Annotated in this window: 100 protein-coding genes, 2 tRNA genes and 2 pseudogenes (1 of these 104 running past the window's edge); 47 read left to right on the top strand and 57 right to left on the bottom strand. The window is 73.4% G+C overall.

Annotated elements, in window-relative coordinates:
• From LQ51_RS21895 to LQ51_RS21860, 8 genes are all read right to left on the bottom strand, one after another.
• A protein-coding gene (locus LQ51_RS21895) for an MFS transporter (RefSeq protein WP_046568564.1) crosses the window boundary here: on the bottom strand, positions 1–474 show its 5' portion. Its footprint begins 846 nt before the window's first position; the window shows 474 of its 1320 coding nt (coding positions 1–474); its start codon is at positions 472–474; its stop codon lies beyond the left edge, outside the window.
• A complete protein-coding gene (locus LQ51_RS21890; RefSeq protein WP_046568563.1) occupies positions 471–1070 on the bottom strand; it encodes an ArsR/SmtB family transcription factor in 600 nt (199 codons plus the stop codon). Before LQ51_RS21890 ends, LQ51_RS21895 begins: the two co-directional genes overlap by 4 nt.
• Positions 1071–1198: 128 nt before the next feature.
• A tRNA-Met gene (locus LQ51_RS21885) sits at positions 1199–1272 on the bottom strand.
• A gap of 122 nt (positions 1273–1394) precedes the next feature.
• A tRNA-Met gene (locus LQ51_RS21880) sits at positions 1395–1468 on the bottom strand.
• Positions 1469–1516: 48 nt separating this feature from the next.
• Positions 1517–2443 carry a hypothetical protein gene (locus LQ51_RS21875; protein WP_046568561.1) on the bottom strand — a complete coding sequence of 309 codons (927 nt, stop codon included), beginning with the start codon at positions 2441–2443 and terminating at the stop codon, positions 1517–1519.
• Complete coding sequence (locus tag LQ51_RS21870) at positions 2433–2942, bottom strand: SigE family RNA polymerase sigma factor (RefSeq protein ID WP_046568560.1); 510 nt, start codon at positions 2940–2942, stop codon at positions 2433–2435. Before LQ51_RS21870 ends, LQ51_RS21875 begins: the two co-directional genes overlap by 11 nt.
• 207 nt (positions 2943–3149) lie before the next feature.
• The gene (locus LQ51_RS21865) at positions 3150–6128 is read right to left on the bottom strand and encodes a UPF0182 family membrane protein (protein WP_197087869.1); all 2979 of its coding nucleotides are present in this window, start codon (positions 6126–6128) and stop codon (positions 3150–3152) included.
• 124 nt (positions 6129–6252) lie between these two features.
• The gene (locus tag LQ51_RS21860) at positions 6253–7266 is read right to left on the bottom strand and encodes a YlbL family protein (RefSeq protein WP_197087868.1); all 1014 of its coding nucleotides are present in this window, start codon (positions 7264–7266) and stop codon (positions 6253–6255) included.
• Positions 7267–7450: 184 nt separating this feature from the next.
• On the opposite strand from LQ51_RS21860, the gene LQ51_RS21855 reads away from it, so the two are divergent.
• Positions 7451–8653, top strand: a complete 1203-nt coding sequence (locus LQ51_RS21855) for a zinc-dependent metalloprotease (protein WP_052745026.1) — start codon at positions 7451–7453, stop codon at positions 8651–8653.
• Positions 8654–8700: 47 nt separating this feature from the next.
• On the opposite strand, the gene LQ51_RS21850 is transcribed toward LQ51_RS21855, so the two are convergent.
• The 3 genes and pseudogenes from LQ51_RS21850 to LQ51_RS21845 form a co-directional block, all read right to left on the bottom strand.
• On the bottom strand, positions 8701–9321 hold the full coding sequence (locus LQ51_RS21850; protein WP_369799883.1) for a hypothetical protein: 621 nt from the start codon (positions 9319–9321) through the stop codon (positions 8701–8703).
• Positions 9319–9564: pseudogene (locus LQ51_RS34590) on the bottom strand (hypothetical protein); the annotation flags it as partial. The pseudogene LQ51_RS34590 and the gene LQ51_RS21850, both read right to left, overlap by 3 nt.
• 1052 nt (positions 9565–10616) lie before the next feature.
• Positions 10617–11147 carry a M48 metallopeptidase family protein gene (locus tag LQ51_RS21845; RefSeq protein ID WP_046568557.1) on the bottom strand — a complete coding sequence of 177 codons (531 nt, stop codon included), beginning with the start codon at positions 11145–11147 and terminating at the stop codon, positions 10617–10619.
• Between the two features lie 490 nt (positions 11148–11637).
• Here LQ51_RS21845 and LQ51_RS33495 point away from each other — a divergent pair, with 490 nt between their 5' ends.
• From LQ51_RS33495 to LQ51_RS21835, 3 genes are all read left to right on the top strand, one after another.
• On the top strand, positions 11638–11805 hold the full coding sequence (locus LQ51_RS33495; protein WP_007464795.1) for a DUF5679 domain-containing protein: 168 nt from the start codon (positions 11638–11640) through the stop codon (positions 11803–11805).
• Positions 11806–12007: 202 nt separating this feature from the next.
• Entirely contained in the window at positions 12008–13135 is a 1128-nt protein-coding gene (locus LQ51_RS21840) for a TOMM precursor leader peptide-binding protein (RefSeq protein WP_046568556.1), read from the top strand.
• Positions 13132–14478, top strand: coding sequence for an ABC1 kinase family protein (locus LQ51_RS21835; RefSeq protein WP_046568553.1), 1347 nt, complete (start codon positions 13132–13134; stop codon positions 14476–14478). Before LQ51_RS21840 ends, LQ51_RS21835 begins: the two co-directional genes overlap by 4 nt.
• 304 nt (positions 14479–14782) lie before the next feature.
• On the opposite strand, the gene LQ51_RS21830 is transcribed toward LQ51_RS21835, so the two are convergent.
• From LQ51_RS21830 to LQ51_RS21820, 3 genes are all read right to left on the bottom strand, one after another.
• Positions 14783–15148 (bottom strand): WhiB family transcriptional regulator, encoded by a 366-nt coding sequence (locus LQ51_RS21830; RefSeq protein WP_046568551.1) that lies wholly within the window; start codon positions 15146–15148, stop codon positions 14783–14785.
• Between the two features lie 140 nt (positions 15149–15288).
• The gene (locus LQ51_RS21825; RefSeq protein ID WP_046568549.1) at positions 15289–15543 is read right to left on the bottom strand and encodes a hypothetical protein; all 255 of its coding nucleotides are present in this window, start codon (positions 15541–15543) and stop codon (positions 15289–15291) included.
• A gap of 137 nt (positions 15544–15680) precedes the next feature.
• On the bottom strand, positions 15681–17828 hold the full coding sequence (locus LQ51_RS21820; protein WP_046568548.1) for an ATP-dependent DNA helicase UvrD2: 2148 nt from the start codon (positions 17826–17828) through the stop codon (positions 15681–15683).
• Between the two features lie 91 nt (positions 17829–17919).
• On the opposite strand from LQ51_RS21820, the gene LQ51_RS21815 reads away from it, so the two are divergent.
• A complete protein-coding gene (locus tag LQ51_RS21815; RefSeq protein WP_046568593.1) occupies positions 17920–18162 on the top strand; it encodes a mycoredoxin in 243 nt (80 codons plus the stop codon).
• A gap of 68 nt (positions 18163–18230) precedes the next feature.
• On the opposite strand, the gene LQ51_RS21810 is transcribed toward LQ51_RS21815, so the two are convergent.
• Entirely contained in the window at positions 18231–19517 is a 1287-nt protein-coding gene (locus LQ51_RS21810) for an MFS transporter (protein WP_046568546.1), read from the bottom strand.
• A 226-nt stretch (positions 19518–19743) separates the two neighbouring features.
• Here LQ51_RS21810 and LQ51_RS21805 point away from each other — a divergent pair, with 226 nt between their 5' ends.
• The 3 genes from LQ51_RS21805 (at position 19744) to LQ51_RS21795 (ending at position 21519) form a co-directional block, all read left to right on the top strand.
• Positions 19744–20721, top strand: coding sequence for a helix-turn-helix domain-containing protein (locus tag LQ51_RS21805; RefSeq protein ID WP_046568544.1), 978 nt, complete (start codon positions 19744–19746; stop codon positions 20719–20721).
• Between the two features lie 72 nt (positions 20722–20793).
• Positions 20794–21033, top strand: coding sequence for a DUF397 domain-containing protein (locus LQ51_RS21800; RefSeq protein ID WP_046568543.1), 240 nt, complete (start codon positions 20794–20796; stop codon positions 21031–21033).
• A 210-nt stretch (positions 21034–21243) separates the two neighbouring features.
• On the top strand, positions 21244–21519 hold the full coding sequence (locus LQ51_RS21795; protein WP_046568541.1) for a hypothetical protein: 276 nt from the start codon (positions 21244–21246) through the stop codon (positions 21517–21519).
• A 214-nt stretch (positions 21520–21733) separates the two neighbouring features.
• Here LQ51_RS21795 and nudC read toward each other — a convergent pair whose 3' ends face one another.
• From nudC to LQ51_RS21780, 3 genes are read right to left on the bottom strand one after another with little or no spacing between them, the layout of a single operon-like run.
• Positions 21734–22678 (bottom strand): NAD(+) diphosphatase, encoded by a 945-nt coding sequence (gene nudC, locus LQ51_RS21790; protein WP_046568538.1) that lies wholly within the window; start codon positions 22676–22678, stop codon positions 21734–21736.
• A gap of 31 nt (positions 22679–22709) precedes the next feature.
• Positions 22710–24047: a M16 family metallopeptidase gene (locus LQ51_RS21785; protein WP_046568536.1), complete on the bottom strand. Its 1338-nt coding sequence runs from the start codon at positions 24045–24047 to the stop codon at positions 22710–22712.
• Between the two features lie 14 nt (positions 24048–24061).
• Positions 24062–25372, bottom strand: a complete 1311-nt coding sequence (locus LQ51_RS21780) for a M16 family metallopeptidase (RefSeq protein WP_046568533.1) — start codon at positions 25370–25372, stop codon at positions 24062–24064.
• Between the two features lie 229 nt (positions 25373–25601).
• Between LQ51_RS21780 and LQ51_RS21775 the strand changes: the two genes are divergently transcribed.
• The 4 genes from LQ51_RS21775 (at position 25602) to LQ51_RS21760 (ending at position 28844) form a co-directional block, all read left to right on the top strand.
• Positions 25602–26666 (top strand): ABC transporter substrate-binding protein, encoded by a 1065-nt coding sequence (locus tag LQ51_RS21775; RefSeq protein WP_046568591.1) that lies wholly within the window; start codon positions 25602–25604, stop codon positions 26664–26666.
• Positions 26663–27442 (top strand): ABC transporter ATP-binding protein, encoded by a 780-nt coding sequence (locus tag LQ51_RS21770; RefSeq protein WP_046568531.1) that lies wholly within the window; start codon positions 26663–26665, stop codon positions 27440–27442. Before LQ51_RS21775 ends, LQ51_RS21770 begins: the two co-directional genes overlap by 4 nt.
• On the top strand, positions 27432–28316 hold the full coding sequence (locus tag LQ51_RS21765; RefSeq protein WP_046568529.1) for an ABC transporter permease: 885 nt from the start codon (positions 27432–27434) through the stop codon (positions 28314–28316). The genes LQ51_RS21770 and LQ51_RS21765 overlap by 11 nt, the downstream gene beginning before the upstream one ends.
• Before the next feature lie 186 nt (positions 28317–28502).
• Entirely contained in the window at positions 28503–28844 is a 342-nt protein-coding gene (locus LQ51_RS21760; protein ID WP_231605825.1) for an RrF2 family transcriptional regulator, read from the top strand.
• A 178-nt stretch (positions 28845–29022) separates the two neighbouring features.
• Here LQ51_RS21760 and LQ51_RS21755 read toward each other — a convergent pair whose 3' ends face one another.
• The 7 genes from LQ51_RS21755 to LQ51_RS21725 all read right to left on the bottom strand — a co-directional run bounded on the left by LQ51_RS21755 (position 29023) and on the right by LQ51_RS21725 (position 40242).
• Positions 29023–29214, bottom strand: a complete 192-nt coding sequence (locus LQ51_RS21755; protein ID WP_046568588.1) for a hypothetical protein — start codon at positions 29212–29214, stop codon at positions 29023–29025.
• A gap of 265 nt (positions 29215–29479) precedes the next feature.
• Positions 29480–30868 carry a DEAD/DEAH box helicase gene (locus LQ51_RS21750; RefSeq protein WP_046568524.1) on the bottom strand — a complete coding sequence of 463 codons (1389 nt, stop codon included), beginning with the start codon at positions 30866–30868 and terminating at the stop codon, positions 29480–29482.
• Between the two features lie 218 nt (positions 30869–31086).
• On the bottom strand, positions 31087–31290 hold the full coding sequence (locus LQ51_RS21745; RefSeq protein WP_007464836.1) for a transcription antiterminator/RNA stability regulator CspE: 204 nt from the start codon (positions 31288–31290) through the stop codon (positions 31087–31089).
• Positions 31291–31493: 203 nt separating this feature from the next.
• On the bottom strand, positions 31494–34952 hold the full coding sequence (locus tag LQ51_RS21740; RefSeq protein ID WP_046568521.1) for an ATP-dependent helicase: 3459 nt from the start codon (positions 34950–34952) through the stop codon (positions 31494–31496).
• Between the two features lie 46 nt (positions 34953–34998).
• A complete protein-coding gene (locus LQ51_RS21735) occupies positions 34999–38613 on the bottom strand; it encodes an ATP-dependent helicase (protein ID WP_046568586.1) in 3615 nt (1204 codons plus the stop codon).
• Between the two features lie 135 nt (positions 38614–38748).
• Complete coding sequence (locus tag LQ51_RS21730; RefSeq protein ID WP_046568519.1) at positions 38749–39294, bottom strand: LOG family protein; 546 nt, start codon at positions 39292–39294, stop codon at positions 38749–38751.
• 3 nt (positions 39295–39297) lie between these two features.
• Positions 39298–40242 (bottom strand): LOG family protein, encoded by a 945-nt coding sequence (locus LQ51_RS21725; RefSeq protein ID WP_046568517.1) that lies wholly within the window; start codon positions 40240–40242, stop codon positions 39298–39300.
• A 156-nt stretch (positions 40243–40398) separates the two neighbouring features.
• Between LQ51_RS21725 and LQ51_RS33490 the strand changes: the two genes are divergently transcribed.
• The gene (locus tag LQ51_RS33490) at positions 40399–40560 is read left to right on the top strand and encodes a hypothetical protein (protein WP_197087867.1); all 162 of its coding nucleotides are present in this window, start codon (positions 40399–40401) and stop codon (positions 40558–40560) included.
• A 76-nt stretch (positions 40561–40636) separates the two neighbouring features.
• Here LQ51_RS33490 and dapE read toward each other — a convergent pair whose 3' ends face one another.
• Positions 40637–41710, bottom strand: coding sequence for a succinyl-diaminopimelate desuccinylase (dapE, locus tag LQ51_RS21720; RefSeq protein WP_046568515.1), 1074 nt, complete (start codon positions 41708–41710; stop codon positions 40637–40639).
• Positions 41711–41840: 130 nt separating this feature from the next.
• On the opposite strand from dapE, the gene dapD reads away from it, so the two are divergent.
• The gene (gene dapD / locus LQ51_RS21715; RefSeq protein ID WP_046568513.1) at positions 41841–42800 is read left to right on the top strand and encodes a 2,3,4,5-tetrahydropyridine-2,6-dicarboxylate N-succinyltransferase; all 960 of its coding nucleotides are present in this window, start codon (positions 41841–41843) and stop codon (positions 42798–42800) included.
• Between the two features lie 210 nt (positions 42801–43010).
• Here dapD and LQ51_RS21710 read toward each other — a convergent pair whose 3' ends face one another.
• The gene (locus tag LQ51_RS21710; RefSeq protein ID WP_046568511.1) at positions 43011–46355 is read right to left on the bottom strand and encodes a S8 family serine peptidase; all 3345 of its coding nucleotides are present in this window, start codon (positions 46353–46355) and stop codon (positions 43011–43013) included.
• Positions 46356–46486: 131 nt separating this feature from the next.
• Here LQ51_RS21710 and LQ51_RS21705 point away from each other — a divergent pair, with 131 nt between their 5' ends.
• Entirely contained in the window at positions 46487–47044 is a 558-nt protein-coding gene (locus LQ51_RS21705; protein ID WP_046568510.1) for a sugar O-acetyltransferase, read from the top strand.
• Between the two features lie 95 nt (positions 47045–47139).
• Positions 47140–49731: a hypothetical protein gene (locus LQ51_RS21700; RefSeq protein WP_046568509.1), complete on the top strand. Its 2592-nt coding sequence runs from the start codon at positions 47140–47142 to the stop codon at positions 49729–49731.
• On the opposite strand, the gene LQ51_RS21695 is transcribed toward LQ51_RS21700, so the two are convergent.
• From LQ51_RS21695 to fdxA, 5 genes are all read right to left on the bottom strand, one after another.
• Positions 49708–50355: a nucleoside/nucleotide kinase family protein gene (locus LQ51_RS21695; protein WP_046568506.1), complete on the bottom strand. Its 648-nt coding sequence runs from the start codon at positions 50353–50355 to the stop codon at positions 49708–49710. The two genes, LQ51_RS21700 and LQ51_RS21695, sit on opposite strands and share 24 nt — an antisense overlap.
• Positions 50355–50999 carry an SIMPL domain-containing protein gene (locus LQ51_RS21690; RefSeq protein WP_046568504.1) on the bottom strand — a complete coding sequence of 215 codons (645 nt, stop codon included), beginning with the start codon at positions 50997–50999 and terminating at the stop codon, positions 50355–50357. Before LQ51_RS21690 ends, LQ51_RS21695 begins: the two co-directional genes overlap by 1 nt.
• A 46-nt stretch (positions 51000–51045) precedes the next feature.
• Entirely contained in the window at positions 51046–52107 is a 1062-nt protein-coding gene (locus tag LQ51_RS21685) for a prephenate dehydrogenase (protein ID WP_231605824.1), read from the bottom strand.
• Positions 52108–52192: 85 nt separating this feature from the next.
• A complete protein-coding gene (gene dapC / locus LQ51_RS21680) occupies positions 52193–53299 on the bottom strand; it encodes a succinyldiaminopimelate transaminase (protein WP_046568582.1) in 1107 nt (368 codons plus the stop codon).
• The gene (gene fdxA / locus LQ51_RS21675; protein WP_007464872.1) at positions 53296–53622 is read right to left on the bottom strand and encodes a ferredoxin; all 327 of its coding nucleotides are present in this window, start codon (positions 53620–53622) and stop codon (positions 53296–53298) included. The genes dapC and fdxA overlap by 4 nt, the downstream gene beginning before the upstream one ends.
• 79 nt (positions 53623–53701) lie before the next feature.
• Between fdxA and LQ51_RS21670 the strand changes: the two genes are divergently transcribed.
• The gene (locus tag LQ51_RS21670; protein WP_046568501.1) at positions 53702–54703 is read left to right on the top strand and encodes a GNAT family N-acetyltransferase; all 1002 of its coding nucleotides are present in this window, start codon (positions 53702–53704) and stop codon (positions 54701–54703) included.
• 12 nt (positions 54704–54715) lie between these two features.
• On the opposite strand, the gene LQ51_RS21665 is transcribed toward LQ51_RS21670, so the two are convergent.
• The 3 genes from LQ51_RS21665 to mshB form a co-directional block, all read right to left on the bottom strand.
• On the bottom strand, positions 54716–55180 hold the full coding sequence (locus LQ51_RS21665) for a hypothetical protein (RefSeq protein WP_046568499.1): 465 nt from the start codon (positions 55178–55180) through the stop codon (positions 54716–54718).
• An 85-nt stretch (positions 55181–55265) separates the two neighbouring features.
• Entirely contained in the window at positions 55266–55739 is a 474-nt protein-coding gene (locus LQ51_RS21660) for a hypothetical protein (protein WP_046568580.1), read from the bottom strand.
• Positions 55740–55756: 17 nt separating this feature from the next.
• Complete coding sequence (gene mshB / locus LQ51_RS21655) at positions 55757–56713, bottom strand: N-acetyl-1-D-myo-inositol-2-amino-2-deoxy-alpha-D-glucopyranoside deacetylase (protein WP_197087866.1); 957 nt, start codon at positions 56711–56713, stop codon at positions 55757–55759.
• Positions 56714–56799: 86 nt separating this feature from the next.
• Here mshB and LQ51_RS21650 point away from each other — a divergent pair, with 86 nt between their 5' ends.
• On the top strand, positions 56800–58944 hold the full coding sequence (locus LQ51_RS21650; protein WP_046568494.1) for a S9 family peptidase: 2145 nt from the start codon (positions 56800–56802) through the stop codon (positions 58942–58944).
• Between the two features lie 52 nt (positions 58945–58996).
• On the opposite strand, the gene LQ51_RS21645 is transcribed toward LQ51_RS21650, so the two are convergent.
• The 5 genes from LQ51_RS21645 to LQ51_RS21625 form a co-directional block, all read right to left on the bottom strand.
• Positions 58997–60742: an ABC transporter substrate-binding protein gene (locus LQ51_RS21645; protein WP_046568492.1), complete on the bottom strand. Its 1746-nt coding sequence runs from the start codon at positions 60740–60742 to the stop codon at positions 58997–58999.
• A 94-nt stretch (positions 60743–60836) separates the two neighbouring features.
• Complete coding sequence (locus LQ51_RS21640) at positions 60837–61823, bottom strand: ABC transporter permease (protein ID WP_046568490.1); 987 nt, start codon at positions 61821–61823, stop codon at positions 60837–60839.
• Positions 61824–61836: 13 nt separating this feature from the next.
• The gene (locus tag LQ51_RS21635) at positions 61837–62838 is read right to left on the bottom strand and encodes an ABC transporter permease (RefSeq protein WP_046568487.1); all 1002 of its coding nucleotides are present in this window, start codon (positions 62836–62838) and stop codon (positions 61837–61839) included.
• On the bottom strand, positions 62835–63869 hold the full coding sequence (locus LQ51_RS21630) for an ABC transporter ATP-binding protein (protein ID WP_046568485.1): 1035 nt from the start codon (positions 63867–63869) through the stop codon (positions 62835–62837). The genes LQ51_RS21635 and LQ51_RS21630 overlap by 4 nt, the downstream gene beginning before the upstream one ends.
• Positions 63866–64972 carry an ABC transporter ATP-binding protein gene (locus tag LQ51_RS21625; RefSeq protein WP_046568483.1) on the bottom strand — a complete coding sequence of 369 codons (1107 nt, stop codon included), beginning with the start codon at positions 64970–64972 and terminating at the stop codon, positions 63866–63868. The genes LQ51_RS21630 and LQ51_RS21625 overlap by 4 nt, the downstream gene beginning before the upstream one ends.
• Before the next feature lie 236 nt (positions 64973–65208).
• Here LQ51_RS21625 and LQ51_RS21620 point away from each other — a divergent pair, with 236 nt between their 5' ends.
• From LQ51_RS21620 to LQ51_RS21595, 6 genes are all read left to right on the top strand, one after another.
• Positions 65209–65757, top strand: a complete 549-nt coding sequence (locus LQ51_RS21620) for a Uma2 family endonuclease (RefSeq protein WP_046568578.1) — start codon at positions 65209–65211, stop codon at positions 65755–65757.
• Between the two features lie 113 nt (positions 65758–65870).
• Positions 65871–67307 carry a TldD/PmbA family protein gene (locus LQ51_RS21615; protein ID WP_046568480.1) on the top strand — a complete coding sequence of 479 codons (1437 nt, stop codon included), beginning with the start codon at positions 65871–65873 and terminating at the stop codon, positions 67305–67307.
• Positions 67304–68695 carry a TldD/PmbA family protein gene (locus tag LQ51_RS21610; RefSeq protein WP_046568477.1) on the top strand — a complete coding sequence of 464 codons (1392 nt, stop codon included), beginning with the start codon at positions 67304–67306 and terminating at the stop codon, positions 68693–68695. Before LQ51_RS21615 ends, LQ51_RS21610 begins: the two co-directional genes overlap by 4 nt.
• A 308-nt stretch (positions 68696–69003) precedes the next feature.
• Positions 69004–69825 carry a hypothetical protein gene (locus tag LQ51_RS21605; RefSeq protein ID WP_046568475.1) on the top strand — a complete coding sequence of 274 codons (822 nt, stop codon included), beginning with the start codon at positions 69004–69006 and terminating at the stop codon, positions 69823–69825.
• A 10-nt stretch (positions 69826–69835) separates the two neighbouring features.
• Positions 69836–71746 carry a fumarate reductase/succinate dehydrogenase flavoprotein subunit gene (locus LQ51_RS21600; RefSeq protein ID WP_046568473.1) on the top strand — a complete coding sequence of 637 codons (1911 nt, stop codon included), beginning with the start codon at positions 69836–69838 and terminating at the stop codon, positions 71744–71746.
• A gap of 3 nt (positions 71747–71749) precedes the next feature.
• Positions 71750–72853: a succinate dehydrogenase/fumarate reductase iron-sulfur subunit gene (locus LQ51_RS21595; RefSeq protein ID WP_046568472.1), complete on the top strand. Its 1104-nt coding sequence runs from the start codon at positions 71750–71752 to the stop codon at positions 72851–72853.
• 81 nt (positions 72854–72934) lie between these two features.
• Here LQ51_RS21595 and LQ51_RS21590 read toward each other — a convergent pair whose 3' ends face one another.
• Positions 72935–73375 (bottom strand): NUDIX domain-containing protein, encoded by a 441-nt coding sequence (locus LQ51_RS21590; protein WP_046568470.1) that lies wholly within the window; start codon positions 73373–73375, stop codon positions 72935–72937.
• A 184-nt stretch (positions 73376–73559) separates the two neighbouring features.
• On the opposite strand from LQ51_RS21590, the gene LQ51_RS21585 reads away from it, so the two are divergent.
• The 3 genes from LQ51_RS21585 to LQ51_RS21575 all read left to right on the top strand — a co-directional run bounded on the left by LQ51_RS21585 (position 73560) and on the right by LQ51_RS21575 (position 75150).
• Positions 73560–73868, top strand: coding sequence for a 4a-hydroxytetrahydrobiopterin dehydratase (locus LQ51_RS21585; protein WP_046568467.1), 309 nt, complete (start codon positions 73560–73562; stop codon positions 73866–73868).
• Between the two features lie 121 nt (positions 73869–73989).
• Positions 73990–74697, top strand: coding sequence for a SanA/YdcF family protein (locus LQ51_RS21580; RefSeq protein WP_046568465.1), 708 nt, complete (start codon positions 73990–73992; stop codon positions 74695–74697).
• Positions 74698–74781: 84 nt separating this feature from the next.
• Complete coding sequence (locus tag LQ51_RS21575) at positions 74782–75150, top strand: hypothetical protein (RefSeq protein ID WP_046568464.1); 369 nt, start codon at positions 74782–74784, stop codon at positions 75148–75150.
• 195 nt (positions 75151–75345) lie between these two features.
• Here the strand turns inward: LQ51_RS21575 and LQ51_RS21570 are convergent, their stop codons facing one another.
• Positions 75346–75564, bottom strand: coding sequence for a hypothetical protein (locus LQ51_RS21570; protein WP_046568463.1), 219 nt, complete (start codon positions 75562–75564; stop codon positions 75346–75348).
• A gap of 284 nt (positions 75565–75848) precedes the next feature.
• Between LQ51_RS21570 and LQ51_RS21565 the strand changes: the two genes are divergently transcribed.
• The 3 genes from LQ51_RS21565 to LQ51_RS21555 are packed head-to-tail and all read left to right on the top strand — an operon-like array spanning position 75849 to position 77775.
• Entirely contained in the window at positions 75849–76208 is a 360-nt protein-coding gene (locus LQ51_RS21565) for a GntR family transcriptional regulator (protein ID WP_046568461.1), read from the top strand.
• Positions 76205–77083, top strand: a complete 879-nt coding sequence (locus LQ51_RS21560) for an ATP-binding cassette domain-containing protein (RefSeq protein ID WP_046568459.1) — start codon at positions 76205–76207, stop codon at positions 77081–77083. Before LQ51_RS21565 ends, LQ51_RS21560 begins: the two co-directional genes overlap by 4 nt.
• Positions 77080–77775, top strand: coding sequence for a hypothetical protein (locus LQ51_RS21555; protein ID WP_046568457.1), 696 nt, complete (start codon positions 77080–77082; stop codon positions 77773–77775). The genes LQ51_RS21560 and LQ51_RS21555 overlap by 4 nt, the downstream gene beginning before the upstream one ends.
• A 96-nt stretch (positions 77776–77871) precedes the next feature.
• Here the strand turns inward: LQ51_RS21555 and pyrE are convergent, their stop codons facing one another.
• Together pyrE and LQ51_RS21545 are read right to left on the bottom strand one after the other, a co-directional pair.
• Positions 77872–78411, bottom strand: a complete 540-nt coding sequence (gene pyrE / locus LQ51_RS21550) for an orotate phosphoribosyltransferase (RefSeq protein ID WP_046568456.1) — start codon at positions 78409–78411, stop codon at positions 77872–77874.
• 1 nt (position 78412) lies between these two features.
• Entirely contained in the window at positions 78413–78742 is a 330-nt protein-coding gene (locus LQ51_RS21545; RefSeq protein WP_052745024.1) for a hypothetical protein, read from the bottom strand.
• 162 nt (positions 78743–78904) lie between these two features.
• Between LQ51_RS21545 and LQ51_RS21540 the strand changes: the two genes are divergently transcribed.
• Together LQ51_RS21540 and LQ51_RS21535 are read left to right on the top strand one after the other, a co-directional pair.
• Positions 78905–79594: a sulfotransferase domain-containing protein gene (locus LQ51_RS21540; RefSeq protein WP_046568455.1), complete on the top strand. Its 690-nt coding sequence runs from the start codon at positions 78905–78907 to the stop codon at positions 79592–79594.
• Positions 79595–79664: 70 nt separating this feature from the next.
• Positions 79665–80267, top strand: a complete 603-nt coding sequence (locus LQ51_RS21535) for a hypothetical protein (RefSeq protein WP_046568454.1) — start codon at positions 79665–79667, stop codon at positions 80265–80267.
• Between the two features lie 256 nt (positions 80268–80523).
• Here LQ51_RS21535 and ychF read toward each other — a convergent pair whose 3' ends face one another.
• From ychF to LQ51_RS21520, 3 genes are all read right to left on the bottom strand, one after another.
• Positions 80524–81609: a redox-regulated ATPase YchF gene (ychF, locus tag LQ51_RS21530; protein ID WP_046568451.1), complete on the bottom strand. Its 1086-nt coding sequence runs from the start codon at positions 81607–81609 to the stop codon at positions 80524–80526.
• Positions 81610–81739: 130 nt separating this feature from the next.
• Positions 81740–82483, bottom strand: coding sequence for a Type 1 glutamine amidotransferase-like domain-containing protein (locus tag LQ51_RS21525; protein ID WP_046568449.1), 744 nt, complete (start codon positions 82481–82483; stop codon positions 81740–81742).
• A 31-nt stretch (positions 82484–82514) separates the two neighbouring features.
• On the bottom strand, positions 82515–83027 hold the full coding sequence (locus tag LQ51_RS21520; RefSeq protein ID WP_046568573.1) for a MarR family winged helix-turn-helix transcriptional regulator: 513 nt from the start codon (positions 83025–83027) through the stop codon (positions 82515–82517).
• Between LQ51_RS21520 and LQ51_RS21515 the strand changes: the two are divergent.
• Positions 83002–83889, top strand: a pseudogene (locus LQ51_RS21515) (EamA family transporter); the annotation flags it as partial. The gene LQ51_RS21520 and the pseudogene LQ51_RS21515 overlap by 26 nt on opposite strands.
• Positions 83890–83984: 95 nt before the next feature.
• Here LQ51_RS21515 and LQ51_RS34045 read toward each other — a convergent pair.
• Complete coding sequence (locus LQ51_RS34045; RefSeq protein ID WP_231605823.1) at positions 83985–84440, bottom strand: hypothetical protein; 456 nt, start codon at positions 84438–84440, stop codon at positions 83985–83987.
• 535 nt (positions 84441–84975) lie between these two features.
• Between LQ51_RS34045 and LQ51_RS21510 the strand changes: the two genes are divergently transcribed.
• From LQ51_RS21510 to valS, 6 genes are all read left to right on the top strand, one after another.
• Positions 84976–86451 (top strand): DNA-3-methyladenine glycosylase 2 family protein, encoded by a 1476-nt coding sequence (locus LQ51_RS21510; RefSeq protein WP_046568446.1) that lies wholly within the window; start codon positions 84976–84978, stop codon positions 86449–86451.
• The gene (locus LQ51_RS21505) at positions 86448–86960 is read left to right on the top strand and encodes a methylated-DNA--[protein]-cysteine S-methyltransferase (protein ID WP_046568445.1); all 513 of its coding nucleotides are present in this window, start codon (positions 86448–86450) and stop codon (positions 86958–86960) included. Before LQ51_RS21510 ends, LQ51_RS21505 begins: the two co-directional genes overlap by 4 nt.
• Positions 86961–86997: 37 nt before the next feature.
• Positions 86998–88809, top strand: a complete 1812-nt coding sequence (locus tag LQ51_RS21500; protein ID WP_046568444.1) for an ABC transporter ATP-binding protein — start codon at positions 86998–87000, stop codon at positions 88807–88809.
• 146 nt (positions 88810–88955) lie between these two features.
• Positions 88956–90788 (top strand): ABC transporter ATP-binding protein, encoded by a 1833-nt coding sequence (locus LQ51_RS21495; RefSeq protein WP_231605826.1) that lies wholly within the window; start codon positions 88956–88958, stop codon positions 90786–90788.
• 117 nt (positions 90789–90905) lie between these two features.
• Complete coding sequence (locus LQ51_RS21490; protein ID WP_052745023.1) at positions 90906–92471, top strand: trypsin-like serine protease; 1566 nt, start codon at positions 90906–90908, stop codon at positions 92469–92471.
• 87 nt (positions 92472–92558) lie between these two features.
• Positions 92559–95174, top strand: coding sequence for a valine--tRNA ligase (valS, locus tag LQ51_RS21485; RefSeq protein WP_046568442.1), 2616 nt, complete (start codon positions 92559–92561; stop codon positions 95172–95174).
• A gap of 96 nt (positions 95175–95270) precedes the next feature.
• Here valS and LQ51_RS21480 read toward each other — a convergent pair whose 3' ends face one another.
• From LQ51_RS21480 to LQ51_RS21465, 4 genes are read right to left on the bottom strand one after another with little or no spacing between them, the layout of a single operon-like run.
• Positions 95271–95981: an ABC transporter permease gene (locus LQ51_RS21480; protein ID WP_046568441.1), complete on the bottom strand. Its 711-nt coding sequence runs from the start codon at positions 95979–95981 to the stop codon at positions 95271–95273.
• 2 nt (positions 95982–95983) lie between these two features.
• The gene (locus LQ51_RS21475) at positions 95984–96937 is read right to left on the bottom strand and encodes an ABC transporter ATP-binding protein (RefSeq protein ID WP_046568439.1); all 954 of its coding nucleotides are present in this window, start codon (positions 96935–96937) and stop codon (positions 95984–95986) included.
• Positions 96934–97815 (bottom strand): ABC transporter permease, encoded by an 882-nt coding sequence (locus tag LQ51_RS21470; RefSeq protein WP_046568437.1) that lies wholly within the window; start codon positions 97813–97815, stop codon positions 96934–96936. Before LQ51_RS21470 ends, LQ51_RS21475 begins: the two co-directional genes overlap by 4 nt.
• The gene (locus LQ51_RS21465; protein WP_046568435.1) at positions 97808–98722 is read right to left on the bottom strand and encodes an ABC transporter ATP-binding protein; all 915 of its coding nucleotides are present in this window, start codon (positions 98720–98722) and stop codon (positions 97808–97810) included. Before LQ51_RS21465 ends, LQ51_RS21470 begins: the two co-directional genes overlap by 8 nt.
• A 165-nt stretch (positions 98723–98887) precedes the next feature.
• On the opposite strand from LQ51_RS21465, the gene cysC reads away from it, so the two are divergent.
• From cysC to galT, 3 genes are all read left to right on the top strand, one after another.
• Positions 98888–100417, top strand: coding sequence for an adenylyl-sulfate kinase (gene cysC / locus LQ51_RS21460; RefSeq protein ID WP_046568433.1), 1530 nt, complete (start codon positions 98888–98890; stop codon positions 100415–100417).
• 291 nt (positions 100418–100708) lie between these two features.
• Entirely contained in the window at positions 100709–101497 is a 789-nt protein-coding gene (locus tag LQ51_RS21455; protein WP_046568569.1) for a DeoR/GlpR family DNA-binding transcription regulator, read from the top strand.
• Positions 101494–102570 (top strand): galactose-1-phosphate uridylyltransferase, encoded by a 1077-nt coding sequence (gene galT, locus LQ51_RS21450; RefSeq protein ID WP_046568432.1) that lies wholly within the window; start codon positions 101494–101496, stop codon positions 102568–102570. Before LQ51_RS21455 ends, galT begins: the two co-directional genes overlap by 4 nt.
• 398 nt (positions 102571–102968) lie before the next feature.
• Here galT and LQ51_RS21445 read toward each other — a convergent pair whose 3' ends face one another.
• From LQ51_RS21445 to LQ51_RS21435, 3 genes are all read right to left on the bottom strand, one after another.
• Entirely contained in the window at positions 102969–104186 is a 1218-nt protein-coding gene (locus LQ51_RS21445) for an NADP-dependent isocitrate dehydrogenase (protein ID WP_046568429.1), read from the bottom strand.
• Positions 104187–104479: 293 nt separating this feature from the next.
• The gene (gene mdh, locus LQ51_RS21440) at positions 104480–105430 is read right to left on the bottom strand and encodes a malate dehydrogenase (RefSeq protein ID WP_046568427.1); all 951 of its coding nucleotides are present in this window, start codon (positions 105428–105430) and stop codon (positions 104480–104482) included.
• 100 nt (positions 105431–105530) lie between these two features.
• The gene (locus LQ51_RS21435; protein ID WP_046568425.1) at positions 105531–106394 is read right to left on the bottom strand and encodes a bifunctional methylenetetrahydrofolate dehydrogenase/methenyltetrahydrofolate cyclohydrolase; all 864 of its coding nucleotides are present in this window, start codon (positions 106392–106394) and stop codon (positions 105531–105533) included.
• Between the two features lie 410 nt (positions 106395–106804).
• On the opposite strand from LQ51_RS21435, the gene LQ51_RS21430 reads away from it, so the two are divergent.
• The 5 genes from LQ51_RS21430 to LQ51_RS21410 all read left to right on the top strand — a co-directional run bounded on the left by LQ51_RS21430 (position 106805) and on the right by LQ51_RS21410 (position 112731).
• Positions 106805–108409 carry a peptide ABC transporter substrate-binding protein gene (locus LQ51_RS21430; RefSeq protein ID WP_046568423.1) on the top strand — a complete coding sequence of 535 codons (1605 nt, stop codon included), beginning with the start codon at positions 106805–106807 and terminating at the stop codon, positions 108407–108409.
• A gap of 180 nt (positions 108410–108589) precedes the next feature.
• Positions 108590–109528: an ABC transporter permease gene (locus tag LQ51_RS21425; protein WP_046568421.1), complete on the top strand. Its 939-nt coding sequence runs from the start codon at positions 108590–108592 to the stop codon at positions 109526–109528.
• Between the two features lie 72 nt (positions 109529–109600).
• A complete protein-coding gene (locus tag LQ51_RS21420; protein ID WP_046568419.1) occupies positions 109601–110557 on the top strand; it encodes an ABC transporter permease in 957 nt (318 codons plus the stop codon).
• A gap of 124 nt (positions 110558–110681) precedes the next feature.
• A complete protein-coding gene (locus LQ51_RS21415; RefSeq protein ID WP_046568417.1) occupies positions 110682–111719 on the top strand; it encodes an ABC transporter ATP-binding protein in 1038 nt (345 codons plus the stop codon).
• Positions 111703–112731 (top strand): ABC transporter ATP-binding protein, encoded by a 1029-nt coding sequence (locus LQ51_RS21410; protein ID WP_046568416.1) that lies wholly within the window; start codon positions 111703–111705, stop codon positions 112729–112731. Before LQ51_RS21415 ends, LQ51_RS21410 begins: the two co-directional genes overlap by 17 nt.
• Positions 112732–112818: 87 nt before the next feature.
• On the opposite strand, the gene purH is transcribed toward LQ51_RS21410, so the two are convergent.
• Positions 112819–114387, bottom strand: a complete 1569-nt coding sequence (gene purH / locus LQ51_RS21405) for a bifunctional phosphoribosylaminoimidazolecarboxamide formyltransferase/IMP cyclohydrolase (RefSeq protein WP_046568414.1) — start codon at positions 114385–114387, stop codon at positions 112819–112821.
• Positions 114384–115004: a phosphoribosylglycinamide formyltransferase gene (purN, locus tag LQ51_RS21400; protein ID WP_046568411.1), complete on the bottom strand. Its 621-nt coding sequence runs from the start codon at positions 115002–115004 to the stop codon at positions 114384–114386. Before purN ends, purH begins: the two co-directional genes overlap by 4 nt.
• Positions 115005–115343: the final 339 nt, after the last annotated feature.

Raw genomic sequence — 115343 nt, 5'->3', positions numbered from 1 at the left:
GGTGGAGGCCGATCTGCTGGCGCTCAGCGCGCCGCTGGCCGCCAGGTAACGCGGCCGTTCCACGAGCAGCACGAAGAAGGCTGGGTAGGTCGTGTTGAACAGCACCGAGGCGGCGCCGGTCAGCAGCGCGACGGCGTAGAGCTGGGCCATCGTGCCGGCGTCGAACGCGAAGGCGACCGGCACCGTCACCAGCAGCGCGGCCCGGATCAGGTCGGCCGCCACCAGCAGGCGTTTCTTGTCTGTCCGCCGGTCGATCCAGGCGCCGAGGAAGAGCCCGGTGAGGTTCGGCAGCCACACCAGCGCGGTCAGCACCGACACCTGGCCCGGGCTGGCGTCGAGCACCAGTACCGCCAACAACGGGAAGGCCAGCTCGGAGATCCGGTCCCCGAACTGCGAGATCGTGTGCGCGGCGAAGAAGGACCGGAACGGCGGCTGGCGGAACAAGCCCGCCTGTTCCGCGGCCGTCGCCGTCACCGGCTCTCCGCCTCGGGCAGGACGTACCGCAGGAAGCGCACGTGACGGGCACCCGCCGGCTGGTCCGCCGCCTTCCGGGTGACGTACGGGGCGAGGACCTGCTCGATCGCGGCGTTGACGGCGGCCAGCTCGCCCTCGGTCAGCTGGACGGTGGTGTTGGACAGGCCGGCCTCGCGTCGCCACTCCGCCTCGAGGCGGGGCTCGTCCTCCACCAACCAGCGCCGGGGCAGGTCGTCGGACTGCTCGAAGATGCTCCGGTGCAGGACGCGACTCGCGGCCTGGCCCTCCTCGTCGTCGGGAAACCGGAAGCGGAAGCCGCCCGCGCTCGCCTCCCAGTACCGCTTCCGCGCGTCACCGCCGCCAGCGCTGTCCCGGACCAGGCCGAACCGGGCCAGGTGGCGCAGGTGCCAGCTGGTGACCGACGGGGACGCCCCCACATGCTCGGACAGTTCGGTTGCGGTCGCGGCGCCGTACCGCTGGAGCCGGGACAGGATGGCCAGCCGGACCGGGTGGGAGAGGGCCCGCATCGCGGTGGGATCGGTGAGTTCGAGATCGCCGTACGGGTTCCCGCCGTCGTCCGGAATTCCGAGAGACATATCTCGAAAGTACTCTCTCAGATTTTTGCCGACAAGACCCCCAGCGGCGGGCAGTCCGTGGGGACCCCGGGACGTACCCGGGAACGACGAAAGGCCCCGGAGAAATCTCCGGGGCCTTTCCTGACGAGTAGCGGGGACAGGATTTGAACCTGCGACCTCTGGGTTATGAGCCCAGCGAGCTACCGAGCTGCTCCACCCCGCGTCGGCTCACACAGCCTATCGCATCCCCGCCGGGGAGATCAGCCGGGTATCCGGATCCGGTCCGCGACCGGTCCCACAGGGCGAAGGGCCCCGGAGCGAACTCCGGGGCCCTTCGTGAACGAGTAGCGGGGACAGGATTTGAACCTGCGACCTCTGGGTTATGAGCCCAGCGAGCTACCGAGCTGCTCCACCCCGCGTCGGTTCGTCCACCGTAGCGCACCGACCCCAGGGGGCGCAAAACGGCCTCAGTCCAGCCAGTTCCGGATCGCGTCGACCGCCCGGCGACTGTCCTGATCGACCTGGGACCGTGGGCTCGACGTGCCCTCCCAGCCCAGCTCCCACAGCACCGTGACCACGTTCCCGACCCGTACCGCCCGGACCAACCGGACCACCTCCCGCACCTCGGGGGCACCCTCGTAGTCGGTGGCGGGCCGGCGCACCTCGAACAGCACCGACTCGTCGCCGTAGCCGCCGTCGGGCAACAGCCGCTGGGTCGACGTCAGCCCCGCGGTGTCCCCCGTCCCCGGCCGGGTCGGGCAGTCCCGCACCGCCCGGCGCAGCTCGGCCAGCGCGTCGTCGGCCCGCCCCGGCCGGTAGACGGTGATGCTGTGCTTGTAGCTGCCGTCCGGGACGTACCCCTGCGGGGTGGTGGCCAGCTTGAACGCCAGGGTGCGGACCCGGCGGGTGACGATGCCCGCCTCCCCCGGCGTGGCGCCGCAGAGCGCCGGGAGCACCGGCCCCGGGCCGAAGGTGCTGCCGGTGCCGGCGTCGTTGGCGGCGGCCAGGGCGAAGAAGGCCCGGTCCGGGATACTCGTCGGGCTGCTGCCCGCCGGTCCGGTGCTCGTCCTCGGCGGTGTGTCCGGGGTACGCGCGGGCGGCGGCGGGCTGCTGCGGCCCGGCGTCGGCGGGACCGACGGCGGGGTGGGCGACGGGCTGCCCTCGTCGGGGCTGGCCACCGGCGGGCCAGGCGGGGCGTCCGGACCGGCGGTGAGCACCAGCCGGGTGCCGGCGGCGGTGCCGCCGACCAGCACGGCAACGGTCAACGCGCCGAGCGCGGCGCGCCGGTGCGCCCGCCGGTCGGCCCGGCCGCGCAGCCGATCCGGTGCCGGCAGCGCCCGGTCGTCCGCGTCGGCGGCCAGCGCCCGGTAGAGACCGCTCAGTTCACGCGACATCGTTCACCTCCAGCTCCTCGCTGACCACGCCGGGCAGCAACTCGGCCAGCCGGGTCCGCCCCCGGGACAACCAGGACTTCACGGTGCCGGTGGGCACGCCCGCCTCCCGGGCGATCTCCGCCACCGGCATGTCGAACAGGTAGTGCAGGGCGAGCGCCTGCCGCTGCCGGGCCGGCAACTGCCGCAGCGCCCCCACCAGCAGCACGGTCTCCTCGCCGGGTGGGCCGACGTCGGCCGGCGGCCCGCTGCGCGAGGCGGCCAGCCGCCACCCCCGCAGCCGCCGCCAGCGGTCGGTGGCCAACCGGCTGATCACCAGCCGCAACCACGCCTCCGGGGCCGGGTGCGCGGCGAGCTTCCCCCACTGCCGCCACGCCCGCGCGTACGCCTCCTGGACGAGGTCCTGCGCCTCGCCCAGGTCGTCGGCCACCGCGTAGCCGTACCGGAGTGTCCGCGCCGACGTGCTGCGGTAGAAGTCGTCGAAGCTGTTCGCGTCCCTCATCGCCAGGTTCTCCGCCCGCTCGGTCCATCTGCCCTGTTGACGGCCGAGCGGGTCACCCGGTTGCGGCCGACCGGTCCGTTAGCCGACACGAGCCCGTGGTCCGGGAACCGCTCCGGGTTCCGGACCACGGGCTCGCGTGGTCAGCTTCGGCGTCAGCCGTTCGGCGCCGCCGGGTCGGGTCAGCCGTTCGGCGACGCCAGGGGCGGGTCAGCCGTTCGGCGTCGCCGATGGGCTGGGCGAGGTCGGCGGGGCGGCCGACGGGCTGCCGCTGGGCGACGGGCCCGACGACGGGTTCGCCGCCGCCTGGGCCTGCTGGAAGGCGCTCATCGCCTCGTCCAGCGTCTTCAACGCCCGCCCGTACCGCTCGAAGTCGCCGGACGCCTGGGCGGCCTTGACCTCGGCGATCGCGCTCTGCACCCGGTCGGCGGCCTGGGCCAGCTCGCCGGTGAGCACCGGCGGGGTGGTGGCCCCACCCGTGGGCGGTTTCGGCTCGCCGGAGCTCGGCGGCGGAGTGCCGCTGGGCGCGCGCTTGCCCTGCTCGACGAGCTGCTTGATGCCGTCGCTGAGGTTGTTCGCGAGCACCACGTACGAGCCGCCGTCACCGTAGGAGAGCAGCACCTTCTGCAACAGCGGGTACGCGTCCTGGTTGCTGCTCTTCACGTAGACCGGCTCGACGTAGAGCATGCCGTCGGCGAAGGGCAGCGAGAGCAGGTTGCCGTACTGCACCTGCGCCTGGTTGGAGGAGAGCAGGTTCAGCTGCTGCCGGATGTCGCCGTTGTTGGTCATCTGCTGGTGCACCTGCGTCGGCCCGGAGATCCGGGTCTGGTCCGGCAGCTCCAGCACCTCCAGCCGGGGCTGGCCGTCGACGTACGACCCGGAGATCAGGGCGGCGAGGTTCTGCCGCCGGTTCGGGGTGACCGCCGCGGTGAGCTGGAAGCGCGGTTCCGCCTGCCCCGGGAACTGGGTGAACAGGTAGTACGGCGGCTGCTTCTGCCCGCTGTCCGGCGCGTCCGGCACGTTCGGCACCTGCCAGAAGTCCTGACCCGAGTAGAAGTCGCCGGGGTTGGTCACGTGGAACTTGGTGAGCAGGTTGCGCTGCACCTTGAACAGGTCGACCGGGTAGCGGAAGTGCTCGGCCAGCTCCGGCGGGATGTCGCCCTTGGGCAGCACCAGGTCACCGCCGAAGGCCTTGTTCCACGCCTTGAGCACCGGGTCGACGTCGTCGAACGCGTACAGCTTCACCGTGCCGTCGTACGCGTCGACGGTCGCCTTCACCGAGTTGCGGATGTAGTTGACGTTCTCCCGGGCGAGCTGGAACGTGCCCCGCCCGGTCAGCTCGTCGGCCGTCTCGGCCTGCAGGTTGACCCGCTCGGCGTACGGGTAGGTCGCCGCCGTGGTGTAGCCGTCGATGATCCACAGCACCCGGCCGTTCACCACCGCCGGGTACGGGTCGCCGTCCAGCGTGAGGAACGGCGCCACCTTCTCCACCCGGTCGCGCGGGTTGCGCACGTAGAGCAGCTTCGAGTTGTCGTTCACCGCCTCGGAGAGGAGGAAGTTCGACTCCTGCTCCTTGATCGCGTAGAGCAGCCGGCGGGGGAACGAGCCGATCTTCACGCCGCCCGCACCGGTGTACGTGTAGTACTGCTCGCCGCCGGTGGAGGTGGGCCGGTCGAACTCGACGCTGCGGTCGCCGGTCTGCCCGACGATCGCGTAGTCGTCGTCCTCCATCCGCTCGCCGTAGTAGATCCGCGGCTGCTGGGCCGGGATCTGCTCGGTCTGCGAGGAGCACGACTCCTGCGCCTTGTCGCCGAGGAAGCCGGAGACGAAATAGGGCTGGCCGCCGCAGACCACCTGGTTGGCCGGCGCGCCCACCAGGCCGTAGCCGTGGGTGTAGACGGTGTGCCGGTTGATCCAGTTGTTGTTCGGCAGCTCGCCGTAGTTGATCTCCCGGACCCCGACCACGTAGTCAGAGGTCTTCTCGGCCACCGTGTACCGGTCGATGTCCAGCTTCGAGCCGAAGTCGTAGAAGCCGCGGACCTGCTGGAGCTGGGTGTACGTCTCGGAGACCAGCTGCGGGTCGAGCAGCCGGACGTTCTGCACCACCGAGGTGTCGGTGGCCAGGCTGGCCGGTGGCACGAGGTTGTTCGCCGCGTACCCGGTGGTCTTCGTGTCGCCGATCCCGAACGCGGCCCGGGTCGCCTTGATGCTGCGCTCGATGTACGGCGCCTCCTTGTCCCGGGCGCTCGGCTTGACCTCGAAGGTCTGCACCGCCCACGGGTAGATGCCGCCGATCGCGACCGCGGAGACGCCGAGCAGGGCGAGCGCGATGCCGGGCCAGACCAGGTTCCGCATCACCGCGTTGGAGAACACGATGATCGCGATGGCCACCACCACCGAGATGTACGCCAGGATCTCCTTCGCCGGGAGCAGCGCGTTCACGTCGGCGTAGCCGGCGCCGTAGAGCTTGGCGCCCTCGTTGTACTCCAGCAGCATGGCCCGCCGGTCCAGCACGTACGCGACGGCCTTGAGCAGGACGAAGACGGCGACCAGGGTGCTCAGGTGGGCCCGGGCCGCGTTGGTCATCCGGTCCCCGACGCCCTGCAGCCGCACCCCGCCGAAGATGTAGTGCACGGCCAGCGCGCCGAGCAGGGCGAGCACCACCGCGGTGAACCCGACCCCGAGCAGGTAGCGCCAGAAGGGCAGGTCGAAGACGTAGAAGCCGACGTCGACGCCGAACTCCGGATCCTTCACGCCGAAGCTGCCGCCGTTGCGGAACAGCAGCCACTGGCTCCACCGGCTCTGCCCGGAGAGGCCGGCGAAGAGCCCGATGAGCACCGACACCACGGCGATCCAGGTGCCGAGCCGCGGGGTGAGCAGCATCCGGTACCGCTCCAGGGTGGCCTGCTCCGGGGAGTGCGGGCGCAGCCGCGGCCGCAGCCGGTACGCCAACCACAGGTTCGCGGCGATGACCAGGGCCATCCCGGTGCCGATCACCAGGAACAGCAGCAGCCGGGTGGCGAGCACCCCGGTGAAGACCTGGGTGTAGCGGACCTCGTCGAACCAGAGCCAGTCGGTCCACGCGTTGACCCCCCACCCGAGCAGGGTGAAGAACACGAACACCCCGATCAGGACCCCGATGGTGACGCGTCCGCGCCGGCTCATCCTCGGCAGGGGGCTGCTCCGCATAACCACTGTTGGCTCCGCACGCTCGATGTGATCGGCTCCGACCAGGCACCCAGAGTACGGGGTGTTCCTGAACACCTCGGGTCAAGGTCACGTCACGATCGTCCGGCGACCGCTGCGGCCCGGCTCAGCAGCGGGTCGGCTGCCCCCCGGCGCGCAGCGTCTCCAGCGCCTTGAGCGCGTCGTCGAGCGAGGCCACCCGGAGCAGCGGCAGGCCGGGCTGCGGGTTGCGGACCGCCTCGGCGCAGTTGTCGGCCGGCACCAGGAACACCTTCGCCCCCGCCTCCTTGGCACCGACCAGCTTCTGCGCGATGCCGCCGATCGGGCCCACCCGGCCCTCGTCGTCGATGGTTCCGGTACCCGCGATGATCTTGCCGCCGGTGAGGTCGGCCGGCTCCAGCTTGTCGATGATGCCCAGGGCGAACATCAGCCCGGCGCTCGGCCCGCCGATGTCCCCCAGGTCGATCTTCAAGGTGAACGGGTGCGGCTGCTGCTGGTCGATCTCGATGCCGATGCGCGGCCGGCCGTCCTGCTCCCGGGTGGTCACCGTGGCGGTGGCCGGCGCGTCGGCGCGGGTGTAGCCGATGGTCAGCGCGGTGCCGGCCGGCTTGGCCCGGACCAGCTCGGTGAGCCGGGCCGCGCTGGTCACCTGCTGACCGTCGACCGAGGTGATCACGTCGTTGGGTTTGAGCACGTCGGCCGAGGGCCCGCCCGGGGTGACCGCCTTCACCAGCACCCGGATCGGGAAGCCCAGTTCCCGCAGGGCGGCCGTCTCCGCGCTGGTCTGCGAGTTCTGGAAGTCCTCGGCGTTGCGCTTCTCGACCTCCTCCTGCGACTCGCCCGGCGGGTAGACCAGCTCGCGCGGCACCACCGCCTCGTCGGCCGAGAACCAGCCGGCCAGCGCCGAGCGGAGCCGGACCGTGGGCTGCACGCCGACCGTGGTGAGCCGCAGCTGGCCCGCGGAGGTGGACGTCGAGCGACCGCTGACCTGGATGATCTCCTTGCCGTCGGCACTGCCGAGGGTGTTGACCGTCGGGCCGGGACCGAGCACCACGTACGGGATCGGCACGCTGAGCACCCCGACGCTGAGCAGGGCGGTGAGCAGAGCACCGAGCAGGACGGTCAGGCCGCGACGTCTCATGCGGCAGAGCGTACCGATAGCGGGTGTGATGTCCGGCGCGGTGACCGCGGCGCTTCGCCCTCAGCGCAACGGCGGTGGGCACGACCTGCGGTCCCGCGCGCGTACCGTAGACGTCGTGCCTGATATTCCGTTCGGCTTCGCGCTCCCGGGTGGTCAACCACCAGACCCCAACGACCCCGCGGCGATGCAGCAGTTCATGTCGCAGTTGCAGCACCTGCTCTCCGCGCCGGGCAGCGGACCGGTCAACTGGGACCTCGCCCGCCAGGTGGCCGCCAGCCAGCTCGCCGCCGCCGGCGACCCGGCGGTCTCGCCGTTCGAACGCAACGCGGTGGAGGAGGCGCTGCGCATCGCCGACCTCTGGCTGGAGCCGGCCACCTCGTGGCCCTCCGGCATCCGGACGTCGGTCGCCTGGAACCGCAACGAGTGGATCTACAAGACCCTCGACGTGTGGCGCAAGCTCTGCGACCCGGTGGCCAGCCGGATGGTCGGCGCGATGGGCGACCTGGTGCCACCGGAGGCGCGCGCCCAGCTCGGCCCGATGCAGTCGATGGTCGCCACGCTGGGCGGCGCGCTCTTCGGCGGCCAGCTCGGCCAGGCGCTCGGCTCGCTCGCCGCCGAGGTGCTCTCCGCCGGCGACATCGGCCTGCCGCTCGGCCCGGCCGGCACCGCCGCGCTCGTCCCCGCCAACATCAAGGCGTACGGCGAGGGCCTGGAGCTGCCGGAGGACGAGGTACGCCTCTACGTGGCCCTGCGCGAGGCCGCCCACCAGCGGCTGTTCCAGCACGTGCCGTGGCTGCGCGGGCACGTGCTGACGGCGGTGGAGAACTACGCCGCCGGCATCCGGGTCAACCGGGAGGCGATCGAGGAGGCGATGGGCCGGGTCGACCCGACCGACCCGGAGTCGATGCAGGCGATCGCCCTGGAGGGCATCTTCACGCCCGAGGACACTCCCGCGCAGAAGGCCTCGCTGGCCCGCCTGGAGACCGTGCTCGCGCTGGTCGAGGGCTGGGTCTGCCACGTCGTCGACAGCGCCGCCGGTGACCGCCTGCCCAACGTGGTACGCCTCGGCGAGGCGTTCCGCCGCCGCCGGGCCGCCGGCGGACCGGCCGAGCAGACCTTCGCCGCCCTGGTCGGGCTGGAGCTGCGGCCCCGCCGGCTGCGCGAGGCCACGGTGCTCTGGGCGGCGCTGACCGAGCAGCGCGGGATCGCCGGCCGGGACGCCGTCTGGGGCCACCCCGACCTGCTCCCCTCCGACGACGACTTCGCCAACCCGGAGGCGTTCGCGGCGACCAGCGCCGATCTCGACGACGAGCTGGCCTCCTTCGACTTCTCCGCCCCCGGCGCCCCGGAGGAGCAGACCCCCGGCGAGGACGACGACAAGTCCTGACCCGACCCACCGCGAGGCCCGCACGAGTACTCGTGCGGGCCCGCGCGTCAGCCGGGTCGGCCGGAGAGGAGCGCCCGGGTGGCGTCCCAGCCCTCGACGGCCGGGTCGAGGCTGCCCAGGTCACCCGGACCGCGCAGCCGGCGCCAGCCCGCGGTGACCGCCACGTCCCCCGGCCCGGGGGCGGCCGCCCGCACCTGGGCCGGCGTCGCCGTGTCCAGGTGCAGCGCCGGCAGCCAGTCCGGCACGGGCAGCCGGGCGGCCACCCCGAGCAGTCCCGGCCCGTCCCCCTCGACCGGAGCGACCGCGACCGGGCGGCTGCTGAGCGGCCGGAGCAGCTTGCCCAGAACGAGCCCGGGTACGTGGGGCGCGTCCGCGACCACCACGGCCGCCTGGTCGTACCCGCCCAGCCCGGGACCTCCGGCCGACGCGGCACCCCCGGTCGGCCCAGCGCGCCCGGTTGGGGCGTCCCCGGTCGACGCGGCACCCCCGGTCGGCGCAGCAGGCCCGGTTGGGGCGCCCCCGATCGACGCGGCGCCCCCGGTCGGCCCAGCGGGCCCGGTTGGGGCGCCCCCGATCGACGCGGCACTCCCGGTCGGCTCAATGGGCCCGGTTGGCGGGGCACCCTCAGCCGGCGCGGCGTTCGCGGGTGCGGGTGGCGCGGCGGGCAGGGCAGCGAGGACGGCGTCGGCGGTCGGCTCGGGCACCTCGTACACGGCGGTGCCCGGCCAGACCACGGCGTCGGCCAGCCACCGGTCCGCCGGCGTCACCGCGACCGCGGTCTCCACCTCGTTGAGCGTGGCGAGCAGGTCCACGACGTCCTCGGCGAGCGCGGTGCGCCACCGGGCCGGGTCGATGCCGGGCGGCGTCCAGGCCACCGGAGCGAGCAATGCCACCACCACGCGTCGGGCCACCCGTCGACCCTAGCCCGTCACCTGCTCCACCCCGGCGCACCCGCCCCCGGCCGACGTAACCGGCCCCGGACACCACCGGGCGCCGGCCGACGGATGGCGGCTTCCGACGCCCCGGCCGCACGTGTTAGTCGCCCCGAGCCACCCCTAAGCCAGCCGAGTGGAACGCTATGGCGGTCAAAACGCGCCGTTGACCTCCATGGCGTTCCACCGAGGCGCGTTCGGACCGCGCTGCCCGCCTGACCGCCTGACCGCCGGCCAGCCCGCCCGACCGCGCTGCCCGCCTGACCGCCTGACCGCCAGCCAGCCCGCCCGACCGCGCTGCCCGCCTGACCGCCACCCGCCCGACCGCGCTGCCCGCCTGACCGCGCTGCCCGCCTGACCGCCAGCCAACCCGCACGCACCCCAACCCGCCTGACCGCCACCCGCCCGACCGCGCTGCCCGCCTGGCCACCAGCCAACCCGCACGCACCCCAACCCGCCTGGCCGCCGCTACAGACTTGATGGCGGAAACGGATCACCGCGCGAGTCATTAACGACATCAGGTCAGTAGCGGTCCGCGAAGTCACGTCGGACCTCGCCGGGGCCAGCGCCCGCCGACCCGCCGCACCCCTGATCGCGCACCGGCCGACCGCGGGCCGATCGCGCGCCGGTCGTCGCACCCCTGGTCGCGCGCCGCACGGCCGCCACGACGACGCCGGACGCGAGGCCGGTGCCCGCCGGCCCACCGCACCACCCGACCGCACACCGCCCGACCGCACACCGCCCGACCGCACACCGCCCGACCGCACACCGCACGACGCCCGACCCCACGACGCCCGACCCCACGCCGCCCGACCCCACGCCGCCCGACCCCACGCCGCCCGACCGCACGACGCCCGACCCCACGCCGCCCGACCCCACGCCGCCCGGCCGCGCCACGACAACGCCGGGTTGCGGGGACCGTAAGCGCTCGCCCGATGGCGCGCCGGGTGATTCGCCGCCGTAGGCCACCGGTGCGGCAGCACCATGTCGAACGCCGGGCCTTGCGGCCGCCCGGAGGAACGGCAGGCGGGTCAGTCAGTCAGGGGCACGCCGGACGCCGCGGCGACGCCCTCCAGGTAGCCGCGGGCCCGCTCGCTCTTGGGGTAGCGGCCGACCAGGGCCCAGAACGAGGCGTTGTGGCTGGGCACGATGAGGTGCGCCAGCTCGTGCAGGAGCACGTAGTCGATCACCCAGTCGGGCATGTCCTGGATCCGGTGGGAGATCCGGATGGTGCGGTCGGCCGGGGTGCAGGAGCCCCACCGGCCGTTCTGGTTGGTGACCCAGCGGACGCTGGCCGGGGCGGCGGCCGCACCGTACTCGGACAGGTAGAGGTTGATCAGCCGGTTGGCCCGGGTCAGCAGCTCGGCGTCGGAGCGGGCCAGCCGGCCTTCGCGGGCGGCGAGCCGGGCGAGCATCCGGTCGACCCACTCGCTCTCCTCGGCCCGGGAGAACTGGTCGGGGATGAGCACGACGACCCGTTCCCCGTCCCGGTACGCGGACACCGTGCGTCGCCGGCGCTGGCTGCGCCGTACCTCGACGACGGGCTTCCGCGTCCCGGCCATCACCGGTCCGCGCAGCCTCGAATGACTGTCACGAGGGAAAGCTACTGCGTGGTGACCAGGGGTCCGCAAGAGTCAACACGACGACACGCGCCCGGAAAATGGGGGTTGGTCGTCAGGAGTCCTGAAAAATTTCTTTGCGGGCGACCCGTCGGGCCCTTCCGGCCGTCACCTGCGGGCCCCGCACACGTTAGGTGATCTACGGACGGGCCGCTACGCGGGGGCGGCCCGAAGGGGGATCTGAGCGTATTCACCCGGCGTGTCCCCGCCAAACTCACTTATCCGACCTAAGTCGGCGTGCAGACTTTCCAGACGTCGACTAACTCACAGAGTCGGCGCACAGCTGACATGGATTCGCCCAGACCTGGGTAGGGTCCGCCAACCAGCGGTCACGAGCGTGACCGCGAACCCCCCGGCGCCGGTGCCTCGCGTGGCCCGCCGCAGGGAAACCGCCGGGACGGCGTGCCCGGCGGACGAGACGAGGAGGGCTACCGTGGCCGACCAGGCCCAGACCTACAACGGTTACTGCGTCAAGTGCAAGGAGAAGCGGGACTTCGAGGGGCACGTGGAGGTCTCGAAGACCGGCATGAACATGGCCAAGGGCAAGTGCCCGGTCTGCGGCACAACAGTGAACCGCATTCTCGGCAAGGCCAAGGTCTGACCCGTACGGGTCGCGCGGGGAGGGTGGCCGTCGGGTCACCCTCCCCGCGGCGTGTCCCGGGGTGCTGACTGTCGGCTGACCGACAGAGTTACCGCCCGGTTGTGGAAAACCCGGGTCAGTCCTGTGGACAACCCTGGATACAGCCCGGCGCACCTGTGGACAACGATCGACGGAGAGCGTGGACACGGTAACGATCCGTGGTATGCCACACCCCGTTCCCCTGCCCCGCCCGGTCCTGCTCCCCGGCCTCACCCTCCTCTGGCGGGACCGGCACACCCTCCAACTGGGGATCGAGCCCGGCCGGGCGGTACTGCTGGAGGTGGCCAACCCCCGGGCCGCCCGGCTGCTCGACCTGCTCGACGGCACCCGCAGCGAACGGGCCGTCCTCGCCGCCGCGGCCGCCGTCCAGGTGGCGCCGGACGAGGCCCGCGTCCTGCTCGACACGCTCCGGGCCGCCGGCCTCGTCGTACCCGCGCACAGCCTGCTCCCCCGCGACCTGGCCGGGCCGGTCCGCGCCCGGCTCGCCGGGGAGGCGGCCGCACTGGCCCTCGCGGTGGCCCCGCCGCCCGGCACACCGGCCCAGGTCATCCGCCGGCGGCGGGCCGCCCGGGTGCTGGTCACCGGCACCGGCCGGGGCGGCGGGGCGATCGCCGTGGCGCTGGCCCAGGCCGGCGTGGGGCACGTGGCGGCGGCGCTGGCGGGCCCGGTCCGTCCGGCCGACCTGATCGGGACCGGCCTCACCGCGGCCGAGGTCGGCCGACCGCTGGCCGCGGCGATCCGGGACGCGCTGGTCCGCTGCGCGCCGGGCACCGGGACCGGGGCGGTCCGTCGCGGCCGGGTCGACCTGGTGGTGCAGCTCGGCATGGACCGGCCGGCCGGTCTGCTCGCCACCGGGTACGCCCAGCGCCGCCAGCCGCACCTCCTGGTGGACCTGCGCGGCGGCGTGCCGGTGGTCGGTCCGCTGGTCCGGCCGCCGGTCGGCCCCTGCCTGAACTGCCTGGACCTGCACCGGGTCGACCGCGACCCGGACTGGCCGGCGCTCGCCGCCCAGCTGGCATCCGACGACACCGACCCGGACTGCGCCGTCAGCATCCGGCTGGCGGCCGTGGCGTGCGCGGCCGGGGAGGCGCTGGCCCACCTCGACGGCGGTGTCCCGGAGACCCTCGGCAGCGCGGTGGAGATCATCGGTGCCGGCCGGTTCCGGCACCGCCGCTGGCCGCCGCACCCCTCCTGCCGGTGCTCCGGGCGTCGCCCGATCCCGGGCCGCCCCCACCCGCTCCGGCTTCGGACCACCGGCGGGCCCTCCGAGTCGGTAACAATGGCCAAGTGACCGACATCCCGCGCCGCGCCGTGTCCCGGACCGCCAAGCTCGCCGCTCTGCCGCTCGGCTTCGCCGGTCGGACCGTCCTCGGCATGGGCAAGCGGGTCACCGGCCTCGCGTCCGACGTCATCTCCGCCGAGATCCAGCAACGCACCGCCGAGCAGCTGTTCAGCGTGCTCGGCCAGCTCAAGGGCGGTGCGATGAAGTTCGGCCAGGCGCTGTCGGTGTTCGAGGCGGCGCTACCGGAGGAGATCGCGGCCCCCTACCGGCAGGCCCTCACCAAGCTCCAGGAGGCCGCCCCGCCGCTGCCCGTCGCCACCGTGCACAAGGTGCTGGTCGAGCAGCTCGGGCCGGACTGGCGGGACCGGTTCGTGGAGTTCGACGACACCCCGGCCGCCGCGGCCAGCATCGGCCAGGTGCACCGCGCGGTCTGGCGGGATCCGGGGTACGGGCCGAACGGCGGCCCACGCCACCGGGACGTGGCCGTGAAGATCCAGTACCCGGGCGCCGGCGACGCGCTCCTCGCCGACCTGAAGCAGCTCTCCCGGCTGGGTGGGATGTTCCGGGCGATCCAGCCCGGGCTGGACGTCAAGCCGCTCCTGGTCGAGCTGCGTGAGCGGATCACCGAGGAGCTGGACTACGAGCTGGAGGCCGAGTCGCAGCGGGCCTTCGCGGCCGCGTACGCCGACGACCCGGACATCTACATCCCCGAGGTGCTGGACGCCTCGCCCCGGGTGCTGATCACCGAATGGGTGACCGGCACCCCGCTGTCGGAGATCATCCGGGAGGGCACCGAGGAGCAGCGCGACCGGGCCGGCCTGCTCATGGCCGAGCTGCACCTCTCCGCGCCGATGCGGGCCGGGCTGCTGCACGCCGACCCGCACCCAGGTAACTTCCGGTTGCTGCCGGACGGGCGGCTCGGCGTGATCGACTTCGGCGCGGTGGCCCGGATGCCGGAGGGCACGCCCGAGCCGATCGGCCGGATCGCCGCGCTGGCGATCCGGGGCGACGCGGACGGGGTGGTGGCCGGGCTGCGCGAGGAGGGCTTCGTCAGCCAGACCGAGCCGATCGACGCGCCGGCACTGCTGCAGTACCTGCAACCGATGTTGGCGCCGGTCGCCGAGCCCGAGTTCCGGTTCACCCGGGCCTGGCTGCGCGCCGAGGCGACCCGGCTGGCCAGCCCTCGCTCGCCCGCCTTCCAGCTGAGCCGCCAGCTCAACCTGCCCCCGTCGTACCTGATGATCCACCGGGTGACGCTGGGCTCGATCGGGGTGCTCTGCCAGTTGGAGGCGAAGGCGCCCTACCGGGCGATCCTGGAGCGCTGGCTGCCCGGCTTCGCGGCGGTGGGCTGACCCGGGACGCCGTACGCCGAAGGGGCGGTGACCATCCGGTCACCGCCCCTTCCCTCAGGTAGCGATCTAGAGAGCGCCCAGGTCGCGGGCCGACTCACGGCGGCCACGCATGGCGACGGTACGGGCGGAACGGGTTGCCTCAGTGCTCGTGGTGGTGCGACCGGCCTGAGGCCGGGGCATTCGAGCCCGGGACAACGCTTCGTGGAGTAGTTGCATCTCGGTTCCATTCGGCAGGTGCAGCATCGGTTTCGACTTTCTTCGCGGGCCGGTGGGGATCACCGGCGGATGTGCGGAACGGGGTGTGTCAGGCCGCCAGCCGGACGGTGTTGCGCGACTCGGACAGCCCACTGGCCGCCAGTCGCGCCTCCGCCTCGACCCGGAGCTGGGCGTCACGGGCGACGTCCTCCTTGCGCGGACGGCCACGGGGCCGCTTGCGCGGGACGACCGCGCCACGCTCGAAGATCTCGCCACCCCAGACGCCCCAGGGCTCGGCCCGCTCCACCGCCCCGGCGAGGCACTCGACGCGCAGCGGGCAGTCCCCGCAGAGCGACTTGGCCAGCTCGAGCTCGGCGGGCGAGTCGGAGAACCACAGGTCGGGGTCGAACTTCCGGCAGGGCAGGTTCGCCTCCACCTCGACGCTCACGTCGAGTGGGGCCAACGCCAGACTCATCCTCCGGTCACCTCTCTCTCACTTCGATCTCGTGGATCGGATTCCGACGTACTTCGGCACTACGGCGGTGCAAAAAAACTGAGGCCGCGGATCCCGGTGTGCGGGTTCCGCGGCCTCGAGGTGAGCCGGTGGTCTGGTGGTCAGACCGGTCTACCTCGAGGTGGAACGCCGCGGACATCCATGCGCTTCTTGACGACACCGATGCCCATGCCCGTGAAGCCACTGGTCCCCTCGAACTCCGCGAGCGGCGCAACGGTCCGGTTCAGCTCGGCCTGAACCTGGGCCTGGTGCACCTGCGGAGCCGACGGTCGGGCGGCACGGGCCACCCGGACGGACGACTGCGGAGCGCGGGCAGCTGGCATCGCCGCCAGACGCTCATAGGTGAAGATCTTCACGGGTGCCACCTCCCTCACGTTCCTCGAATCGACCATTGGACTCATCCCCCTTGAGCAGCCAGAATGGCGCCGCTCGCGAGGTGTGTCATGAGGCTATGCCTCGCCCTCGGGCGAGGGCAAACGATTTACCGCGAGATTTAGAAACTTTTCTGCGGGCAGACGTCGTCGACCCCGGCGCCGGCCACCAGCGCCAGCACGGTATCCCCGTAAAGTCCCAGTTTGCGGGGGCCGATCCCGGCGATCGCAATCAGCTCCTCGACCCGCCCCGGCTTCCGCTCGGCCAGCGCGGTGAGGGTGGCGTCGGTGAACACCACGTACGCCGGCACCTTCTGCGCCTCCGCGACCCGCTGCCGCCACTCGCGCAGCCGCTCGTACAGCTCCTCGTCCAGATCGGAGGGGCAGGTCGGGCAGCGCCCCAGCTTCCGGTCCGCCCCGGCGAGCAGGGTCGCGCCGCAGATCCGGCAGGAGACCACCTGGCTGCGCCGCCGTTCGGCGCGCCGGGCCGGGCCCGCGCCGGCCCGTTCGCCGCCACCGGACCGGTCCAGCTGGGGCAGGAAGCGGGAGGGCCGCCGGGCCCGGCCCCCCGGCGAGCGGGCCGCCGCGTACGACAGCCAGAGCCACTGCCGGGCCCGGGTGACGCCGACGTAGAGCAGCCGCCGCTCCTCCTCCACCTGCTCCGGGGTCTTCGCGTACGTGGTGGGCAGGGTGCCCTCGGCGAGGCCGACCAGGAAGACGGCGTCCCACTCCAACCCCTTGGCCGAGTGCAGCGACGCCAGGGTCACCCCCTCGACCGTCGGCACGTGCTGCTGGGCGGCCCGCCGGGCCAGCTCCTCGTTGAAGTCGGCCAGGGTCACCGGCCGCTCGACCGAAGCGGCCTCGCCGATCGGCACCACCGCGGGCGTCGCCGCGTACTCCTCGGCGAGCTGGACCAGCGCGGAGAGCGCCTCCCACCGCTCCCGCGCGGCGCCGCCGGCCGGTGGGGTGTCCCGGGCCCAGCCGACCGCGCCGAGCCCTTCCATCACGGCGGTCGGCAGCGGGGTCTCCCCCGGGATGGACCGGGTGGCGGCGCGCAGCGCGATCATCGCCTGGCGCACCTCGGGCCGCTCGAAGAAGCGCTCCGCGCCCTGCACGACGTAGGGCACCTCGGCCTCGGTGAGCGCCTTCTCGTACGCCTCGGACTGCGCGTTGGTGCGGAACAGCACCGCGATCTCCCGGGCCGGGGTGCCGGCCTCGACCAGCGTCCGGCAGCGGGCCGCCACCGCGCTGGCCTCGGCCGGCTCGTCGGTGAAGATCCGCAGCTCCGGGTCCGGGCCGGGCGGGCGCTGGCCGTGCAGCTCCAGCCGCAGCCGGGCCTCGGTGCCCCGGGCCTGGGAGATCACCGCGTTGGCCAGCCCGACCACCTGGGGGGTGGAGCGGTAGTCGCGGACCAGCCGGACCACCGTGGCCTGCCGGTACCGGCGCGGAAAGTCGACCAGGTACGTCGAGGTGGCGCCGGTGAAGGTGTAGATGGTCTGGCTGGCGTCGCCGACCACGGTGAGGTCGTCCCGGCCGCCCAGCCAGGCCTCGAGCAGCCGCTGCTGGAGCGGGTTGACGTCCTGGTACTCGTCGACCACGAAGTGCCGGTACTGGCCGCGCACCTGCTCGGCGACGTCCGGGTGCTCCTCGATCCCCCAGACCGCGGCGCGCAGCATGTCCTCGAAGTCGATCACCCCGTTGCCGCGCTTGAGTCGCTCGTACGCGGCGAAGACCTCGGCCACCTTCGCCGGCTCGTACGGGGTCTCGCGCAGCGCCTTCGCCGCGGCCACCACGTACTCACCGGGCTCGACCAGCGACGACTTGGCCCACTCGATCTCGCCGGACAGGTCGCGGGCGGCGGCCCGGTCGGCGCGCAGGCCCACCTTGGCGGCGGCCAGGGTGACCACCCGGACCTTGCTGTCCAGCAGTTCCGGCATGGCCCGCCCGGCCAGCAGCCGGGGCGCGAAGTAGCGGACCTGGCGCAGCGCCGCCGCATGGAAGGTGCGCGCCTGGACGCCGCCGACGCCGAGCGCGGCGAGCCGGCTCCGCATCTCGGCGGCGGCGCGGGCGGTGAAGGTGACCGCCAGCACGTGCCGGGGGGAGATGTCGCCGGTGAGCGCGCGGTGGGCGATCCGGGAGGTCACCGCGCGGGTCTTCCCGGTGCCGGCGCCGGCCAGGATGCAGACCGGGCCGGCCGGGGCGGTCACCGCGGACCGCTGCTCGGGGTCGAGCCCGGCCAGCACCCCGTCCGCCGCTGAGTGAACCACCACAGCCAGGAATCATCCCAGGCCCCGCCGACGTTGCAGCCGTTAGCCTGGCCTGACCGGACCGGGCGCGAGCCACCCCTTGGAGGACCTGACCATGTTGACGATGTATTCCACCTCGTGGTGCGGCTACTGCCACCGGCTGAAGTCGCAGCTCGACCGGGAGGGCATCGGGTACGAGGTGGTCGACATCGAGCAGGACCCCGCGGCCGCGGAGTTCGTGATGAGCGTCAACGGCGGCAACCAGACCGTCCCGACGCTGAAGTTCGACGACGGCAGCGCCCTGACCAACCCCTCGATCAAGCAGGTCAAGGAGCACCTGGCCAGCCTCACCCGCTGACCGCCTCGCACGCTCGCGCCGAGCGGCCGCCCTTACGGGCCGGCCGCTCGGTGCCGTTCGGGCCCGGTTCAGCGCACGCGCTGCCGGCGGGTCGGCACCACCACCTCATGATCGACGGCCGGCAGCGGCCGGCGCGGGCGGGGAACGACGGGCGGCGGGGTGCCGGTTCGAGCGGGCGGCGGGGTCAGCCGGCGGCCGTGCCAGAGGTAGAGGCCGGCGGCGGTGGTGGTCAGCCCGACCAGGGCGAAGAGCAGGCGGTAGTCCAGGACGCCGACGAGCAGCGCGCCGGTGCCGATGGAGAGCGCCTGCGGGCCGCTGACCAGCGCCTCGGCGGCGGCGGCGACCCGGCCGAGCAGGCCCGGCGGGGTGCGCCGCTGGACCAGCGTGTTCAGCCCGACCATGGTCAACGGCAGCGACAGCCCGGCCAGCAGCAACGCCAGCACACCGAGCCAGAGCCGGGGGTACGCCAGGGCCAGCGCGGCCGGCCCGAAGAACGTCACCCCGGCGGCGAGCGCGCCCACCTCGCCGGCCCGGCGCACCACGGTCGCCGAGAGCAGCGCGCCGGCCAGCCCGCCGAACCCCTGCACGGTGACCAGCACGCCGACGAACGCGGCGTCGCGCCCCAGCCCCTGGTCCACGTACGCGAAGATCAACGACTCGGTGAAGCCCATCACCAGCGAGCCCAGCCCGTATCCGAGCAGGGCCCGGCGCAGCGCCGGCTCGCCGGAGAGGTGCCGCAGCCCCGCCCCCAGCTCGGCGGTCCAGCGCAGGTCGGCACCGGACGGCGCGCTCTCCCTGACCCGGAGCAGGCCGACCACGGCCGCGGCGACGAGGAACCCGAGCATCGCGAGGGCGGCCAGCAGCCAGCCGCCGACCGCGGCGTACAGCCCGGCGCCGGCCAGCGGCCCGACCAGCCGTAGGCCCTGCCGGACGGTCTGCAGCAGGCCGTTCGCGTCGGCCAGCAGGTCGCTCGGGATCAGCTGCCGGATCAGTCCGCTGAGCACCGCGCTCAACGCGATGTACGACAGCCCGTACAGCGCCGCCACCACGTAGATGACCCAGACGTCGGCCCGGTCCCGGACCGCGAAGAGCGGGCAGAGCAGCACCGCCGCGCTGAGATTCGCGACCACGAAGAACGGCCGGCGGCGGTACCGGTCGACCAGCCAGCCGACCAGCGGCGCCAGCGTCATCGGCGCGATGATGGCGAAGATGGTCGCGCCGGCCATGCCGTCGGAGCCGGTCAGGTCCTTCACCCAGACGGCGAGGGCGAGCAGCAGTACGGACTCGGCCGCCATGCTGGCCAGCACGGCGACGAAGAGCAGGCGGAAGTCGGGGCGGCGCAGGACGGTGCGCATCGGTTCCCTCCGGCGGGGATGCGCCGCGGCGGGCGCGTCGGGGGCGGGTGGCCGGCCCGGACCTCCCCGTCCGGCGCTCGAACACCCCTCCACAGTCCTCTTTTTGTCGCGAGACACGCCCGCACCGGAACCTCCGGGGCCGGTCGCGACGTCCATACTGACCGTGGGGGGCGAATTCCATACAGTTACCGTCGTGACCCGCGGCGGTCGACGGAAAGAGGACACCGTGCCTCCTGCCGCACCAGGGCCGATCCTGCGTCGTCGCAGGCTCGGCACCGAACTGCGCCGGCTGCGCGAGCGGGCCGGCCTCACCGGTGACCAGGTCATCGAGCGGATCGGCTGGGCGTCCGCGTCCAAGCTGTCCCGACTGGAGAACGGCCGCAGCCGCCCCGACCCGGACGACGTCGGCGTCCTGCTCAACCTCTACGGCGCCGGTGACGAGCAGCGCGAGGAGCTGCTGGCGATCACGCTGGAGGCCGGCGACATGCGCGGCTGGCTGCGCAACTTCCCGGTGATGACCGAGCAGCAGCGCGCCTTCGCCGAGTTGGAGGCGGGTTGCGCCGAGATCCTGGAGTACAACCCGGTGCTGGTCCCCGGGTTGCTCCAGACCGCCGGCTACGCCCGGCACCGGATCATCTCGGCCGCCCGGGTGGCGGAGCGGGCCGGCGACCCGGAGGCCGCCGAGGACCCGGAGACCGAGGTACGCGCACGCCAGGCCCGCCAGTCGCTGCTGACCCGTCCCGACGCGCCCCGCTACACGGCGGTGCTGGAGGAGGCGGCGCTGGGCCGGCGGGCCGGCCCGCCGGAGATGCTGCACGACCAGTTCGCCCACCTCTGCGAGGTGGCCATGCTGCCGAACGTCACGCTGCGCCTGCTGCTGCGCGACACCCGGATCGGCGACTGGTACCTGCCACCGACCGCGTTCTCGGTGTACCGGTTTGCGGATCCGCTCGACCCGGAGACGTTGGCCATCGAAGGTGGCTTCACCGACGTCATGTCAAGCGAGGCAAACACCCTAAATCGCTATAAAGTGGTGTTCGAGTGGCTATGCTCGGCGGCGCTCTCCGCATCGGACACCCTCTCCTGGCTCTTCGAGGCGACGGGACGGCCCGAGACGGCAGCCGAGTCCACAGTGGCGTACGGCCCGGCAACGGCGCCGGCCCAACGCCGCCGTGCCTCGGGGCGCCTGACGACGGACCGGTGATCGCGCACAGCCGGCCGTCCGGCCTGCGGCGTCACTCGTCCCGATCGGAGCACTCCAGAGCAGGAGCAGAACATGAACCAGATCCGTACCAGCGCGTCCGGCCTCGCCCCGCAGCTTGCCGGTGCCGCCTGGCGCAAGAGCACCCGCAGCCAGACCTCGAACTGCGTGGAGGTCGCCCCCCTGCGTACCGGGCCCGCGGCGGTGGCGCTGCGGGACAGCAAGGACCGCGGTGGACCGGTGCTGCTGTTCAACCGGGCCGGCTGGCTGGGCTTCATCGCCGGCGCGAAGAACGGCCAGTTCGACCTGAACTGATCCGGTGAGTGGTCGGGGCCGTCGGTGTTGCCGGCGGCCCCGACGCGTGTCCACCCGGGACAACCCCGCTGACCTGGGCTCCACCGATCGGTCAGAGCGTCAAGCAATCGTCGGGTTTCACTTGCTGGGACGCTCACCGGGCGTAACATGTCGATGAGAGTGACGTGGAAGTTCCAGCGCGTACCCGTCCATCCCGACCGGGGGACACTCATGCGGTTCCTGATCGTCCGCACCGAGATCCGATCCGTCGCCGACACCGACCTCGAGGCCGCCTGGGCCGACGGCGGCCGGCTGCGGGACGAGCCCACCGCGCCGGAGCCGCGCCGCCAGGTCCTCCACGCCGACGACCGGGACGCCGCGCTGGTGCTGGCCCGGGCGCTGGCCTGCGTGGGGGCCGTCCGCGCCGGCCGGCACCGGGTCAAGGTGCTGCCGGTGGACGATCCGGCTCCCGTGCCGGCCCTGTCCTACCGCTGGGACGGCAGTTGACCCGCTCCTGACGTCCGCCGTGGTCGGACCGGCTCCCCCGCCGCGTTCCTTGCCTCACCCGACCACGGCGGCCCGTGTCCCCGGCCCGGGACCGCCGCGGCAACGACGGTCCCGGGCCGGGGCCGTGTCCAGGCCCGGGACGCGCGAACACCCGCCTCGACGGGTCAGACCCGGTGGTCGCGCCAGCGCCGACCAGGAAGAGGCGGCCGGCCGGTCAGGCCCGGTCGTCGAGCCAGTGCCGGACCAGGAAGAGCGCGATCGACGACGGGGGCGGCAGCAGCAGGCGGTCCCCGCCGCCCACGGGCACCCGCTCGCCGGCCAGCGCCGCGCCGATCTCCTGACGGCTGAACCAGCGGGCGTGGGCGATCTCCGCCGGGTCGACCCGGATCGGGGCGTCCGCGTCGGCGCGGGCCAGGAAGCCGAGCATCAGCGAGCCGGGGAACGGCCAGGCCTGGCTGGCCGCGTACCGGATCTCCTCGACGGCGACGCCGACCTCCTCGCGGACCTCGCGCAGCACGGCGGCCTCCGCCGACTCCCCCGGCTCGACATAGCCGGCCAGGCAGGAGAAACGGCGCTCCCCGGGCACCCGCGGCCAGGTGGCGTTGTTGCCGAGCAGGCAGCGCCCGTCGGGACCGGCCACCCCGTCGTGCACCAGGACGATCATCGCCGGATCGGTACGCGGCCACGTCCGGTCGCCGGTCGGGTCCACCCGCGACCAGCCCGCCTCGTCGACCTGGGTGGGCTGCCCGGTGGCCGCCGAGTAGCCGTGCCGCCGGTGCCAGTTCAGCAGGGCGAGCGCGGTGGTGAAGATGCCCGCGTCCCGGTCGACCAGGAGGTGGCCCACCTCCCGCAGGTGAGCCCGCCGGGTGTCCGGGAGCTCCGGCAGGGTGGAGTCCACCGCGAAGACCGGTACGCCGTCCGGCTCGACGCCGAGGAACATCGGCACCGAACGCGGCACCTCGGGCAGCTCACCGGCGCCGACCAGCACCAGTTCGGGCGGGGCGGCCGGGCCGCGGACCAGTGCCCGCCCCCCGTCGGTCGAGTCCAGCACCAGCACCCGGGCCCGCTCCCACGCCTCGGCCAGCCAGTCCGGGTCGGTCCGCCGGTGCGCCGACCGGTCCAGGGTGGCGCGGGCCAGCGGCGGGGCGTCCTCGCTCACACGCCCGCCCCGGGCCGGCTGGTCCGCTCGCTCACGCCGACTCCGTACGGACCGCGGTCAGCGCGGCCAGCGGCTCCGCGACCCGCTCGGCGTCACCGAGCACCACGGTGACCGCCCGGGCCGGAGCGAGGTAGCGCGCCGCCACCTCCGCCACGTCGTCCACGGTCGCCTTGGCCAGCCGGGCGGCGTGCTCGGCGAGGAAGTCCAGGCGCAGCCCGTTTCCGGCGTACGCGCTGGTCAGCGACGCCAGCCCGGCCTGGGTGGACATCCCGAGCTGGAGCGTGCCGAGCGCGTACTGGCGGGCCTGCTCCAACTCCTCCGGCTTGGGCGGCAGGGCGGCCAGCCGGCCCAGCTCGTACATGGTCTCCAGCAGCGCCGGTGCGGTCACCTCGGTGGCCACCTCGGCCCCGGCGACCAGCACCGACCCGGCGACCGAATGCTCGACCAGCGAGTGCGGCCCGTACGTGTAGCCCTTGTCCTCCCGGATGTTCTCCACCCAGCGGGAGGAGAAGTAGCCGCCGAAGACCAGGTTGGCCAGTTGCAGCGCGGCGTGGTCCGGGTGGGTGCGGGGCACCGCGGGCAGGGCGAGGCGCAGCGAGGACTGCACCGAGCCGGGCCGGTCGACCAGCAGCAGCGGCCCGGGCTCCAGCGGCGGCGCGGGCGGCAGGTCGGCGCTGTGCCCGTCCCCGCCCCAGCCGGCCAGCGCCCGCTCGGCGGCGTCCAGCGCCCGCTCCGGCTGCACGTCGCCGACCAGCACCAGCACCGCCCCGGCCGGGTGCACCCGCTCGCTGTGCAGCTTGCGCAGGACCGGTGGGCGGACCGCGCGGACCTGGTCGGGCTCGGGCGTCTGCACGGCGTACGGGTGCCGCCCGTAGATCCGCTTGAGCAGCGCGGTCCGGGCCAGGTGCGCCGGCTGGCTCTGGGCGACCTGGATCCGGTCGACCAGCCGGTCCCGCTCGGTCTCCACCCAGTCACCGGGGTAGGTGGCCCCGGTCAGCACGTCGGCGAGGATCTCCAACATCCGGTCCAGGCCGGTGACCAGGCCGGCTCCGGAGAGCATCAGCCGGTCCGGGTCGACCCCGGCGGAGAGGCCGCCGCCCACCTTCTGCAGCTCGGCGGCGATCTGGTTGGCGGTCAGCTCGGCGGTGCCGGCCAGCATGGTCTGCGCGAGCATCGCGCCGCGGGCGAGGTGCGCACGGCCGAACGGCATCCAGAGCCGCAGCTCGACCAGGGGCACCGCGGGCCGGCGTACGGCGATCACGGTGAGCCCGTTGTCGAGCGTGCGTTCGGCCTGCTTCGGCAGCTTGAGCCGGCGGTTGGGGCCGAGCGGCGGCAGCGGGCGGGTAGCGGTCTCCGCGGTGGCCGTCACTGGTTCTCCTCCGCTCACCGGGCACCTCCGGCGATGACCTCGATGGACGCGCGGCGCTGCGGGCGCAGGGTCGCGGCGGCGGCGCGGACCTGCTCCTCGGTCACCTCGCCGACCAGCCGGGGCAGCTCGTTGAGCAGGCCCGGCTCCCCGCGTTGCTGTTCCAGCACGGCCATCCGGAGCGCCCGGCCGAGCACCGCGTCGGTGTCCCGCAGCAGGTGGGTGGCCATCCGGGCCTGGGTACGGGCCAGCTCCCCCTCGGTGAGCCCGTCGGTGGCCAGCCGGTCCAGCTCCTCGTCGACGGTGCGCAGCACCTTGTCCACGTCCCCGCCGGGTGGCAGGTGGGCCTGGAGCAGCAGCGCGGTGGGGTCGCGGACGTCGAACGGGTCACCCATGAAGCCCAGGTAGCCGCCGAGGCTGGTGACCGTGCGGTCCCGCTGGACCAGCCGTTCGACCAGCCGGGACGCGTCCCCGTCGGTGAGCACCTCGGCCAGCACCACGTAGGGCAGGTAGCCGGCGAAGTCGGTCACCGGGTCGGGCACCCGCCAGGCGCCGGCCACCGCGGGCAGCGGCGCCAGCCGGTCGGTGTACGAGTGCCGCCGCTCGGCGGTGAGGTCCGGCTCGGCGAAGTCGGGCCGCTGCGGCGCGGGGCGGGCCGGCACATCCCCGAAGTGCCGTTCGATCAGTGCGGTCGCCTCGGTCACGTCGATGTCGCCGCTGACCGCGAGCACCGCGTTGCCGCTGGCGTAGTAGCGGCGGAAGAAGTCGGCGGCGTCGGCGACGGTGGCCGACTCCAGGTCGTCGAACGAGCCGTAGCCGTCGTGGGCGTTGGGGAAGGTGTCGAACATCACCGGCGGCAGGGTCAGCCAGGGGAAGCCGCCGTACGGGCGGTTGAGCACGTTGACCCGGATCTCCTCCTTGACCACGTCGACCTGGTTGCGCAGGTTCTCCTCGGTCAGCCGGGGGCCGCGCATCCGGTCGGCCTCGAGGAAGAGCGCCCGTTCCAGGGCGTTGCTCGGCAGCGTCTCGAAGTAGTCGGTGTAGTCCAGGTGGGTGGAGCCGTTGAAGGTGCCGCCGGCGCCCTGGACGTGGCGGAAGTGGGCGAGCTTCTCGAGGTTCTCCGAGCCCTGGAACATCAGGTGCTCGAAGAGGTGGGCGAAGCCGGTGCGCCCTTCCGGTTCGGAGCGGATGCCGACGTCGTAGACGACCGCCACCCCGATGACCGGGGCGCTGCGGTCGGGGGTGAGCACCACCCGCAGGCCGTTGTCGAGGGTGAACCGCTCGACCGGGTATTTCGTCGCTGGAATGCTGGCTCTCCGCGTCGGCACGTCCTCGACCCTAACGTGCCGGCACCGGCCGCACCGGCGGTGTGCCCGGGTGCCCCGTCCGGCCCGCCCGACGCTGGGCCGACCGGTGCCGCGTACTCCATCGATCAGGTGGGAATTACCGAGATTCTCCAGGTCCGCCGTCCCGGATCGTGGATGGGTCTTGACGCCGCTCACCAACTGCCCCACTCTTCCTACCAACTAAGTAGGAATACTGTGGATTGGAATCATGATGAGACGGCTCCCGTTCCGCCGGCTGGTCTCCCTCGCCACCCTCGCCGTGGTCGGCGCGGCCACCCTGGGCACCAGCGCGGCCTGCGGCGACGACGCCTCCGACGCCGGTGGTGACGCCGGCCCGGTGACGCTGCGCCTCGGCTACTTCCCGAACATCACCCACGCCCCCGCGCTGGTCGGCGTCGAGAAGGGCATCTTCGCCCAGAAGCTCGGCAGCGACGTCACGCTGGAGACCAAGACGTTCAACGCCGGCCCGGCCGCCATCGAGGCGGTCTTCTCCGGCGCGCTCGACGCCACGTACATCGGTCCGAACCCGACCGTGAACGCCTTCTCCAAGTCCAAGGGCGAGGCCGTCCGGGTCATCTCCGGTGCCGCGTCCGGCGGCGTCGCGCTGGTGGTGAAGCCCGAGATCACCTCGGCGGAGCAGCTGCGCGGCAAGAAGATCGCCACGCCGCAGCTCGGCAACACCCAGGACGTGGCGCTGCGCTTCTGGCTCAAGGAGAAGGGCCTGCAGACCACCAAGGAGGGCGGTGGCGACGTCAAGGTCATCCCGCAGGAGAACGCGCAGACCGTCGAGACCTTCGGCAGCGGTGCCATCGACGGCGCCTGGGTGCCGGAGCCGTTCGTCTCCCGGCTGCTCAACGCCGGCGGCAAGGTGCTGGTCGACGAGCGCGACCTCTGGCCGGACCGGAAGTTCGTCATCACCAACCTGCTGGTCAGCACCAAGTTCCTCAAGGCGCACCCGGACGTGGTGAAGAAGCTGGTCGAGGGGCAGGTCGCGGCGAACGAGTTCGTCAACAGCAAGCCGGACGAGGCCCAGCAGGCCATCTCCGAGCACATCGGCAAGATCACCGGCAAGCCGCTGGACCTCAAGCTGATCAAGCAGGCCTGGCCCACCCTGGAGTTCACCAACGACCCGATCCCGGCCTCGCTGAAGACCGGCCTGGACCACGCGGTCGCCGTCGGACTGACCCAGCCGGTCGACCTCAACGGCCTCTACGACCTGACGTACCTCAACGAGGTGCTCAAGGCCCAGGGCAAGTCCGAGGTCGTCCAGCCATGACGTCGACCACGACGGCCCCGCGCAGCGCGACCGGCTCGGTCGCGCTGCGCGGCGTGACCAAGGTGTACGGCCACGGCGACCAGGCCGTCCTGGCGCTGGACGAGGTGTCGCTCGACGTCGAGCCCGGCGAGTTCGTCTGCCTCGTGGGCGCCTCCGGCTGCGGCAAGAGCACCCTGCTCAACCTGGTCGCCGGGCTGGACGGGGTCAGCGGCGGCCGGATCGAGCTGGGCCACGGCGTCAACCCGGGCCTGATGTTCCAGGAGTCCGCCCTCTTCCCCTGGCTCACCGTCGAGGCCAACGTCGAGGTGCCGCTGCGGCTGCGCCGGCTGCCCCGGGCCGAGCGCCGGGCCAAGGTCGCCGAGCTGCTGCGTACGGTCCACCTGGCCGACTTCGGGCGCAAGCGCCCGCACCAGCTCTCCGGCGGCATGCGGCAGCGCGTCGCGCTGGCCCGCACCCTCGCCCTGGACACCCCGGTCCTGTTGATGGACGAGCCGTTCGGCGCGCTCGACGCGATGACCCGGGACATCCTCCACGACGAGCTGGAACGGATCTGGTCGGAACGGAAGCTCACCGTGCTCTTCGTGACCCACAACGTGCGCGAGGCGGCCCGGCTCGCCGACCGGATCATCCTGCTCTCCAGCCGGCCCGGCCGGATCATCTGGTCCACCCGGGTCGACGTACCCCGGCCCCGACGGATCGACTCGCCGGAGGTCGCGACCATCGCCGCCGAGGTCACCGACCGGTTGCGTACGGAGGTGGGCCGCCATGGCCAGTGACACGCTCAGCGGCGCCCCGCGCACCGACGCGGAACTCTCCGGCCTGGACGCCCTGGAGATCGCCGGCCGGCAGAAGACGACCACCCGGGCCGCCCGGCTCTGGTCGGCCACCTGGCCGAAGCTGGCCGCGCTGGCCATCGCGCTCGGCGCGTGGCAGCTCGTGGTCTGGAGCGGCTGGAAGCCGGAATACTCCCTTCCCGGCCCGGTCACCGTCGGGCAGGAACTGCTCCGCCAGGCCGGCACCGACCAGCTCTGGCAGGGCCTCGCCACCACGCTGCGCCGCGCCGCCGTCGGGTACCTCTTCTCGGTCGGCGTCGGCCTGCTGGTCGGCCTCGCGGTGGCCCGGTCCCGGGTGCTGCGCGCGGCGATCGGCTCGATGATCACGGCGTTGCAGACGATGCCCTCCATCGCCTGGTTCCCGCTGGCCATCCTGCTCTTCGAGCTGAGCGAGAAGGCCATCTTCTTCGTGGTGGTGCTGGGCGCCGCCCCGTCCATCGCCAACGGGGTGATCAGCGGCGTCGACTACGTCCCGCCGTTGCTGGTGCGGGCCGGCCGCAACCTCGGCGCCCGCGGCCTGAACCTCTACCGGTACGTCATCGCGCCGGCCGCGCTGCCGGCCATCGTGGCCGGACTCAAGCAGGGCTGGGCGTTCTCCTGGCGCAGCCTGATGGCCGGTGAGCTGATCGTGGTGGGCATCTCGACCACCTCGCTCGGCGCCCAGCTGACCTACGCCCGCGAGCTGTCCGACGCACCGTGGCTGCTCGGCACCATGATCGTCATCCTGGTGGTGGGCCTGCTGGTGGACGCCGCCTTCGGCGCGGCCGACCAGGCGATCCGCCGCCGGTGGGGCGTGCTGGACCAGGCCGGTTCCTGACCCGTGTACGTCTCCGCGCGGGCCGACTACGCGCTGCGGGCCATGCTCGCCGTCGCCGCCGGATCTCCCGCGCAGGGGGTATCCGGCGGCGCGGGGTCTTGCGGCGCAGAGTCTGGTGGCGCGGGGACCGAGGGCGCGAGGTCCAGCGGCGCGGGGTCCGGCGTCGGGAGGCCCGGTGGTGAGCTGGTGAAGGCCGGCAGCCTTGCCGAGAGCCAGCACATCCCGCTCAGCTTCCTTCAGGGCATCCTGCTCGACCTGCGCCGGGCCGGGCTGCTGCACAGCCACCGCGGCACCGAGGGCGGCTACGCCCTCACCCGCCCGGCCGGGGAGATCAGCGTCGGGGACGTGCTACGCGCCGTCGGCGGGGCGTTGACCAGCGTCCGGGGCCTGCCCCTGGACCGCGCCGGCTACCACGGCGTAGCGACCGGACTGCACGACGTGTGGCTCGCGGTCGACGGCGCCATCGCCCAGGTGGTCGACCGGACCACTCTGGCCGACCTGCTGGCCGACCATGCCACCACCTCCTGACCGCCGCCCCGGTGTGGGAAGTGGGACCCGGCCGGGCGATGGGTCGGACCGGCGCGGCACGCTCACGTGCCGCCCCCGACAAGACGTGAAGCCGTTATGCCTCTCAGGCATCTTTATGCCGCAGCGGCATATCGGTCTCAAGGCCACGTTGACTCCGCGCGGCCGACCGAGCACGCGGTCAGCTTCCGGGCGGCCCGTCGGGCGGAGACACCGGGCTGTGCAGCTCGACGACCTCCGCCCGGGCGTCGCCCGACGCGGCCGGATGCCAGGGCGCGAACGCCGCCATCATCGCGAACAGCAGTCCCGCCGCGGCTACCGCGACGACCAGCAGCAGCTCGCGCAGCGCTGCCGAGCCGGCTTCCCCCGTCATGGCCACCCCTCCCGGGTCCGGCCGTCCGGCCTGACCGCGTTCCCCCGGGTCCAGCATCGGCGGGGTCGAGCCCTGGAACAGTCGCCCATCGGACCCGACCACCGCTGATCCCCGACTCAGTTTCGAGCAGCGGCGGGGCCGGTGACACCTCCATCAAGCGGCACCGGCCACGGCGGAACGGTCACCCTCGGAACCAGACGGCACCAGCCCCGACGGGGACGATGACGCCCGGGGCCGGGCGGCACCGGACACGGCGGCGTCCGGATCAGGCGGTACGGGGGCGCGGCGAGCGGCGGCGGCGACCGGACGGGCGGTGCGCCGGACGGGGGGTGGCGTCGGCCACCTCGGCGCCCTGGCCGGGGGCGGCGCCCCGGCCCGAGCCGGTGTTGACCCGGCCGCCGGCGCCGGCCGCCCGACGTCCCCGGGGCGCCCCGGACCGTGCCGCCGGTGCGGAGGTGGCGGCGACGATCGTGACGGGTACGCCGGAGGGCTCCCGGGCCCCGGTGACCCGGGTCAGCTCCGCGTCGCCCGGGCGCACCTGGGCGGTCCGCGGGCTGATCCCGGCCACGTTCATCAGCCGCGAGACGTCCCGGCGCTGCTCCGGCAGGACCAGCGTGACCACGGTGCCGGACTCCCCGGCCCGCGCGGTACGCCCGCCCCGGTGCAGGTAGTCCTTCGCCTCGGTCGGCGGGTCCACGTTGACCACCATGTCCAGCCCGTCCACGTGGATGCCCCGGGCCGCCACATCGGTGGCCACCAGCGCGGTCACCTGGCCGGTCCGGAACTGCTCCAGGATCCGGGTGCGCTGCGGCTGCGACTTGCCGCCGTGCAGCGCGGCGGCGCGTACCCCCTTGGCGAGCAACTGGCGGGCGAGCCGGTCGGCGCGGTGCTTGGTCCCCATGAAGAGGATGGTGCGGCCCTCCCGGGCGGCGATCTGGGTCAGCGCGGCCGGCTTGTCGACCGCGTCGACGTGCAGCACGTGGTGGGTCATCGCGGTCACCGTCGCGGTGCCCGGATCGACCGAGTGCGACACCGGCCGGGTCAGGAAGCGGCGGACCAGCTTGTCCACGCCACCGTCCAGGGTGGCGGAGAAGAGCATCCGCTGGCCGTCCGGCGCGACCTGCTCCAGCAGCTTGGTGACCTGCGGCAGGAAGCCCATGTCGGCCATCTGGTCGGCCTCGTCGAGCACGGTGATCGCCACCTCGCCGAGCCGGGCGTCACCGCGGTTGATCAGGTCGTGCAGCCGGCCGGGGGTGGCCACGACCACCTCGGCGCCGGCCCGCAGCGCGTCCGCCTGCCGTTGCAGCGACAGGCCGCCCACGACGGTGGCGCAGCGCAGCCCGACCGCGCGGGCGTACGGGGCGAGCGCGGTGGTCACCTGCTGGGCCAGCTCACGGGTCGGCACCAGCACCAGGGCCAGCGGGCGCCCCGGGCGGGCCCGGCGACCGGCGGTACGGGACAGCAGCGGCAACCCGAACGCGAGGGTCTTGCCCGAGCCGGTACGGCCACGGCCGAGCACGTCCCGGCCGGCCAGCGAGTCCGGCAGGGTGGCCGCCTGGATCGGGAACGGCTCGGTGATGCCCTGCGTGGACAGCTCGGCGAGCAGCGCGGGCGCCAGGCCCGTCGCGGCGAACGTGGGAACGGTCATGGTCATGCGGAAATGCCTTCCTCGACGCGGCACGTGTCGAGGGAGGCGCCGGAAGCGGCGCTGTCGACCGGCGGACTCGTCCGCCGGGACTCACAAGCACGAACCGAAGGGGGTACGGGCCGGCCCGCCGCCGCGCGCCCCCCGCCGGAGCGGGGGCGGCGCGGCGGACCGGACCCGTCACCGTGCCCTGAGGGCGCGGTGGATGGTGCTGGGTGATCCGAAGATCAGAGCGGGCGGATGTTCTCCGCCTGCGGGCCCTTCTGGCCCTGGGTCACCTCGAACTCGACCCGCTGGTTCTCGTCCAGGCTCCGGTAGCCGGAGGACTGGATCGCCGAGAAGTGGGCGAAGACGTCGGCGCCGCCGCCGTCCGGGGTGATGAAGCCGAAGCCCTTGTCAGCGTTGAACCACTTGACGGTGCCAATTGCCATGTGTTTCGTCTCCTTGACGGAACGGTCGGCCCCGCACCTGTTGCGGGACCGGGAGAGGAGCACGCCGCGCGGGGATCGCACGGGTGCTTGTCGCTGCTGGTCGCCCCGTCCGGAGAACTCCGGACACAACAAAGTGCGCCTGGGGCCACAATCCGCCAGGCGCACACAGAGTCTCTGGAAACCAAAACTGCAACGTGGTTAACCTACCACGGATCACGCGGCGCGGGGCGGTTCGGGGAACTTTCCGGCACGCCGGCGACCATCGCGGCCAGCCCGTCGGCGTCCAGCAGGTCCGCCGGCCGCACGGTGACCCCCTCCCGGACGTAGTGGAAGGCCGCGCCCACCCGCTCGACCGGCACCCCGGCCAGCTCGGCCCAGGCCAGCCGGTAGACGGCCAGCTGCACGGCCGCCGCCTCGGCCGCCGCGCCGGTGGGCTGCCGGCCGGTCTTCCAGTCGACCACGTCGTACCGGCCGCCGGGGCGGGCGAAGACGGCGTCCATCCGGCCCCGGACCACCACGCCGGCGAGCACTGTGGCGAAGGGCACTTCCACCTCCACCGGCATCCGGTCGGCCCACTCGCTGGCCAGGAAACGCTCCTGCAGCTCGACGAGGGCCTCGTCCGGCGCCGCGTCGTCGTCCGCCGCGCCGGGCAACTCGTCCACGTCGAGCAGCCGGTCCGCGCCGAAGCGCTGCTCCAGCCAGGTGTGGAAGGCGGTGCCCCGGCGGGCGTACGGGCTGGGTTCGGCGGGCATCGGGCGGCGCAGCGCCCGGGCCAGCGCCTCCGGGTCGCGGCGCAGCGCCACCAGCTGGGTCACCGACAGGTGGCCGGGCAGCGCCACCTCGACCGCCTCGGCCCCGCGCAGCAGCTCGGCGCGTTCGGCGAGCAGCAGGTCCGCCTCCCGCCGCCACCGCGCCACGTCGGGATCGCCGCCCGGCCCGGCGACCTGGCCCGACCCGCCGTGGCCGGGCGGGGCGTCGGGGTGGGCCGCGGGGCCGGCCGACAGCAGCGTCTCCTCGCGGCGGGCCGCGTCCGGGTCGGCGAGGTAGCGGCGGACCAGGGCGGCGGCCTCGGTCAGCACCGGACGGCGGGCGCCGAGCGGGTCGGCCGGCCACTCGGCCCGGAGCACCACCTCGGTGGTCGGGTTCACCGCGTCGCCGGCCGGCTCCGGGGCCCACCCGTCGACCAGGTGCCCGGCCCCGCCGTCCAGGCAGGTGTCGTGCACCTCCCGCAGGAACACCGACGGGCCGCGGAACTTCTTGGTCCCCTCCCCCCACCAGTAGCCGGAGCAGAGCAGCAGCCGCCGGGGGCGGGTCACCGCCACGTACGCCAGCCGGCGCTCCTCCCGCTCGTCGTGCGCCCGCCAGGCGTCGGTGAAGTCCTCCACCGCCCGGGCCACCCCGCGCTGGTCCTCCGCCCCGGCCAGGCCCAGCTCGGGCAGCCCGTCGGCGTCGCCGCGCAGCGGGAACGGCAACACGCCCAGCCCACCCAGCCAGTGGTCGGAGTTGCGCACCGGCCCCGGCCAGACGCCCCGGGTGAGCCCCGCCACCGACACCACGTCCCACTCCAGGCCCTTGGCGGCGTGCGCGGTGAGGATCTGCACCGCGCCTTCCACCACCTCGACCTCGCCGGGGGTGAGGCCGCGCTCCTCGTCCTCGGCGGCGGCCAGGTAGGCGAGGAAGCCGGCCAGGGTCGCGCCCGGCGTCTCGCCGGAGAACCGGGCCGCCACGTCGCCGAGCGCGTCCAGGTGACCGCGCGCCAGGCCGGCGTCGCCGGTGCCGTCCCGGCCGGCCCGGACCGCGACCTCCACGTCCAGGCCGATGGTCCGCTCGATGTCGGCGATCAGCTCCGGCAGGGACTGGTCCAGCCGGTAGCGCAGCAGCGCCAGTTCCATCCCGTACGCGCGCAGCCGCGCGTACCCCTCCGCCGAGTACGCCTGCGGCGGGCCCGGATCGGCCAGCGCCTCGACCAGCGTCGCCTCGTCGAGCGCGTCCACGGTGATCTCCGGACCGTCGTCGGCGGTCCGCTCGCGGCGGGCCCGGGCGATGGCCTTCGCCCGCCGGTGCAGGGCGACCAGGTCACGCGGGCCGATCCGCCAGCGCGCCCCGGTGAGCAGCCGCAGCAGGGCCGCCCCGTCGGTCGGGTCGGCGAGCACCCGCAGCGTGCAGACCACGTCCCGAACCTCGGGGGTGTCCAGCAGGCCGCCCAGTCCCACCACGTCGACCGGCAACCCCCGGGCGCGCAGCGCGGACTCGATCGCCGGGATCTGGCTACGCAACCGGACCAGCACGGCGGTGGTGGGGCGCTGCGGCACCGGGATGTGTTCGGGCAGCGCGCCGGGCATCCCGGCCGCGCCGCGCCAGGCGGCCAGCACGCTGTCGGCGATCCACTCGGCCTCGTCGGCGTACGTCTCCAGCAGCGCGCAGTGCACGGTGCCGGCGGCCCGGCCGCCGGGGCTGCGGTGCGGGATCGGTTCGCGGACGCTCAGCGCGGCGTGCAGCTCCGGCACCCGCGCGCCGGCCGCCCGCAGCGGCACCGACAGCGCGTTGGCGACGCCGAGGATCTCCGGCCGGTTGCGCCAGCTCGTGGTGAGGCCGAGCACCCGCGCCGGGGTGCCGTCGGCGCGGGCGAACTCGGCGGGGAACCGGTCGAGCGTGCCGGCGCTGGCCCCCCGCCAGCCGTAGATGGACTGGCAGGGGTCGCCCACCGCGGTGACCGGATGCCCACCGCCGAAGAGCGCGTTGAGGAGCACCACCTGGGCGTGGCTGGTGTCCTGGTACTCGTCGAGCAGCACCACCCGGAACCGGTCCCGCTCGATCACGCCGACGCCGGGGTGGTCGCGGGCCACCCGGGCCGCCCGGGCGAGCTGGTCGGCGAAGTCCATCGCCTCGAAGTCGTCCTTGCGCCGGGCGTACGCGCGGACCAGCGGGAGCAGCTTGAGCCGGGTCCGCTGGAGCTGCAACGCCTTGCGGACGTCGGCGTAGACCCGGCCCGGGCGGGACTGCACGTCGGCGAAGAACCGGCCGGTCCAGGCGGCCAGGTCGTCCGGGTCGACCAGGTGCTCGTCCAGCTCGCCGGCGAGCGCGAGCACCGCGTCGGTGATGGTGGCGGGCATCCGGTCCACCTCGGACATGTCCCCGTCGTAGTTGCGGACCAGCAGGTCGACGAGCTGCCAGCGGGACGCCTCGGTGAGCAGCCGGGTGGTCGGCTCGTACCCGGCGCGCAGCCCGTGCTCGGTGACGATCCGCCCGGCGTAGGAGTGGTAGGTGGAGACGGTCGGCTCGCCCGCGAGGGGGTCGTCGTGCGGGTCCCGCCCGGACCGGCCGAGCCGGCGGATGAGCTGGTCGAGGCGGGTGCGTACCCGGTGCGCCAGCTCGCCGGCGGCCTTGCGGGTGAAGGTGAGGCCGAGCACCTGCTCGGGCCGGACGTAGGAGTTGGCGACCAGCCAGACCACCCGGGCCGCCATCGTCTCGGTCTTGCCCGAACCCGCGCCCGCGACCACCAGCAGCGGCTCGACCGGGGCCGCGATGATGGCCGCCTGCTCCCGGGTGGGCGCCGGCAGCCGCAGCAGCTTCGCCAGCTCGACCGGCGTGTAGCGGGGGCCGGCGTCGGCGGCGCGCGGCGCCGGGGTGGCGCTGCCGAACAGGGTGGGCTGGGTCGTCACGGCGCCTTCCCGGTTCGTGACTGCGGGGCTCGCAGGTCCGGCTCGGTCACGGCTGCTCCGTCGGTGGCTCGACCACCTGGCGGCCCTGGCCGGAGACCGGGCAACTGGTCCGGACCGGGCAGACCCGGCACTTCGAGTTCGCGACCGCCGCGAAGGTCGCGGCGGCCATCGTATCGGCGGTGCGCCGGACCAGCGCGGTGGCCCAGCCGGCCTCGGGCCCCTCCCCGGCGGCGGCCTGGGTCTGCTCCCGGGCGTCCTTCGCCCCGGTGCCGAGCTGCACCAGGGCGGCACCGCCGGACTCGTCGCCGAACTCGGCGAACGCGCCCGCCTCCACCGCCGCCTGGTACGCGCCGAGCTGCGGGTGCTCGGCGACCTCCCGCTCGGTGACCGCCGTCGACTTGCCGGTCTTCAGGTCGATCACCACGAGCCGGCCGTGCTCGTCCACCTCCAGCCGGTCCACCCGCCCGGTCAGCTCGACCGGCCGGGCCGGGTCGTTCAGCCGGACGGCGAACTCGTGCTCGATGGCGAGCAGCCGGCGCGGGTTGCCGGCCAGCCAGCGCAGCAGCTTGTCCACCATGGCCTCGGCCCGCTGCCGTTCCGGGCCGACCATCCAGCGGGCGGCCAGCTCGATCGCGTCGAATCGGGCGGCCACGTATTCCAGCAGGGCGCCCCGGTCGACGCTGGCGTCCTCGGCCAGCATCGCGGCGGCGTGCACCAGGTTGCCGACGCCCTGGGCGGCGCTGGCCGGCGGGCTGCCGCCGTGCCGTTCCAGCAGCCAGCGCAGGCTGCACCGGAGCGCGCTCTCCATCGCCGACGGGGTGACCTTCACCGGCTCGCCCTCGTCGACCAGCGGCCGGTCATCGGAGAGGCCGCGCAGCCCCCACCAGTCGTCCGGGTGCGCGCCGGGCACCCCGGCGGCCGCCAGCCGGGCCAACTCGGCCGCCGCGGCGCGCCGTCGGGTGCTCGGCGCCGCCGGGTCGGTGACCGCGGTACGCAGCTCCGCCACCAGCGCGGAGAGGGTGAGCCCGCGCGGCGGCAGGGTCACCGGAAGCGCGCCGGGCGGCCCGTCCTGCGGGTCGTCGTCGGCGACCGGCACCGGCCCGTCCGACCCGCCGGTCCCCGCCAGCACGGCACCGTCGCCGGACCGGCGGTCGGGCCGGGCGCCGCCGGCCGGAGTCGCGACAGCCCTGGCCCTGCCGCCCCCGTTCGGTGCTTGGTCCGGGTCGGCCGGGCGCGCGCCGCCGGTCGGGTCGGTGCCCTTCGGTGCCGGGCCCGGGCCGGGCGGGGCCGCACCGCCCCCGCCGATGGCGGGCGGGTCGGTGGCGGCCAGCTCGTGCAGGAAGCGGCTGGGCTGCTCCTCGTGGTCGTCGCCGCCGACCGCGGCCGAGGCGACCGCGCTGACCAGCAGCCGGTGCCGGGCCCGGCTGACCGCGACGTGGAAGAGCCGGCGCTCCTCGTCGAGCAACGCCGACGTCTGCCCGACCAGGCTGGCCCGCAGTCCGGTGCCGTCGGCCCGGCCGGCGAGCACGTCGACCAGCCGTTCCGAGCCGAGCAGGCTGCCGCGCAGCCGCAGGTCCGGCCAGACGCCCTCCTGCACCCCGGCGACCGCCACGAGGTCCCACTCCAGGCCCTTCGCGGCGTGCGCGGTGAGCAGGCGGACCGCGTCGCCCCGGTCGGCGCCGGCGGCCAGGGTGTCCGCCGGCAGGTCCTGGCCGAGCACGTGGTCGAGGAAGACCTCGGTGCGGGCGCCGGGCAGCCGGTCGGTGAAGCGGGCCGCCGCGTCGAAGAGGACCAGCACCGCGTCGAGGTCCCGGTCGGCGGCCTCGGCCCGCCAGCGCTGTGCGGTCTCGTGCTCCCCGGTGGCCGCCCGGCCCCGGGTGATCGCGCCGGCCCAACGTTCGGCCAGGCCGCTGTCCCGCCACACCGCCCAGAGCACGTCCTCGGCGGTGGCCCCGGGGGTCGCCGCGGCCGTGCGGGCGGTGGCGAGCAGCCGGGCCACCGCCTGGGCCGGCGCGGCCCAGCGCCGCTGCACGGTGGCCAGGTCGGCGGGGTCGCGCAGCGCCTCGACGATCAGCTCGCCGGAGGGGCGGCGGTCCCCGGCGGCCAGCGCGAGCGCGCGCAGCCCCTGGCGCAGCCGGCGCTCGGCGAGCGGGTCGGCGCCGCCGAGCGGCGAGTGCAGCAACGCGACCGCCGCCTCCTCGTCCAGCCGGTCGGGTTCGAGGGCGCAGCGCAGCAGGAGCAGCAGCGGCGCCACCCCGGGCTGCAGGTGCAGCGGCAGGTCCTCGCCGTGCACCACGGTCGGCACCCCGGCGGTGTGCAGGGCGCGCCGCAGCGACGGCAGCTGCCGGCCGGTGGAGCGGACCAGCACCGCCATCCGCGACCAGGGCACCCCGTCGAGCAGGTGCGCCTCGCGCAGGGCGTGGGCCAGCCAGGCGGACTCGCTGGTGGCGGAGCGGAAGGTGCGGACCTCGACGGCGCCGGGCGGCGCGTCCGGCAGCGGGCGCAGCCGCCGGTGCGCCGCCGGACCGCGCAGCCGGCGGGCCAGCCGCGCGGTCGCCGCCAGCAGCACCGGGCCGGCCCGGTAGGAGGTGGTCAGCGTGACCTGGGCGGCCGGCGCCCCGGAGGCGGTCCGGAACCGGTGCGGGAAGGTGCCCACCCCGGCCGGGTCGGCGCCGCGGAACGCGTACGTGGAGGAGTCCGGGTCGGCGAAGGCGACCACGGGCTTGCCGCCACCGGCGATGACGGCGAGCAGGTCGAGCTGGGCGGGGTCGGTGTCGGCCAGCTCGTCGACGTAGACGTGGGCCAGCCGGCGGCGCTCCGCCGCGAGCAGCTCCGGATCGTCGCGCAGCATGCCGGTGGCGGCGCGGACCAGCTCCGCCGGGTCGTACGCGATGGAGCCACGGTTGCTGACGTCGCGCAGGGCGAGCACCGCGACGTACTCGCGCAGGAAGCGGGCGGCGGCCGGCCAGTCCTCCCGGCCCAGCTTCTCGCCCAGCCGGGCCAGCTCCACCGGGCCGACGCCCCGCTCGGCGGCGCGCATCAGCAGGTCGCGCAGCTGCTGGGCGAACGCCCGGGTGCGCAGTGCGGGCCGCAGGTCCTCCGGCCAGCCGACCGGATCGTCGCCGGGCTCCTCGCCCACCACGTCGAGCAGCTCGCGGATGATGAGGTCCTGCTCCGGGCCGGTGAGCAGCCGGGGCGACGGCTCGCCGCGCTCGGCGGCGGCCCGGCGCAGCAGGCCGAACGCGTACGCCGGGAAGGTCCGCACCAGCGGCTCGCGGACCACCCGGTGCCCGTCGCCGGCGATCCGCGCCTCGATCCGGTGCCGCAGCTCGGTGGCGCCACGGCGGCCGAAGGTGAGCACCAGGACCCGTTCCGGGTCGACGCCCTCGGCGACCCGGGCGGCGACCGCCTCGACCAGGGTGCTGGTCTTGCCGGTGCCGGGACCGCCGACGACCAGCATCGGCCCGGCGGTGTGCGCGACGACCTCGGCCTGCACCGGGTCGGGGTGGCGCGGGTGCGCGGCATCGCCCGCCGACCCCCCGGATCGCGGCTCCGCACCGGCCGGCCCCTCGGACCGGCCACCCCCCTGCCCCGCTCCGCCGGAGTGGACGACCCCCGTCCCCACCCCGCCGGCCCGGCGCACCAACCGGAACGCCTGCATCACGGACATCCCACCACGCCGGTACGACAGCGGGAACCACCCACCACCCCCGTGACGCCCCGGTTCCCGCCGATCAGGCGGGCCGGGCCGGTGGCGGAGCTCCACCACCGCGCCGAGCACGGGATCGGGCGACGGTCAGCCGAGGTGGGTGTCGAGCAGGTCGAGGGCCGTCGGGACGGTCGGGGCGACCATGAGCAGGCCGAGGCCGGCGGGCTTGAGGAAGTTGCGGTCGGCCAGCGTACGCAGCCAGTCCAGCAGCGGGCGGTAGAAGCCGTCGGCGTCGACCAGCACCATCGGCTTGTCGTGCAGGGCCAGCGTGGCGGTGGTCCAGACCTCGAACAGCTCGTCCAGGGTGCCCAGGCCGCCGGGCAGCGCCACGAAGGCGTCCGACTTTTCGATCATGAGGGTCTTGCGGCTGGCCATCCCGTCGGTCACCAGCAGCTCGTCCGAGGCCAGGTCGGCCACCTCCAGGTCGACCAGCGCCTGCGGGATCACCCCCAGGGTGCGCCCGCCGGCGCTCCGCGCGCCGTCGGCCACCGCGCCCATCATCCCCACGCAGCCGCCGCCGCTGACCAGCACGTGACCGCGCCGGGCCAGCTCGGCGCCGGTCTCGGCGGCCAGCGCGAGCCAGCGGGCGTCGAGCGTACGGGACGACGCGCAGAACACGCAGACGGCGGCCACGCCTCAGCGCTCCCCGGCGCGCCGCGCCCCAGGCCCTTCCGGCCCGGCCTCGGCGGCGGCCTGCTGGTCGGCGGCGACCCGGGCGACCGCCTCCTCGCGGACCGCCTCCTGCTCGGCGGAGAGCACCGCCTCGGCCTCGACGATGTGCCGCACCGCCTCGTTGACGTCGTCGGTGAGGCAGATCAGGTCCAGGTCGGTCGGACCGATCTTGCCCTCGGCGGCCATCGTGTCGCGCAGCCAGTCGAGCAGCCCGTGCCAGTAGTCGACGCCCATCAGCACCACCGGGAACCGGGTGACCTTGCCGGTCTGCACCAGGGTGAGCGCCTCGAACAACTCGTCCATCGTGCCGAAGCCGCCGGGCAGCACCACGAACGCCTGGGCGTACTTGACGAACATGGTCTTGCGGGCGAAGAAGTAGCGGAAGTCGATGGCCAGGTCGACCCAGTCGTTGAGGCCCTGCTCGAACGGCAGCTCGATGCCGAGCCCGACGGAGAGACCGCCCGCCTCGCCGGCACCCCGGTTGGCCGCCTCCATCACCCCGGGGCCGCCGCCGGTGATCACCGCGAACCCGGCCCGGGCCAGCGCGCCGCCCAACTCCTCGGCCAGCCGGCACTCCGGGCTGTCCGGCAGGCTGCGGGCGGAACCGAAGACGCTGACCGCGGGCGGCAGGTCGGCGAGGGTGTCGAAACCCTCCACGAACTCGGACAGGATGCGCAGCGCCCGCCAGGCGTCCTTGGTCTTCCAGTCGCTCCGCCCCCGGGAGTCCAGCAGCCGCTGGTCCGCAGTGCTGGTCGGGATGGCCCGGTTGCGCAGCGTCACGGCACCCCGGTGCCGCTCCCCGCCCGGGCCGCGACCGGGCTGCTGCCGCTCTCCGCCCGGGCCGCGACCGGGCTGCTGGCGCTCCCCGCCCGGGCCGCGACCGGGCTGCCGCCCGTTGCTCTGACTCATGCAGCCACCGTAGTGGAGCCGGGCCGGCCGGGTGCGCAGGCCGGCGGGCCGGGGAAATTCTTCGGGATCTTGGGCAACTAATTCGGTCGCTCGTACGTCTTACTATTCACATACGGGGTATGCCCCGGCGCGTTGCCTTCGGGGGAGGAGCAGGCGTTGATCAGCAACACCGAGATGATCCGGATCCGCCGGCAGATGCAGCGGCGGATCCGCGACGTGGTGGCCGAGCGCCGCCGCGCCCGCATGATGGAAGCCCACCACACCGACCTCACCGGCGGGTCCAGCGAGACGGAGTCCCCGCTGACCACGACCGCCTGACGGCTCGCCGTCACCGGCCCGGGGGTCCGCGTCACCGACGCGGGCCCCCGGTCGCGTCTGCGGGCCCGGGGGCGGCTCAGGCCGAGGCGAGCCAGCGGTGCAGGGTCGCCGCACCGTCCCGGATCTTGGTCAGCTCGACGTGCTCGTCCTTGTGGTGGGCCAGGTTCGGGTCACCGGGGCCGAAGTTCAGCGCCGGGATGCCCATGGCCGCGAAGCGGGCCACGTCGGTCCAGCCCAGCTTGCCGATCGGCGCCGCGCCCACCGCGGCCAGGAACTCCTGGGCCGGCGGGTTGTCCAGCCCCGGGGCCGCGCCGGCCGCCGCGTCGGTGACCGCCAGATCGAAGCCGGCGAAGACCTCGCGCAGGTGCGCCTCGGCCGCCGCCGGGTCGCGGTCCGGGGCGTACCGGTAGTTGACCTCGATCTCGCAGCGGTCCGGGATGACGTTGCCGGCCACCCCGCCGGTGATCCGCACCGCGTTCAGGCCCTCGCGGTAGTCGCAGCCCTCGATGGTGACCCGGCGCGCCTCGTAGGCGCCCAGCCGGCGCAGCACCTCGCCGGCGCCGTGGATGGCGTTCACCCCGTGCCAGGAGCGCGCCGCGTGGGCCCGCTCGCCGTGCGTGGTGACGATCGCCCGCATGGTGCCCTGGCAGCCGGCCTCCACGATGCCGTAGGTGGGCTCGAGCAGCAGCGCGAAGTCGGCCTGGAGCCATTCCGGGTGGGCCTGGGAGACCAGGGTGAGTCCGTTGTACCGGGACTCGATCTCCTCGGCCTCGTAGAAGAAGTACGTCACGTCGTAGCGCGGGTCGGGCAGCGTCACCGCGAGGTGCAGCGCGAAGGCCACCCCCGACTTCATGTCCGAGGTGCCGCAGCCGTACATCAGGTCGCCGCGCATGGTCGACGGGAAGTTGTCGTTGAGCGGCACGGTGTCGAGGTGGCCGGCGAGCACCACCCGGGAGGCCCGCCCCAGGTCGGTACGGGCCATCACGGTGTTGGAGTGCCGGTAGGTGGTCAGGTGCGGCACCCCCCGCAGCACCTCCTCGACGCAGTCGGCGATCGCCTTCTCGTTGAGGGAGACGGACTCGATGTCCACCAGCGCGCGGGTCAGCGCCACCGGATCGGCGAGGACCTCGGGGGTCAACGGGTTCTGCATGTCTCGCACGGTACCGTCAGCAACGGTGAGCGCGATGAGGTCGCGTTCCCGGACGCCCCGCGTGGAACGCGGTGGCGCGGGAATGCGAGGAGAGCTTGCGAGCCCCGCAGCCGCTAACGAAGGGACAGCTGTGACGACCGCACAATCCGCCTGGGGCATCGGCCTGGCCACGGTCACCGCGGACGACCAGGTGCTGGACACCTGGTATCCGACCGGCAAGCTGGGGCTCGGCGAGCTGCCGCTGGTGCCCGGGGAGGACCAGGCCGACGTGCTCGACCTGCCGCCCGGCGCGATCGGCGAGCGGGCGCTGCCCGGCCTGCGTACGGTCCAGGTGGTCACCGTGATCGGCTCGCTGGACGACCCGATCAAGGACGCCGCCGACGCGTACCTCCGGTTGCACCTGCTCTCCCACCGCCTGGTGCGGCCCAACGAGCTGAACCTCGACGGCATTTTCGGCAAGCTGGCCAACGTGGCCTGGACCTCGGCCGGGCCGTGCCCGCCGGAGCGGGTCGACGAGCTGCGGGTCATCGAGCGCGGCGCCGGCCGCCACCTGGCCGTGTACGGGGTGGACAAGTTCCCCCGGATGACCGACTACGTGGTCCCCTCCGGCGTGCGGATCGCCGACGCGGACCGGGTCCGGCTCGGTGCCCACCTGGCCGCCGGCACCACCGTGATGCACGAGGGCTTCGTCAACTTCAACGCCGGCACGCTGGGCACCTCCATGGTGGAGGGCCGGATCGTGCAGGGCGTGGTGGTCGGCGACGGCTCCGACATCGGCGGTGGTGCCTCGATCATGGGTACGCTCTCCGGCGGCGGCACCGAGAAGGTGCGGATCGGCGAGCGCAGCCTGGTCGGCGCGAACGCCGGCGTCGGCATCACCCTCGGCGACGACTGCGTGGTGGAGGCGGGCTGCTACATCACCGCCGCCTCGAAGATCACCCTGCCGGACGGGCGGGTGGTCAAGGCCCGCGAGCTGTCCGGCGTGGACGGGCTGCTGTTCTGGCGCAACTCGGTGACCGGCGCGCTGGAGGCGAAGCCGCGCACCGGCCGGGGCATCGAGCTGAACGCGGCGCTGCACGCCAACGACTGACGGCTACGCCCTGTTGATCAAGGAGTTTGCGTCCGGTTCCGGACCGTCCGACGACGCAAACTCCTTGATCAACGCAGCGGGCGGGCCGGGGGCAGGAATGCCCCGGCCCGCCCGCGTTCCGGGCCCGCGGCGGGGAGACCTCGGGCCGGCGGCGGCGGCTCCGGCCCCGAGCGGGTCACCCGCCACGCCGGGACCGGAGCCGCCGATGGCTCACCGCAGGCGGTACGCCTGGATGATCCGTTGGGTGACGGTGTTGCCGGCGCTGTCCCGGGCGCTGGCGCGCAGCGAGACGTGACCGGGGCCGGCCGGATGCCGGACGGTCGCCGCCCAGCCGTGACCCTGCCGGCGCAGCTCCGCCTTCCGCCAGGTCCGCCCGCCGTCGTAGGAGACGTCGACGGTGAGCTGGCTGACCCGGGCGGCCGGCGCGCCGGGCTGGCGTTGCACCGTCACCGGGATGGTGAAGGAGCGGCCGGCGGGGGCGCTGTTCGTCCCGGACAGCGGCGGGGCGAACCGGACCGCCATGACCGGCAGCCGGGCCCAGTCCTCGCCCGGCACGTGCCGGGACCGGAAGGTCCAGCTGGCCGCGACCTCGGTGCTCAGGTCGGTGAAGCCGCGGGTGGCGGAGGTCTCCACCCGGTAGGTCGCCGCCCCCGGCGGCACCTCGAACTCGCCGTACCCCCCGTACGGCTGCTCGCCGAGCAGCTTCCCGTTCCGGTAGAGCGCGGTCCGCTCGGTGTCGGCGATCGACCCGCCGGGGTGCCCGGCCGCGTCGCTGAACAGCGGCAGCACGACCAGCAGGGTGTCGCCGTTACGGGTGATGCCCTGCTCCGGCCAGCGGGGTTGCGGGAAGGACGGCCCGTACGGCGCCGAGTTCCAGCTCTCCCGGTAGGTCCGACCGGCCCGGTACCGGGTGGGCACCGATTCGAGACCGGCCAGCGCGTTCAGCCAGCCGTCCTCGTCCCGGGTGCCGAAGTACAGCTCGCTGCTCCAGCGGGTGCGGGCGGTGCTGTGGTACTCGGTCCGCCGGCCGGGCACCACCACCGGCAGGATGAGCGCGGACCCGCCGATGGCGTAGTCCGACTCGGGGAAGACCGACCGTTCGGCCTCCAGCCCGGGGTAGCCGCCGCGGAACTCGTGCGCCACGGTGGCCAGGTCCCGCTGCCGGTAGTGCCGGACGAACCCGGTCGGCATCCGGCCCGGGAAGGGTTCACTCAGCGCGTACAGGTAGGGGCTGTCGGGTTTGCCGTCGGTCCACTGGCTGGCCAGGGCGGCGACGAACCGGTCGGCGGAGACCGCCGGCCCGAGCTGGCCGGTGTACAGCCCGTCGAACCGGTCCGTCCAGAGCCCGAACTCGTAGCTCACGTCCTGGCCGAGATAGGCGGCGGTGAGGTCGATCAGCAGCGGGGTGGCCCCGCGCCGCGGCACGGTGGTGCGGATCGGCTTGCCCACCCGGGCGTCCAGGTTGACCACCTGGTCGCGGTCCACCACCAGCTCGGGCCGGGCCAGCACGGTGGTCTCGACCCAGTTGCCCTCGTCGTCGGCCCGGAAGATCAGGCTGTTGACCCCGTACCGGCCCTTGGGCACTCGGACGGTCGCGTCGCCGTCCGGGTCGTAGACGTCCCGGGGAAAGGCGAAGCCGGCGAGGTCGACCAGCCGGGTGAGGTAGTCGCCGGTGAGTGCGCCGGCCCGGTTCCGGTGCCGGAACGTCAGGTTGTAGCTCTCCACCTCGCGGTTCACCGCCAGCGGGGTGACCGCCACGGTGTCGCCGGAGCGGGCGACGAGCCGCCCGGTCCAGTACCCGTCGGCGTCACCGACGCGGGTGTCCGCCGTGACGGTCACCTGGGCGGTGCCGTGGGCCGGCACGGTCAGCCGGGACGCGCCGAGGGTGAACATGCCGGCGGGCGCCGGCTGCCCGGCCGGGCCGATCGCCTCGGTGCTGAGGTCGAGGGTGAGCGGGGCGGCCCCCGCGTTGCGGTAGGTGACCGTCCGGGTGATCGGCTGATCGTCGGCGTGCGGCCAGACGGCCAGCCCGAAGGAGATCCCGGTCGGCTCGCTGGTGACCTGCTCGGTGATCGCGCGCGCCACGTCGACCCGGCCGGCGCCCTGCTGGTACGCGGTCTGCTCCGGATGCGGCTTCGCCGAGGCCATCAGGGTCGCCTTGAGCTGGCCGGCCGCCCAGCCCGGGTGCTGCTGGGCGAGCAGGGCCGCGGCGCCGACCACGTGCGGGGTGGCCATCGAGGTGCCGGAGAGCGAGACGTACCGGTCCCCCACCGGGTCGCCGATCTGGCCGTGCGCGGCGCGGGCCGCGACGATCTCCACCCCGGGCGCGGTGAGGTCCGGCTTCAGGCCGTCGTCGCCGACCCGCGGTCCCCGGCTGGAGAAGTCGGCGAGGTTGTCGTCGCGGTCGACGGCGCCCACGGCGAGCGCCGCGTCGGCGCTGGCCGGTGAGCCGACCGAGCCGTCCATGCCGTCGTTTCCGGCGGCGGTGACGAAGAGCGCGCCGGTCTGCGCGGTGAGCGTCTGCACGGCCTGCTCCAGCGGGTCCACCTCTGGGGTGTCCCAGCCGCTGAGGCTCATGTTGACCACGGTGGCGCGCTTCTCGACGGCGGCCCACTCCATGCCGGCCAGGATCGCCGAGTCGGCGCAGCCCTCGTCCTCGCAGACCTTGCCGGAGAGCAGGGTGGCGTCCGGGGCCACGCCCCGGTACCGCCCACCGGAGGCCGCGCCGCTGCCGCCGATGATCGACGCGACGTGGGTGCCGTGCCCGACGGTGTCGTCCGCGTCCGGCGCGGCGCTGAAGTTGCGCGCGTCGGCGATCCGGCCGGCCAGGTCCGGGTGGGTGGCGTCGACGCCGGTGTCGAGGACTGCCACGGTGACGCCCCGGCCGGTGAACCCGGCGGCCCAGGCGGCCGGCGCGCCGATCTGCGGCACGCTGTGGTCGAGGGTGATCTTCCGTTTCCCGTCCAGCCAGATCCGGTCGACGCCCCCCGCCGCCTCGACCCGCGCACCGGCGCGCCCGGCCGTGAGGGCCCGCCAGACCGTCCCGGCGTCCGCCTTCGGCGCGGTGAGCGCCGCGCCGCGGATCGCCGGCAGGTCGCGGGTCACCCGAGTGCCGGCCGGTGCGGCGGTGCCGCGCCGGGCGAGCCCTTCGGGGTACGACACCAGCAGCGGGAGGCTGTCCCGCCGGGCGTCGTCGTAGCCGGACGCGATCAGCTCGGTGACGTCGAAGAGCCGCCGGTCGACCCGGCCGGCCCGGATCAGCGGCAGCGCGTCCCGCGGCACCACGGAGAGGTGGCCCCGGTCCCGGCTGACCAGGAACCCGATGCCGTCCCGGCCGGGGCCCGGGCGGGCCGCGGCCCGGTCGCCGCCGCTGACGGTGATCCGGTCGCCGGTGAGCAGGGTGACGGTGACCGGGCGGGCGCCGGCCGGCGCGGCGGGTCGGGCGGCGGGGCCGCTACGCGCCGCCTCGGGCGCGGCGGCGGCCCAGCCCGGTGTGCCGAGCACCAGGGCGGCGGCGAGGCCGGCGGCGGTCAGTTTTTTTCTCGTTCGGCGCAACGCATTCCTCCTTTGGAGCGTCTTCATCGATGAGAGAGGCATCGATGCGAACCGCCAGGATTACATACCTGGTATGTGGAAGGAAGTCGGCAAGCCGACCGAATCCCGGTCGGAACAGGCAGAATCACCCGATGACCTCCATGAAGGAGCGGATGCTCGCCGGCGAGCCCTACCGCGCCGAAGGCCCGGAGATCGAGGCCGACCTGGACCGGGCGGCACGCCTGGCCGAACGCTTCAACACCAGCCCCGCCGCCGACCCCGCGGCCCGGCTCGCCGCGCTGCGGGACCTGCTCGGCTCGCTCGGCGAGGACGCCTGGGTCCGGCCACCGTTCCACTGCGACTACGGCTGGCAGACCCACATCGGAGCGCGCACCTTCGTCAACTTCAACGCGGTCTTCCTCGACGTCGCCCGGATCACCATCGGCGCCGACGTCCAGATCGGACCGAACGTGCAACTGCTCACCGCCACCCACCCGGTCGAGGCGGCGGCCCGCCGGGCCAGGTGGGAGTCCGCGAAGCCGATCACCGTCGAGGACAACGCCTGGCTCGGCGGCGGGGTCATCGTGCTGCCCGGAGTGACCGTCGGGGCGAACACAGTGGTCGGCGCGGGCGCGGTGGTGACCAGGGACCTACCCCCCAATGTGGTCGCGGTGGGTAACCCCGCTCGACCCGTACGAGCCCTTGACTAGCCGTTCTACCTGCAAAAACATCGTTTCGTTGAGGTGCGGAACGGTGAGGAAGGATGCACTCTGGGTAGTGAAACGTCCGACCCGGGGAGCGGATCATGGAACGCGTGCTGGAACTGCGGGTGCACGGGGTGTCCAACACCCCGCCCGCCCAACTGCTCGGCCTGCGCTCCACACCCGGCGACGGCGGACCGTACAGCCGGCTCGTCGCCGGCGGCGAAGTCACCGGCTTCTACCGGTCCAGCGCCGCCGGGCGGGACGACCCGCTCACCGTCGAGGCGTACAGCTGGGGGCAGTTGACCTCCGGGGCGCGGACCGCGCGGGACGTCGAGCGGGCCCTCTGGACGCTGCTGCTGCCGTTCACGCTGGCCAACGTGGCGCTCTTCGCCCGGGCCGGCATCCCGGCCGACCCCGACACGGAACGCTGGGGCAGCAGATCCGGCATCACCGCCTGGCTGATCCGGCTCTTCTGCCTCAGTCTCACCGGCACCCTGATGATCACGGTGACCGGGGTCGGCGTGGACCTGATCGGTTGGCAGTGCGTCGGCCGGGACTGCCTGAACCAGCTCCCCGGGCCGTGGGAGTGGCTGGGCAACGAGTGGTGGCGCGCGGACACCCGCGCGCTCAGCGTCGGCCTGCTGCTGCCGCTGCTCCTCCTGCTGGTCCTCGGCGGGCTGGCCTGGCGCACCTACCAGTACGAGGCGCAGATGCCCGCCGACCCCCACGCTGCGCCGGTGGGCCCGGGCGCCCCGCCGGACGCCCTGCCGCCCGGCGGTCGGGCCGATCCACCGGAGAACCCGCTGCAGGACCCCACCTTCTGGTGCGGGGAGGGCCAGCTACGCCGGGCCGCCGTGCTGCACCTCAGCACCGGAGCGGTGGTCGCCGCCGCCGTACCGCTCGCCGCCGTGCTCATCATGGACCCACCACGCGGCCTGCGGGCAGCGGTCGCCTGGCCCACCGTGGCGGCGCTCGCGGCGGTGCTGGCCATCGCCGTGGTCGCGCTGGGCCGGCCGGCGCTGACCCGCCGGCAGGGAAACACCCCGCTCGGTCCGTGGAGCGCCACGGTGGCCCTGCTGGCCGGCCTCGGCGTGGCCGGCACCCTGCTGCTGCTCCTGCTCCCGGACGGGCCCGCCGGCCAGCCGCTGGCCAGCTACCGACCGCCGGTCGGCTGCCTCGACGACCCGGGCATCACCGGCTGCCGGACCGACCGCTCCCTGCCCGGGTACGACACCGCCGTCGCCTGGCTGGCCACCTACCAGGTGCTGCTGCTCATCACCATCGGCGCGGTGAACCGGTCCGGCCGCCGAGGGCTGCTCGCCCCGCTGGCCGGCGCCGTACTGCTCCCCCTCGGCGCGCTCTGGACCGAGTGGGGGCTGCCGGGCCTGCCGCCCGCGCCGGACGGTTCGCGGACCTGGCTGCTCGCCGTGCCGGCCATCGCCGTGGCCAGCATCGGGCTGGTGCTGCCCCGGACCCGGCCCGCCGTACCCGAGCAGCCCCTCGGCCCGCACACCGACCTCGCCTGGGGCGGCCGCGGGCCGGCGATCATCGCCGGCTTCGGCTGGATGATGGCCATCGCCTACTGCGCCGGCCTGCTCTACTGGGTCAGCGACCGGCTGGACACCCGGGCCGACCCGAGCGGGGCGAGCCGGGTGGTGCCCCCACTGGCGGTGTTCTGGGCCGGGCTGGCCTGCGTGGTCGCCCTGCTCGCGCTGCTCGGCCTGCTGGTCCGGGCCGGCCTGCTGTTCCGGTCCCTGCGCCGGGCCGAGTACGCGGCCCTGACCGCGGCGGCCCCGGCGCTCTCCGCCCACGAGCTGCGCCGCTGCCGGGACGTCAGCACGTTCCGGGCGCTGCACCGCCTGGTCGGCGAACGGGCGATCCGGCTCGTCGGCTGCTACGCCACCGTCTCCGTGGTCCTGGTGACCCTCTGCTGCGCGGCCGCGCTCTCCCGCAACCGGCCCAGCCCGCAGTCCCCGGCCGGCTGGCAGGTCGTCATCCACTGGACCGCCAACCTCGGCGACATGCTGCTCGGCGGGCTGCCGCTCGTGGTGGGCGCCCTCGGGCTGCTGGTCTACCGCAACGACACGGTGCGGCGCTCGGTCGGCGTCGTCTGGGACATCGGCACGTTCTGGCCGCGCGCGGCACACCCGCTCGCCCCGCCCAGCTACGCCGAACGGGCCGTGCCGGAACTCCAGACCCGGATCGCCGGCCTGCTGGCGCTCCCCCCGCACCATCCCGACCGGATGGACGGGGTGATCCTCTCCGGGCACAGCCAGGGCGCCGTCATCTGCGCCGCCGTGCTGCTGCAGATGCCCCGCCGCTGGCGCCGGCGGATCTGGTTCTTCTCGTACGGCTGCCAGCTCACCCGCCTCTACGGCCGGGTCTTCCCCGCCTACTTCGGGCCACCCCGGCTACGGGCCCTGGCCCGGGCGCTGAGCTGGGAACCCGGGCACGTCACCTGGACCAACTTCTGGCGCGGCACCGACCCGCTGGGCTGGCCGGTCACCGCCGGGGAACGCGACGTGCCGGTCGCCGATCCGGAGGCCCTGCACCCGAGCGGCGGCGAGGTCGCCGACCCTCCGATCCGCAACCACAGCGGCTACCCGGACGCGCCGGAGTTCACCCGGGAGCGGGCCGTGGTCGCCCGGCTGCTGCGCCGCAGCATCCCGTCACCCCGGCAGCGGGTCGGCTAGCCGGACCACCAGGTCGGCGTGCCCGGCGGTGCCGGCGACCCGGGCGGCGTTCGTCTCGTCGCTGCCCAACGCCCAGGCCCGCGCCTCCGCCGGGGACTTCCCGTACGCCTCGTGCCGGGCGACCAGCCGGCGCACCCGCAGCTCGGCGTCGAGGTCCAGGAACCAGACCTCGTGCAACAGCGTGCGCACCTCCTCCCACGGGTCGTCCCGCAGCAGCAGGTAGTTGCCCTCGGTCACCACCAGCCGCACCTCGGGCGGCACCTCGATCGCCCCGGCGACCGGCTCCTCCAGGTCCCGGCGGAACTCCGGCGCCCAGACCGAGGTCGGCTCCAGCCGCCGCAGCCGGCGCAGGGTCGAGACGTACCCGTTGACGTCGAAGGTGTCCGGGGCGCCCTTGCGCCCGGCCCGCCCCAGCCGGGCCAGCGCCGACTGGGCCAGGTGGAACCCGTCCATCGGCACCAGCCGGGCCGCCGGGCCCACCTCGGCGGCGATCCGCTCGGCCAGGGTGGACTTGCCCGCTCCGGGAGCGCCGGCGATGCCGAGCAGCTGCCGCGGGCCGGCGTCGGCCAGGGCCCGCGCCCGGGCCACCAGCTCGCCGAGCGGGAGCACCTGCGCCGCCGGCATCAGCCGAGCACCGGTTCGCTGATCCGGAACCGGGCCTCCACGGACGCCTGCACCGGCTGCGAGCGCGGATCCAGCTCCAGCTCGGGCGGGGCCTCGCCGCCCGGGCCGCCCTTCATGACCGCCTGGAGGACCATCGGTTGCCCGCCCGGACCGGTGTCGGCCAGCTCCAGCAGCCCGGTCACCCGGGCGCCGAGCGCCTCCGCGTACTCGCGGGCGCGGGCCAGCGCGTCGGCCACCGCGGCGTGCCGCGCCTCCCGGTACGCCGGGCTGTCCGGCCGCAGCGACCACCACGGGCCGGCCACCTCGACCTGGTCCTGGTCGGCCAGGCGGAGCATCAGCTCGCCGAGCGCGGTGAAGTCGGTGACGGTGACGGTGGTGCTGACGCTGCCGTGGTACGCCACCACCCGCTCGCTCGACCGCTTGGTCTCCGGCCAGACCCGCAGCTGGTCGGTCTCCCGCCGCACCACCGCCGGCTCGGCCCCGTCAAGCAGCACCCGCACGGCGGCGGCCCGCTCGGCCAGCCGGGCCAGGGTGGCCTCCCGGTCACGGTCCCGGGCGGTCGCGGTCACCGTGAAGCGGGCCAGCTCGGGAGCGACCTCCCGGTACGCCTCACCGCGTACCACCACGACCGGTGCCTCCGCCATGCCCACCACCCTAGAACCTTCCCCGGCGCGGTGCCGGCCGCCCGGCTCAGCCCGTGGCGGGCCGGCGCGGCAGGTACCCGGTGTAGGTCACCGCGCCGGCCGTCAGCCGGCAACCGGTCAGGTGGCCGCCCGCCGCGCCCAGCTCGCGCAGATAGGCCAGCTCCCCCGCGTGGTCGACGGTGGCCGGGAACTCCCGCTCGTGGCGGTCGAAGGCGCGCTCCGCCAGCGCCGCGCGGGCGGCCCGCCCCTCGTCCAGCCGGGCGGTCAGCGCGGCCGGATCATCGTCGCGCAGCGCGGCGGCGAACTCGTCGAGGACCGCGCGGACGGCCTCCAGGCCGGCCAGCACCGGACCCCGGTTGCCGAGCAACATGTTGGCGGTACGCGGGGGCGGGCCGCCGGCCACCCGGGTGCCGTCGGCGAAGCTGCCGGCGGCGAGGGCGAGCACGGCGTCACGCAGCGCCGACCGCTGCACCGCCCCGGCGAGCGCGCCGGCCAGCAGGTGCGGCAGGTGCGAGCTGAGCGCGGCCGCCCGGTCGTGCTCGGGGGCGGACATCGGCACCACCCGGGCCCGGAACACCTCGATGAGCAGCGCCGCGAGCCGGCGGAACGCGGCCATCCCGTTCGGGCCGGGGCAGAGCACCCAGGCGGCGTCGAGGAGCAGTCCGGCGTCCGCGGCGGCGGGGCCGGCCCGGTCGGCGCCGGCCATCGGGTGGCCGGGCACGAACCGGTGCCCGAGGCCCTGCCCGGTGGCGGCCGCCGCCACCTCCGCCTTCGTGCTCCCGACGTCGGTGAGCACGCAGTGCTCGCCGGTGGCCGCGGCCACCCGGTTCAGCATGCCGGGCAGGGTGGGCAGCGGGCCGCAGAGAAACACCAGGTCACGGCCGGCCACCGCCGCCTCGACCGGGTCCGGCGCCGGCACGCCCCACCGGCGGGTGTGCGCCCGGACGCCCGGGTCGGGATCCCAGCCGGCGACGTCCAGCCCGGCGTCGCGCAGCCGCAGCAGCAGCGAGCCGCCGATCAGCCCGGTGCCCACCACGGCGGCCCGCACCACGGCCACCGGCCGGTCGCCGGCGGCCGGGCCGTCCCGCCCGGTCGCGTCGCCGGTCACCGCCGCCGCCCGGGATCAGTCGCGCAACCGGTCACCGCCGCCGCCCTAGCTCAGTCGCGCAGCCGGTCACCGCCGCCGCCCGGGGTCAGTCGCGCAGCCGGTCGGCGACCGCTGCGACGTGCTCGTCGGACTCGGTCAACGCCACCCGGACGTGCCGGGCGCCGGCCGGACCGTAGAACACGCCGGCGGCGACCAGGATGCCCCGGCGGGCCAGCCGGTCGACGGTGTCCCAGCAGTCCTCGTCCCGGGTCATCCAGAGGTAGAGCCCCGCCTCGGAGTGCTCGATGGTGAAGCCGGCCGCGGTGAAGGCGGCGCGCAGCCGCTCCCGCCGGGCCCGGTAGCGCTCCCGCTGCTCGTCGGCGTGCGCCTGGTCGCCGAGCGCGGCCACCATGGCGGCCTGCACCGGGGCGGGCACGATCATGCCGGCGTGCTTACGGATCTTGAGCAGCTCGGCCACCAGCGCCGGATCGCCGGCCACGAAGCCGGCCCGGTAGCCGGCCAGGTTGGAGCGCTTGGAGAGCGAGTGCACGGCGAGCACGCCCTCGTACGAGCCGCCGCAGACCTCCGGCGCGAGGATCGAGACCGGCTCGGCGTCCCAGCCCAGCGGCAGGTAGCACTCGTCGCTGGCGACCACCGCGCCGCGCTCGCGCGCCCAGTCGACCACCTTGCGCAGGTGCCGCGCGGGCAGCACCCGGCCGGTCGGGTTGCCCGGCGAGTTGACCCAGACCAGGCGCACCCGGGGGGTCGGGCCCAGCGCGGTCAGCGAGTCGGTGCGTACCGTGGTGGCGCCGGCCAGCCGGGCCCCGTCCTCGTACGTCGGGTAGGCCACCGACGGCACCACCAGCACGTCACCCGGGCCGGCGCCGAGCAGCGTGGGCAGCCAGGCCACCAGCTCCTTGGAGCCGATCGTCGGCAGCACGCCGAGCCCGTCCACGCCCGCGCCGCAGGCCCGGGAGACCCAGGCCGCGATGGCGTCGCGCAGCGCCGGGGTGCCCGCGGTGAGCGGGTAGCCCGGCGCGTCGGACGCGTCGGCTAGCGCCTGCCGGATCAGCGCGGGCACCGGGTCGACCGGCGTGCCCATCGAGAGGTTGATCAGACCGTCCGGGTGCGCCGCGGCCGTCGCGGCCGCGGCGTCCAGGGTGTCCCAGGTGAAGTCGGGCAGCCGCGACGAGACCGGCGCGGGCCGGTTCAGTGGCCCTCTCCGCGCGGCGGCTGGGCGGCCACGAACGTCGCGTCCTTCTCCACCTTGCCGATCTTGGAGGCGCCGCCGGGCGAGCCCAGGTCCTCGAAGAACTCGTAGTTCGCCCCGGTGTAGTCCTTCCACTGCTCCGGGACGTCGTCCTCGTAGAAGATCGCCTCAACCGGGCAGACCGGCTCACAGGCACCACAGTCGACGCACTCGTCGGGGTGGATGTAGAGCATCCGGTTGCCCTCGTAGATGCAGTCGACCGGGCACTCCTCGATGCATGCCTTGTCGAGCACATCCACGCACGGCTCGGCGATGATGTAGGTCACCGGTCTTCTCCTCCGCAAGACTCGTCGCGATCACCCGCGACGGTAAGAGCCTAGTATCTCGCCGGGGAGGAGGTCGATCGTGCTCCGACAGCAGGATGTGGGACACCGGATCGTGGTCCGGCGGATTGTGGGGATTCGCGAAGGCCGACCGCTGTTCAGCGACGCCCTCGGCGAGCTCGTCGAGCTGAGCGAGACCCACATCACGCTCGCCACCGACACCGGCCGGCTCCGGGTGCCCGTCGCCGAGGTGCACCGCGCCCGGCGGGTACCGCCGGCCCGCCGGCCGACCGCCGCCGCGGTGATCGCCCTCGAACTGGCCGCCGACGAGGCGTGGCCCGCCCCGGTACGCGCCCGGCTCGGCGACTGGCTGCTGCGCGGCGCGGCGGGCTGGACCGGCCGGGCCAACTCGGCACTGCCGGTCGGCGACCCGGACCGCCCGCTGCCCGCCGCGCTGGACGAGGTCGTGCGCTGGTACGCCGCGCAGGGCCTGCCCGCCCTGGTGAACACCCCGCTGCCGCTGGCCGCCCCGGTCGGCGCCGAGCTGGACGCCCGGGGCTGGTCGGCCCGGCCGCCGGTGCTGGTGCAGACCGCGCCGCTGGCCGCGCTCCCGCCCGGCCGGGCCGCTCTTCTCGTACGCGATGACGCCGTTGCACGAGACCCTGGAGGAGCTGCTGAGCTGCCCGCGGTCGAGCTCGCCGCGACCCCGTCGGCGGAGTGGCTGGCGATCGCCGCCGGCCGCAAGGGCGGGCTGCCCGACGCGGCCCGGCACGTGCTCACCGCCGTCGACCGGGTCCGCTTCGCCCACCTGCGCGTCGCCGGCGAACTGCTGGCGCTCGGCCGGGGCACGGTCACCGGCGACGGGCGCTGGCTCGGCCTCAGCCTGATCGAGGTGCTACCGCAGGCCCGCCGGCGCGGCTACGCGGGCGCGGTGATCCGGGCCCTGGCCGACTGGGGACGGACCGAGGGCGCCACCCGCGCGTTCCTCCAGGTGGAGCAGCACAACACCGGGGCGGTCGCGCTCTACCAGCGGCTCGGCTTCACCACCCACCACACCTACCTCACCCGGGTCGCCCCGGCCTGAGCCGGCACCGGATCAGCGGCGTACCACCCGGCGCGGCTTGGCGGCCTTCAGCTCGGCGTACCGCTTGAGCTGGCGGGACCGGTGGTCGCGGCCGAGCGCGGTGAGGATGAGGTAGCCGACTGCCACCCCGGCCGCCACGGCGGCCAGGTAGAGCCAGATCTGGGCGAAGAAGAGCCCGGCGCCCCCACCGAACGGGTTCTCCCCGACCAGCAGCGGCCCGACGAGCACGGTCAACGCCAGGGCCACCGCGACCGCGCCGGCCATGTCGGCGGACCACCGGCCGACCGGCCGGTCCTGCCCCCAGCGGAACGCCAGCCCGGCCAGGATCAGGCCGATGACCAGGAACATCAGCCAGGAGACCCGGTCCGAGGCGGCGTCGTCATCCGGGAAACCGAACTTGATGACCAGCCGCGCCACCACGTTGACCAAGAACAGCGCCGCCGCCAGCACGCCGATCGCGCGCCACCGCTCCCTCATCGCACGCCTCCCGCCGTAGGCCCGCCCCCACGGCGGGCTCCTGGCAGGAATGTCTACCACCGCCACCGGTGTCGCGTCAGCACCCTCAGCGGGGTGCGGGCGGCAGCACCAGTTGCCGGAAACCCAGCACCGCGAAGGTGACCGCGCCGGCCACCACCAGCCCGAGGCCCAGCACGTTGTCGCCGGTGAGCGCGAGGTCGCCCTCGGCGGTCCGGAAGCCACCGGCGACGATCAGCACGAACCACGGCAGCGCGGCCAGCGCCGCCGCCCAGCGGGTCCCCACGGCGGCGTGCGCGAACCAGCCCACCAGGACCGTCACCAGCACCGCCACGGCGATGCCGCCGGCCCCGGCCACGATCCCGACCAGCGCCGCCGGCAGCCCGCCGGGCGGCCCCTGCACCAGCTCCCAGGACCAGGTGGCGTAGAGCAGTTCGAGCAGCGCCAGGAGCACCCCGGCCCAGACGGCCACCACACCGCCGGCCACCCGCAGCGCGAGGTCGGCGGAGCGGGCCGGGCGGGCCGGCGGCGCGGTGGGGTCGGGCTCGGGCGCGAGCGACATCGGAACGGCCGGCAGCGTCACCGGAGGCCGGCCGCAGCGGGGCTCTTCGGCCGGGCACCGAGCGCCGCCGGGACCGGTGACCGGTCCACGCCGTCCAGCGGCAGCCCGGCGAAGAGGTCGTCCTCCCAGCCGTACGGGCCGGTGCCCGGGCCCCGCTCGCCGACCGCCAGGGTGAAGTACTCCACGCCCATGAACTCGGCGCCGAAGTTGCCGGCGATCGAGTAGAGCCAGGAGTTGGCCGGGATCTGGGTGGCGTGCGCCCGCATCGCCGCCTCCTTGGCGGCGTGCCGCTCGGTGGCGTCGATCCGCGCGGCGATCTCCGGATCGGGGGTGCCGAAGGGCAGCTCGTCGATGCTGTCGATGCCGGCGAAGGGGTTGTCCGCGCTCTCGGTGAACGCGTCCAGGCCGGCCTCCAGCACGCTGCGCGGCATCGCCGTCCAGTACACCTTGGCCGGGGCGATCCCCTCGAGGTCGGCCAGCTCCCGCGCCCGCATCGCCACCCGGTGCGCCTGGATGTGGTCCGGGTGGCCGTAGAAGCCGTTCGGGTCGTACGTGACCATGACCTGCGGCCGGACCTCGCGGATGACCTCCAGCAGGTACCCGGCGGCCTCGTCGAGGTCGGCCTGCCAGAACGCCCGCGGGTGCGCGTTGGTGGCCAGGCCCATCATGCCGGAGTCGCGGTAGCGGCCGGCGCCGCCGAGGAAGCGGTGGTCGGTGACCCCGAGCGCCGCGCAGGCGGCGGTCAGCTCGCCGATCCGGTACCCGCCGAGCTGGTCGGCCGCGGCCGCGGCGAGCTGGGCCAGCGCCGGCACGTGGATCTCGCCCTCCTCGCCCAGCGTGCAGGTCACCAGGGTGACGTGGGCGCCGCCGGCGGCGTAGTGCGCCATCGTCGAGCCGGTGCCGATGGACTCGTCATCGGGGTGCGCGTGGACCAGCAGAAGTCGTCGGTCGGGCAGCGTCGTCACGCCCGTCACTCTAACCGGCGGTCCTGTCCCACCGAGGTCTACGCGTCCGCGCAGGTCGGCCACATCACCCGGAACGCGCGCCTACCATCCGAGGCGTGGACTTTCCCGAGCTGGCCGCCCGTACCCGTCGGTTCAGCCACGGGGCGCCGCGCGCCGTCTCCGTCGCCGACGACGGCTCCCGGGTCATCTTCCTGCGCTCCTCCGGACCGGAGGACCCGGCGGACGCGCTCTGGCTGCTCGACGTCGCCTCCGGCGAGGAGCGGCTGGTCGCCGACCCGGCGGTGCTGCTCGGCTCGGACGCCGACCCCGGCGCCCTCTCCCCCGGCGAGCGCGCGCTGCGCGAGCGGCTGCGGTTGGCGGTCTCCGGCATCGGCTCGTACGCCCTGGACGGCGCCGGCCGGGTGGCCACGTTCGCGCTGGCCGGCCGGCTGTTCCGGGCCGACCTGGTGCACGGCGACGTGGTCGAGGTGGCCGCCGTCGGCCCGGTGATCGACCCGCGGCCGGACCCGACCGGCGCCCGGCTGGCCTACGTCACGGACGCCGCGGAGGGGGTACGCCGGGGCCAGCTGCGGGTGGTCGAGCCGGACGGCACCGACAACCTGCTGGCCGGCGAGGACAGCGGGGTGAGCTGGGGACTGGCCGAGCACATCGCCGCCGAGGAGTTCCACCGGTACCGGGGCTACTGGTGGTCACCGGACGGCCGCTCGGTGCTGGCCGCACGGGTCGACGAGTCCCGGCTGGACCGCTGGCACCTGCACGACCCGGCCGACCCGGCGAGCCCGCCGACGACCGTCGCGTACCCCCGGGCGGGCGGGCCGAACGCGCAGGTCAGCCTGCACCTGCTCGACCTCGACGGCGGCTGGGTCGACGTGCACTGGGACCGGGAGACCTACCCGTACCTCACCTCGGTCGACTGGGCCGACGGCGGGCCGCTGATCACCGTGCTGCGCCGCTCCCAACAGCACGGGCTGGTGCTCGCGGTGGACCCGCGGACCGGGGAGACCCAGGTGCACGCGGAGCTGGCCGACCCGCGCTGGGTGGAGCCGATCCCGGGCACCCCGGCGCACCTGCCCGACGGCCGGGTGCTGGTCGGCGGCGAGCTGGCCCACGACGGGTACGACGCCCGCTGCCTGTTCGCCGACGGCACCCTGCTCACCCCGCCCTCGCTCTACGTCCGGCGGGTGGTGGGGCGGCTGCCCGCCGGCGCGGGCGGCCCGGCGGACCTGCTGGTGGAGGCGAGTGAGGGCGAGCCGAGCCAGCGCCACCTCTACCGGGTCCGGACGGTGATCGGTGGTGGGGTGGACGCCCGGCGGATGGGTTCCGACCCGGGCTGGCACACCGCGGTGATCGGCGGGAGCACGCTGGTGGTCGGCATCGCCTCGCTGGAGCACCCGGGGGTGCGCTGGCGGGTGTGGCACGGCGACCGGGAGGTGGGCGAGCTGCGCTCGCTGGCCGCCACCCCGCCGTACGCTCCCCGGCCGACGATGGTGCGGGTGACCGACCGGCGGCTGCCCAGCGCGGTGCTCTATCCGGGCGAGCACGTCAAGGGCACGAAGCTGCCGGTGCTGCTGGACATCTACGGCGGCCCGGGCCACCAGGAGGTGATCGCCGCCCGCTCCGCCTGGCTGGAACGGCAGTGGTGGGCCGAGCAGGGCTTCGCGGTGGTGACGATCGACAACCGGGGCACCCCGGGCATCGCCCCGTCGTTCGAGAAGGCGGTACACCGGCGGCTGGCCGACGTCATCCTCACCGACCAGGTGGACGCGCTGACCGCGCTCGCCGGCAAGCACCCGGACCTGGACCTGGCGCGGGTGGCGGTGCGCGGCTGGTCGTTCGGGGGCTGGCTGGCCGGGCTGGCGGTGCTGCGGCACCCGGAGCTGTTCCGCTGCGCGATCGTCGGCGCCCCGGTCACCGACTGGACCTTGTACGACACCGCGTACACCGAGCGCTATCTGGGCCTGCCGGACGACGGGATGGATGTCTACGCCCACCACTCGCTGGTGGAGCTGGCCGCCGAGCCGGTCGGCGACCCGGCGCAGGCCCGGCCGATGCTGCTGGTGCACGGCCTGGTCGACGACAACGTGGTGGCCGCGCACACGCTGCGGCTGTCGGCCGCGCTGCTCTCCGCCGGCCGCCCGCACGCGGTGCTCCCGCTGACCGGCGCCAGCCACCTGGCGGCCGGTGGCGTGGCCGAGCGCCTGCTCCGCCTGGAGCTGGACTTCCTCCGCCGCCACCTGTGAACGCGCGAAGGCCCCGGCCAGATCGGACCGGGGCCCCCGCGGGGTCAGGCTGTCACTGCTTGACGTAGGCGTTCACGAAGCTGGGCCAGCCGAAGATGCTGCCGATGAAGAGGCCGCCGGCCTTCTCGCCGTGCGCGACGGAGACGACCTCGTTGTACAGCGGCACCGCCGGCGCCGACTCCTTCATGAGCTTCTCGTCCAGCTTGCTCCACTCGTCGGCCTGCTTGGCCGGGTCGAGCGCGAGCACCCGGTCGAACTCGGCGTTGACGGTGTCGTTGTTGAGCTGGGAGGTGTTGCTGTTGCCCTCGGCCTTGATGTTGCGGCCGTCGAAGAGCACCGGCAGGATCGACGCGCCGCTGGGCCAGTCCGCCGCCCACGAGTCGACCCAGATGTCCCACGGGTTGCTCTTCTTCTTCACGAAGTCGAGGTAACCGTCCTCGGGGATCGGCTTGACGGTGACGGTGAAGCCGGCCTTCTCCAGAGCGTTCTTGATCTGGGTGGCGGTCTCCTGCGAGGAGGTGTCGTCGGAGGTCCCGAGCACCAGGTTCACCGACTTGCCGGCGAGCAGCTCCTTGGCCTTCTCGGGGTTGCCGCTCTCCCCCGCCGGGTACGCGTCGAACTGCTTGTAGCCGAGCGTGGTGGGCGGCAGCAGCGTGGTCAGCGGCACTGCGCCGTACGGGCCGCCGAGGTTCTTGGTGATGCTGCTGCGGTCGATCGCGTAGTTGATCGCCTGGCGTACGGACAGGTCGGTGACCCGCGTCGTGTTGATGCTCAGCCGGTAGGCGTTCGGCGTCGCGGCGACGATCATCCGCTCCTTGAGCTTGGCGTCGCCGGTGACCTTCGCGATCAGCTCGGACGGCACGCCGCCGGTCGCCACCGCGGCGGCGTCGTTGCCGGTGCCGGCGAGCACCCGGTTGGTCTGGGTGGCGTTGTCCGCGCCGAGCGTCCAGACGAACTTGTCGGGGTACGCGTGCCGCACCGGGTCGGTCGCCGGGTCCCAGTTCTCGTTGCGCTCGAGCACCATCTCGACGCCGGGGGTGTGCTTGGTGAACTTGTAGGGCCCGGACGAGAACGGCTGGTTGTCCAGGTTCACGCCGGTGTCCTTGTCCGGCGGCAGCGGCGCGGTGGCCGGCAGCGACACGGCGAACGGCAGGTCACAGCGCGGCTTGTTGAACTCGAAGCGCAGGGTCTGCGCGTCCGGGGTGCTCAGGCCCGGCGGCAGCGAGGTCTTGTTGGCCTTGAAGTTCCACTTGGTGTCGTACTGCGGGCTGTCGACCAGCCACTCCTGCAGGTAGGTCGGGCCACCGGTCAGGTCGGGATCGAACGAGCGGGCGATGCCGTAGGCGATCTCCTTGGAGGTGATCGGCCGGCCGTCCTCGAACTTGACGCCCTGCTTGATCTTGAATTCCCAGACCTTGCAGTCGTTGTTGACGTTCTTGCCGGGGGTCTCGGCCAGGTCGCCGACCAGGGTCACGTTGCCCTTGCCGTCGTCCTTGAAGGTGGTGAGGAAGCGCGCGTAGAGCTGGCTCCCCATCAGGCCGGCGAACGAGTAGACCCGCTGCGGGTCCAGGTGGGAGATCTTGTTCTCGCGCAGGATGTAGAAGGTCCCACCCTTGGCCGCGCCGGGCACCTCCGCGGCCGGGCCGAGCGAGTCCTTGGGGTCGGTCGCGATGGCGCCGGTGCGGGGCTTGTTCGTGTCCACCTTGTCGGCGCTGTCGCCGGTGTTCTTGCTGCATGCACTGAGGGCGACCACCAGTGCCATCGCACCGCCCATGGCGGTGGCGAGTCTTGCTCGCATACTCACTCCTCCGGGTCCGATGAAAGAAAGCTTCGCGCAGCTTTCACCTGCGGTAAATTTCGAGCAGATAACGAATCGACGGCGACACGCGAGCTCAGCCGAGGCGGACCCGCGGATCGATGAACGCGTAGAGCAGGTCGACCACGATGTTCGCGACGACCACGAAGAGCGCGGAGATCAGCACGGTGGCCATGATGGTCGGCAGGTCGCCCTGCCGGACCGCCTCCACGGCGGTCCGCCCCAGCCCATGGATGCCGAAGGTCGTCTCCGTGATGACGGTGCCGCCGAGCGCAGCGCCAACGTCCAGGCCGGCGATCGTCACGATCGGCGTGATCGCCGCCCGGAGCGCGTGCCGCCCGTAGACCTTCCGCTTCGCCACGCCCTTGGCCCGGGCGGTCCGCACGAAGTCCTCGGAGAGCGTCTCCAGCATCTGCGCCCGGGACAGCCGCGCGTAGATCGCGGAGAACAGCAGCGCCAGCGTCACCCAGGCCAGCACCAGCCCGCGTGCCCACTCGACCGGATTGTCGAGGAAGGGCACATACCGCGGCGTGGGCAGGATCTTCAACGAGTACACGAAGATCAGCAACAGCAGGGCGCCGACGAAGTAGAGCTGCAACGAGGCGAAGGTGAGCGTGAGCCCGATCGAGACGCGGTCGAGCAGCGAGCCCCGCCGCAGCGCCGATATCATGCCGAGCCCCACCCCGAGGGCGAGCCAGAGCACCGCCGCCGGGAGCACGATGTTCAAGGTCACCGGCAGCACCCGGGCGAACGTGTCGGTCACCGACTCACTGTTGACGTACGAGTAGCCGAGGCAGGGCGCCTCGCACTTGCCGCCCTGCGCGCTGCCCAGGTCACGGCCGACGAAGATGCCCTTCATGTAGTTGACGTACTGCGTCGGCTTCGGATCATTGAGCCCCAGCTCCGTCCGCACCCGCTCCAGGCGCTCGGCGTTGCAGTTCTTCGGACACATGCCGGTGACCGGGTCCCGGGGCAGCGCGAAGAACATGAGGAAGCTGACGACGCTCACCGCCAACAGCACCGAGACGGCGAGCAGCAGCCGCTTCAGCAGGAACCGCACCATGGCGTCGAACCCCTTACCGTGACGACTTCGGGTCGAGCGCGTCGCGCAGCGCGTCGCCGAAAAGGTTGAACGCCAGCACGAGCGCGAAGATGGTGATGCCGGGGAAGAAGACGTACGCCGGGTCGGTCTGCAGGTAGTCGATGCTGCGGTAGATCATCCGGCCGAAGCTCGGCACCGACTCGGGCAGGCCGACGCCGAGGAAGGACAGCGCCGCCTCACCGGTGACGTAGGACGGCACGGCGAGCGAGAACGCGACCAGGATGGGCGCCCAGATGTTCGGCAGCAGCTGCCGGAAGAGCATGTGGCCGAGGCCGGCGCCACTGGCGCGGGCCGCCTCGACGAACTCCCGCTCGCGCAGCGACACGACCTGCCCGCGGACGAGTCGCGCCGTGCCGGTCCAGCCGAACGCGGCGAACACCACGATCAGCGTGGTCACCGCGAACCAGGTGGGCACCGCGTCCCGGGGTCCGTAGAACCGGAGGGAGAACGTCGGGACCACGGCCAGCGCGAAGATGAGGAACGGCATGGCCAGCGCGACGTCGGTGATCCACATGATCACCGAGTCGACCATGCCGCCCAGGTAACCCGCGACGATGCCCAGCACCACCCCGATCGCCGTGGTGACGACCGCCGCCCCCAGCGCGATCAGCAGCGAGGTGCGGATGCCGTAGATCATCCGGATGAAGATGTCCCGGCCGAGCCCGGGCTCCAGCCCGAACCAGTGGTCGCCGCTCACCCCGCCCACGTAGCCCAGTGGCATGCCGGTGGAGTCCAGCAGGTCACCGAACTGCTGGCTCGGCGACATGCCGTAGAGCCGCTGCAGCAGCGGTGCCGCGATCGCGGCCAGGATGAACAGGACCAGCACGACGCCGCTGACCAGTGCGGTGCGGTCCCGGCGCAGCCGGTTCCAGACCAGCTGGCCGGGCGAGCGCCCGACGAGGCCCTTCTCCTCGGTGCCCGCACCGGTGGACTCGATCTCGGCGAGCGCCACGCCCTCGGTCGGGGACAGGCTCATTTCGACACCTCCTCGACGGTCGCGGCGGCCGGCCCGGCGCCCTGGCGGATCGTTCCGGCCTCCGGAAAGTGACAGGCGGTGGCCTGGTCGCCGCCGTCCCGGCGGACCAGCGCGGGCTCCTCGGTGGCGCACCGCTCCTGCGCCTTCCAGCAGCGGGTCCGGAACCGGCAACCCGAGGGCGGGTTGAGCGGCGTCGGCACGTCGCCGGTGAGCCGGATCCGCCCGGCCGGGCCGAGCGTGGTCACGTCCGGGATCGCGGACAGCAGCGCCCGGGTGTACGGATGCTGGGGCCGCTCGTAGATGTCATCGCGGTCGCCGATCTCGACGATCTTGCCGAGGTACATGACGGCGACCCGGTGGCAGAAGTGCCGGATCACCGCGAGGTCGTGGGCGATGAACACGAACGCCAGGTCGAGTTCGCGTTGCAGGTCGCGCAGCAGGTTGATGACCTGCGCCTGGATCGAGACGTCCAGCGCGCTGACCGGCTCGTCGGCGACGATCAGCTTGGGTCGCAGGGCCAGCGCGCGGGCGATGCCGATGCGCTGCCGCTGGCCGCCGGAGAACTCGTGCGGGTAGCGGTTGTAGTGCTCCGGGTTCAACCCGACCAGCTCCAGCAGCTCCTGCACCCGCTTCTTCGTCCCGCCCGGCGGGTCGATGCCGTTGACCTGCAACGGCATGGCCACGATCCGGCCGACGGTGTGCCGCGGGTTCAGCGAGGCGTACGGGTCCTGGAAGATGATCTGAAGGTCCTGCCGCAGCGGCCGCAGCTCCCGGCGCCGGGCGTGGGTGATGTCCCGCCCGGCGAACTCGATGGTGCCGGAGGTCGGTTCCAGCAGCCGCACCAGCATCCGGCCGGTGGTGGTCTTGCCGCAGCCGGACTCCCCGACCAGGCCCAGCGTCTCGCCCGGCCGCACGTCGAAGTCCAGCCCGTCGACCGCCCGGACGGCGCTGCGGGAGCGGAACCCGTCGCGGACCGGGAAGTGCTTGGTCAGTCCGCGTACCCGCAGCAACGGCTCGGTCTCGGTGCTCATCGGGCCACTCCCACCTGCGCGATGTCCTGCTGGTAGAGCCGGGTGCGCTCCTCGGCCGGCAGGTGGCAGGCGACCAGGTGGCCCGCCTCCCCGGCCGACCGCAGCCCCGGCACCTCGGTGCGGGACCGGTCGCCGTTGCGGTCGGCGTAGCGGCAGCGCGGGTGGAAGGCGCATCCCGACGGCAGGTTGATCAGCGACGGGGGGTTGCCCTTGATCGGCACCAGGTCCGCGTCGGCGTCACCGTGCAGCGACGGCACGCTCGACAACAACCCCCAGGTGTACGGGTGCTGCGGCCGCCGGAGCACCTGCGCCACGCTGCCGTGCTCGACGGCCCGGCCGCCGTACATGACCAGGACGTCGTCGGCCACCTGGGAGACCACCCCGAGGTCGTGGGTGATCAGGATGATCGCCGACCGGAACTCGTCCTGGAGGTCGCTGAGCAGGTCCAGGATCTGGGCCTGCACGGTCACGTCCAGCGCCGTGGTCGGCTCGTCGGCGATCACCAGGTCCGGGTCGTTGACCAGGGCCATCGCGATCATCGCCCGTTGCCGCATGCCGCCCGAGAACTCGTGCGGGTACTGGTCGAACCGCTTCGCCGGCTGCGGGATGCCGACCCGGCCCAGCATGTCCACGGCCCGGGTGCGCGCCTCCCGCTTACCGGCCCGCGGATGGTGCACCCGGTACGCCTCGGCGATCTGCCGGCCCACCGTGTAGTACGGGTGCAGCGCCGACAGCGGGTCCTGGAAGATCATCGCCATGTCCCGGCCGCGCAGCCGGCGCACCTGCTCCTCCGGCAGGCCGACCAGTTGGCGGCCGCCCACGGAGATCTCCCCGGTGATGGTGGCCCGCTTGGTGTTGTGCAGGCCGAGGATCGCCAGCGAGGTGACGCTCTTGCCCGAACCGGACTCGCCCACGATGCCGAGCGTCCGGCCGCGCTCGACGGCGAACGAGACCCCGTCGACGGCCCGCACCACGCCGTCCTCGGTCTCGAACCGCACGCGAAGGTCCTTGACCCGCAGATAGGGGCCGTCCTCGCCGGCGCGCTGCGCCGGCACCTCGGGGCGGTCCGGCTCCCCGGACGGCGTTGTCTCCGACCTGCCCATGACCGCCTCCCTCTGTGACGAAGAGAACTTACAACAAACTCCTGGAGGCGAAAATAAGCTACAGAACGCGGCCTGTCAGCGGCCAGAGCGTAACGACTGGGTTCCGCACCTGAACAGCCCTCACCTGGACATTCATGGTTGCGACTGGGCAACGCCGCCGCGTCGCCGCACGTGAGGTGCGACCATGGCGATGGCGATCCGGGGAGGATTCGCGCCGGCACGAGGTGGAGGTGACCATGACCGCGGCGGTGTTCGACCACGACGGCCCGTGGACCGAGGAGGAGTACCTCGCCCTCGGCGAGACGCAACAGCGCGTCGAACTCTTCGACGGGAGTCTCCACGTGACGCCGGCGCCCACCCCGCGACACCAGCGCATCCAACGCAACCTCGGCAACATCCTCGAGGCGGCTGCCCGCACGACCGGCCTGGAGCTGCTGGAGGGGGTCAACGTACGTCTCAGACCCGGGCGGATCCCGATCCCGGACCTGGTCGTCACGGAGTCGATCGACTTCGACAAACCGGTCATCGAGGCGGCTGACGTCCGGCTGGTCTGCGAGGTGATCTCACCGGGCAACGCAGCCACCGACAAGGTCCTCAAGATGCACTACTACGCCGCCGCCGGAATTGATTGGTACCTGCTGGTCACGCAGGAAGACGGCACGCTCCATCTGTACCGGCGACGCGGCCGGCACTACCGCGAGGAGTCGGTGACCAAGCCCGGCGGAATGCTGGAGTTGACCGAGCCGGTCCGCGCCACGATCCGGCCGACGGATCTCATCCCCTGACGCATGTCGGTCGGCTCGCCTAGGGTCGGGCGCATGAGCGAGCGGCAGCGAGCGAATCATCAACGCAGCCCGATGGTGCCTCAAGGCGGCCCGGAACGAAGCGTGGTGCCGGCATGAGTGGATTCGACGCGGCGACCGCCGCCGTCCAGGCCGCCCTCGACGCCGGTGCGCGGTACGCGGACGCCCGGGTGATGCACCGCCGCTACGAGTCGATGTCGGCCCGCAACGGCGACATCGAGGAGCTGACCCAGGACGAGAGCATCGGCCTCGGCGTCCGCGCGCTGGTCGGGTCGAGTTGGGGCTTCCACGCCGTACCCGAGCTGTCCGACGCGGCGGCTCGCGATGCCGGCCGGCGCGCCGCAGCGACCGCCGCCGCGAGCGCGCGGGTCCCCGGCCCGCCGATCGACCTGGTCCCCGCCGAGGCGATCGTGGCGAGCTGGTCGTCGGACTGCGCGGTCGACCCGCTCGGCGTCCCGCTCTCCGACAAGGGCGACCTGCTGGTCCGGGCCACCGCCACGGCGCGCGAGCACGGCGCCGACCTGGCCGAAGGGCTCTACCAGATCTGGGACACCGCGAAGTGGTTCGTCTCCAGCGAGGGGCACCGGATCGACCAGCGCATCCGGGAGTGCGGCGGTGGCATCTCCGCCACCTCCATCGGCGACGGCGAGACCCAGCGCCGGTCCTACCCGAGCTACCGCGGCCAGTACGGCACCACCGGCTGGGAGCTGGTCACCTCGCTCGACCTCGCCGCGCACGCCGCGCGGATCGCCGAGGAGTCCCGGGAGCTGCTCACCGCCCCGGAGTGCCCGGCCGGCGAGACCGACCTGATCCTCGGCGGCGAACAGCTGGCCCTGCAGATCCACGAGTCGGTCGGGCACGCCATCGAGCTGGACCGGATCCTCGGCTGGGAGGCGGCCTTCGCCGGCACCTCCTGGCTGGACCTGGCCCAGCTCGGCACGCTCCGGTACGGCTCCGAGCTGATGAACGTCACCATCGACCCGACCATCCCCGGCGCGCTGGGCAGCTTCGGCTACGACGACGAGGGCTCCCCCGCGGTCAAGCGGGACGCGGTCCGCGCCGGCCGTTGGGTGGGGGTGCTCGCCGGCCGCGACTCCGGCGCCGTCGCCGGTCTCGACTACGGCGGCAGCGTACGGGCCGACGGCTGGGCCCGGTTGCCGATGGTGCGGATGACCAACGTGGGTCTGGAACCGGGCCCGCACAGCCTCGACGAGATCATCGACGCCACCGACGACGGGGTGCTGATGGACCTCAACCGGTCCTGGTCGATCGACGACAAGCGGCTCAACTTCCAGTTCGGCTGCGAGGTCGGCTGGGAGGTGAAGAAGGGCCGGCGGGGGCGGATGCTGCGCAACCCCACCTACACCGGGATCGGCCCGGTCTTCTGGCGCTCGATGGACATGCTCTCCTCGGAGATCGTCCCGTGGGGGACGCCGAACTGCGGCAAGGGGCAGCCCGGCCAGACCGGGCACACCGGCCACCCGGCCGCCCCGGCCCGCTTCCGCAACGTCCGGGTGGGGGTGCGGGCATGACCGAACTGGATCTCGCCGGCCAGGTGGTGGAGCTGGTCCGCCGGCTCGCCGGGCCGCACGCGCAGGCCGAGGTGACGGTGACCCGGGCCGACCTGGCGCTCACCCGGTTCGCCAACTCGTTCATCCACCAGAACGTCGCCGAGTCGGCCACCACGGTGCGGCTGCGGCTGCACCTGGACGGGCGGACCGCCGCGGGCGGCGGCAGCCTGGTCGACCCGGACGGGCTGGCCACGCTGGTCGAGCGGACCGTGGCGGCGGCGCGGCTCTGCCCGCCCGACCCGGCCTGGCCGGGGCTCGCCCCGGCGGCGCCGGTGCCGCCGGCCGTCTTCGACGAGGCCACCGCCGAGGCGTCGCCCGACGAACGGGCCGGCCGGGTACGCGCCTTCGTGGACGCGGTCGAAGGGCTGGCGGCGGCCGGCTACTGCCGGACGGCGTACCGGTCGGGGGCGTTCGCGAACTCGGCCGGGCAGTCGGCGGTCGGGCGCACCGCCGAGGCGGCGATGGACGGCATCGCGCGGACCGGCGGGGCCGACGGGGTGGCCCGGCTCTGCGCCGACCGGCTCGCCGAGATCGACGGCGCGGCGCTCGGCGCCCGGGCGGCGGCCAAGGCGCGGGCCGCGGCCGATCCAATCGAGTTGCCCCCGGGGCACTACGAGGTGGTGCTCGAACCTGCCGCCGTCGGCGACCTGCTGCAGAACCTCGCCTGGTTCGGCTTCAACGGCAAGCGGTACCTCGAGCGGCAGTCCTTCGCCGAGCCGGGCGTCGCCCAGTTCGACCCGGCGGTGACCCTGGTGGACGATCCGACGCACGGCTCCGGGCTGCCGTACGACCTGGAGGGCACGCCGCGACGGCCGCTGCTCCTGGTCGAGGCGGGCACCACCCGGGCGGTGGCGCACGACCGGCGCAGCGGCGCCGAGGCGGGTGTCGGGTCCACCGGGCACGGGATGCCCGGCGGGTCGACGTTCGGCCCGATCCCGCACAACCTGCGCCTGCTGCCGGCCGCCGACCGGCCGGGCCCGGCGGCCGGGCAGGTGAGCGGCGGAGTGACCGGGGCGGTCGCGGACCCGGACACCGCCGCGCTGGTCGGCGGGATGGCGCGCGGGCTGCTGGTCACCGACTTCTGGTACACCCGGGTGCTCGACCCGAAACGCCTGGTCATCACCGGGCTGACCCGCAACGGGGTCTGGCTGGTCGAGGACGGCGTGCCGACCCGGGCGGTCCGCGACTTCCGTTTCACCGAGTCGTACCCGCAGGCGCTGGGGCCGGGGCGGGTGCTCGGCCTGGGCCGGACGCCGGTGCGCCAGCCGGACCGGATGGACGGTGCCTGGTGGGCGGCGCCGCCGCTGCGGCTGGCCTCGTGGCACTTCACCGGTGGGGCGTCCGGTTGAGCCGCGACCACCTCACCCCGTCCGCGCACCGCCGACCGCCGCCAGCGCACCGGTCGGCGCACCGTCCGCCGCGCCGGGAGAATTGATCGTGGCGTAGCCCTTTCCAACCTCCGGGACACACGGGACACTGCGTTGCGCGGCCGGGCCGCGAAGATCGGCGTAACGTGTGGCATTTAGCTGCGCCGGTTGACCGGCGCGGCCGCATGCGTGCGCAGGACGTGGCAGTGGATGCGGTCTCGTCGGTCCGCTGGCCGCTACGGAAGGTGATCCGCCGCCCCCGCGAGGGCGCCGTCAGGGAGACGACTGGAATGACATCACCGTCGGCTACGACGCCGATTTCGCAACCGCGAGGGGCGCGGGCACGCGCCGCGATAGCTGCCAAGACGTTGCGGACGGACCGCTGGTGGTTCGCGCCACTGATCACCGTCGTCGGGCTCAGCGCCTGGGTCATCTACGCGACGGTGCGGGTCTTCATGCACAAGTGGTACTGGGTGGACCAGTACCACTACCTGACGCCGTTCTACTCCCCGTGCGTGACCGACCGGTGCGTCGAGGGCTCCTCGCACTTCGGCCAGTTCCTGCCCGGCTGGTGGATCATCCCGGACGCGGCGCTGACCCTGCCGTTCCTGCTGTTGTTCCGGCTCACCTGCTACTACTACCGCAAGGCGTACTACCGGTCGTTCTGGCTGTCGCCGCCGGCCTGCGCGGTGCCGGACGGGCACCAGGCGTACAGCGGCGAGACCCGCTTCCCGCTGCTCGGCCAGAACCTGCACCGCTACTTCTTCTACCTCGCCGCGATCATCTCGCTGATCAACACGTACGACGCCATCTACGCCTTCCACTCGCCGAAGGGTTTCGGCTTCGGGCTCGGCAACCTCATCCTGCTCGGCAACGTGGTGATGCTCTGGGCGTACACCATCTCCTGCCACTCCTGCCGGCACATCATCGGCGGGCGGCTCAAGCACTTCTCCAAGCACCCGCTGCGTTACAAGGCCTGGACCTTCGTCTCCTGGCTGAACGTCCGGCACATGCAGCTCGCCTGGATCACGCTCGGCACGCTGGCGCTGACCGACTTCTACGTCATGGCCATCGCCGCCGACTGGTTCCCCGACCTGCGGTTCATCAACTGAAAGCCTGGACATGACTGAGACGCGAATCGAACGACACCACTACGACGTCGTCGTGATCGGGGCCGGCGGCGCCGGCCTGCGCGCGGCGATCGAGGCCCGGCTGGCCGGCAAGCGGACCGCGATCATCTCGAAGTCCCTCTTCGGCAAGGCGCACACGGTGATGGCCGAGGGCGGCGCGGCGGCCGCGATGGGCAACGTGAACGCCCGGGACAACTGGCAGGTGCACTTCCGGGACACCATGCGCGGCGGCAAGTTCCTGAACAACTTCCGGATGGCCGAGTTGCACGCGAAGGAGGCCCCGCAGCGGATCTGGGAGCTGGAGACGTACGGCGCGCTCTTCGACCGCACTAAGGACGGGAAGATCTCCCAGCGCAACTTCGGCGGCCACGAGTACCCCCGGCTCGCGCACGTCGGCGACCGGACCGGTCTGGAGCTGATCCGCACCCTCCAGCAGAAGATCGTCTCCTTGCAGCAGGAGGACAAGCGGGAGCACGGCGACTACGAGGCCCGGATCAAGGTCTTCGCCGAGACCACCATCACCGAGCTGCTGCTCGACGGCGACCGGGTGGCCGGCGCGTTCGGCTACTACCGGGAGTCCGGCGAGTTCGTCCTCTTCGAGGCGCCGGCCGTGGTGCTGGCCACCGGCGGGGTCGGCCGCTCCTACAAGGTCACCTCGAACTCCTGGGAGTACACCGGCGACGGTCACGCGCTGGCGCTGCGCGCCGGGGCGACGCTGATCAACATGGAGTTCCTCCAGTTCCACCCGACCGGCATGGTCTGGCCGCCCTCGGTGAAGGGCATCCTGGTCACCGAGTCGGTCCGCGGTGACGGTGGGGTGCTGAAGAACTCCGAGGGCAAGCGGTTCATGTTCGACTACGTGCCGGACGTGTTCCGCAAGCAGTACGCGGACAACGAGGCCGAGGCGGACCGCTGGTACAAGGACCCGGACAACAACCGGCGCCCGCCGGAGCTGCTCCCCCGCGACGAGGTCGCCCGGGCGATCAACAGCGAGGTCAAGGAGGGTCGGGGTACGCCGGCCGGCGGCGTCTACCTGGACATCGCCTCGCGGCTGCCGGCCGAGGAGATCCGGCGCCGGCTGCCGTCGATGTACCACCAGTTCAAGGAGCTGGCCGACGTCGACATCACCAAGGAGCCGATGGAGGTCGGCCCGACCTGCCACTACGTGATGGGTGGCGTCGAGGTGGACCCGGACTCCGGCGCCGCGTACGGCACCGTGCGCGGGCTCTTCGCCGCCGGTGAGGTCTCCGGTGGCATGCACGGCTCGAACCGGCTCGGCGGCAACTCCCTGTCGGACCTGCTGGTCTTCGGCAAGCGGGCCGGCGGGCACGCCGCCTCGTACGCCGACCAGCTCGCCGCGCGCCCCAAGGTGGCCGTGGCGGCGGTGGAGGCCGCGGTGGAGACGGCGCTGGCGCCGCTGCAGCGGGACACCGGGGAGAGCCCGTACACCCTGCAGCAGGACCTCCAGGCCGTGATGGGGGATCTGGTCGGCATCATCCGCCGGGAGGGTGAGCTGGTCGACGCGCTGGCCCGGCTGGCGGAGCTGCGCGAGCGGGTGGCCAAGGTGAGCGCGGCCGGCGGCCGGCGCTACAACCCGGGCTGGCACCTGGCGCTGGACCTGCGCAACATGCTGGTGGTCTCGGAGTGCACCGCGAAGGCCGCCCTGGAGCGGCAGGAGTCCCGCGGCGGGCACACCCGGGAGGACCACCCCGGCATGGACCCGAAGTGGCGGCGGGTGAACCTGGTCTGCGCGCTGGACGGCGACGTCGTGCGCCTGACCCAGAAGCCGCTGCCGGCGATGCGACCCGAGCTGATCTCGCTGTTCGACCGCGCCGAGCTGGCCAAGTATCTGACTGACGAGGAACTCGCCGAGTTCGACGCCCTCGCCGAGGAGGAGCGCTGAGGAATGGGCACTGAACCGAAGCAGACGCCCGGCAAGCCGGGCGGGAAGCGACAATTCCGCATCTGGCGGGGCGACGAGACCGGCGGCGACCTCCAGGACTACCAGGTCGAGGTCAACGAGGGCGAGGTCGTCCTCGACGTGATCCACCGTCTGCAGGCCACCGACGCGCCGGACCTGGCGTGCCGGTGGAACTGCAAGGCCGGCAAGTGCGGCTCCTGCTCCATGGAGATCAACGGCAAGCCGCGGCTGAGCTGCATGACCCGGATGTCGACGTTCGACGAGACGGAGACCGTCACGGTCACCCCGCTGCGCACCTTCCCGGTGATCCGGGACCTGGTCACCGACGTCTCGTTCAACTACGAGAAGGCCCGGGAGACCCCGGCGTTCGCGCCGCCGGCCGACGTCGCGCCGGGTGACTACCGGATGCAGCAGGTGGACGTCGAGCGCTCGCAGGAGTTCCGCAAGTGCATCGAGTGCTTCCTCTGCCAGAACGTCTGCCACGTGATCCGGGACCACGAGGAGAACAAGCCGGCCTTCTCCGGACCGCGGTTCTTCATCCGGGCCGCCGAGCTGGACATGCACCCGCTCGACGCGCGGACCGACCGCAAGGAGTACGCGCAGGCCGAAATGGGGCTCGGCTTCTGCAACATCACCAAGTGCTGCACCGAGGTGTGCCCGGAGCACATCAAGATCACCGACAACGGGATCATCCCCATGAAGGAACGCGTCGTCGACCGCAGGTACGATCCCCTCGTGTGGCTTGGTAGCAAGATCTTCCGGAGGGGTCAGGTGCCTCAGACCAGCGTGACCAGCGGGCATTCCAGCGGTGCCGTGACCGGCAGCCCCGTCCACGGCGGGCTGCACTCGCACGCGGGCGGCTCGCACGACGCGCAGGCCGAGCGCCAGGCGCAGCAGGGCGTCAACTGGCACCGCGAGGTGCCGCACCCGACCGCCCCGGCGGTCGACGTCAACGGCAAGCTGCCGCTGACCGAGCTGACCTTCGACCGGGCGGCGGCGCCGTCGCCGTTCGGCGACGACGTCACCTTCCCGCTGCCGCCCGAGCACCTCAACTTCGCCCACCCGCAGCAGGATGAGCCGAAGCACTGAGCAGCACACGTACCAGGACGGGGGCCGCGGCGGATGCCGCCGGCCCCCGTCGCTTTTCCGCCCCCGTTTCCGGTTTCCGGCTCAGCCGTTGCTGAGCAGGGGACGCAGCGCGGCGACCACCGGCTCGTCGGCGGGGAGCCAGTCGACGGTGTCCAGTTCGCCGGCGGAGAGCCAGCGCAGGTCGGAGTGCTCCAGGGCCTCCGGCTGGTCACCATGGAGGAGGCGAGCCATGTACACCCGCAGCACGGAGCGACCGTGGGCCATCCGTACGTCGCGGCCGACCCGCGCGCCGATCTCGACGCGGACGCCGAGCTCCTCGGCGCACTCGCGGGCCAGCGCGGCGGCCTCCGCCTCCCCGGGCTCCACCTTGCCGCCGGGGAACTCCCAGCGGCCGGCGACCTCCGGCGGCGCGGCCCGCGCGCACGCCAACACCCTGCCGTCGGAGATGATCGCCGCCCCGACCACGACCCTCGGCTCACGCCGGTCGGCCTGGCGGCCTCCGCTAACCCGTTCGGTCCGCACGGCCGTCCAGCGTGCCAGATCAATCGGCGGTTTGGGTAGCTGACGTCGCCGTCAGGCCAGTAGAAGACGGAAGTGTGGGCGTGGACACGCCATCGGGGCGGCGACAGACTAGAGGGCGTCGACGAGGACACGGGATGGCGACGATTTGGCCACAAGCCGGCAACGACGCCTGGGAGGTGCGGTGATGCGCGTGCTGTTCAGCAGCCGACAGAAGCATGACTACCTCAACGACGCCCTCGCCCTGCTGTCCGGGTGGACCCGTGAAGGTGAGCAGATCCGCCGGACGCTCGCCCTGGACGACACCCAGCACGCCGCGCTGACCGAGCGGGTCGCGGTGGTCGCCGACGCGCTGCGCCTGCGCCCCGAGATCAGCCGCCGCGCCGGCCGTACCCAGATCAGGGTGGGCCACGGCGACGGCGACCCGCTCACCGAGGGCGAGGTCCTCCTCGCCGCCCGGATCGAGGACGCGGTCCGGGCCGTGACCGCGCCGTGAGCCGTCCCGCACCCATCCCCGGCAGACGGTGCGGGCCAGCCGGCGATCCGCCCGCGGGCAGCATTCCGGAGCGAGGGCCGCGGGACGTCGCGGCCGGCGCGAACCGGGAATAATCCCGCCCATGCGGAGGCGGTTGGCGGTCGTCGGGCGGTGGTGCCGGCGGCACCAGCGGGGGCTACGCCGTGCGCTCGTCGCCGCCGTGGTCGGCGTGGCGCTGCTCGCCGCCGCCACCGTGGCCAGCGTGGCCTGGGTCCGCACCGGTGCCGACGGGCACGTCTTCGCCGAGGCCGACGTGCCGGCGGCGCCGGTCGCCCTGGTGCTCGGTGCCCAGGTCAACCCGGACGGCACGCCCTCGCCGTTTCTCGCCGCCCGGCTGGCCATCGCGCAACGGCTCCTCGCCGCCGGCAAGGTCCGGGCCATCCTGGTCTCCGGCGACCACATGGACGTCGACTACGACGAGCCGGACGCGATGCGGCACTGGCTGGTCGAGCGGGGCGTGCCGGACTGGAAGGTGGTGCTGGACCACGCCGGGTTCGACACGTACGACTCGTGCGCCCGGGCCCGACGGATCTTCGGGGTGCGCCGGGCGATCGTGGTCACCCAGTCCTACCACGTGGCCCGGGCGGTCACGCTCTGCCGGCACCTCGGCATCGACACCGACGGGGTCGGCGACGACACCGTCCGCCGGTACGCCCGCCCATGGCGGATCAGCGCCACCCGGGAGTACGGCGCCTGCGTGAAGGCGGCGGTGGACGCGCTCTCCGGGCGCGACCCCGTCCACCTCGGACGGCACGAGACCGGCGTGGAGGACGCGCTGCGCGCCGGCTGAGCGGCCGCTCCGGCCGCCGCAAGGGACCCGACCCCCGCACCCGCCGGCTGGCTCGGTCCGGCGGGCCGGCAGTAGGGTCGGTCCGTGGTGAAGCTGGCCGGGGAGACGCTGACGGCGGTCGGGCGGATGACCGTCGCGGCGACCGAGTTGGAGCACACGCTGGCGGCGATCGGCGCCGGCCCGGACGCCACCGCCGAGGCGGTCTTCGCGCAGCCCGGGGCGGCGCTGCGGGCCGCCCGTGCGGCCGCCGGAAGGGTGCCGCCTGCGGACCGTCAGGAGTACGTCGGCGCGGTCGAGGGTGCCGGCACCCAGCTCGCGGTGAGTCAGGCCGCCCTGCGGGCCATGTGGCGGCCGGGCGCGCGAACCGACGCGGCGATGTTCGACGAGATCACCGTGCTGCTGCTCCGCTGCCGGGACGTCCTGCACCGGCTGGCCCGTTCGGACGCGGCCTGACCGCACGGCGCCGTCGGGCGCCGGGCTGACCGCATGGCCCGGTCGGACTCGGCCTGACCGCATGACCCCGCTGGGCGCGGCCGGACGGCGTGGCTCAGTCGGACGCGGTTGGCCGCCCGCGGTGGCGGGCTGGTGGCCGAGCGGGGATAGAGACCAGCGGGACCGGGCGTTGGCCCGGTCCGCGGGTCCGGATGTTCAGTGGGTCAGCTCGCGCCAGCCCGGGTTGGCCCCGCGCCAGGCCCCGGCGAGGATGCTCGCCGAGGTACGGCTGGTGCACTCGAGCACCTTGGACCGGCCCTGCGCACCACCGATCTGTGCCTGCACTTCCCAGCGCTGACCATCGGTGCGGATGTAGACGTCACGACGTCCCCGCGGGGACGCGTCCCCGTTCCACCAGTGTTCCTCGACGATCACATGTCGACCGTAGCAGCAGACACGCCCGGGGCCGATACCCGTGACCGCCCCGGATGGGCCCTGACCGGCAGGTCGGCGGCCCTCCGGGGCAACCCGTCACGCACCGTGTCTGGCCAGCTTCCGTTGGTGCCTGCCGGCTGCGGGCCTGGCGGACCGCCGGCTCCCGCCCGGCGGCCGAGGGAAGCCCTTTTCCGCGCTCATCGGTTCCGAGCCTCGACGGCGCTTGACGCCGGAGATCATTGGTGCCATGGTTAGCTACATGACTAACGAACCAAAGAGCCGGGATGGATGACGATCGGCCGATCTTCGTCCAGATCGCCGAGTTGATCGAAAACTCCATCATCGACGGAACGCTCGCGGAGGAGACCCAGGTGCCGTCCACCAATGAGTTGGCCGCGTTCCACCGGATCAATCCGGCGACCGCCGCCAAGGGGATCAACCGCCTGGTCGATGACGGCATTCTCTACAAGCGCCGGGGGATCGGAATGTTCGTGGCAACGGGGGCCAGCGAAACACTCCGGGAACGCCGCCGGCTCGAATTCTCCGACCAGTACGTGCGTCCCCTCATCGAAGAGGCCCGCAAGCTGGGCATCGGCACCGAAGAGCTGAAGAAGCTCATTGAGACCTGGGAGGAACAGCGATGAGCGTCGTGGCGGCTGCCGGCCTCACGAAGCGGTTCGGCGACGTTACCGCTCTGAACGATGTCACCTTCACCCTGACCGAAAACCGGATCTACGGCCTGCTCGGCCGCAACGGCGCCGGCAAGACCACCCTGATGCAGCTGATCACCGGCCAGAACAGCGTCAGCGTCGGCGACCTGACGCTCTTCGGTGAGCGCCCGTTCGAGAACGAGCGGGCGCTGATGCGGGTGGCCTTCATCAAGGAAAGCCAGAAGTACCCGGCCGCCTACCAGGTCCGGCACGTGCTGAGCCTGGCCAGCCGCCTCTTCCCCAACTGGGATGAGGACTTCGCGCAATCTCTCGTGGACGAGTTCGAGCTGCCCCGCAAGCGCGGTGTGCGCAAGCTGTCCCGCGGCATGACATCGGCGCTCGGCGTGACGATCGGCCTGGCCGCCCGGGCGCCGCTGACGTTCTTCGACGAGCCGTACCTCGGCCTGGACGCGGTCGCCCGGCAGCTCTTCTACGACCGGCTCCTGGCCGACTACGCCGAGAATCCACGCACGGTCGTCCTCTCCACCCACCTCATCGACGAGGTGGCCGACCTGATCGAGCACGTGCTGCTGCTCGACCACGGCAAGCTGCTGCTCGACGCGCCGAGCGAGGAGCTGCGCGGCCAGGTGATGGAGGCGTCCGGGCCCGCCGAGGCGGTGGACGAGTTCGCGACCGCGCACCGGGCCCTGCACCGCGAGCAGCTCGGCGGTACGGCCCGGACCACGCTGCGCGGGTCGTTCGACAACGCCGAACGGATGCGCGCCAAGAAGCTCGGCATCGACCTCGCGCCGGTGTCGCTCCAGCAGGCCGTCGTACGCCTGACCGCGGAAGGGACGAACCCCCGATGACTCGCATCCTCGACGTCGCCCGGATGCACACGGTGGCCTGGCTCGGCCAACTGGCCTGGCCCTGGGCCATCATGGGCATCTCGCTGGGCACCAACCTGCTGATCTTCGCCTCGATCGACGACGCGGCACCGGGCAAGAACACCACGGGCGGTCTGGCCAGCCTCTACATCGTCTGCGCCATCGTCGCCGCCGCCTCGATCACCCAGGTGTTCCCGTTCGCGCTCGGCATGGGCGTCACCCGGCGCACCTTCTATCTCGCCACCACACTCGTCAACGTGGTCCAGGCGGTCGCCTACGGCGTCCTGCTCTACCTGCTCAACCTGCTCGAGGGCGGCACCAACGGCTTCGGCATCCAGCTGCGCTTCTTCCGGGTGCCGTACGTCGACGTCTCCAACGGCCTGTTGCAGATCGCCGTCTACGCGGTGCCGTTCCTGTTCCTGAACTTCCTCGCCATCTTCGTGGCCGTCTGGTACGTCCGGTTCGGCACCAACGGCCTGTTCGCCACCGGCGCGGTCGCGATCCTGGTGTCCGGCCTGCTGATCGCGTTGATCACCTGGCAGGGCTGGTTCGGCGACATCTGGCAGTGGCTGAGCAGCCAGCACCAGGCCAGCCTGCTGGTGGGATGGCCGGCCCTGCTGGCCGCGGCGGCCGGGCTCGGGGGGATGGCGGCCATCCGCCGAGCCAACGCCTGACCCTGGCGCGTACGGCGACCGCCGGCCTTCCGGGCCGGCGGTCGCCGCCGTGTCACCCGCCCGGGCCGCGGTGGATGCGGCCTGCTGGACGACGTCTCACGGTGTCGTCTGCCCGCCGGGCGCTCCCAGGTCGGTACGGGTGAGGAGCGCCCGCAGGGTGATGCCCTCGGCTGCCAGCGCCGCGCTGCCACCCTCCTGGCGGTCGATCACACAGACAGCGGCGTCGACGCGCGCACCGAGGTTCCGTAGCTCCCTGGTCGAGAGCACCACCTGCCCGCCGGAGGTCACCACGTCCTCGACCACGAGCACCCTCCGCCCGGCCACCGCCGCCCCCTCGGCCAGCCGGGCTGTGCCGTACCGTTTCGCGGTCTTGCGCACGAACGCGCAGGGCAGGCCGGTGTGGCGGCCGAGTGCCGTGACGACAGCGATGCCGCCCATCTCCAGGCCGGCCAGCACCTCCGTCCCGGCCGGCACCAGGGCGACCATCTGTTCCGCGAGCGCATCGAGCAGGACCGGGTCGGCCTCGAACTGGTACTTGTCGAAGTACTCGTTCGCCACCCGGCCGGAGCGCAGGACGAACTCCCCGGTGAGGCGGGACCTGGCACCGACCTGACGCGCGAGATCAGCATGCTTCACATCAGGAATCCTGGCACGGCGGGAGCACGAGGACGGGACCCTGGCCGGTCGACGTCGGCGCGGCGACCACCAGGCTGCGGTCGCCTTCCGTCGTCTCCATCCCGTACGGCAGCATCACGACGATCTCACCGCCGTCGACGCGCTCCGTCTCGGCCTCGATCCAGAACTCGATCGGGAAAGAAGCATCCGCCGTGACGTTCAGCGCCGTGATGACCGGGGCCTTTTCGATGATGCGATGCTCCCGCCCCCGCGCATCACGAACCGAGACCTCGACCCAGCCGGGAAAGTCGTCAGAGTGCCAGCGCGTGGCCGACGCTCTCAGCCGCACCATGTGGTCGAGCCTAAGCGGTCGACGGCGGACCGGAACCACACGTTGCAGCCGAACTCATGGTCGCTGCCCGGCAGCCAGCGGGAACGGTACGCGGTGCTTCGCCGCCGCACTGCCGGTAGCACCCTGACCGCTACGACTGCCCGCACGACCTAAGGTCAGGCGATGATCGTCTGGGTGTCCTCGTTTCCCCGCTCGGGAAATACGTTCCTCCGCATCCTGCTGCACCGCCTCTACGGTGTACGAACGTCCGTCGTATACGACGTGGACGGCGTCGCCACACGCCTGGGTGCGGCCCTGGTCGGATTCGAGGAACGGCCGGCCGCGATCCGCGCGATGCGGACTGACGAGCAGGTGCACTTCGTCAAGACGCACAGGCAGCGCGATGACGACGTCGACGAGTCGGACCGGGCCATCTGCCTCGTCCGCGACGGCAGAGACTCCCTGGTCTCATGGGCTCGGCTCAACAGCGAAGGGAAGGACCGCGAGTTCCAGACCGAGCTACGGGCAATGATCAACCGGGAAGACACCGTCGGAACCGGGAGTTGGGGACAGAACGTGCTGAGCTGGCTGCTGCCACCAGCACCCCACCGGGCCATGCTCCGGTACGAAGACCTCGTACGCGAGCCGCGAGCATCCGTCGAGCGGGTGATCGAGGAACTGCTGTTGCCCGGAATCACCCCCCGCACCGACGTGGGCATTCCATCGTTCGAGGAGTTGCACACCATCGACCCAGGGTTTTTTCGACGAGGACAGCTGGGCACGCATCTCGACGAGCTCTCAGACGATCTCCATCAGCTCTTCTGGTCGCGGCCCGACAATCGCGCCGCGATGGCGCTGCTCGGCTACCGCTAAGCCAGCAAGGATCGCGCAGAGGCCATCACCGCCGCATCTCACTGTCAGACCCCTGAGGCACCGTCCAGCCATGGATCAGAACCAGGCGAGACCAAGACCACTGCGCGACCAGGCAGAGCTGCGGAAGATCCTCTCCACGGTTCTTGGCCAGATCGATCCGGACGCCACAGGACTCGGCTACCGACTGGTCGGCACCAGCGCTGCTCTGTTACAGGGCGTCGAACTGCCCGCAGGCGACATCGACATCCTGGTTTCCCGGCGTGACGACGTCGACAGCATCGCAGCCGCGCTGTCCCGATTCCCCTGTCTGCGGCCGCCGGTCTGGCTCCCGGACGCCCGGCAGTACTTCGCGCACCATCAGGTCGATGGCATCGGTGTCGAGGCAAGCACCGTCGAGCGACCGGCCGATACCGACGCGCTCGAATGCATCGGGGCCGGCCCGTGGCAGCACTACGTTCAGGTCCAGTGCGGCAAGCACAGGGTTCCCGCGGTCCGGCTGGAGCTCCGGTTGGTCTCCGAACTCTATCGGGACCGCCCGGACCGCTACCTGCCGCTGATCGATCACATGCGGGTGCACGGCGCTGAGCTTCAACTCGTGCAGAAAGGAATGGCCGAACGCGGCGTGCAACCGGCACTGCAAGCACGCGTGCTTGATCTGCTTCGCCGTCCCTGACACACCACGACCTTGCGGATCTCCAGGTCGTAGTTCCTTGGCTCCAGGACCGTCCTGGTCACTGCTTCAGCGGACCATCCGGGCCCGCCAGCGACAGGCCCTGCTCCTTCGCCGCCCGGGCAACTCGACGGCCGTCTGCTCCGCCGAGGGCTCAGGCCGCTTCTTGCGTCCGGCCTGATCGTTCGGTGTCGCGGTCATCACGACCCCCTCACCAGGCACCATGCACACCCACCTGGCCTGCGGGAACGGGCCGGGTTCAGACGTTGAAGCGGAACTCCACCACGTCGCCGTCCTGCATGACGTACTCCTTGCCCTCGATCCGGACCTTGCCGGCGGCCTTGGCCGCCGCCATCGATCCGGCCGCGACCAGGTCGGCGTAGGAGACCACCTCGGCCTTGATGAAGCCGCGCTGGAAGTCGCTGTGGATGACCCCGGCGGCCTCCGGCGCGGTCGCGCCGACCGGGACGGTCCAGGCCCGCGCCTCCTTGGGCCCGGCCGTCAGGTACGTCTGGAGCCCGAGCGTGCGGAAGCCGACCCGGACCAACTGGTCCAGGCCGGGCTCGGACTGCCCGATGGACTCCAGCAGCTCGCGGGCCTCCTCCTCGGGCAGGTCCACCAGCTCGGATTCGATCTTGGCGTCCATGAACACGGCTTCGGCCGGGGCCACCAGGGCCCGCAGCTCGTCGAGGAACTCGGCGTTGGCCAGCTCGGCCTCGTCGACGTTGAAGACGTACAGGAACGGCTTGGTGGTGAGCAGGTGCAGCTCGCGCAGGTGCTCCAGCTCGATCTTGGCGGCGGCGGCGCCCGCGTACAGGGTGGTGCCGCCGTCCAGGACCTCGACGGCCTTCTTGGCGGCCTCGACGGCGGCGGCCCGGTCCTTGCGGAGCTTGGCCTCCTTCTCCAGCCGGGGCAGTGCCTTCTCCAGCGTCTGGAGGTCGGCGAGGATCAGCTCGGTGTTGATCGTCTCGATGTCGTCGGCCGGGGAGACCTTGCCGTCGACGTGCACCACGTTCGGGTCGGAGAAGGCGCGCACCACCTGGCAGATCGCCGAGGCGTCCCGGATGTTCGCCAGGAACGCGTTGCCCCGCCCCTGGCCCTTGGAGGCGCCCCGGACCAGGCCGGCGATGTCGACGAACGACACCGGCGCGGGCAGCACCTTCTGCGAGGAGAAGATCTCGGCGAGCTTGGCCAGCCGCTCGTCGGGGAGCCCGACCACGCCGACGTTCGGCTCGATGGTGGCGAACGGGTAGTTCGCGGCGAGCACGTCGTTCTTGGTCAGCGCGTTGAACAGGGTGCTCTTGCCCACGTTGGGCAGGCCGACGATGCCGATGGTGAGACTCACGACGAGCCAGCTTACGCGGTTCGCCCGCGCTCCCGGGCAGGCAGGTCCACGGCGACCGGGAAAAGGGACCCGGACCATCGGGAACCCGCCTGCCGGAGGCGGCGCGACCGGCGCGTCCCGGCCGCCGGGTTCAGGCCGGTCGGGTCAGCAGCCGCGGCTCGATCCGGGTCTCCTGGACGCTGCCGTCGTCGGCGCGGCTCACCTCGTACGCGGCCACCCCCTCCCGGTCCGCGACCGCCTCGGCGAGCCGGGTGCCCCGGTAGACGAGGCCGACCCCGTCGTCCGTGCAGTGGCTGGTGGGGAGCGTGCCGTCGCCGACCAGCCGGTGCATCAGCGGTCGCCGCTGCTCCTCGCTGTCGTAGTGCACGCCGTTGCCGTACGGGAGCCAGCCGAGGCCGTCGGTGAACGCCCGCAGGGTCGGGCCGAAGCTGTCGGTGGCGCCACCCCGGTGCCAGCAGATCGACCCGGCGGAAACCCCGCCCAGCACGACCCCGGCCTGCCAGCACTCGTGCAGGATGTCCGGCAGGCCGTGCACCCGCCAGACCGCGCAGAGGTTGGCCACGCTGCCGCCGCCGACCCAGATGATGTCCTGGTCGAGCAGGTGGGCCCGGATGTCGTCGACGTTGGGCATCGGAAAGAGCGCCAGGTGGGAGGCGCGGTAGCGGGTGCCGGCGAAGGCGCCGTGAAACAGGGTGAACGAGGTGGGCTGGTCGCCGACGGCCTGGTTGAGGTAGCAGATCTTCGGCGCCGCGCCGGCCTGCGCCAACTCGGCCATCAGGTCGAAGACCGGTCCGGGCTGGGCGTCCCAGGGGCCCCGGCGGCGGCCGCTGAAGCCCATGCTGGTGGCGACGATGGTCGGTTCGCTGGCGGGCACGGTGGTCCTTCCGGTCGGGGACGGGTCAGGATCATCCTGCCTGATCGGGCCGGTCCGCCTCGGCGGCGGCGAGCAGCGTACGGAGCAGGTCGCCCAGCCGCTCCTGGTCCGCGGCGGGCAGCGCGTCGAGGATCCGCCGCTGCACCTCGAGGCCGGCCTCGACCGACTCCTCGACGACCCGGCGGCCGGCGTCGGTGAGGCTGACCCGCAGGGCGCGCCGGTCGGCGGGGTCGGGGGCGCGCCGGACCAGGCCGGCCCGTTCCAACCGGTCGAGCCGGCCGGTCATCCCGCCGGAGGTGAGCATCAAAGCGGCGGTGAGCGCCTTCGGGGCGAGGGTGTAGGGCGCGCCGGAGCGGCGCAGCGCGGCCAGCACGTCGAACTCGCCGCGGCCGATCCCCCAGTTGGCGTACACCCGCTCCTGACCGTCTCCGACCAGCCGGGCCAGCCGGTAGATCCGGCCGAAGACGGCCATCGGCTCGGGCCGCAGCCCGGCCCGCTCCCGCCGCCACTGCTCGACGATGAGGTCCACCTCGTCCGTTGCCACCCAGGGATTGTGCCGCACCTCCCACTTCCCCTTTCGCTCGACACTCGCTAGCTTAGCGGTAAGCTACTTATCATCGAGGAAAGAGATCGTCGTGGATCGCCGCTGGACCGACGTCGCGCTCACCGCCGCCGCCCCCGCCACCTGGGGCACCACCTACCTGGTCACCGCGGAGCTGCTGCCGGCCGACCGGCCGCTCTGGTCCGGCGCGCTGCGCGCCCTGCCGGCCGGGCTGCTGCTGCTCGCCCTGACCCGGCGCCGCCCGGCCGGCGACTGGTGGTGGCGCGCCGCGGTACTCGGCGCGCTGAACATCGGCGCCTTCTTCCCGCTGCTCTTCGTCGCCGCGTACCGGCTGCCCGGTGGCACCGCCGCGGTGCTGGGGGCGGCCCAGCCGCTGCTCGTCGCGGCGCTCGGCGTGGCGGCCCTCGGCGAACGGCCCGGCCGCCGGCCCCTGCTCGCCGCGCTCGTCGCACCGGCCGGCGTCGCCCTGGTGGTGCTGCGCGGCGACGCCGGCCTCGACCCGCTCGGCGTCGCGGCCGGCCTCGCCGGCACCGCCGCGATGGCCGCCGGCCTGGTGCTCACCCGCCGCTGGGGGCGCCCGGCCGGCGTCGGCATCCTCGCCGCGACGAGCTGGCAGCTCGTCGCTGGCGGCCTCATGATCGTGCCGGTCGCCGCCGCCGTGGAGGGCGCGCCGCCCGCGCCGGACGGGCCCGCCCTGCTCGGGTACGCCTGGCTCGGGCTGGTCGGCACCGCCCTGGCGTACACGCTCTGGTTCCGGGGCGCGGCCCGGCTGCCGGCCACCCGGGTGTCGGTGCTCGGCGCGCTCAGCCCGCTGACCGCCGCCGCGCTCGGCTGGCTGGTGTTGGGCCAGTCCCTCCGCCCGCTCCAGCTCGCCGGATTCCTGGTCGCGGTAGCCGCGATGGTGGTCGGCCAGCTCCCCGACCGACGCGGGACGGCGGATCAGCCGGCCAGGAGCCGCGGGATCTCGGGCGGGCCGTCACCCCGCTCGGCCAGGGCGCCGGGCGGTAGCTCCGCCGCCGCCGCGCGGGGCAGGACGAACCGGTGCGCGGCGGCCGGGCCGGCGGCGTACGACTGGTCGAGCAGCCAGCGCACCTCGTCGGCGGTCCAGCCCAACCCGGACCGGCCGGCGACGTGCCGCACCAGCCGCACCGCGACCCGGGTGTCGTCGTCGTAGAAGCGCATGCACCAGTGGTGCGCCCACATGCCGAGGGCGCGCAGCCCGGCCGGGTCGAGCGAACGGGCCAGCCGGCCGCACGCGGTCTCGGCGAAGGGCCGCCCCGGATCGTCGGCCCGGTCCCGCTCGATCGCGCCGTACGCCGCCGACGCCACCACCCGCATCCGGTCGTAGAAGCCCTGCACCACCGCGCGGTCCAGCCGTATCCGCTCCGACCGCATCAGCGGGCACCCCGCCCGGCCACGCTCGCCATCTCCCCGCACCTTTTCCTGAGTTGGTGGCGGGACGGTACCGGCCACTACCGACACTTTCCGCGCCGAAATCCGTTGCCAGGCCTGGGATCCCGCGCCTGACCTGCGGCGTCACCGAGCTCGTCGAGGGTGGGTCGGAGCCGTCGCCGCGCCCGACGGAGCCGACGATTGCGGACGCGCATCGCGGACGCCCGGCAACGGCGGCCAGCGCCCGTCCGGTGCGGGCTCCTCCTGAGGGGCCGGCGACCGTGGAGCCGGCGCACCACTTCAGCGCGATATGCCTCAGCGGCATGAATATGCCCCTGAGGCATATCGAGGAAAAGTGCTGCGCCGGCTCGGCCGGGACAGGTCGCGCGCCGTCCCAGGCGTACGCCCGTCGAGACCGACGCGCTGATGCTACGGAGGCACCGACCCGCCGTCGCCGGTGAAGACCCGCACGGGAGGCGTACGGTCAGGTCCGAATCCCGCCAGCCGGCGGCGGGACCTGCGAGGCAGGATCGATGGCGTGGAGTTGGACTTCGAACGGTGCTACCGGGCCGTCGACAGCCGCGACCAGCGGTTCGACGGGTGGTTCTACACCGGCGTGACCTCGACCGGGATCTACTGCCGGCCGTCCTGTCCGGCGATGACGCCGAAGCGGCAGAACGTCCGGTTCTTCCCGTCGGCGGCCGCCGCGCAGGGCGCCGGGCTGCGTGCCTGCCGCCGCTGCCGACCGGACGCCGCCCCGGGCTCCCCGCAGTGGGACGTCCGGGCCGACGTGGTGGGCCGGGCGATGCGGCTGATCGCGGACGGGGTGGTGGACCGGGACGGCGTGCCCGGGTTGGCCGCCCGGCTCGGCTACACCGAGCGGCACCTGCACCGGATGCTGCACGCGGAGCTGGGCGCCGGTCCGCTCGCGCTGGCCCGGGCGCAGCGGGCGCAGACCGCCCGGATCCTGATCGAGACCACCGAGCTGGGCATGGCCGAGATCGCCTTCGCCGCCGGGTTCGGCAGCGTCCGGCAGTTCAACGACACGGTCCGCGAGGTGTACGCGGCCACCCCGTCCGACCTGCGGATCAGCCGGAGCGGCCGGCCGGTGGCGGGCGGCGCGGGCACCATCTCGCTGCGGCTGGCGTACCGGCCGCCGTTGCACGCGGCGGCGCTGCTGGACTTCCTCGCCCTGCGCGCGCTGCCCGGGGTGGAGGAGGTCCGCGACGGGACGTACCACCGGGGGTTGCGGTTGCCGCACGGGCCCGGCAGCGTCGCGCTGACCCCGGCCGACGGCCACGTGGCCGCCACCCTGCGCCTGGCCGACCTGCGCGACCTGGCGCCGGCGGTGGCCCGCTGCCGTCGCCTGCTCGACCTGGACGCCGACCCGGTGGCGGTCGACGCCACCCTGGCCGCCGACCCGGTCCTGGGCCCGGCCGTACGGGCCGAGCCCGGCGTCCGGCTCCCGCACGCGGTGGACGGCTTCGAGATGGCCGTCCGCGCCGTCACCACCCAGCAGATCTCGCTCCGGTCCGCCCGGACCACGCTCAGCCACCTGCTCGCCGCCACCGCCGTCGCCGACGGCCGGACCGGGCACGGTACCGACGGCCCGGACGGCGGCGGCGACCGGCCGGAGCTGTCCGCGTTCCCGGACCCGGCGGCGGTGGCGGCGGCGCCCGAACCGGCCTTCCGGATGCCGGCCGCCCGGCGCGAGACGCTGCGCGCGCTCGCCCGGGCGGTCGCCGCCGGCGACCTCGACCTGGAACCCGGCGGGGACCGGGAGGAGACGGTACGGCGGCTGACCGCGCTGCCCGGGATCGGCCCGTGGACCGCCGGCTACGTGGCCATGCGCGCCCTCGGCGACCCGGACGCCTTCCTCGCCACCGACCTGGGTGTCCGCCGGGGCGCGACCGCGCTCGGCGCGCCCGACGACCCGAAGACCCTGCACGCGTACGCGGACCGCTGGCGCCCCTGGCGGTCGTACGCGGTGATCCGACTCTGGAGAGCGGCATGAACACACTGGACAGCACCGTCATCGACACCCCCGCCGGCCCGCTCAGCGTCCTCGCCGGACCGGACGGGGCGGTCCGCGCCGCCGGCTTCACCGCCGCCCCGGTCGACCTCGCGCCGCTCGTGCACCCGAGCCTGCGCGGCGAGCTGCGGGAGCGGGCCGATCTCGGCCCGGTGACCGCCGCGGTCCGGGCGTACCTGGCCGGCGAGCTGACCGCGATCGACACCGTCCCGGTGCGGCAACACACCGACGGCGCCTTCCTGGCGCACGCCTGGCAGGTGCTGCGGGAGGTGAAGCCGGGCGAGCCGGTGACGTACACCGGATTCGCCGGGCTGGCCGGCCGTCCCGCGGCGGTCCGCGCGGCCGCGGCGGCCTGCGCCCGCAACGCCGCCGCCCTCTTCGTGCCCTGCCACCGGGTGCTGCGCACCGACGGCACGCTCGGTGGCTACCGGTGGGGCCTGGACGTGAAGAACTGGCTTCTCGGGCATGAGGGACGGTTGACGGCTAGCTGACAGCCAACGTGTCGCACCGGGCCGCTACCGTCGGATAGTGCCTGCGCTGAGCGACGGCAACCCGGCGGTGCGTGTCCACGCCCGTCGCCACCCGCTGCGCAACCTCTGGCGGCTGCACCCCTATCTGCGCCCGTACGCGGCGGAGTTCTCCTGGCTGCTGGTCGCGGCGCTGGCCGCCACCGCGGCCGGCCTCGCGGTGCCGCTGGTGGTGCAGCGGGTGGTGGACGGGCCGGTGGCCCGGCACGACGAGGCCGGGCTGCTCCGGCTCGGCGCCCTCGCCCTCGCGCTCGGCCTGGCCGAGGCGGTGCTGATCTTCATCCGCCGGTGGACCCAGTCCTCCTCCTCGGTCGGCATGGAGGCGGCGATCCGGGCCGACATCTACGCGCACCTGCAACGCCTCCCGGCCGGCTGCCACGACCGCTGGCAGTCCGGCCAACTGCTCTCCCGGATCACCGGCGACCTGTCGGTGATCCGCCGGTTCCTCTCCTTCGGCCTGCTCTTCCTGGTGCTCAACCTGGTCACCTACGCGGCCGTGGTGGTGCTGCTGATCCGGCTGCACCCGTGGCTCGGCCTGCTGGTGGCGGCGAGCGCGGTGCCGCTGTTCCTGATCAGCCGCCGGTTCGCCCGGCACTACCACGCGGCGTCCCGGCGGATGCAGGACCAGCAGGGCGACGTGGCCACCCTGGTCGAGGAGACCGCGCTGGGGCTGCGCACCGCGCGGGCGTACGGGCGGGGGCCGGAGCTGGCCACCCGCTTCTCGACCGGCGCGCGGGCCCTGCACGACACCGGCATCGGCAAGGCCCGGCTGCTGGCCCGCACCTCGGCGCTGTTCGACCTGGTCGGCAACCTCACCCTCGGGGTGGTGCTGGTCGCCGGGGCCACGGCGGTGGCCCGGGGCGGGCTCACCATCGGCGAGCTGGTCGCCTTCGTCAGCCTCCAGCTGATGCTGATCTGGCCGGTGCAGTCGCTCGGCTGGATCATCGCCAACGGCCAGGAGGCGGCGACCGCCGCCGACCGGATCCAGGAGGTGCTGGACACCCCACCGGCCATCGTGGACGCACCGCACGCCCGGGCGCTGGACCGGGCCGAGGTGTGCGGCCGGCTGCGCTTCGAACGGGTGGGCTTCCGCTACCCGGGCGGGGCGCCGGTGCTGCGCGAGATCGAGCTGACCGTCGAGCCCGGCGAGACGCTGGCCCTGGTCGGCGCGACCGGCTGCGGCAAGAGCACCCTGCTGTCGCTGGTCCCCCGGCTGCACGAGGTCACCACCGGCCGGATCACCCTGGACGGGCACGACCTGCGTGACCTGCGCCTGGGGTCGCTGCGCCGACTGGTCGGGGTGGCCTTCGAGGAGCCCACGCTCTTCTCCATGTCGGTCTGGGAGAACCTCACCCTGGGCCGACCCGAGGCCGGCGAGGACGAGGTCCGCGCCGCGCTCGCGCTGGCCCAGGCGGAGTTCGCGTACGACCTGCCGTGGGGGCTGGCCACCCGGGTGGGCGAGCAGGGGCTCTCCCTCTCCGGCGGGCAGCGGCAGCGGCTCGCGCTGGCCCGGGCGGTGCTCGGCCGGCCCGCGCTGCTCGTCCTCGACGACCCGCTCTCCGCGCTCGACGTGCACACCGAGGCGCTGGTCGAGGCGGCGCTGCGCCGGGTGCTGCGGGACACCACCGCGCTGCTGGTGGTGCACCGCCCCTCCACGGTGGCGCTCGCCGACCGGGTCGCCCTGCTCGACCGCGGGCGAATCGTCGCCGTCGGCACCCACTCGGCGCTGCTGGCCGAGGTTCCGGCCTACCGGGCCGTGCTCTCCGCCGAGCCGGATCGGCGGCACGACGGCGCCGGGCTGGTCCGGTCGTGACCGGGGCCGCCGCCGGCCGGCCCCGGATCCCCCGGCAGCGCGGTGACCCCGACCCCGACCGCCCCCCGGAACCCGGCGACCCCGACTCCGACCCGGCACGCCGTCCCGGCGGGCCCGAGCCGTCGCGGCAGCCCGGCGAGCCGGAGCTGTCGCGGTGGCGTGGGCGGGCCACCGACCCCGACGCCGACCGCAGCCGGGCCGAGGACGCCACGCCGGAGGCGGTGGCCCGGCTCCGGGTGCGCAGCCGCGTCCTGCTCGGCCGGCTGCTCCGCCCGCACCGGCGCCGGCTCGCGCTCGCGGTGGCCCTGCTGCTGGCCCAGAACGCCGCCGCGATGGCCGGGCCGTACCTGGTCATGCTCGGCATCGACCGGGGCATCGGCCCGCTGCGGTCCGGCGACGCGGGCCCGCTGGTCGCCGTCGCGGCCGCGTTCGCCGTGGCCACCGGCACCGAGTACGCGGCCCGGCGGGCCTTCCTCTCGGTGGCCGCCCGGATCGGCCAGGCCGTGCTGCTCGACCTCCGCGGCCGGGTCTACGGCCACTTCCTCCGCCTCGACGTCGGCTTCCACGAGCGCTACACCTCCGGCCGGATGGTGTCCCGGCTGACCAGCGACCTGGAGTCGATCGCCGAGCTGGTCGACGGCGGCATCGACAAGCTGGTGATGGCCGCGCTGTCGGTGCTCACGGTGGCCGGCATCCTGCTCTGGCTCGACCTGCCGCTGGCCGCGGCCACCCTGCTCGCCTTCCCGTTCCTGTTCGGGCTGTCGCGCTGGTTCGCCCGCGCCTCCGCCGGGGCGTACCGGCGGACCCGGGAGGCGGTGGCCCTGGTCATCGTGCACTTCGTCGAGTCGTTGCGGGGCATCCGCGTGGTGCAGGCGTACCGGCGGGAACCGCGCAACCAGCTCATCTTCGGGGCCGTCAACGACGGCTACCGGCAGGCCAGCCTCTCCGCCTTCCGGCTGATCGCGGTCTACTCGCCCGGCATCCGGCTGATCGGGAACCTGACCGCCGCGCTGGTGCTCGCCTACGGCGGCGTCCGGGTCCTGGGCGGGCGTACCGAGGTCGGCGTGCTCGCCGCGTTCCTGCTCTACCTGCGCCGCTTCTTCGAGCCGATGGAGGAGCTCAGCCAGTTCTACAACGCGTTGCAGTCGGCCACCGCGGCGCTGGAGAAGCTCGCCGGGGTGCTCGACGAACGGCCGGCCGTGGCCGAGCCGGCGCGGCCGGTGCCGCTGCCCACCGTGCCGCGGCCGGGCACGGTGACGTTCCACGGCGTCCACTTCGGGTACCGGCCGGACGAGCCGATCCTGGCCGGGCTGGAGCTGACCGTGCCGGCCGGGCAGACCGTGGCGCTGATCGGGCCGACCGGGGCCGGCAAGTCGACCATCGCCAAGCTGCTCGCCCGGTTCCACGACCCGTCCGCCGGCACGGTCAGCCTGGACGGGATCGACCTGCGGGACCTGGCCGACGCGGAGCTGCGCCGGGCCGTGGTGCTGGTGACCCAGGAGACCCACCTGTTCAGCGGCTCGGTGGCGGAGAACATCCGGTTCGGCCGCCCGGACGCCGACGACGCCGCGGTGGCGGCCGCCGCCCGGGCGATCGGCGCGCACGAGTTCATCGCCGCCCTTCCCGACGGATACGCCACCGACGTGCGCCGCCGCGGCAACCGGCTCTCGGCCGGGCAGCGGCAGCTCGTCGCGTTCGCCCGGGCGTTCCTGGCCGACCCGCGGGTGCTGATCCTGGACGAGGCCACCTCGTCGCTGGACGTGCCGACGGAACGCCTGGTGCAGCGGGCGCTGCACACCGTGCTGCGGGACCGCACCGCGCTGGTCATCGCGCACCGGCTCTCCACGGTGGAGATCGCCGACCGGGTGCTGGTCCTCGACGGCGGCCGGATCGTCGAGGACGGCCCGCCGGCCGAGCTGGCCGCGGCCGGCGGCCGGTACGCCGAGCTGCACCGCCGATGGCGGGACTCCCTGATCTGACCGGCCCGGCTACACTGGCCGCTCGTCGATCGGCCACCTTCCGCGCCGGGACCGCCGCACCGCGGCACCGGCCGCGCCCCTGCCGATCGGGCACGCGGACACGGGGAGGATCGCGGCGTGCGCGCACGACCAAGAACGATCATCATCGGGCTGGCGGTTGTCGCCACGGTCTCGGCCGGCGTCGCCACGCTGACCGCCGGGGCGGGCGCCCCGGATCCGGGCACCGCGCCCGCCGCCGCGGCCCGGCCAGCAGAGGACCCGACGAGCGGCGGCCCGGCCGGCGGCACGGTCGGTTCGGCGGCCCCGTCGGCGGCCTCCGGCGACCGGCGGCCCGCCCGGTCCGACGCCGGCAGCGGACCGGCCGCCGGCCGGAACACCGGCGAGCTGGCCCGGACCGCGCCCGCCTCGGTCGCCTACCTGACCGACCGGTACGGGATCCCGGCCGCCGAGGCAGCCCGCCGGCTGGCTCTGCAGGAGCGCTCCGGGACGCTGGCCGGGACGCTGGCCGCCCGCTTCCCCGCCGAGTACGGGGGCATGTGGCTGGACCAGGCCGGCGGCGGCCTGCTCACCATCGGGGCGACCCGGCCGGAGACGCTCCGCTCGGCCCTGGCGGCCGATCCCGACGCGGCCCACCTGCGGGTGGTGCCGGTGCGTGCCTCGCTGGCGCGGCTGACCGACGCCGCGACCCGGCTCGCCCGCACCCTCGGCGTGACCGCGGGCACGGATGTGGTGGTCGACCAGCGGGCCAACGAACTCGTCGTGCTCAGCACCGGCGCGGACGACGCACGGCTGGCCGAGGCGCTGGCCGGAGCCGGCGTACCGGCCCGCAGCCAGGCCCGGATCGCGGCGGGCACGGTCGAGAAGGCCTGCGACCCGCGCTACTGCGACCGGGCCCCGATGCGGGGCGGGATCCGGCTGGACGTGCCCCGGGACAACGGCACGGTCGGCGGCTGCACCACCGGCTTCAACGTGCGGGACAAGAACAACGTCGACTACGTGCTGACCGCCGGGCACTGCGTGCTGAGCAGCACGCACACCCACCGGGACCGCACCTGGCACCAGTACCTCGGGCCGAAGGCGCCGGTCGGCTACGAGTCGACCAACCCGGGGCTCGGCGAGAACGCCTACCCCAACGACTACGCGATCATCCCGTACCCGGGCGACGCGCTGCGCGAGTGGGCGTACCCGGTGCGCAAGACCGGTGCCACGCCCAGCCTGGTCAACTACTGGTGCGTCAAGGACAACCCGCGCTGCACCGGCAGCCGCGACGTCGCGATCACCGGGTACGTGCCGGTGAGCCAGGTCAAGGCCGGCTGGGTGGTCTGCGCGACCGGGTCGGCGTACACGCCGAAGTCGGGCGAGGTGTACGTGGACTCCGGCGCCGGCGCCGGCTACCTGCCCGGCACCCGGTGCGGCGAGGTCCTCGGCACCAGCACCGGCGGCATCGACGTGCGGATCTGCGCCCGCCCCGGGGACAGCGGCGGCCCGCTCTTCACCGAGACCGACGGCAAGGCGCTGGGCATCCTCTCCTACGGCGACGACGGCTCCGGCGCGTGCACCAACCCCAACGAGCAGAACCACTACGCCGGCGTCTCCACCATCCTCGACCGGGCCAACGCGCGGACCGGACTCGGGCTGCACCTGGCCACCCAGGGCCCGTTCTACGTCCGGCCCTCGTCCTGACCGGGCCGCCGGTGAGCCGCGACCGGCTCACCGGCGGCGCGCCGGAATGACGTCGTCGGGCCCCGGTGCGGGGCCTAGCATCGACGGATGACCGATACGGCGAGGACGGCCCGCGCCGGCATCCCCGAGCGTCCGACCCTGGACGGCATCGAGGAGACCTGGGCGCGCCGCTGGCAGGAGGACGGGACCTACACGTTCGACCGCGCGAAGCCGGCTGTCCGGGGTGGGGACGCGGCGTCGGCCGCGCCGGACCCGGACGGTCGTGGGCGGGACGTGTACTCCATCGACACCCCGCCGCCGACCGTATCGGGCGAGCTGCACATGGGGCACGTCTTCTCCTACACGCACACCGACACGGTGGCCCGGTTCCAGCGGATGCGCGGCCGGAACGTGTTCTACCCGATGGGCTGGGACGACAACGGCCTGCCCACCGAGCGCCGGGTGCAGAACGTGTACGGGGTGCGCCCCGACCCGGCGCTGCCGTACGACCCGCACTGGCGGCCGCCGGCCACCCCGGTGACCGAGGCGGCCCGGAAGGACCCGGTCACCATCTCCCGGCGCAACTTCATCGAACTGTGTGAGCTGCTCACCGCGGAGGACGAGAAGGTCTTCGAGGCGCTGTGGCGGCGGCTCGGGCTGTCGGTGGACTGGTCGCTGACGTACACCACGATCGGCCGGCTGGCCCGGGCGACCAGCCAGCGGGCGTTCCTGCGCAACCTGGCCCGGGGCGAGGCGTACCAGGCCGAGGCGCCGACGCTGTGGGACGTCGGGTTCGGCACCGCGGTGGCCCAGGCGGAGTTGGAGGACCGGGAGCGACCGGGCGCGTACCACCGGCTGCGCTTCCACCGCCCGGACGGCGGCGAGGTGCTGATCGACACCACCCGGCCGGAGCTGCTGCCGGCCTGCGTGGCGCTGGTCTGCCATCCCGACGACGACCGGTACGCCGGCCTGGTCGGCGGGACCGTGCGCAGCCCGCTGTTCGCAGTCGAGGTGCCGGTGCACGCGCACTCGCTGGCCGACCCGACCAAGGGCACCGGCATCGCGATGGTCTGCACCTTCGGCGACCTGGCCGACGTGACCTGGTGGCGGGACCTGGAGCTGGAGACCCGGGTGGTGATCGGCCGGGACGGTCGGCTGCTCCGCGAGCCGCCGGCCGGGGTGCCGGCCGAGCCGTACGCGGCGCTGGCCGGGCAGACCGTGAACGGGGCCCGACGGACCATCGTGGAGCTGCTGGCCGACGCCGGTGACCTGGTGGGCGAGCCGCGCCCGGTGACCCACCCGGTGAAGTTCTACGAGCGCGGCGACCGGCCGCTGGAGATCGTCTCCACCCGGCAGTGGTATCTGCGCAACGGCGGGCGGGAGCCGGTCCTGCGAGCGGAACTGCTGGCCCGGGGCCGGGAGCTGCGCTGGGTGCCGGAGCACATGCGGCACCGGTACGAGCACTGGGTGGGCGGCCTCACCGGGGACTGGCTGGTGAGCCGGCAGCGCTTCTTCGGCGTGCCGGTGCCGGTGTGGTACCGGCTCGACGACACTGGCGAGCCGGACTACCGCAACCCTCTCACACCGGACGAGGCGGCACTGCCGGTCGACCCGTCCAGCGACCCGCCGCCCGGCTTCGACGAGGCGCAGCGCGGGGTGCCCGGCGGCTTCGTCGGTGACCCGGACGTGCTGGACACCTGGGCCACCTCGTCGCTGACCCCGCAGATCGTGGGCGGCTGGGAGACCGACCCGGAGTTGTTCCGCCGGGTCTTCCCGATGGACCTGCGCCCGCAGGGGCAGGAGATCATCCGGACCTGGCTGTTCGCCACGGTGGTCCGCGCCCACCTGGAGCACGGCGTGCTGCCCTGGCGGGACGCGGTGCTCTCCGGTTGGATCCTCGACCCGGACCGGAAGAAGATGTCGAAGTCCAAGGGGAACGTGGTCACCCCGATGGGCCTGCTGGAGCAGCACGGTTCGGACGCGGTGCGCTACTGGGCGGCCAACGGCAAGCCCGGGATGGACCTCGCCTTCGACCCGGCCCAGATCAAGGTGGGTCGCCGGCTCGCCACCAAGCTGCTCAACGCGTCGAAGTTCGCGCTGGGGCTGGGCGCCGCCGAGGCGTTGCGCGCCCCGGCGACCGAGCCGCTGGACACCGCCATGCTCGCCGAACTGTCTGCCGTGGTCGCCACCGCGACCACGGCCTTCGAGGGGTACGACCACACCGCCGCCCTGATCGCCACCGAGGCCTTCTTCTGGCGGTTCTGCGACGACTACATCGAGTTGGTGAAGGAGCGCGCCTACGGCACCGGGCCGGGGGCCGACTCGGCCCGGGCGGCGCTGGCCACCGCCCTCTCGGTGCAGTTGCGGCTCTTCGCGCCGGTGCTGCCCTTCGTCACCGAGGAGGTCTGGTCCTGGTGGCGGTACGGGTCGGTGCACCGGTCGACCTGGCCCACCACGTACGAGGTGGGCCGGGCCGTGCAGGGGCCGGCCGATCCGGAGCTGCTGCGGCTGGCCGCCGACGCGCTGGGCCAGGTGCGCCGGGCCAAGTCGGAGCGAAAGCTGTCGATGAAGGCGGACGTGCCGCTGGCCGAGGCGCTCGGCCCGGCCGCCCTGCTGGAACGGCTCGCCCTGGTCGCCGACGACGTCCGGGCGGCCGGCCGGATCGCCAAGCTCGACCTGCTGCCGGACCGCACGACCGAGCTGGTGGTCGCCTGCGCGTTCTGAACCCGTGGGTCCCCGGAGAGAGTGGCCGCCGCCAGGCGGGCGGCCACTTTCTCCGGGGACCGGTGACCGCCCGGGGAGGGTGGGCGGTCGCGTGGATCAGCTCGTCTCGCCGGCCACGCTGAACGAGCGCAGCCGGTCGACGGCCAGCACCGTGCAGCCGGCCGCGAGCAGGGCGGTCAGCACGCCGGCGACCGGCACCGACACCGTGGTGCCGAGCAGGTCCGTGGGGGCCATCCGGTCGGCCAGCGCGATCACCCACTGCTGGACGGAGAGCACCTTGGTGCCGTCGACGAAGCGGCCGAGCAGCCCTTCCCAGATCAGCACGTAGACCAGGCCGAGCAGCACCGGCCGGCGGGTGAGCAGGCTGAGCGCCAGGAACAGCGCCGAGTAGGCCAGCGCGCCGAGCGCCGACGCGGCGGCGAGCGCCAGTCCGAGGCGTACCGAATGGGCGAGCACACCCGCGACGTAGAGCGGGACGGCGACGGTGGCCGCGCTGACCCCGGTGGCCACCGCCAGCTTGGGCAGCACGATCTGCCAGCGCGGCAGCGGCTTGGTGAGGATGTGCACCACCGTGCCGTCGTCGATCTCGGCGCCGAGCACGCCGGTGCCGATGATCAGCGACACCACCGGCAGCACCACGGCCAGCCCGAGCCCGACCAGCACGGCCGGCCCCCACTGGCCGGGGTCGACGCCGAGCGAGCGGGAGAGGATCGCCAGCGCCAGCAGCAACGCCGGCAGCGGGAGCAGCAGCAGGAACCGGCGCCGGCCGAAGAGGCCGCGCGCGGTGATCCAGGTAACGGTCGACATGGTCAGCTCCCCACCAGGTAGGAGAAGACGCTCTCCAACGATTCGTCCTCGGGCGTCAGCGACCGGACCCGGAGCCCCCGGGCCAGCGCGATCTTCGGCAGCGCCCGGGTGAAGGCGCCGTAGTCGCCGGCCCGGACGGTGAGCCCGGCGGGGCCCAGCTCCACCCCGGTCACCGACTCCTCGGCGATCAGCGCGACCGCGAGCGCCCGGTCGTCGGTGGAGCGGACCGCGAACACGTGCGGCCGGTTGGTCATCAGCCGGCGGATGGTCCGGTAGTCGCCGGAGGCGGCGAGCCGGCCCGCGACCATCACCTGCACGGTGCCGGAGACCTGCTCGACCTCCTCCAGGATGTGCGAGCTGAACAGGATGGTCCGGCCGGCGTCGCCGAGGCGGTGCAGCAGGGCCATCATGTGCAGCCGCTGCCGAGGGTCCATCCCGTTGAACGGCTCGTCCAGCAGCAGCACCCGCGGTTCGTGCACCAGCGCGGCGGCGACCCGGGTGCGCTGCCGCATGCCCTTGGAGTAGGTGCCGATCTTCCGGTCCTGCGCGCCCTCCATCTCGACCAGCGCGATCGCCCGGCGGGCCGCGTCCTCCGGGTCGGGCAGCCGGTGCAGCTTCGCGCTGGCCAGCACGAACTCGTACGCGCTGAGGAAGGTGTGCACGGCCTCCCGCTCGCTGACCAGGCCAAGCCGACGGTAGACGTCGGGGTTGCGCCAGGTCGGCGCCCCGTCGAGGGTGACCTCGCCGCGGGACGGGGCGAGGAAGCCGGCCATCATGTGCAGCAACGTGGTCTTGCCGGCGCCGTTCGGCCCGAGCAGGCCGGTCACCCCGGGGCCGAGCCGCATGGTGACGTCGTTGACCGCCACCACGTTGCCGTACCAGCGGGACACGCCGGCGAGGTCGAGGGTCGAGGCGGGGGTGGCCGGGGCCGCCGGCTCGGTGCTGATCGTGGTCATCGGGCGGCCACCTTCCGGTATCGCATGAGCAGCAGGGCGACGCAGCCGGCCACCAGCAGCACGGCGACGGCCAGGTAGACCGGCCCGAAGCCGCCGATCTGGTCCTCGCCCTGCCCGCCGGGGACCAGCAGGTCGCCGAGGGTGTACTGGCCGACGGCATGGACCAGGGCGGTGGGCGAGCCGAGCATCGCCAGTTCGTTGACCGTCCGGGACGGCATGATCGACAGGATGCCGACGATCGGGGCGGTCATCAGGAACACGGCCACGATGCCGCCGGCCGCGAACGCCCGCTTGCCGGTGAGCGAGGCGATGAGCAGCCCGATCGAGGCGAAGACCACCGCCCAGAGGGCCGCGTAGAGCAGGCCGGGCAACAGGTCGCCCAGCTCGTTCCAGACCCCGCGCATCCCGTCGTCGGTGGTGAAGGCGGCGCCCAGGAACATCAGCAGTTGCGGCGCACCGAGCAGCAGCCAGAGCGCGGTGGCCAGCGCGCCGAGCTTGGCCAGCGCGTAGTCGCCGCGCGGCAGCGGCCGGGAGAAGTAGAGCGGCAGCACGCCGCTGAGCAGGTCGCGGGAGACCAGCTCCGGCGCGACCACCGCGACGAAGAAGATGACCAGCCAGCTCATCGTGTCGGCGAACTGGGCGTACGTCATGACGACCTCGCCGAGCTGGGTGCGCACGGCGGTGAGCCCGGCGGCCACGACGAGCACGATGCCCATCACCAGCCACGGGAAGATCTTCGCCTTCGCGGAGCGGCCCAGCCCGAAGGCGGTCCGCAGCCCGTGCAGGTAGAGCGCGCCGAAGACGTGCCGGCGGCCCAGCCGGGGACCGGTGTAGCGCTGGTATCCGATGTCGTGGATGACGCCGGTCGGTTCAGGCATGGCTCGGCTCCCTCGTGGCGAAGAGTTCGGCCACCCGGTGCCGGCGCTGGTCCAGCCGGTGCAGCGGGAGGTCCAGCTCGGCGACCGCGCCGAGGATCTGGTCGTAGGTGGCGTCGTCGGCGAGCGGCACGAGCAGCAGCCGGCCCTCCCGGCTCACCGGCAGGCCGAGCCCGGCCAGCCGGGCGGCGAGGTCGTCGGTGCCCTCGCTGACCTCCACGGCCAGCACATCGGTGGCGGAGGTCATCGCGGCGACCCGGTCGGCGCGGAGCAGCCGCCCGCCGTCGATGGCGACCAGCGTGTCGCAGATCCGCTCGACCTCGCCGAGCAGGTGCGAGCAGACCACCACGGAGATGCCGAACTCGGTGCCGATCCGGTGGATGAGGGCGAGCATGGCGTCCCGGCCGGCCGGGTCGAGGCCGTTGGTCGGCTCGTCGAGCAGCAGCAGGTCGGGGTCGTGCACCAGGGCCTGGGCGAGCTTGACCCGCTGCTTCATGCCGGTGGAGTAGCCACCGACGGCCCGGTGCCGCTCCTCGTGCAGGCCGACGTGGCGCAGCGCCTCGGAGGCCCGTTCCCGGGCGACCGTGCGCGGCAGGCCGCTCATCCGGCCCAGGTGGGTCACCAGCTCGGCGGCGGTGAGGTCGGGCGGCAGGGCGTCGTGCTCGGGCATGTAGCCGACCCGGGCGCGGACCGCCGCCGGGTCGGTGGTGGGGTCGAGGCCGAGCACGCTGACCCGGCCGCTGGTCGGGGCGAGCAGGCCCAGCAGGATCTTGATCAAGGTGGACTTGCCGGCGCCGTTGGCGCCCACCAGCCCGATGATCCCCGGCTCGACCGACACCGTGAGGTCGGCCAACGCGGTGACCCGGCCTCCGTACGTCTTGGTCAGCGACTCGGTCGCGAGCAGTGTCACGCCGACAGCCTAGGAAGTCGGGGCGGTCCCGGGTATCGGGAAACGCTCGGGGTTGCCCCTGATTCCGCCCGGACGCCACGCGGCGGGCCAGGGCCGGGAGTGGCGCTCTCGACCGATCGCCGGTGGGCTGAGAAACTGTGGGCCGGCCGGTGACTTGGGGGTTCGATGAACAACGGGTGGGTGCTGCCCGAGGACGTGTTGCGGGATGCGCCGACGTACGCGCTCCGCAACGCCGAGCTGGCCGATCTGGAGTTGCTGCTGACCGGGGCGTACGCCCCGCTGACCGGTTTCATGACCCGCGCCGACCTGGTCGCGGTGGGCCGGCGCGGCCGGCTGGCCGACGGCACCCCGTGGTCGGTGCCGGTGACCCTGCAGGCACCGGCCGGGCTGACCGAGGGGCTCGCGCTCGACGACCCGCAGCGCCGGGCGCTGGTGCTGACCGACGGCGAGGGCGCGCCGGTCGCCGCCATGGACGTGACCGACGTCTGGCCGACCCGCGAGGGCGTGGTGGGCGTGGGCGGCACGGTCCGCCGGCTGGGCGACGGCGGGCACGGGCCGTTCCAGCGGCTGCGGCGCAGCCCGGAGGAGATCCGCGCGCTGCTGCCCCCGGGGCGGGTGCTCGGTGTCTTCGCCGACCGTCCGCTGCACCGCCCGCAGCTCGCCCAGATCGCCCACGCCGCCCGTACCCTCGGCGCACACCTGCTGGTGCTGATCCCGGTGGGTGAGGAGGCGACCGGCGGGCTGCCGGCCGAGGCGCTGGTCCGCAGCGTCTTCGCGGCCCGGGACCGGATGCCCCCGGCCACCCTGGTGGCGGTGCCGCTGGCCCGGCGGCGCGACGAGATCAGCGACGCCCTGCTGCGGGCCCGGGTCGCCGCCGCGTACGGGGTGACCCACCTGCTCTCCACCGAGGGCATGCTCTCCGGCGCCGGCCTGCGGGTGCTGGTGCCCCGGGAGTTGGCCTACGACAACCGGGACGGGCAGTGGCGCTGGCGGGAGGACATCCCGCCGCGCAACCGGCGGCTGGCGCTGAGCCAGGAGGAGATCGACGACCTGCTGGACCGGGGCTTCCCGCTGCCGGAATGGCACACCCCGCCGGCGGTGGCCAAGGAGCTGGCCCGGGCCCGCCCGCCCCGCCGGCACCGGGGCCTGGTGATCTTCCTGACCGGCCTCTCCGGGTCGGGCAAGTCGACCATCGCCCGCGGGCTGGCCGACCTGCTCCGGGAGAACGGCGACCGGACCGTCACCCTGCTGGACGGGGACGTGGTGCGCCGGGAGCTCTCCGCCGGCCTGGGCTTCAGCAAGGCCGACCGGGACGCCAACGTGCGCCGGATCGGCTGGGTGGCCGCCGAGATCGCCCGGCACCGGGGCGTCGGCATCTGCTGCCCGATCGCCCCGTACGCGGCCGCCCGGGCCACCGCCCGGGAGATGGCGCACGCGGCCGGGGCGGGTTTCCTGCTGGTCCACGTGGCCACCCCGCTCGAGGTGTGCGAGCAGCGGGACCGCAAGGGCTTGTACGCCCGGGCCCGCGCCGGCCTGCTCACCGGGATGACCGGCATCGACGACCCCTACGAGGAGCCGACCGACGCGGACCTGATGGTGGACACCTCCGACCTGGCCGTCGACGAGGCGGTGCAGCAGGTGATGGACCACCTGGTCGAGGCGGGCTGGGTGGAGCCCCGCCTCCGCTCGGCCTGACCACCCCGCCACCCGACCGGCCCGCGCCACCCGACCGGCGCGCGCCACCCGGACCGGCCTGCCACCCGGACCGGCCTGCCACCCGGCCGGGCCGCCCACCCGACCGGCCCGCGCCACCCGGGCCGGCCTGCCACCCGGCCGGGCCGCCCACCCGACGGGCCTGCCAGCGGGCCGGCCGCCGCCGGTCCGCACCGCTTCCTTCCTTTGTGCGCTGGTGCGCGCTAGTGTTCGTCTTTGTTGGAATGCGTTCGACCCCGTGGAGACGTGGTCGCGGAGCCGAAGGTGGGGCGGGTGCTGGCGCGACAACGGCAGGCGGCCATCCTGGAACGGGTCCGCGCCGCCGGCGGGGTACGGGTCACCGACCTGGCCGGCGAGTTCGGCGTCTCCGACATGACCATCCGGCGCGACCTGGAGACGCTGCACGAGCAGGGCCTGCTGGCCAAGGTGCACGGTGGCGCCACGCTCGCCGGTCCCGGCTCCACCGACGAGCCCGGCTTCCACGCCAAGTCGGTCCGCCAGGCCGGCGAGAAGGCGGCCATCGCGGCCCGGGCCGCGCAGCTCGTCCCGCCCGGCGCGGCGGTCGCGCTCTCCGCCGGCACCACCACGGCCGAGCTGGCCCGCCGCCTGGTCGACGTGCCCGACCTCACGGTGGTGACGAACTCGCTGCCGGTGGCCGAGATCCTGCACGTCGGCGGCCGGCCCGACCAGACCGTGGTGCTCACCGGCGGCGTACGCACGCCCTCGGACGCGCTGGTCGGCCCGCTGGCCGTGGCGGCGCTCGGGGCGCTCCACCTGGACCTGCTCTTCCTCGGCGTGCACGGGATCAGCGAACGGGCCGGGTTCACCACCCCGAACCTGATGGAGGCGGACACCGACCGGGCGCTCGTGGCGGCCGCGGACCGGCTGGTGGTGCTCGCCGACCACACCAAGTGGGGGACGGTCGGCATCTCCTCGATCGTCGGCCTCGACGCGGCGGACGTGCTGGTCAGCGACGACCGGTTGGCACCCGAGGCGCGGCGGGTACTCGGGGACAGGGTGGGTGAGCTGGTCATCGTGCCGGCCACGGAGGGGGCGCAGTGAAGCGTACGCAGATCGAGCTGGCCGACGGCCGCGAGTTGATCTACTTCGACGAGCGGGACGACGCGGTCCGCGACCAGCCGGACCGGCGCGACCTGCCCCCGCCGCCGCCCGCCTCCCAACTCCGGTACGACCCGCTCACCGACGAGTGGGTGGCGGTGGCGGTGCACCGGCAGACCCGCACCTTTCTGCCCCCGGCCGACGAGTGCCCGCTCTGCCCGTCCCGGGGCGACCGGCTCAGCGAGATCCCGGCCCCGGACTACGACGTGGTCGTCTTCGAGAACCGCTTCCCGTCGCTGAGCCAGCGGATCGCCGAGGAGCCGGCCGCCGAGATCACCCCGTTCACCCCGGTCCGCCCCGGGCGCGGCCGGTGCGAGGTGGTCTGCTTCACCGACGACCACAACGCCTCGTTCGCCAGCCTCTCCCCCCGCCGGGTGCGCACCGTGCTGGACGCGCTCGCCGACCGGACCACCGCGCTGGGCGCCCTGCCCGGCGTCGAGCAGATCTTCCCGTTCGAGAACCGTGGGGTGGAGATCGGCGTGACCCTGCACCATCCGCACGGGCAGATCTACGCGTTTCCGTTCGTGACGCCGCGGACCCGCACCATGCTCGCCGCCGCCCGCCGGCACGCCGAGCGCACCGGCGGCAACCTCTACGCCGACGTGCTCGCCGCCGAGCGCGCCGCCGGGGACCGGGTGGTGGCGGCCAACGACCACTGGACCGCGTACGTGCCGGCGGCCGCCCGCTGGCCGTTCGAGGTGCATCTGGCCCCGCACCGGCCGGTGCCGGACATCCCGGCGCTGGACGACGCCGAGCGGGACGCCTTCGGCCCGCTCTACCTGGACGTGCTGCGCCGCTTCGACGGGCTGTTCGACCTGCCGATGCCGTACATCGCGGCCTGGCACCAGGCGCCGGTGCGGATCGACCGCGAGCTGGGCCACCTGCACCTGCAGCTGTTCAGCATCCGGCGGGCCAGGGACAAGCTGAAGTACCTGGCCGGCACGGAGTCGGCGATGGGCGTGTTCATCAACGACATCGCGCCCGAGCGGGCCGCGGAACTGCTCCGCGCCGCCTGAGAAAAGGGCCTGCTCAACGCCTGCGGTAGCGCGGAGGTCCGCCGCTCAACACCCGGACCCGACCGACCCGACCGACCCGACCGACCCGACCGACCCGACCGACCCGACCGACCCGACCGACCGGACCGACCGGACCGGCGGGCCGGCTCGCCCGGGAGAAAACAGGGCGCGGGGGGCCCGGGACAGGGCCCCCCGCAAGGGAAGGGACGGCTGGCTGTGCGTGACAGCCGGGGAACGGCTGGCTGATCGCCGCGAGACGACCGCGTCAGCCCTCCTGGACGGGACTGGCATCGCGTCCAGCCTGTTCAACGAGGCGCGCCGGGGCGAGGTGACGCGACTTCGGGTACGCGGAAGCCCGCCGACCGGGCGGTCGACGGGCTTCCGGGTGAACGGAACGGTCAGGCGGCGAGCCGGCGGGCCAGGTTCTCGTCCAGCGCGTTCATGAACTCGTCGGTGGTCAGCCACGGGGCGTCCCGCGAGATGAGCAGCGCCAGGTCCTTGGTCATCTGGCCGCCCTCGACGGTGTCGACGATGACCTGCTCCAGGGTGTTGGCGAACTCGGTGACCGCCGGGGTGCCGTCCAGCTTGCCCCGGTGGGACAGGCCCCGGGTCCAGGCGTAGATCGAGGCGATCGGGTTGGTCGAGGTCTTCTCGCCCTTCTGGTACTGCCGGTAGTGCCGGGTGACGGTGCCGTGCGCGGCCTCGGCCTCGACCGTACGGCCGTCCGGGGTCATCAGCACCGACGTCATCAGGCCCAGCGAGCCGAAGCCCTGCGCGACGGTGTCGGACTGCACGTCACCGTCGTAGTTCTTGCAGGCCCAGACGAACCCGCCCTCCCACTTGAGCGCGGCGGCGACCATGTCGTCGATCAGCCGGTGCTCGTAGGTGATGCCGGCGGCCTCGAACTCCGACCGGAACTCGTTCTCGAACACCTCGGCGAAGATGTCCTTGAACCGGCCGTCGTACGCCTTGAGGATGGTGTTCTTGGTGGACAGGTAGACCGGGTAGCCGCGGTCCAGGCCGTAGCGCATCGAGGCGCGGGCGAAGTCCCGGATCGACTCGTCGAAGTTGTACATGCCCATGGCGACGCCGCCGCCGGGGAAGTTGGCGACCTCCATCTCCATGGGCGCGCCGCCGTCGGCCGGGGTGTAGGTGATGGTCACCGTGCCCGGGCCGGGGACGACGAAGTCGGTGGCCTTGTACTGGTCGCCGTGCGCGTGCCGGCCGATGATGATCGGCTTGGTCCAGCCCGGGACGAGCCGCGGCACGTTCGACATGATGATCGGCTCGCGGAAGACCACGCCGCCGAGGATGTTGCGGATGGTGCCGTTCGGCGACCGCCACATCTTCTTCAGGCCGAACTCCTCCACCCGGGCCTCGTCCGGGGTGATGGTGGCGCACTTGACGCCGACGCCGTGCTCCTTGATGGCGTTGGCGGCGTCGACGGTGACCTGGTCGTCCGTCTCGTCGCGGTGCTGGATCGACAGGTCGTAGTAGTGCAGGTCGACGTCGAGGTAGGGCAGGATCAGCTGCTCCCGGATCTGCTTCCAGATGATCCGGGTCATCTCGTCGCCGTCGATTTCCACGACCGGGTTGTTTACCTTGATCTTCGCCATCGGCCGGCGCTCCTCTCGGGGGACACGTGCTCAAGCAGTACGAGCGTACTGGAAACCGCCGACGACCCCCCACCGCACCCTCCCACCTCCCTCCCACCCCACCCCCTCACCGGGTTGATCAAGGAGTTTTCGTCCAGGATCCGGCCCGTCCTGACGAAAACTCCTTGATCGTCCGAGCGGGTCCCGGGGCCGGGGCGGTGGTAGGGGGTGGGGGTGGGGGTGGGGGGTGGGGGTGGGGGGTGGGGGGGGTGGGGCGGTGGGGGCCGGGGTGGCCCTGCGGGGTGGTGCGGGGATCACATGCTGGCTACGTCGGCCTGCTTGGCGCGGACGGCCTCGGCGGCCTCCTTGAGGGCGGCCAGCTCGTCGGCGTCCAGGTCGGTCTCGACGACCCGCTTGACGCCCTCGGCGCCGATCTCGGCCTCGACGCCCAGGTAGACGCCGGAGATGCCGTACTGCCCGTCAACCCAGGCGCAGACCGGCATGACGTCGCCGGAGTCCTCGGCCACGGCCTTCGCCATCCGGGCCGCCGCGGCAGACGGGGCGTAGTACGCCGAACCGGTCTTGAGCAGCGCGACCACCTCGGCGCCACCGTTGCGGGTCTTGACGACCAGCTCCTCGATCTGCTCGGCCGGCATCGCGTCGCGCAGCGGCTTGCCGTTCACGGTGCTCTTGGACGGGACCGGGACCATGGTGTCGCCGTGCGAGCCGAGGGTCAGCGTCTTCACCGACCTAACCGGTACGTTCAGCGCCTCGGCGACGAAGTTGGTGAAGCGGGCGGTGTCCAGCATGCCGGCCTGGCCGAGCACCCGGTTCTTGGGGAACTGGGTGGCGAGCTGGGCCAGCGCGGTCATCTCGTCGAGCGGGTTGGAGACGACGATGACGACGGCGTTCGGGGCGTACTTGGCGACGTTCTCGGCGACCTGGCGGACGATCTTGGCGTTGGTCTCCAGCAGGTCCATCCGGCTCATGCCCGGCTTGCGCGGCAGGCCCGCGGTGATGACCACGACGTCCGAGCCCTCGATGGCCTCGTAACCCTCGCCGTTCGGGCCGGTGGTGACGCCTACGACCTTGGTCTCGAAGCCCTCGACGGCCCGCGACTGGTTGAGGTCCAGCGCGAGGCCCGCCGGCTTGCCCTCCACGATGTCGGTGATCACGACGGTGTCGAAGACGTCGTACTCGGCCAGGCGCTGTGCGGTGGTGGAGCCGTAGAAGCCGGCCCCGACGACAGTGACCTTCTTACCCATGGTCGTCCCACTCCCTGATACCAGTCGGTTTTCCGGACCGTATCAGCCATCCTGGCACTGATCGGGCCAGGGGCGGACAGTTATGACCTGCCTGGGCGGCTCACTCCTGCCGCTCGGCCCGCTCGACCACGTTGGTCAGCAGCATGGCGCGGGTCATCGGACCGACCCCGCCCGGCATCGGCACCAGCCTGCCCGCCACCTCGGCCACCTCCGGGTCGACGTCTCCGGTGTAGCGGCCCTTGCCGTCCGCGCCGACCACCCGGGTGATGCCCACGTCCACCACGGTCGCGCCGGGGCTGACCATGTCGGCGGTGAGCAGGCCCGGCACCCCGGCCGCCACGATCACGATCTCCGCCTCGCGGGTACGCGCGGCCAGGTCCAGCGTGCCGGTGTGGCAGAGGGTCACCGTCGCGTTCTCGCTGCGCCGGGTCAGCAGCAGGCCCAGCGGCCGGCCGACCGTGTTGCCCCGCCCGACCAGGGCCACCCGGGCGCCGCGCAGCGGCACGTCGTGCCGGCGCAGCAGCTCGATGATGCCGCGCGGGGTGCAGGGCAGCGGTGCGTCGTAGCCGAGGACCAGGCGGCCCAGGTTGACCGGGTGCAGCCCGTCGGCGTCCTTGGCCGGGTCGATCAGCTCAAGCGCCCGCTGGGTGTCCAGGTGGGCCGGCAGCGGCAGCTGGACGATGTAGCCGTGGCAGGCCGGGTCGGCGTTCAGCTCGGCCAGCACCGCGTCGAGCTGCTCCTGGGTGGCGTCGGCGGGCAGCTCGCGCCGGATCGAGGCGATGCCCACCTCGGCGCAGTCCCGGTGCTTGCCGTTGACGTACGCCTGGGAGCCGGGATCCGCGCCGACCAGGACCGTGCCCAGCCCGGGCGTGATGCCCCGCTCCGCCAGCGCCTTGACCCGCGTCCGCAGCTCGTCCTTGATCTCCGCCGCGGTCGCCTTGCCGTCGAGGATGGTCGCCGTCACGCATGGATCGTCTCACGGCGCGGGGCGGGCGGGTCGTTGACGGCGAACGGTGACGATCCGTCAGGTGGCGATTGTCACCGAGAGTCACCAAATGTGCCGCACCCCACAACCGAGCCGGACGCCAGGGGATCGGACCGGACGAGCCGGACAGCCCCGCCGGATCGACCCGGCCGCATCGTGACCACGACGTACCGCGCACCCGCCCGGCACGGAAGCCCTGGCCGGAGGCTTTTAGGAGCTTTGCCGTACCACGCCGGTCCGGCGGCGACAAGCCGGGTCGGCACCTTCCGTTACCGGTTCGCAACCCTTCCGTTGTCGATCGTCGGCACGCGACCTACCGTTACCGATCGTTGCGCAGCGTTACCCAGCGTCGGGCCTGACTGCGCAGCGTGAGGAGATGAGGAGAGTTCATGCGTGTTCGTAGACTCGCCGCCTGGGCCGCCCTCCCGCTCGTGGTGACGCTGGGCCTGGCGGCCTGCGGCAGCGGCGGGAACGGTGACTCCAGCGGCAGCGGCCAGGGTGCGGGCGTCAGCATCCAGATCGCGGAGCCGCAGCACCTGGTTCCCACCAACACCACCGAAACGTCCGGCTCACAGGTGCTCGCCGGCCTGTTCAGCCCGCTCGTCGACTACGACGCGCAGAACAAGCCTTACGAGGTGGCCGCCGAGTCGGTGACGTCGTCGGACAACAAGGTCTGGACGATCAAGCTCAAGGACGGCTTCACCTTCCACGACGGCCAGAAGGTCACGTCCGACGACTACATCAACGCCTGGAACTACGGCGCGTACGCGCCCAACGGCCAGGGCGCGAGCTACTTCTTCGAGAAGATCGCGGGCTACCAGGACCTGCAGGGTGAGAAGCCGAAGGCCACCACGATGTCCGGCCTGGAGAAGGTGGACGACCTCACCTTCCGGGTGACGCTCTCCGAGCCGTACATCGACTTCAAGTCGATGCTCGGCTACACCGCGTTCTACCCGCTGCCGAAGGCCGCGTTCTCCGCGCCGGGCGTGCTCAACGACTCGTACGAGCAGGCGCCGATCGGCCAGGGCCCGTTCAAGATGAAGGGCACCTGGCAGCACGACAGCAAGCTCGAGGTCGAGCGCTACGACGCCTACCCGGGCGAGAAGCCCAAGGTCAAGGACGTCGAGTTCCGGGTCTACCAGCAGCTCACGGCCGCGTACTCGGACCTGCAGTCGGACAACCTCGACGTGCTGCCGACCATCCCGACGGAGAACCTGAGCACCGCGCAGAGCGACCTGGGCGAGAACTACCAGACCAGCCCGATGTCGTCGTTCCAGTTCCTGGCCTTCCCGACGTTCGAGAAGGAGTACAGCAAGCCGGACGTGCGCAAGGCGATCTCGATGGCGATCGACCGGGACGAGATCACCAAGTCGATCTTCAAGGAGTCCCAGCAGCCCGCCCGCTCGTTCGTCTCGCCGGTGCTGCCGGGCTACCGGGACAACACCACGGGCGCCGCGGGCCAGTTCAACCCGACCGAGGCCAAGAAGCTCTACCAGGCCGCCGGCGGCCCGTCGAAGATCACCATCTCCTACAACGGGGACGGCGGTCACAAGGACTGGGTCGACGCGACCTGCAACCAGCTCAAGGCCAACCTGGGCGTCGACTGCGTCGGCTCCGCCGAGCCGAAGTTCGCCGACCTGCTGACCAAGGTCGAGAAGAAGCAGCCGGTGGGTCTGTTCCGGATGGGCTGGGTCATGGACTACCCGTCCATGGAGGACTACCTCGGCCCGCTGTACAGCACCAACGGTTCGTCGAACTACTACGGCTACAGCAACCCGGAGTTCGACCGCCTGGTCAAGGAGGGCTCGGCCGCGCCCACCCAGGAAGAGGCGATCAAGAAGTACCAGCAGGCCGAGGACATCCTGGCCAAGGACATGCCGGTGATCCCGCTGCGCTTCGGCGAGAACGTGTTCGGGCACTCCAGCAAGGTCAAGAACGTCCAGATGGACCTGTTCCAGCGGGTCAACCTCGTCAAGATCGAGGCGGCCAGCTGAGCTGACCACGGCACGGGCCACCCGGGGCGACCCGGGTGGCCCGGCGCGTGGCGGCGCGACCCGCCGGCGGTCCGCGGGCCCCGCCCCCGCGCCGGCCCGAGGGCGGCGGTGGCTAATTTCCGGTACACCAGAGATGTCATCCAGCGCCCCTTTCGCGCTATTCCGGAGAGACTGGCAAGCATGTTCCGCTTCATCCTGCGGCGCCTCCTGCAGATGGTCCTCGCGTTCTTCGGGACCACGCTGATCGTCTACGCGCTGATGTTCGCCGGGCAGGGCGACCCGATCCAGGCCCTCGCCGGGGAGCGGCCGGTGACCGCGGCCCAGCGGGCATACCTGACGGAGAAGTACCACCTGGACGCCACCGGCGTCGGCGGCTTCTTCTACCGCTACCTCGACTACGTCAAGAACCTGCTCCAGGGCGACCTGGGCCAGTCGCTCACCGGCCGGCAGATCGGCGACATCCTCCAGCAGGCCTGGCCGGTCACCGTCCGGCTGGCGCTCATCGCGCTCGCCGTGGCCATCCTCTTCGGCGTCACGGCCGGCGTGATCGCCGGTATCCGCCGGGCGAGCATCTTCGACAACTCGACGCTGGTGCTCACCCTGCTGGTGCTGGGCATCCCGACCATCGTCCTGGCCCCGCTCGCGCAGTACTTCCTCGGCGTCAAGTGGCAGCTCTTCCCGCCCACCGCCGGGGCCCAACCGAGCCTCTACGCGCTGCTGCTGCCCGGCATCGTGCTCGGCTCGCTGTCGCTGGCCACCGCCCTGCGGCTGACCCGCACCTCGGTGGCGGAGAACCTGCGCGCCGACTACGTCCGGACCGCCCGGTCGAAGGGCCTGGTCAAGCGGCGGATCGTCAGCGTCCACGTACTGCGCAACTCGCTCATCCCGGTGATCACCTTCCTCGGCGTCGAGCTGGGCAACCTGATGAGCGGCGCGATCATCACCGAGGGCGTGTTCAACATCCCCGGCGTCGGCTTCAACCTGTTCCGCGGCATCCGCACCGAAGACGGCCCGCTGGTGGTCGGCATCGTCAGCGTGCTCGTCGTGGTCTACCTGATCTCCAACCTGGTGGTGGACGTCCTGTACGCCGTACTCGATCCGAGGATCCGCTATGAGTGAGCGCAGCGAACGAAGCAACCACGCGGTGTGCCCGACCGCTCGTGACCGCGCCGAGCGGAACGAGGTGCGGGCATGAGCGATTTCGAGACCGTGGCCGCCACCGAGAACCAGGCCGCGCGGCGCGGCGTCTCCGGCGAGCCCGGCACGCCCAACCAGGTCGGCGCCCCGCAGAAGCCGCGCAGCCTGGCCGGCGACGCCTGGCGGGACCTGCGCCGCAACCCGATCTTCTGGATCAGCCTGGGCCTGGTCGTGCTCTTCACCGCGATGGCCGCCGTGCCGTCGCTGTTCACCGGCAACGACCCGCGGGACTGCCTGCTCTCCCGGCAGCACGCCGGGCCGTCCGGCGCGGCCATCCTCGGGTACGACTTCCAGGGCTGCGACGTCTACGCCCGAGCGGTCTACGGCACCCGTGCCTCGCTGCTGGTCGGCGCCCTCGCCGCGCTGGCCACCGGCGTGATCGCGCTGCTGGTCGGCATGCTCGCCGGCTACTTCGGCGGCTGGGTGGACGCGGTGCTCTCCCGCGTGATCGACATCGTGCTCGGCATCCCGCTGCTGCTCGCCGCGATCGTGCTGCTCAAGCGGGTCAGCACCAGCAGCGACAACGTCCGGCTGTTCGCGGTGATCTTCGTACTGGCGGTGCTCGGCTGGACCACGGCGGCCCGGGTGGTCCGCTCCTCGGTGATCACCGCCAAGGAGCAGGACTACGTGGCCGCGGCGCGGATGCTCGGCGCCGGCAACGGCCGGATCATGTGGCGGCACATCCTGCCGAACGCGCTCGCCCCGGCGATCGTGGTGCTCACCATCGCGCTCGGCTCGTTCATCGCGGCCGAGGCGACCCTGAGCTTCCTCGGTATCGGCCTGAAGGCCCCGACCATCTCCTGGGGTCAGGACATCGACACCGGCCGCATCCACATGCGGGAGTCGGCGACCCCGCTGATCGTCCCCTCGGCCTTCCTCGCGCTGACCGTGCTCGCCTTCATCATGCTGGGCGACGCGATCCGCGACGCCTTCGACCCGAAGCTGCGGTGAGGGCCCTCATGCGAGCGCGAGGAGTGAGCGCAGCGAGCCCCGCAGCCGCGAGCGAAAGGCAGGCAGTGCGAGCGCGAGGAGTGAGCGCAGCGAGCCCCGCAGCCGCGAGCGAAAGGCAGGCGCAGTGACCCAGTCCGCTGTCCAACCCACCCCGGCCTCCCCCACTCCGCCCGGCGGCCACCTGCTCGACGTACGGGACCTGCACATCGAGTTCCGCACCCGGGAGGGCGTGGCCAAGGTGATCAACGGGGTGTCGTACCACCTCGACCCCGGCGAGACCCTGGCCGTGCTCGGCGAGTCCGGCTCCGGCAAGTCGGTGACCGCCCAGGCGATCATGGGCATCCTGGACACTCCGCCGGCGCACATCACCGCCGGTCAGATCCTCTACCAGGGCCAGGACCTGCTGACCCGGTCCGAGGAGCAGCGCCGGCAGGTACGCGGCAAGGAGATCGCGATGATCTTCCAGGACGCGCTGTCGGCGTTGAACCCGGTCTTCCCGGTCGGCTGGCAGATCGGCGAGACGCTGCGCCAACGCGAGGGGATGTCCCGGGCCGACGCCCGCCGCCGGGCCGTCGAGCTGATGGACCTGGTCAAGATCCCGGCTGCGGCGAAGCGGCTCGGCGACTACCCGCACCAGTTCTCCGGCGGCATGCGCCAGCGCGTGATGATCGCGATGGCGCTCGCCCTGAACCCGAAGGTGCTGATCGCCGACGAGCCCACCACGGCGCTCGACGTCACCGTGCAGGCCCAGATCATGGACCTGCTGGCCGACCTGCGCCGCGACCTCAACATGGCGATGATCCTGATCACCCACGACCTCGGTGTGGTGGCCGGCGTGGCCGACCGGATCGCGGTCATGTACGCCGGCCGGATCGTCGAGCACGCCGACGTGCGCTCGCTGTACCGGGCGCCGGCGCACCCGTACACCAAGGGTCTGCTGGAGTCGATCCCGCGGCTGGACGTCCGCGGCCAGGCGCTCGCCACGATCAAGGGGCTGCCGCCGAACCTCATGCGGATCCCCTCCGGCTGCCCGTTCCACCCCCGGTGCCCGTACGCGCAGCAGGTCTGCGTGGACGAGGTGCCGCACGACCTGGTCCTCGGCGACGGCCGGACCAGCGCGTGCCACTTCGCCCAGGAGGTCCGCGATGACAGCGCCCGCTAGCCCCACCAAGGTCCGCGGCGAGACGCTCCTCTCCGTCGACAACGTGGTCAAGCACTTCCCGATCAGCCAGGGGGTGCTGTTCAAGAAGCAGATCGGCGCGGTGAAGGCCGTCGACGGGGTCAGCTTCGAACTGCGCCGCGGCGAGACCCTCGGCGTGGTCGGCGAGTCCGGTTGCGGCAAGTCGACCCTGGCCCGGCTGCTCATGCGGCTGGAGTCGCCGACCGCCGGCCGGGCCACCCTGGAGGGGCGGGACCTGTTCAAGGCCTCCGGCTCCGAGCTGCGCCGGCTGCGCCGGAACATGCAGATGGTGATGCAGGACCCGTACACCTCGCTCAACCCGCGGATGACGGTCGGCGACATCATCGGCGAGCCGTTCGACATCCACCCGGAGGCGGCCCCGAAGGGCAGCAAGCGGGGGCGGGTGCAGGAACTGCTGGACGTGGTCGGGCTGAACCCGGAGCACATCAACCGCTACCCGCACCAGTTCTCCGGCGGCCAGCGGCAGCGCATCGGCATCGCCCGGGCGCTGGCCCTGCGACCGGAGATCATCGTCTGTGACGAGCCGGTGTCCGCCCTGGACGTCTCCATCCAGGCCCAGGTGATCAACCTGCTCGAGCAGCTTCAGGACGAGCTCGGGCTGTCGTACATCTTCATCGCCCACGACCTGTCGGTGGTCCGGCACATCTCCGACCGGGTCGCCGTGATGTACCTCGGCAAGATCGTGGAGATCGGCACCGAGGAGGAGATCTACGAGCGGGCCACCCACCCGTACACCCAGGCGCTGCTCTCGGCGGTGCCGGTGCCCGACCCGGACGCCCGGACGGACCGCAGCATCATCCGGCTCACCGGCGACGTGCCGAGCCCGGCCGACCCGCCGTCGGGCTGCCGGTTCCGGACCCGCTGCTGGAAGGCGCAGGAGGTCTGCGCCACCCAGGAACCGCACGCCGTGCTGCGGGCGGCCGACCCGCACCCGTCGGCCTGCCACTTCGCCGAGGTACGCGCGGCCGCCTGAGTCCGTCGGCCGGAGCGGCCCGCCTCGGGAGGGGCCGCTCCGCCGTCGGTCAGTCGCGGGACCGGCCGGCCCGCGCCCGATGCGCCGTCAGTGGAAGAAGTGCCGGGTGCCGGTGAGGTACAACGTGACCCCGGCCTCCTTGCACGCCGCGATCGTCTCCTCGTCCCGGATCGAGCCGCCGGGCTGCACGATCGCCCGGACGCCGGCCTCGATGAGGATCGCCGGACCGTCGGCGAACGGGAAGAACGCGTCCGACGCGCAGACCGAGCCGCGGGCCCGGTCGGCGCCGGCCCGGCTCACCGCGAGCCGCGCCGAGTCCACCCGGTTGACCTGGCCCATCCCGACCCCGACGGTGGCGCCGTCGCGGGCCAGCAGGATGGCGTTGCTCTTCACCGCGCGGACCGCCCGCCAGGCGAACGCGAGGTCGCGCAGGGTCGCCTCGTCGGCGGCCGTACCGGTGGCCAGCGTCCAGGTGGACGGGTCGTCGCCCGCCGCGTCGACGGCGTCCCGCCGCTGCACCAGCACCCCGCCGCTGACCTGCCGCCACTCGGTCGCCGCCGGCGCGAAGGCGGGCGCCCGCAGCAGCCGGATGTTCTTCTTCCCCTGGAGGATCTCCACCGCGCCCTCGTCGAAGCCCGGCGCCACCAGCACCTCGGTGAAGATCTCCGCGACCTGGCGGGCCAGCTGCACGCTGACCGGCCGGTTCACCGCGATCACCCCGCCGTACGCGGAGACCGGGTCGCAGGCGTGCGCCTTGCGGTGTGCCTCGGCCACGTCCGCGCCGACCGCGATGCCGCACGGGTTGGCGTGCTTGATGATGGCGACCGCCGGCTGCTCCGGGAAGTCGTGCGCGGCCCGCCAGGCGGCGTCGGCGTCCACGTAGTTGTTGTAGGACATCTCCTTGCCGTGCAGCTGCTCGGCCTGCGCGAGACCGGCCGGACCGGCCGGGTCGGCGTACAGAGCCGCCGCCTGGTGCGGGTTCTCCCCGTAGCGCAGCACCGCCTGGCGGCGCAGGGCCAGCCCGGCGAAGCGCGGCGGCCAGTCGGCGTCCGCCGGGTCCTGGGCGAACCACTCGGCCACGGCCACGTCGTACTCGGCGATGTCGGCGAAGGCGCGGGCCGCCAGCGCCCGCCGCTGGGCCAGCGTGAAGCCGCCCTCGGCGAGGGCGTCGAGCAGCGCCGGGTACGCCGCCGGGTCGGTCACCACGGCCACCGAGGCGTGGTTCTTCGCCGCGGCCCGGACCATCGCCGGCCCACCGATGTCGATCTGCTCGACGCACTCGTCCCGGCTGGCGCCGGAGGCCACCGTCGCCTGGAACGGGTAGAGGTTGGACACCAGCAGGTCGATGCCGGCGATGCCGTGCTCGTCGAGCTGGGCGGCGTGCGCGTCCTTGCGCAGGTCGGCGAGGAGACCACCGTGGATCTTCGGGTGCAGCGTCTTCACCCGGCCGTCGAGGATCTCCGGGAAGCCGGTCACCTGCTCGACCGGCGTCACCGGCACGCCCGCGCCCGCGATCGTCGCGGCGGTGCTGCCGGTGGAGACGATCTCCACCCCCGCCTGGTGCAGGGCGCCGGTCAGGTCGACCAGGCCGGTCTTGTCGTAGACGCTGACCAGTGCCCGCCGGATCGGGCGCCGGACGTCCTCAGTCGTGCTCACGGAACAGTGACCTTTCTGCCGGTGATCGTCCAACCGTCACGGACCAGCCGACCGACCTGCTCGACGAGCTGGCGCCGCTCGGCGGACTTGATGCGCTCGGTGAGCGTCTCCTCGTCGTCGTCGTCCAGCACCGGGACGGCGACCTGGGCGACGATCGGGCCGGTGTCCATCCCGGCGTCGACGAAGAACAGGGTGGCCCCGGTGACCTTCACGCCGTACTCGAGCGCGTCCCGGGGGCCGTGGATGCCGGGGAACGCCGGCAGCAGGGTGTTGTGCGTGTTGAGGTAGCGGTCGCCGAACGCGCCCAGGAAGTGCGGGCCGACCAGCTTGAGGAAGCCCGCGCTGATCACCAGGTCCGGCTCGTGCTCGGCGACCCGGGCGGTCAACGCCTTGTCCCAGTCCTCCCGGGACGGATGGTCCTTGAGCCGCTCGACGAAGGAGGGCACCCCGGCCGCCGCGGCCCGGTCCAGACCGGCGATCCCGTCCCGGTCGGCGCCGACGGCGACGACCCGTGCCCCGTAGCCGGGGTCGGCGGCGGCGTCCAGCAGGGCCTGGAGGTTGCTGCCGGAACCGGAGACGAGGACGACGAGGCGGGCGACGGACGCGGGCTCGGTCACCGGGCAACCCTATCGGGCCGGGCCGGCCGTCCAGCGGTCGGGCGCGGCATCGTGAGAGATCACCCCGGTGGCGGCGGCACGATACGCTGCCGACGCCCGGTGCCGGCGTACGCCCGGCCCGGCGTCGACATCGTGACCTTGGTCCCGGGCCCGTGTGTCGCGGCGTCCCGGTGCTGGGCGGAATGATGAGCGGCAGCGACCGACCATGGACCGTCGACCCCCAGTTTGAGGAGCAACCAGCAATGCAGCCCGGTTACCCCGGTCAGGACCCGTACGGCCAGCAGCAGCCCAACCAGGACCCGACCTCCCCGCAGTACGACCCGTACGCGCAGCCGCCGC

The sequence above is a fragment of the Micromonospora sp. HK10 genome (assembly GCF_000982955.1).
Taxonomy (GTDB): Bacteria; Actinomycetota; Actinomycetes; order Mycobacteriales; family Micromonosporaceae; genus Micromonospora.
The sequence above is the reverse complement of the archived record's forward strand: the minus strand, read 5'-3'. Positions and strand labels throughout refer to the sequence as shown.

Coding starts and splice junctions, on each gene's coding strand:
- LQ51_RS21890 (WP_046568563.1), bottom strand. CDS start 1,070: ATGTCTCTCGGAATTCCGGACGACGGCGGGAACCCGTACGGCGATCTC.
- LQ51_RS21875 (WP_046568561.1), bottom strand. CDS start 2,443: ATGTCGCGTGAACTGAGCGGTCTCTACCGGGCGCTGGCCGCCGACGCG.
- LQ51_RS21870 (WP_046568560.1), bottom strand. CDS start 2,942: ATGAGGGACGCGAACAGCTTCGACGACTTCTACCGCAGCACGTCGGCG.
- LQ51_RS21865 (WP_197087869.1), bottom strand. CDS start 6,128: ATGCGGAGCAGCCCCCTGCCGAGGATGAGCCGGCGCGGACGCGTCACC.
- LQ51_RS21860 (WP_197087868.1), bottom strand. CDS start 7,266: ATGAGACGTCGCGGCCTGACCGTCCTGCTCGGTGCTCTGCTCACCGCC.
- LQ51_RS21855 (WP_052745026.1), top strand. CDS start 7,451: ATGCAGCAGTTCATGTCGCAGTTGCAGCACCTGCTCTCCGCGCCGGGC.
- LQ51_RS21845 (WP_046568557.1), bottom strand. CDS start 11,147: ATGGCCGGGACGCGGAAGCCCGTCGTCGAGGTACGGCGCAGCCAGCGC.
- LQ51_RS21840 (WP_046568556.1), top strand. CDS start 12,008: ATGCCACACCCCGTTCCCCTGCCCCGCCCGGTCCTGCTCCCCGGCCTC.
- LQ51_RS21830 (WP_046568551.1), bottom strand. CDS start 15,148: ATGAGTCTGGCGTTGGCCCCACTCGACGTGAGCGTCGAGGTGGAGGCG.
- LQ51_RS21815 (WP_046568593.1), top strand. CDS start 17,920: ATGTTGACGATGTATTCCACCTCGTGGTGCGGCTACTGCCACCGGCTG.
- LQ51_RS21810 (WP_046568546.1), bottom strand. CDS start 19,517: ATGCGCACCGTCCTGCGCCGCCCCGACTTCCGCCTGCTCTTCGTCGCC.
- LQ51_RS21800 (WP_046568543.1), top strand. CDS start 20,794: ATGAACCAGATCCGTACCAGCGCGTCCGGCCTCGCCCCGCAGCTTGCC.
- LQ51_RS21795 (WP_046568541.1), top strand. CDS start 21,244: ATGCGGTTCCTGATCGTCCGCACCGAGATCCGATCCGTCGCCGACACC.
- LQ51_RS21775 (WP_046568591.1), top strand. CDS start 25,602: ATGAGACGGCTCCCGTTCCGCCGGCTGGTCTCCCTCGCCACCCTCGCC.
- LQ51_RS21770 (WP_046568531.1), top strand. CDS start 26,663: ATGACGTCGACCACGACGGCCCCGCGCAGCGCGACCGGCTCGGTCGCG.
- LQ51_RS21765 (WP_046568529.1), top strand. CDS start 27,432: ATGGCCAGTGACACGCTCAGCGGCGCCCCGCGCACCGACGCGGAACTC.
- LQ51_RS21755 (WP_046568588.1), bottom strand. CDS start 29,214: ATGACGGGGGAAGCCGGCTCGGCAGCGCTGCGCGAGCTGCTGCTGGTC.
- LQ51_RS21750 (WP_046568524.1), bottom strand. CDS start 30,868: ATGACCATGACCGTTCCCACGTTCGCCGCGACGGGCCTGGCGCCCGCG.
- LQ51_RS21745 (WP_007464836.1), bottom strand. CDS start 31,290: ATGGCAATTGGCACCGTCAAGTGGTTCAACGCTGACAAGGGCTTCGGC.
- LQ51_RS21735 (WP_046568586.1), bottom strand. CDS start 38,613: ATGCAGGCGTTCCGGTTGGTGCGCCGGGCCGGCGGGGTGGGGACGGGG.
- LQ51_RS21725 (WP_046568517.1), bottom strand. CDS start 40,242: ATGAGTCAGAGCAACGGGCGGCAGCCCGGTCGCGGCCCGGGCGGGGAG.
- dapE (WP_046568515.1), bottom strand. CDS start 41,710: ATGCAGAACCCGTTGACCCCCGAGGTCCTCGCCGATCCGGTGGCGCTG.
- LQ51_RS21705 (WP_046568510.1), top strand. CDS start 46,487: ATGACCTCCATGAAGGAGCGGATGCTCGCCGGCGAGCCCTACCGCGCC.
- LQ51_RS21700 (WP_046568509.1), top strand. CDS start 47,140: ATGGAACGCGTGCTGGAACTGCGGGTGCACGGGGTGTCCAACACCCCG.
- LQ51_RS21695 (WP_046568506.1), bottom strand. CDS start 50,355: ATGCCGGCGGCGCAGGTGCTCCCGCTCGGCGAGCTGGTGGCCCGGGCG.
- LQ51_RS21690 (WP_046568504.1), bottom strand. CDS start 50,999: ATGGCGGAGGCACCGGTCGTGGTGGTACGCGGTGAGGCGTACCGGGAG.
- LQ51_RS21665 (WP_046568499.1), bottom strand. CDS start 55,180: ATGAGGGAGCGGTGGCGCGCGATCGGCGTGCTGGCGGCGGCGCTGTTC.
- LQ51_RS21660 (WP_046568580.1), bottom strand. CDS start 55,739: ATGTCGCTCGCGCCCGAGCCCGACCCCACCGCGCCGCCGGCCCGCCCG.
- LQ51_RS21645 (WP_046568492.1), bottom strand. CDS start 60,742: ATGCGAGCAAGACTCGCCACCGCCATGGGCGGTGCGATGGCACTGGTG.
- LQ51_RS21640 (WP_046568490.1), bottom strand. CDS start 61,823: ATGGTGCGGTTCCTGCTGAAGCGGCTGCTGCTCGCCGTCTCGGTGCTG.
- LQ51_RS21635 (WP_046568487.1), bottom strand. CDS start 62,838: ATGAGCCTGTCCCCGACCGAGGGCGTGGCGCTCGCCGAGATCGAGTCC.
- LQ51_RS21630 (WP_046568485.1), bottom strand. CDS start 63,869: ATGAGCACCGAGACCGAGCCGTTGCTGCGGGTACGCGGACTGACCAAG.
- LQ51_RS21625 (WP_046568483.1), bottom strand. CDS start 64,972: ATGGGCAGGTCGGAGACAACGCCGTCCGGGGAGCCGGACCGCCCCGAG.
- LQ51_RS21620 (WP_046568578.1), top strand. CDS start 65,209: ATGACCGCGGCGGTGTTCGACCACGACGGCCCGTGGACCGAGGAGGAG.
- LQ51_RS21615 (WP_046568480.1), top strand. CDS start 65,871: ATGAGTGGATTCGACGCGGCGACCGCCGCCGTCCAGGCCGCCCTCGAC.
- LQ51_RS21610 (WP_046568477.1), top strand. CDS start 67,304: ATGACCGAACTGGATCTCGCCGGCCAGGTGGTGGAGCTGGTCCGCCGG.
- LQ51_RS21605 (WP_046568475.1), top strand. CDS start 69,004: ATGACATCACCGTCGGCTACGACGCCGATTTCGCAACCGCGAGGGGCG.
- LQ51_RS21600 (WP_046568473.1), top strand. CDS start 69,836: ATGACTGAGACGCGAATCGAACGACACCACTACGACGTCGTCGTGATC.
- LQ51_RS21595 (WP_046568472.1), top strand. CDS start 71,750: ATGGGCACTGAACCGAAGCAGACGCCCGGCAAGCCGGGCGGGAAGCGA.
- LQ51_RS21585 (WP_046568467.1), top strand. CDS start 73,560: ATGCGCGTGCTGTTCAGCAGCCGACAGAAGCATGACTACCTCAACGAC.
- LQ51_RS21580 (WP_046568465.1), top strand. CDS start 73,990: ATGCGGAGGCGGTTGGCGGTCGTCGGGCGGTGGTGCCGGCGGCACCAG.
- LQ51_RS21565 (WP_046568461.1), top strand. CDS start 75,849: ATGGATGACGATCGGCCGATCTTCGTCCAGATCGCCGAGTTGATCGAA.
- LQ51_RS21560 (WP_046568459.1), top strand. CDS start 76,205: ATGAGCGTCGTGGCGGCTGCCGGCCTCACGAAGCGGTTCGGCGACGTT.
- LQ51_RS21555 (WP_046568457.1), top strand. CDS start 77,080: ATGACTCGCATCCTCGACGTCGCCCGGATGCACACGGTGGCCTGGCTC.
- LQ51_RS21545 (WP_052745024.1), bottom strand. CDS start 78,742: ATGGTGCGGCTGAGAGCGTCGGCCACGCGCTGGCACTCTGACGACTTT.
- LQ51_RS21540 (WP_046568455.1), top strand. CDS start 78,905: ATGATCGTCTGGGTGTCCTCGTTTCCCCGCTCGGGAAATACGTTCCTC.
- LQ51_RS21535 (WP_046568454.1), top strand. CDS start 79,665: ATGGATCAGAACCAGGCGAGACCAAGACCACTGCGCGACCAGGCAGAG.
- LQ51_RS34045 (WP_231605823.1), bottom strand. CDS start 84,440: ATGCGGTCGGAGCGGATACGGCTGGACCGCGCGGTGGTGCAGGGCTTC.
- LQ51_RS21505 (WP_046568445.1), top strand. CDS start 86,448: ATGAACACACTGGACAGCACCGTCATCGACACCCCCGCCGGCCCGCTC.
- valS (WP_046568442.1), top strand. CDS start 92,559: ATGACCGATACGGCGAGGACGGCCCGCGCCGGCATCCCCGAGCGTCCG.
- LQ51_RS21480 (WP_046568441.1), bottom strand. CDS start 95,981: ATGTCGACCGTTACCTGGATCACCGCGCGCGGCCTCTTCGGCCGGCGC.
- LQ51_RS21475 (WP_046568439.1), bottom strand. CDS start 96,937: ATGACCACGATCAGCACCGAGCCGGCGGCCCCGGCCACCCCCGCCTCG.
- LQ51_RS21470 (WP_046568437.1), bottom strand. CDS start 97,815: ATGCCTGAACCGACCGGCGTCATCCACGACATCGGATACCAGCGCTAC.
- cysC (WP_046568433.1), top strand. CDS start 98,888: ATGAACAACGGGTGGGTGCTGCCCGAGGACGTGTTGCGGGATGCGCCG.
- LQ51_RS21445 (WP_046568429.1), bottom strand. CDS start 104,186: ATGGCGAAGATCAAGGTAAACAACCCGGTCGTGGAAATCGACGGCGAC.
- mdh (WP_046568427.1), bottom strand. CDS start 105,430: ATGGGTAAGAAGGTCACTGTCGTCGGGGCCGGCTTCTACGGCTCCACC.
- LQ51_RS21430 (WP_046568423.1), top strand. CDS start 106,805: ATGCGTGTTCGTAGACTCGCCGCCTGGGCCGCCCTCCCGCTCGTGGTG.
- LQ51_RS21425 (WP_046568421.1), top strand. CDS start 108,590: ATGTTCCGCTTCATCCTGCGGCGCCTCCTGCAGATGGTCCTCGCGTTC.
- LQ51_RS21420 (WP_046568419.1), top strand. CDS start 109,601: ATGAGCGATTTCGAGACCGTGGCCGCCACCGAGAACCAGGCCGCGCGG.
- LQ51_RS21410 (WP_046568416.1), top strand. CDS start 111,703: ATGACAGCGCCCGCTAGCCCCACCAAGGTCCGCGGCGAGACGCTCCTC.